The 115,343-nt window shown below is 29.8% G+C and carries 114 protein-coding genes, 2 tRNA genes, 1 pseudogene and 1 other annotated feature (2 of these 118 running past the window's edge); of the genes and pseudogenes, 20 read left to right on the top strand and 97 right to left on the bottom strand.

Features of this window, described 5'->3' with window-relative positions; translation table 11 throughout:
• The 18 genes from ACI48Q_RS10720 to ACI48Q_RS10635 form a co-directional block, all read right to left on the bottom strand.
• Positions 1 to 23, bottom strand: partial view of an ABC transporter permease gene (locus ACI48Q_RS10720; RefSeq protein WP_474919073.1) — the start only. Its footprint begins 946 nt before the window's first position; 23 of the gene's 969 nt are visible here — the first part of the coding sequence; its start codon is at positions 21 to 23; its stop codon lies off the left edge, out of view.
• A gap of 105 nt (positions 24 to 128) precedes the next feature.
• A complete protein-coding gene (locus ACI48Q_RS10715) occupies positions 129 to 1,802 on the bottom strand; it encodes an ABC transporter substrate-binding protein (RefSeq protein ID WP_474919072.1) in 1,674 nt (557 codons plus the stop codon).
• Positions 1,803 to 2,070: 268 nt separating this feature from the next.
• Positions 2,071 to 3,279 (bottom strand): S-methyl-5-thioribose kinase, encoded by a 1,209-nt coding sequence (gene mtnK / locus ACI48Q_RS10710; protein ID WP_474919071.1) that lies wholly within the window; start codon positions 3,277 to 3,279, stop codon positions 2,071 to 2,073.
• 87 nt (positions 3,280 to 3,366) lie between these two features.
• Positions 3,367 to 3,546, bottom strand: coding sequence for a hypothetical protein (locus ACI48Q_RS10705; RefSeq protein WP_474919070.1), 180 nt, complete (start codon positions 3,544 to 3,546; stop codon positions 3,367 to 3,369).
• Positions 3,547 to 3,673: 127 nt separating this feature from the next.
• Positions 3,674 to 4,828, bottom strand: a complete 1,155-nt coding sequence (locus ACI48Q_RS10700; protein ID WP_474919069.1) for an ABC transporter permease — start codon at positions 4,826 to 4,828, stop codon at positions 3,674 to 3,676.
• The gene (locus ACI48Q_RS10695; RefSeq protein ID WP_474919068.1) at positions 4,821 to 5,999 is read right to left on the bottom strand and encodes an ABC transporter permease; all 1,179 of its coding nucleotides are present in this window, start codon (positions 5,997 to 5,999) and stop codon (positions 4,821 to 4,823) included. The genes ACI48Q_RS10700 and ACI48Q_RS10695 overlap by 8 nt, the downstream gene beginning before the upstream one ends.
• Positions 6,000 to 6,011: 12 nt before the next feature.
• Positions 6,012 to 6,941 (bottom strand): ABC transporter ATP-binding protein, encoded by a 930-nt coding sequence (locus ACI48Q_RS10690; protein ID WP_474919067.1) that lies wholly within the window; start codon positions 6,939 to 6,941, stop codon positions 6,012 to 6,014.
• 34 nt (positions 6,942 to 6,975) lie between these two features.
• Positions 6,976 to 8,658, bottom strand: a complete 1,683-nt coding sequence (locus ACI48Q_RS10685) for a B12-binding domain-containing radical SAM protein (protein ID WP_474919066.1) — start codon at positions 8,656 to 8,658, stop codon at positions 6,976 to 6,978.
• 28 nt (positions 8,659 to 8,686) lie between these two features.
• Positions 8,687 to 9,931 (bottom strand): DUF6365 family protein, encoded by a 1,245-nt coding sequence (locus tag ACI48Q_RS10680; protein ID WP_474919065.1) that lies wholly within the window; start codon positions 9,929 to 9,931, stop codon positions 8,687 to 8,689.
• Complete coding sequence (locus ACI48Q_RS10675; protein ID WP_474919064.1) at positions 9,922 to 10,833, bottom strand: radical SAM protein; 912 nt, start codon at positions 10,831 to 10,833, stop codon at positions 9,922 to 9,924. The genes ACI48Q_RS10680 and ACI48Q_RS10675 overlap by 10 nt, the downstream gene beginning before the upstream one ends.
• A gap of 26 nt (positions 10,834 to 10,859) precedes the next feature.
• Complete coding sequence (locus tag ACI48Q_RS10670; protein WP_474919063.1) at positions 10,860 to 11,672, bottom strand: sugar phosphate nucleotidyltransferase; 813 nt, start codon at positions 11,670 to 11,672, stop codon at positions 10,860 to 10,862.
• 26 nt (positions 11,673 to 11,698) lie between these two features.
• The gene (locus ACI48Q_RS10665; protein ID WP_474919062.1) at positions 11,699 to 12,571 is read right to left on the bottom strand and encodes a hypothetical protein; all 873 of its coding nucleotides are present in this window, start codon (positions 12,569 to 12,571) and stop codon (positions 11,699 to 11,701) included.
• An 11-nt stretch (positions 12,572 to 12,582) separates the two neighbouring features.
• Positions 12,583 to 13,824 (bottom strand): DUF6365 family protein, encoded by a 1,242-nt coding sequence (locus ACI48Q_RS10660; protein WP_474919061.1) that lies wholly within the window; start codon positions 13,822 to 13,824, stop codon positions 12,583 to 12,585.
• Position 13,825: 1 nt separating this feature from the next.
• The gene (locus ACI48Q_RS10655; protein WP_474919060.1) at positions 13,826 to 14,467 is read right to left on the bottom strand and encodes a hypothetical protein; all 642 of its coding nucleotides are present in this window, start codon (positions 14,465 to 14,467) and stop codon (positions 13,826 to 13,828) included.
• A complete protein-coding gene (locus ACI48Q_RS10650; protein WP_474919059.1) occupies positions 14,467 to 14,787 on the bottom strand; it encodes an Os1348 family NHLP clan protein in 321 nt (106 codons plus the stop codon). Before ACI48Q_RS10650 ends, ACI48Q_RS10655 begins: the two co-directional genes overlap by 1 nt.
• Before the next feature lie 19 nt (positions 14,788 to 14,806).
• Entirely contained in the window at positions 14,807 to 15,454 is a 648-nt protein-coding gene (locus tag ACI48Q_RS10645; protein WP_474919058.1) for a hypothetical protein, read from the bottom strand.
• Positions 15,436 to 16,707, bottom strand: coding sequence for an amidohydrolase (locus ACI48Q_RS10640; protein ID WP_474919057.1), 1,272 nt, complete (start codon positions 16,705 to 16,707; stop codon positions 15,436 to 15,438). Before ACI48Q_RS10640 ends, ACI48Q_RS10645 begins: the two co-directional genes overlap by 19 nt.
• Positions 16,708 to 16,731: 24 nt before the next feature.
• Entirely contained in the window at positions 16,732 to 17,547 is an 816-nt protein-coding gene (locus tag ACI48Q_RS10635) for a purine-nucleoside phosphorylase (protein WP_474919056.1), read from the bottom strand.
• 504 nt (positions 17,548 to 18,051) lie between these two features.
• Here ACI48Q_RS10635 and ACI48Q_RS10630 point away from each other — a divergent pair.
• Complete coding sequence (locus tag ACI48Q_RS10630) at positions 18,052 to 19,125, top strand: GIY-YIG nuclease family protein (RefSeq protein WP_474919055.1); 1,074 nt, start codon at positions 18,052 to 18,054, stop codon at positions 19,123 to 19,125.
• Positions 19,126 to 19,206: 81 nt separating this feature from the next.
• On the opposite strand, the gene ACI48Q_RS10625 is transcribed toward ACI48Q_RS10630, so the two are convergent.
• From ACI48Q_RS10625 to ACI48Q_RS10615, 3 genes are all read right to left on the bottom strand, one after another.
• Positions 19,207 to 20,664 (bottom strand): glycosyltransferase, encoded by a 1,458-nt coding sequence (locus tag ACI48Q_RS10625; protein ID WP_474919054.1) that lies wholly within the window; start codon positions 20,662 to 20,664, stop codon positions 19,207 to 19,209.
• 110 nt (positions 20,665 to 20,774) lie between these two features.
• The gene (locus ACI48Q_RS10620) at positions 20,775 to 21,653 is read right to left on the bottom strand and encodes a DegV family protein (RefSeq protein ID WP_474919053.1); all 879 of its coding nucleotides are present in this window, start codon (positions 21,651 to 21,653) and stop codon (positions 20,775 to 20,777) included.
• 135 nt (positions 21,654 to 21,788) lie between these two features.
• Complete coding sequence (locus ACI48Q_RS10615; RefSeq protein ID WP_474919052.1) at positions 21,789 to 22,364, bottom strand: TetR-like C-terminal domain-containing protein; 576 nt, start codon at positions 22,362 to 22,364, stop codon at positions 21,789 to 21,791.
• 360 nt (positions 22,365 to 22,724) lie between these two features.
• On the opposite strand from ACI48Q_RS10615, the gene ACI48Q_RS10610 reads away from it, so the two are divergent.
• From ACI48Q_RS10610 to ACI48Q_RS10600, 3 genes are read left to right on the top strand one after another with little or no spacing between them, the layout of a single operon-like run.
• Positions 22,725 to 23,219, top strand: a complete 495-nt coding sequence (locus ACI48Q_RS10610; protein WP_474919051.1) for a DUF2975 domain-containing protein — start codon at positions 22,725 to 22,727, stop codon at positions 23,217 to 23,219.
• A gap of 26 nt (positions 23,220 to 23,245) precedes the next feature.
• On the top strand, positions 23,246 to 23,470 hold the full coding sequence (locus tag ACI48Q_RS10605; protein WP_474919050.1) for a helix-turn-helix domain-containing protein: 225 nt from the start codon (positions 23,246 to 23,248) through the stop codon (positions 23,468 to 23,470).
• Positions 23,460 to 24,893 (top strand): DUF4153 domain-containing protein, encoded by a 1,434-nt coding sequence (locus ACI48Q_RS10600; protein ID WP_474919049.1) that lies wholly within the window; start codon positions 23,460 to 23,462, stop codon positions 24,891 to 24,893. The genes ACI48Q_RS10605 and ACI48Q_RS10600 overlap by 11 nt, the downstream gene beginning before the upstream one ends.
• Positions 24,894 to 25,150: 257 nt before the next feature.
• Here ACI48Q_RS10600 and ACI48Q_RS10595 read toward each other — a convergent pair whose 3' ends face one another.
• The 20 genes and pseudogenes from ACI48Q_RS10595 to ACI48Q_RS10500 form a co-directional block, all read right to left on the bottom strand.
• Positions 25,151 to 25,768, bottom strand: a complete 618-nt coding sequence (locus ACI48Q_RS10595; protein WP_474919048.1) for a flavodoxin family protein — start codon at positions 25,766 to 25,768, stop codon at positions 25,151 to 25,153.
• A complete protein-coding gene (locus ACI48Q_RS10590; RefSeq protein WP_474919047.1) occupies positions 25,761 to 26,303 on the bottom strand; it encodes an NAD(P)H-dependent oxidoreductase in 543 nt (180 codons plus the stop codon). The genes ACI48Q_RS10595 and ACI48Q_RS10590 overlap by 8 nt, the downstream gene beginning before the upstream one ends.
• Positions 26,304 to 26,494: 191 nt before the next feature.
• Positions 26,495 to 27,022 carry a 2'-5' RNA ligase family protein gene (locus tag ACI48Q_RS10585; protein ID WP_474919517.1) on the bottom strand — a complete coding sequence of 176 codons (528 nt, stop codon included), beginning with the start codon at positions 27,020 to 27,022 and terminating at the stop codon, positions 26,495 to 26,497.
• 94 nt (positions 27,023 to 27,116) lie between these two features.
• Positions 27,117 to 28,391 (bottom strand): serine--tRNA ligase, encoded by a 1,275-nt coding sequence (serS, locus tag ACI48Q_RS10580; protein ID WP_474919046.1) that lies wholly within the window; start codon positions 28,389 to 28,391, stop codon positions 27,117 to 27,119.
• Between the two features lie 165 nt (positions 28,392 to 28,556).
• Positions 28,557 to 28,765, bottom strand: a binding site (T-box leader).
• Positions 28,766 to 28,931: 166 nt separating this feature from the next.
• Positions 28,932 to 29,129, bottom strand: coding sequence for a hypothetical protein (locus tag ACI48Q_RS10575; RefSeq protein ID WP_474919045.1), 198 nt, complete (start codon positions 29,127 to 29,129; stop codon positions 28,932 to 28,934).
• Between the two features lie 485 nt (positions 29,130 to 29,614).
• Positions 29,615 to 30,526 (bottom strand): GNAT family N-acetyltransferase, encoded by a 912-nt coding sequence (locus tag ACI48Q_RS10570; RefSeq protein ID WP_474919044.1) that lies wholly within the window; start codon positions 30,524 to 30,526, stop codon positions 29,615 to 29,617.
• Between the two features lie 988 nt (positions 30,527 to 31,514).
• Positions 31,515 to 32,561 (bottom strand): lysylphosphatidylglycerol synthase transmembrane domain-containing protein, encoded by a 1,047-nt coding sequence (locus ACI48Q_RS10565; RefSeq protein ID WP_474919043.1) that lies wholly within the window; start codon positions 32,559 to 32,561, stop codon positions 31,515 to 31,517.
• Positions 32,554 to 33,186, bottom strand: coding sequence for a polysaccharide deacetylase family protein (locus ACI48Q_RS10560; protein WP_474919042.1), 633 nt, complete (start codon positions 33,184 to 33,186; stop codon positions 32,554 to 32,556). The genes ACI48Q_RS10565 and ACI48Q_RS10560 overlap by 8 nt, the downstream gene beginning before the upstream one ends.
• The gene (locus ACI48Q_RS10555) at positions 33,164 to 34,387 is read right to left on the bottom strand and encodes an MGDG synthase family glycosyltransferase (protein ID WP_474919041.1); all 1,224 of its coding nucleotides are present in this window, start codon (positions 34,385 to 34,387) and stop codon (positions 33,164 to 33,166) included. Before ACI48Q_RS10555 ends, ACI48Q_RS10560 begins: the two co-directional genes overlap by 23 nt.
• A 313-nt stretch (positions 34,388 to 34,700) precedes the next feature.
• Entirely contained in the window at positions 34,701 to 34,886 is a 186-nt protein-coding gene (locus tag ACI48Q_RS10550; protein ID WP_474919516.1) for a dTDP-4-dehydrorhamnose 3,5-epimerase family protein, read from the bottom strand.
• A gap of 34 nt (positions 34,887 to 34,920) precedes the next feature.
• Positions 34,921 to 36,009, bottom strand: a complete 1,089-nt coding sequence (locus tag ACI48Q_RS10545; protein WP_474919040.1) for a hypothetical protein — start codon at positions 36,007 to 36,009, stop codon at positions 34,921 to 34,923.
• Positions 36,010 to 36,486: a pyridoxamine 5'-phosphate oxidase family protein gene (locus ACI48Q_RS10540; RefSeq protein WP_474919039.1), complete on the bottom strand. Its 477-nt coding sequence runs from the start codon at positions 36,484 to 36,486 to the stop codon at positions 36,010 to 36,012.
• Between the two features lie 96 nt (positions 36,487 to 36,582).
• Positions 36,583 to 37,563 carry a helix-turn-helix domain-containing protein gene (locus tag ACI48Q_RS10535; RefSeq protein ID WP_474919038.1) on the bottom strand — a complete coding sequence of 327 codons (981 nt, stop codon included), beginning with the start codon at positions 37,561 to 37,563 and terminating at the stop codon, positions 36,583 to 36,585.
• A 113-nt stretch (positions 37,564 to 37,676) separates the two neighbouring features.
• Positions 37,677 to 37,820, bottom strand: coding sequence for a hypothetical protein (locus ACI48Q_RS10530; RefSeq protein ID WP_474919037.1), 144 nt, complete (start codon positions 37,818 to 37,820; stop codon positions 37,677 to 37,679).
• A gap of 52 nt (positions 37,821 to 37,872) precedes the next feature.
• Positions 37,873 to 38,847 (bottom strand): annotated as a pseudogene (gene rfbB / locus ACI48Q_RS10525) (dTDP-glucose 4,6-dehydratase); the annotation flags it as partial.
• 102 nt (positions 38,848 to 38,949) lie between these two features.
• Complete coding sequence (locus ACI48Q_RS10520) at positions 38,950 to 40,146, bottom strand: MerR family transcriptional regulator (RefSeq protein ID WP_474919036.1); 1,197 nt, start codon at positions 40,144 to 40,146, stop codon at positions 38,950 to 38,952.
• Positions 40,147 to 40,362: 216 nt separating this feature from the next.
• On the bottom strand, positions 40,363 to 40,488 hold the full coding sequence (locus tag ACI48Q_RS10515; protein WP_474919539.1) for a hypothetical protein: 126 nt from the start codon (positions 40,486 to 40,488) through the stop codon (positions 40,363 to 40,365).
• A gap of 171 nt (positions 40,489 to 40,659) precedes the next feature.
• On the bottom strand, positions 40,660 to 41,085 hold the full coding sequence (locus ACI48Q_RS10510; protein ID WP_474919035.1) for a UDP-N-acetylglucosamine pyrophosphorylase: 426 nt from the start codon (positions 41,083 to 41,085) through the stop codon (positions 40,660 to 40,662).
• A 241-nt stretch (positions 41,086 to 41,326) separates the two neighbouring features.
• Complete coding sequence (locus tag ACI48Q_RS10505; protein WP_474919034.1) at positions 41,327 to 41,626, bottom strand: DUF3892 domain-containing protein; 300 nt, start codon at positions 41,624 to 41,626, stop codon at positions 41,327 to 41,329.
• A gap of 86 nt (positions 41,627 to 41,712) precedes the next feature.
• Positions 41,713 to 42,675, bottom strand: coding sequence for a tRNA dihydrouridine synthase (locus ACI48Q_RS10500; protein WP_474919033.1), 963 nt, complete (start codon positions 42,673 to 42,675; stop codon positions 41,713 to 41,715).
• Positions 42,676 to 42,841: 166 nt separating this feature from the next.
• Here ACI48Q_RS10500 and ACI48Q_RS10495 point away from each other — a divergent pair, with 166 nt between their 5' ends.
• Positions 42,842 to 43,795 (top strand): patatin-like phospholipase family protein, encoded by a 954-nt coding sequence (locus tag ACI48Q_RS10495; protein WP_474919032.1) that lies wholly within the window; start codon positions 42,842 to 42,844, stop codon positions 43,793 to 43,795.
• Between the two features lie 78 nt (positions 43,796 to 43,873).
• Here the strand turns inward: ACI48Q_RS10495 and ACI48Q_RS10490 are convergent, their stop codons facing one another.
• The 5 genes from ACI48Q_RS10490 to ACI48Q_RS10470 form a co-directional block, all read right to left on the bottom strand.
• Entirely contained in the window at positions 43,874 to 44,890 is a 1,017-nt protein-coding gene (locus tag ACI48Q_RS10490; RefSeq protein WP_474919031.1) for a methylcobamide:CoM methyltransferase MtbA, read from the bottom strand.
• Positions 44,891 to 44,949: 59 nt separating this feature from the next.
• On the bottom strand, positions 44,950 to 46,518 hold the full coding sequence (locus ACI48Q_RS10485; protein ID WP_474919030.1) for an ASKHA domain-containing protein: 1,569 nt from the start codon (positions 46,516 to 46,518) through the stop codon (positions 44,950 to 44,952).
• 4 nt (positions 46,519 to 46,522) lie between these two features.
• A complete protein-coding gene (locus ACI48Q_RS10480) occupies positions 46,523 to 47,185 on the bottom strand; it encodes a corrinoid protein (protein ID WP_474919029.1) in 663 nt (220 codons plus the stop codon).
• A gap of 16 nt (positions 47,186 to 47,201) precedes the next feature.
• Positions 47,202 to 48,077, bottom strand: a complete 876-nt coding sequence (locus tag ACI48Q_RS10475; protein WP_474919028.1) for a uroporphyrinogen decarboxylase family protein — start codon at positions 48,075 to 48,077, stop codon at positions 47,202 to 47,204.
• Between the two features lie 96 nt (positions 48,078 to 48,173).
• Complete coding sequence (locus ACI48Q_RS10470; RefSeq protein WP_474919027.1) at positions 48,174 to 49,241, bottom strand: uroporphyrinogen decarboxylase family protein; 1,068 nt, start codon at positions 49,239 to 49,241, stop codon at positions 48,174 to 48,176.
• A 356-nt stretch (positions 49,242 to 49,597) separates the two neighbouring features.
• Between ACI48Q_RS10470 and msrB the strand changes: the two genes are divergently transcribed.
• Positions 49,598 to 50,047, top strand: coding sequence for a peptide-methionine (R)-S-oxide reductase MsrB (gene msrB, locus ACI48Q_RS10465; RefSeq protein ID WP_474919026.1), 450 nt, complete (start codon positions 49,598 to 49,600; stop codon positions 50,045 to 50,047).
• Between the two features lie 104 nt (positions 50,048 to 50,151).
• Here msrB and ACI48Q_RS10460 read toward each other — a convergent pair whose 3' ends face one another.
• The 4 genes from ACI48Q_RS10460 to ACI48Q_RS10445 all read right to left on the bottom strand — a co-directional run bounded on the left by ACI48Q_RS10460 (position 50,152) and on the right by ACI48Q_RS10445 (position 55,737).
• Positions 50,152 to 53,715: an AAA family ATPase gene (locus ACI48Q_RS10460; RefSeq protein WP_474919025.1), complete on the bottom strand. Its 3,564-nt coding sequence runs from the start codon at positions 53,713 to 53,715 to the stop codon at positions 50,152 to 50,154.
• Positions 53,716 to 54,016: 301 nt separating this feature from the next.
• Positions 54,017 to 54,397: a DUF3783 domain-containing protein gene (locus tag ACI48Q_RS10455; protein ID WP_474919024.1), complete on the bottom strand. Its 381-nt coding sequence runs from the start codon at positions 54,395 to 54,397 to the stop codon at positions 54,017 to 54,019.
• Positions 54,398 to 54,419: 22 nt separating this feature from the next.
• A complete protein-coding gene (locus ACI48Q_RS10450) occupies positions 54,420 to 54,773 on the bottom strand; it encodes an arsenate reductase family protein (protein ID WP_474919023.1) in 354 nt (117 codons plus the stop codon).
• 160 nt (positions 54,774 to 54,933) lie between these two features.
• Positions 54,934 to 55,737: a hypothetical protein gene (locus ACI48Q_RS10445; protein WP_474919022.1), complete on the bottom strand. Its 804-nt coding sequence runs from the start codon at positions 55,735 to 55,737 to the stop codon at positions 54,934 to 54,936.
• Between the two features lie 191 nt (positions 55,738 to 55,928).
• Between ACI48Q_RS10445 and ACI48Q_RS10440 the strand changes: the two genes are divergently transcribed.
• A complete protein-coding gene (locus ACI48Q_RS10440) occupies positions 55,929 to 56,624 on the top strand; it encodes a zinc metallopeptidase (protein WP_474919021.1) in 696 nt (231 codons plus the stop codon).
• 73 nt (positions 56,625 to 56,697) lie between these two features.
• Here the strand turns inward: ACI48Q_RS10440 and ACI48Q_RS10435 are convergent, their stop codons facing one another.
• Positions 56,698 to 58,164, bottom strand: a complete 1,467-nt coding sequence (locus tag ACI48Q_RS10435; RefSeq protein ID WP_474919020.1) for a UDP-N-acetylmuramoyl-L-alanyl-D-glutamate--2,6-diaminopimelate ligase — start codon at positions 58,162 to 58,164, stop codon at positions 56,698 to 56,700.
• Between the two features lie 289 nt (positions 58,165 to 58,453).
• Here ACI48Q_RS10435 and ACI48Q_RS10430 point away from each other — a divergent pair, with 289 nt between their 5' ends.
• Positions 58,454 to 59,302, top strand: coding sequence for an AraC family transcriptional regulator (locus ACI48Q_RS10430; RefSeq protein WP_474919019.1), 849 nt, complete (start codon positions 58,454 to 58,456; stop codon positions 59,300 to 59,302).
• 343 nt (positions 59,303 to 59,645) lie between these two features.
• On the opposite strand, the gene ACI48Q_RS10425 is transcribed toward ACI48Q_RS10430, so the two are convergent.
• From ACI48Q_RS10425 to ACI48Q_RS10405, 5 genes are all read right to left on the bottom strand, one after another.
• The gene (locus ACI48Q_RS10425) at positions 59,646 to 60,557 is read right to left on the bottom strand and encodes a sensor histidine kinase (RefSeq protein ID WP_474919018.1); all 912 of its coding nucleotides are present in this window, start codon (positions 60,555 to 60,557) and stop codon (positions 59,646 to 59,648) included.
• Between the two features lie 17 nt (positions 60,558 to 60,574).
• On the bottom strand, positions 60,575 to 61,372 hold the full coding sequence (locus ACI48Q_RS10420) for a hypothetical protein (RefSeq protein ID WP_474919017.1): 798 nt from the start codon (positions 61,370 to 61,372) through the stop codon (positions 60,575 to 60,577).
• Positions 61,365 to 62,288: an ATP-binding cassette domain-containing protein gene (locus ACI48Q_RS10415; protein WP_474919016.1), complete on the bottom strand. Its 924-nt coding sequence runs from the start codon at positions 62,286 to 62,288 to the stop codon at positions 61,365 to 61,367. Before ACI48Q_RS10415 ends, ACI48Q_RS10420 begins: the two co-directional genes overlap by 8 nt.
• A 138-nt stretch (positions 62,289 to 62,426) precedes the next feature.
• Positions 62,427 to 63,131: a response regulator transcription factor gene (locus ACI48Q_RS10410; protein ID WP_474919015.1), complete on the bottom strand. Its 705-nt coding sequence runs from the start codon at positions 63,129 to 63,131 to the stop codon at positions 62,427 to 62,429.
• 18 nt (positions 63,132 to 63,149) lie between these two features.
• Positions 63,150 to 64,016, bottom strand: coding sequence for a hypothetical protein (locus tag ACI48Q_RS10405; protein WP_474919014.1), 867 nt, complete (start codon positions 64,014 to 64,016; stop codon positions 63,150 to 63,152).
• Positions 64,017 to 64,569: 553 nt separating this feature from the next.
• Here ACI48Q_RS10405 and arfA point away from each other — a divergent pair.
• Positions 64,570 to 64,743, top strand: coding sequence for an alternative ribosome rescue factor ArfA (gene arfA, locus ACI48Q_RS10400; protein WP_474919013.1), 174 nt, complete (start codon positions 64,570 to 64,572; stop codon positions 64,741 to 64,743).
• A 13-nt stretch (positions 64,744 to 64,756) separates the two neighbouring features.
• Here arfA and ACI48Q_RS10395 read toward each other — a convergent pair whose 3' ends face one another.
• The 3 genes from ACI48Q_RS10395 to ACI48Q_RS10385 all read right to left on the bottom strand — a co-directional run bounded on the left by ACI48Q_RS10395 (position 64,757) and on the right by ACI48Q_RS10385 (position 67,288).
• On the bottom strand, positions 64,757 to 65,452 hold the full coding sequence (locus ACI48Q_RS10395; RefSeq protein ID WP_474919012.1) for a peptidylprolyl isomerase: 696 nt from the start codon (positions 65,450 to 65,452) through the stop codon (positions 64,757 to 64,759).
• A 295-nt stretch (positions 65,453 to 65,747) separates the two neighbouring features.
• Positions 65,748 to 66,374 carry a GNAT family N-acetyltransferase gene (locus ACI48Q_RS10390; protein WP_474919011.1) on the bottom strand — a complete coding sequence of 209 codons (627 nt, stop codon included), beginning with the start codon at positions 66,372 to 66,374 and terminating at the stop codon, positions 65,748 to 65,750.
• 14 nt (positions 66,375 to 66,388) lie between these two features.
• A complete protein-coding gene (locus tag ACI48Q_RS10385; protein ID WP_474919010.1) occupies positions 66,389 to 67,288 on the bottom strand; it encodes a DUF2156 domain-containing protein in 900 nt (299 codons plus the stop codon).
• 140 nt (positions 67,289 to 67,428) lie between these two features.
• Between ACI48Q_RS10385 and ACI48Q_RS10380 the strand changes: the two genes are divergently transcribed.
• Positions 67,429 to 68,457, top strand: a complete 1,029-nt coding sequence (locus ACI48Q_RS10380) for a threonine aldolase family protein (protein ID WP_474919009.1) — start codon at positions 67,429 to 67,431, stop codon at positions 68,455 to 68,457.
• Between the two features lie 62 nt (positions 68,458 to 68,519).
• Here the strand turns inward: ACI48Q_RS10380 and ppaX are convergent, their stop codons facing one another.
• The 4 genes from ppaX to ACI48Q_RS10360 form a co-directional block, all read right to left on the bottom strand.
• Entirely contained in the window at positions 68,520 to 69,152 is a 633-nt protein-coding gene (gene ppaX / locus ACI48Q_RS10375) for a pyrophosphatase PpaX (RefSeq protein WP_474919008.1), read from the bottom strand.
• A gap of 7 nt (positions 69,153 to 69,159) precedes the next feature.
• A complete protein-coding gene (locus tag ACI48Q_RS10370) occupies positions 69,160 to 69,879 on the bottom strand; it encodes a hypothetical protein (RefSeq protein WP_474919007.1) in 720 nt (239 codons plus the stop codon).
• Between the two features lie 106 nt (positions 69,880 to 69,985).
• Positions 69,986 to 72,250: a VIT and vWA domain-containing protein gene (locus tag ACI48Q_RS10365; RefSeq protein WP_474919006.1), complete on the bottom strand. Its 2,265-nt coding sequence runs from the start codon at positions 72,248 to 72,250 to the stop codon at positions 69,986 to 69,988.
• Positions 72,251 to 72,393: 143 nt separating this feature from the next.
• Positions 72,394 to 73,386 carry a WG repeat-containing protein gene (locus ACI48Q_RS10360; protein ID WP_474919005.1) on the bottom strand — a complete coding sequence of 331 codons (993 nt, stop codon included), beginning with the start codon at positions 73,384 to 73,386 and terminating at the stop codon, positions 72,394 to 72,396.
• A gap of 181 nt (positions 73,387 to 73,567) precedes the next feature.
• Between ACI48Q_RS10360 and ACI48Q_RS10355 the strand changes: the two genes are divergently transcribed.
• On the top strand, positions 73,568 to 74,782 hold the full coding sequence (locus tag ACI48Q_RS10355) for a 6-phosphofructokinase (RefSeq protein ID WP_474919004.1): 1,215 nt from the start codon (positions 73,568 to 73,570) through the stop codon (positions 74,780 to 74,782).
• A gap of 96 nt (positions 74,783 to 74,878) precedes the next feature.
• Here ACI48Q_RS10355 and ade read toward each other — a convergent pair whose 3' ends face one another.
• Positions 74,879 to 76,576: an adenine deaminase gene (ade, locus tag ACI48Q_RS10350; RefSeq protein WP_474919003.1), complete on the bottom strand. Its 1,698-nt coding sequence runs from the start codon at positions 76,574 to 76,576 to the stop codon at positions 74,879 to 74,881.
• 199 nt (positions 76,577 to 76,775) lie between these two features.
• On the bottom strand, positions 76,776 to 77,459 hold the full coding sequence (locus ACI48Q_RS10345) for a ribonuclease H-like domain-containing protein (RefSeq protein WP_474919002.1): 684 nt from the start codon (positions 77,457 to 77,459) through the stop codon (positions 76,776 to 76,778).
• A 221-nt stretch (positions 77,460 to 77,680) separates the two neighbouring features.
• Here ACI48Q_RS10345 and ACI48Q_RS10340 point away from each other — a divergent pair, with 221 nt between their 5' ends.
• From ACI48Q_RS10340 to ACI48Q_RS10325, 4 genes are all read left to right on the top strand, one after another.
• The gene (locus tag ACI48Q_RS10340) at positions 77,681 to 77,908 is read left to right on the top strand and encodes a FeoA family protein (RefSeq protein ID WP_474919001.1); all 228 of its coding nucleotides are present in this window, start codon (positions 77,681 to 77,683) and stop codon (positions 77,906 to 77,908) included.
• Positions 77,908 to 79,683 carry a ferrous iron transport protein B gene (feoB, locus tag ACI48Q_RS10335; protein ID WP_474919000.1) on the top strand — a complete coding sequence of 592 codons (1,776 nt, stop codon included), beginning with the start codon at positions 77,908 to 77,910 and terminating at the stop codon, positions 79,681 to 79,683. Before ACI48Q_RS10340 ends, feoB begins: the two co-directional genes overlap by 1 nt.
• 19 nt (positions 79,684 to 79,702) lie before the next feature.
• Complete coding sequence (locus tag ACI48Q_RS10330) at positions 79,703 to 79,849, top strand: FeoB-associated Cys-rich membrane protein (protein WP_474918999.1); 147 nt, start codon at positions 79,703 to 79,705, stop codon at positions 79,847 to 79,849.
• A gap of 180 nt (positions 79,850 to 80,029) precedes the next feature.
• Entirely contained in the window at positions 80,030 to 81,532 is a 1,503-nt protein-coding gene (locus ACI48Q_RS10325; RefSeq protein WP_474918998.1) for a Na+/H+ antiporter NhaC family protein, read from the top strand.
• Positions 81,533 to 81,570: 38 nt separating this feature from the next.
• Here ACI48Q_RS10325 and ACI48Q_RS10320 read toward each other — a convergent pair whose 3' ends face one another.
• From ACI48Q_RS10320 to ACI48Q_RS10295, 6 genes are all read right to left on the bottom strand, one after another.
• Positions 81,571 to 82,440 (bottom strand): SDR family oxidoreductase, encoded by an 870-nt coding sequence (locus ACI48Q_RS10320; RefSeq protein WP_474918997.1) that lies wholly within the window; start codon positions 82,438 to 82,440, stop codon positions 81,571 to 81,573.
• 107 nt (positions 82,441 to 82,547) lie between these two features.
• Positions 82,548 to 82,805, bottom strand: coding sequence for a DUF1292 domain-containing protein (locus tag ACI48Q_RS10315; protein ID WP_474918996.1), 258 nt, complete (start codon positions 82,803 to 82,805; stop codon positions 82,548 to 82,550).
• A gap of 44 nt (positions 82,806 to 82,849) precedes the next feature.
• Entirely contained in the window at positions 82,850 to 84,211 is a 1,362-nt protein-coding gene (locus tag ACI48Q_RS10310; protein ID WP_474918995.1) for a CCA tRNA nucleotidyltransferase, read from the bottom strand.
• A 259-nt stretch (positions 84,212 to 84,470) separates the two neighbouring features.
• A complete protein-coding gene (locus ACI48Q_RS10305; protein ID WP_474918994.1) occupies positions 84,471 to 84,650 on the bottom strand; it encodes a hypothetical protein in 180 nt (59 codons plus the stop codon).
• Positions 84,651 to 84,670: 20 nt separating this feature from the next.
• Positions 84,671 to 84,898, bottom strand: coding sequence for a DUF1292 domain-containing protein (locus ACI48Q_RS10300; RefSeq protein ID WP_474918993.1), 228 nt, complete (start codon positions 84,896 to 84,898; stop codon positions 84,671 to 84,673).
• A gap of 131 nt (positions 84,899 to 85,029) precedes the next feature.
• Positions 85,030 to 86,382 (bottom strand): replication-associated recombination protein A, encoded by a 1,353-nt coding sequence (locus ACI48Q_RS10295; RefSeq protein WP_474918992.1) that lies wholly within the window; start codon positions 86,380 to 86,382, stop codon positions 85,030 to 85,032.
• A 181-nt stretch (positions 86,383 to 86,563) separates the two neighbouring features.
• Between ACI48Q_RS10295 and ACI48Q_RS10290 the strand changes: the two genes are divergently transcribed.
• Positions 86,564 to 86,809: a hypothetical protein gene (locus tag ACI48Q_RS10290; protein WP_474918991.1), complete on the top strand. Its 246-nt coding sequence runs from the start codon at positions 86,564 to 86,566 to the stop codon at positions 86,807 to 86,809.
• Positions 86,810 to 87,143: 334 nt separating this feature from the next.
• On the opposite strand, the gene ACI48Q_RS10285 is transcribed toward ACI48Q_RS10290, so the two are convergent.
• From ACI48Q_RS10285 to ACI48Q_RS10215, 15 genes are all read right to left on the bottom strand, one after another.
• The gene (locus ACI48Q_RS10285; RefSeq protein WP_474918990.1) at positions 87,144 to 87,479 is read right to left on the bottom strand and encodes a hypothetical protein; all 336 of its coding nucleotides are present in this window, start codon (positions 87,477 to 87,479) and stop codon (positions 87,144 to 87,146) included.
• A gap of 236 nt (positions 87,480 to 87,715) precedes the next feature.
• Complete coding sequence (locus tag ACI48Q_RS10280) at positions 87,716 to 87,895, bottom strand: hypothetical protein (RefSeq protein WP_474918989.1); 180 nt, start codon at positions 87,893 to 87,895, stop codon at positions 87,716 to 87,718.
• Between the two features lie 216 nt (positions 87,896 to 88,111).
• Positions 88,112 to 88,654 (bottom strand): DnaA N-terminal domain-containing protein, encoded by a 543-nt coding sequence (locus ACI48Q_RS10275; protein WP_474918988.1) that lies wholly within the window; start codon positions 88,652 to 88,654, stop codon positions 88,112 to 88,114.
• 104 nt (positions 88,655 to 88,758) lie between these two features.
• Entirely contained in the window at positions 88,759 to 90,237 is a 1,479-nt protein-coding gene (locus tag ACI48Q_RS10270) for a nicotinate phosphoribosyltransferase (RefSeq protein ID WP_474918987.1), read from the bottom strand.
• A gap of 82 nt (positions 90,238 to 90,319) precedes the next feature.
• Positions 90,320 to 90,442, bottom strand: coding sequence for a hypothetical protein (locus tag ACI48Q_RS10265; RefSeq protein ID WP_474918986.1), 123 nt, complete (start codon positions 90,440 to 90,442; stop codon positions 90,320 to 90,322).
• A gap of 1 nt (position 90,443) precedes the next feature.
• The gene (locus ACI48Q_RS10260; RefSeq protein ID WP_474918985.1) at positions 90,444 to 91,769 is read right to left on the bottom strand and encodes an MATE family efflux transporter; all 1,326 of its coding nucleotides are present in this window, start codon (positions 91,767 to 91,769) and stop codon (positions 90,444 to 90,446) included.
• A gap of 29 nt (positions 91,770 to 91,798) precedes the next feature.
• Complete coding sequence (locus ACI48Q_RS10255; protein ID WP_474918984.1) at positions 91,799 to 92,569, bottom strand: ABC transporter ATP-binding protein; 771 nt, start codon at positions 92,567 to 92,569, stop codon at positions 91,799 to 91,801.
• A gap of 1 nt (position 92,570) precedes the next feature.
• Positions 92,571 to 93,689, bottom strand: coding sequence for a FecCD family ABC transporter permease (locus tag ACI48Q_RS10250; protein ID WP_474918983.1), 1,119 nt, complete (start codon positions 93,687 to 93,689; stop codon positions 92,571 to 92,573).
• Between the two features lie 2 nt (positions 93,690 to 93,691).
• The gene (locus ACI48Q_RS10245) at positions 93,692 to 94,729 is read right to left on the bottom strand and encodes an ABC transporter substrate-binding protein (protein WP_474918982.1); all 1,038 of its coding nucleotides are present in this window, start codon (positions 94,727 to 94,729) and stop codon (positions 93,692 to 93,694) included.
• A 261-nt stretch (positions 94,730 to 94,990) separates the two neighbouring features.
• Entirely contained in the window at positions 94,991 to 96,031 is a 1,041-nt protein-coding gene (locus tag ACI48Q_RS10240) for a helix-turn-helix domain-containing protein (RefSeq protein ID WP_474918981.1), read from the bottom strand.
• A gap of 348 nt (positions 96,032 to 96,379) precedes the next feature.
• Positions 96,380 to 96,463: transfer RNA gene (locus tag ACI48Q_RS10235), tRNA-Leu, on the bottom strand.
• A 19-nt stretch (positions 96,464 to 96,482) separates the two neighbouring features.
• Positions 96,483 to 96,568: transfer RNA gene (locus ACI48Q_RS10230), tRNA-Leu, on the bottom strand.
• A 94-nt stretch (positions 96,569 to 96,662) separates the two neighbouring features.
• Positions 96,663 to 97,454 (bottom strand): XdhC family protein, encoded by a 792-nt coding sequence (locus tag ACI48Q_RS10225; RefSeq protein WP_474918980.1) that lies wholly within the window; start codon positions 97,452 to 97,454, stop codon positions 96,663 to 96,665.
• Positions 97,455 to 97,464: 10 nt separating this feature from the next.
• Positions 97,465 to 98,484: a molybdopterin-binding protein gene (locus tag ACI48Q_RS10220; RefSeq protein WP_474918979.1), complete on the bottom strand. Its 1,020-nt coding sequence runs from the start codon at positions 98,482 to 98,484 to the stop codon at positions 97,465 to 97,467.
• A 96-nt stretch (positions 98,485 to 98,580) separates the two neighbouring features.
• Positions 98,581 to 99,852 carry a uracil-xanthine permease family protein gene (locus ACI48Q_RS10215; RefSeq protein WP_474918978.1) on the bottom strand — a complete coding sequence of 424 codons (1,272 nt, stop codon included), beginning with the start codon at positions 99,850 to 99,852 and terminating at the stop codon, positions 98,581 to 98,583.
• A gap of 449 nt (positions 99,853 to 100,301) precedes the next feature.
• Here ACI48Q_RS10215 and ACI48Q_RS10210 point away from each other — a divergent pair, with 449 nt between their 5' ends.
• From ACI48Q_RS10210 to ACI48Q_RS10200, 3 genes are all read left to right on the top strand, one after another.
• The gene (locus ACI48Q_RS10210) at positions 100,302 to 101,489 is read left to right on the top strand and encodes an aminotransferase-like domain-containing protein (protein WP_474918977.1); all 1,188 of its coding nucleotides are present in this window, start codon (positions 100,302 to 100,304) and stop codon (positions 101,487 to 101,489) included.
• Between the two features lie 61 nt (positions 101,490 to 101,550).
• Positions 101,551 to 101,721: a hypothetical protein gene (locus tag ACI48Q_RS10205; protein ID WP_474918976.1), complete on the top strand. Its 171-nt coding sequence runs from the start codon at positions 101,551 to 101,553 to the stop codon at positions 101,719 to 101,721.
• 33 nt (positions 101,722 to 101,754) lie between these two features.
• Positions 101,755 to 102,951, top strand: coding sequence for a pyridoxal phosphate-dependent aminotransferase (locus ACI48Q_RS10200; RefSeq protein ID WP_474918975.1), 1,197 nt, complete (start codon positions 101,755 to 101,757; stop codon positions 102,949 to 102,951).
• Positions 102,952 to 102,978: 27 nt separating this feature from the next.
• On the opposite strand, the gene ACI48Q_RS10195 is transcribed toward ACI48Q_RS10200, so the two are convergent.
• The 9 genes from ACI48Q_RS10195 to ACI48Q_RS10155 form a co-directional block, all read right to left on the bottom strand.
• Positions 102,979 to 103,839, bottom strand: a complete 861-nt coding sequence (locus tag ACI48Q_RS10195; RefSeq protein ID WP_474918974.1) for a GNAT family N-acetyltransferase — start codon at positions 103,837 to 103,839, stop codon at positions 102,979 to 102,981.
• 132 nt (positions 103,840 to 103,971) lie between these two features.
• Positions 103,972 to 105,885, bottom strand: coding sequence for a bifunctional 4-hydroxy-3-methylbut-2-enyl diphosphate reductase/30S ribosomal protein S1 (locus ACI48Q_RS10190; protein ID WP_474918973.1), 1,914 nt, complete (start codon positions 105,883 to 105,885; stop codon positions 103,972 to 103,974).
• Positions 105,886 to 105,897: 12 nt separating this feature from the next.
• Positions 105,898 to 106,563 carry a (d)CMP kinase gene (cmk, locus tag ACI48Q_RS10185; RefSeq protein ID WP_474918972.1) on the bottom strand — a complete coding sequence of 222 codons (666 nt, stop codon included), beginning with the start codon at positions 106,561 to 106,563 and terminating at the stop codon, positions 105,898 to 105,900.
• A gap of 47 nt (positions 106,564 to 106,610) precedes the next feature.
• Positions 106,611 to 107,840: a BaiN/RdsA family NAD(P)/FAD-dependent oxidoreductase gene (locus ACI48Q_RS10180; protein ID WP_474918971.1), complete on the bottom strand. Its 1,230-nt coding sequence runs from the start codon at positions 107,838 to 107,840 to the stop codon at positions 106,611 to 106,613.
• A 191-nt stretch (positions 107,841 to 108,031) separates the two neighbouring features.
• The gene (gene gdhA / locus ACI48Q_RS10175) at positions 108,032 to 109,384 is read right to left on the bottom strand and encodes an NADP-specific glutamate dehydrogenase (protein WP_474918970.1); all 1,353 of its coding nucleotides are present in this window, start codon (positions 109,382 to 109,384) and stop codon (positions 108,032 to 108,034) included.
• Positions 109,385 to 109,633: 249 nt separating this feature from the next.
• Complete coding sequence (locus tag ACI48Q_RS10170; RefSeq protein ID WP_474918969.1) at positions 109,634 to 110,521, bottom strand: MurR/RpiR family transcriptional regulator; 888 nt, start codon at positions 110,519 to 110,521, stop codon at positions 109,634 to 109,636.
• A 314-nt stretch (positions 110,522 to 110,835) separates the two neighbouring features.
• Positions 110,836 to 111,378: a tRNA 5-(aminomethyl)-2-thiouridylate-methyltransferase MnmM gene (gene mnmM, locus ACI48Q_RS10165; protein WP_474918968.1), complete on the bottom strand. Its 543-nt coding sequence runs from the start codon at positions 111,376 to 111,378 to the stop codon at positions 110,836 to 110,838.
• Positions 111,371 to 112,096 carry a pseudouridine synthase gene (locus tag ACI48Q_RS10160; RefSeq protein WP_474918967.1) on the bottom strand — a complete coding sequence of 242 codons (726 nt, stop codon included), beginning with the start codon at positions 112,094 to 112,096 and terminating at the stop codon, positions 111,371 to 111,373. Before ACI48Q_RS10160 ends, mnmM begins: the two co-directional genes overlap by 8 nt.
• A gap of 248 nt (positions 112,097 to 112,344) precedes the next feature.
• Positions 112,345 to 112,491 carry a hypothetical protein gene (locus ACI48Q_RS10155; RefSeq protein WP_474918966.1) on the bottom strand — a complete coding sequence of 49 codons (147 nt, stop codon included), beginning with the start codon at positions 112,489 to 112,491 and terminating at the stop codon, positions 112,345 to 112,347.
• 229 nt (positions 112,492 to 112,720) lie between these two features.
• Here ACI48Q_RS10155 and ACI48Q_RS10150 point away from each other — a divergent pair, with 229 nt between their 5' ends.
• A complete protein-coding gene (locus ACI48Q_RS10150; RefSeq protein ID WP_474918965.1) occupies positions 112,721 to 113,827 on the top strand; it encodes an iron-containing alcohol dehydrogenase family protein in 1,107 nt (368 codons plus the stop codon).
• Positions 113,828 to 113,872: 45 nt separating this feature from the next.
• On the opposite strand, the gene ACI48Q_RS10145 is transcribed toward ACI48Q_RS10150, so the two are convergent.
• Positions 113,873 to 114,784, bottom strand: a complete 912-nt coding sequence (locus tag ACI48Q_RS10145) for a patatin-like phospholipase family protein (protein WP_474918964.1) — start codon at positions 114,782 to 114,784, stop codon at positions 113,873 to 113,875.
• Positions 114,785 to 115,087: 303 nt separating this feature from the next.
• On the bottom strand, positions 115,088 to 115,343 hold the end of the coding sequence (locus ACI48Q_RS10140) for a multicopper oxidase family protein (RefSeq protein ID WP_474918963.1). The gene runs 1,340 nt beyond the window's last position; the window shows 256 of its 1,596 coding nt (coding positions 1,341-1,596); its start codon lies off the right edge, out of view — the gene reads right to left on this strand; it ends in the stop codon at positions 115,088 to 115,090.

The following is a 115,343-nucleotide window of genomic DNA, read 5'->3' as shown; positions in this document are numbered from 1 at the left end:
CTTTTTAAAAAATATTTTTTCATCTTTAAATAACCTCTGAATTCTTAATTTACTCTAAACATAAAACAATTGCCTTCCTAATAGAAAAGTTTCTCTTAGCAAGGCAACTTAGTTTTTATTTTAAAATGCTATTTTGTATTTTCATCCTCTATATACCAATCCTTCACAAATTGATAATATGTTGGTTGCGCATTTTTAAAGTTTTTAATCTTAGGATTCATAACCATTAAACTATTCCAATGATAAACATATATAACTGGCAATTCATCATTTAACTCTAAAGCTATTTCATTAAGTATAGGTTTTCTCTCATCTTTTGTCATATGTTTTGAAGATTCCTTTATAAGTTCGTCAACTTTTTCATTTTTAAATCTTGCATAGTTATAACCATTTGGTGGAGTTAATGTTGAAAGATAATTTGCTGATAAGTCTCCATCATAAAAGTTAGCGGTTCCCATTAAAAATCCATCGAACTCTCCTTTTTTAACATCAGAAGTCATTGTTGCAAATTCCATAGGCTTAAGTTCTAATTCTATACCAATGTCTTTAAAGTTTTGTTGTAATATTAGTGCATACTTATTTTTAGATTCGTCTCCTGAGGTATACTTTAAAGTAAATTTAAATGGTTTACCCTCATAATACATTTTCTTTTCTTCTTTTTTATATTCCCATCCACTTTCTTTTAAAAGCTCTATAGCTTTCTCAGGATCATACTTATATTCATTTAATCCATTTGGATGAGCCCAGTTGTTTGATGGGAATGGATTGTTTGCAACTTCTCCATGACCATTTAAAACATCTTTTACAATAGATTCGCGATTTATAGCATAGGCAAATGCTTGTCTTACTTTTTTATCACTAAACTCAGATTTCTCTAAATTTAATCCAATATATTGATAGGCATTATTTGTTATCTCTTCTAAATTAAAGCCTTGTTTTTTGTAATTTTCTACCTCTTCTTCTCCAATACTTCCTACACCAGTGATGTCAATTTCATTATTTACTAATTGGGCATCAGCGGTTTCTTCACTAACTAATTTAAATATATATTTATCTATATTAGGTCTTCCATTCCAATAATCATCATTAGCAGCAAGCTCAACACTTTGGTCTGGTGTAAAGTTTTCTAGCTTGAATGGTCCTGTTCCTATTGGATTTCTTATTAAATTAGTATCTTTTTGTATAGTTTCTACGTCTCCCTTATTCCAAATATGGTTTGGCACTATTTTTATCATATAACCAAAATTAATTAAAGCTGAAGCATAGATTTCATTAGTTGTTATTTCTACAGTTTTATCATCTATTTTTTTAACACCTTCAAGTTCCTGAGCTTTACCTGACTTAAAGTCATCATAGCCTTTTATATTCTCAACATACATTGTATAAGGCCCGTTATACTTAGGATTACAAGCTAAATCAAAAGTAAATTTTACATCATCAGCTGTAAAAGGTGTTCCATCATGCCATTTTACTCCTTCTCTTATTTTAAAAGTTATAGTTTTTCTATCCTCTGATAGTTCATAGGATTCAGCAAGTGATGGTTCAATGTCTAGATCTTTATTTAAAGAAAGTAATCCCTCGTAAATCATAGTATTGATAGTACCATCATAGTTAAAAGTAAAAAACGCTGGCATAAATACACCTTCTGGTGCTATTGAAAGAGCTTGTTTAACAACTCCTCCTTTTTTAATCTCCTGTTTTTGATTTTCATTTACAGTATCTTGATTTTTACTACTACAACCAGTGATCATTATAGATCCTATGGTTAGTATAGCTAAAATTTTACATAAAGTTTTTTTCATAAAAAAAGTCCTCCTAGGATTATATGTAATTTCTTGTATTATTTTGGCGATGTTCCATGTTTTATTATAACATCTTATATAATTTTGTTAATACTCTATACTTAATTTGAAGTTTTGTTTTTCAAATAATACTCTTAGTAATTATAGTTTTTTCCAATAGCTGAAAATATCTATTATTAACACCAAAAGGCCACCAAAATTACAACGTATTTGGTGGCCTTTTTAGGTATAATCAATATCACTTGAAGTTAATCTTTATATTTATTACTTAAATAGATGAAATATTTACACAATAATAGTTGATAAAATCATTTATCGATTGAATCATAGTATTATCTTTAAAAGATTCATAACTTAATTTAAACAATTTTTTCTTTACCTTATACTTTAGTTCATTATTAGATATTTGTTCTAATTCGTATATCTTATTACCTGATATTAATCTTTGTAAAATTTCATTAGCAGAAAACTTTATGGTCTCTTGAAATACATCCTTCATATAATTCTCTAGAAAAGAAATTGGAGATAGTAATTCTTTACTTCCATTACCTTGATTTAAATTCATAAATTCTTTTTCAAAATATATCCAAATACTTCTTATACTTGAAGCTAAATAATTCTTATAGTCATTCTTTTCTATATTATTTGAGATTTCTACACTATTCCAATACCAATAACTAAATATATAATCTGCTATTAAACTACCTAAATCAACAGAGATTGGTCCATAGGTTGCAAATTCATGATCAATAACACGCCATTCATCTTTTCCAACTAAAATAGAACTTGTATGAAAATCTCCATGAATTAATGCATCATTTCTAGTTAAATAAATATGATGTAAATTATCTATTTCTCTTAAAAAATCTTTATCTTTCCACAAACTATGTATCTCTTTCTTTAATATTGGATCTATTATAGTGCTTAAAGACTTTTTATATGGCATAGAGAATAAAAGTTTTTCTTTCATTTGACTTAATTCTATATTAATAAATTGAGCCATAAGACATTTATACTCCTTAAACTCTAATCCAAAATAAGAAGTGAAAAATAAAGTTCTGGCTATATATTCTCCTATCTGTTTAGGTAAATCCTCAAACCTAGCCTTGTTAATTAAATCTTCCCTTAAAAGACACATAGATGTATAATTTTTCATTACGAAGGAAGTCATTTCATTATCGTAATAAAAAATCTCTGGTACAAAGTTTGAATTAAAGCCTTCTTGAATTTTTATAGCTTCATATTCTATTCGATTTCTTTCTATGGTTAATGGATACATTGCACCTGCTATCTTTAAATAAGGCAATGCTTGTTTTACAATGAATGACTGTTTATTTGATAAATATGTTACACGAAACACTTGATTAACATTTCCTTCTTCTATTTCATTAACTTCAAGATCATGATTCAAATATTTTGGTGTAACATTAGATCTAACATATTCCCCAACTGTATTTTGAGAAAGCTCTTTATACATAATAAATCACATCATCCCCTATCTAGGCTCATCCATAATAATTTCTACTCTTTTGTCTATCTTTCAGCACTTGGATATCCAGAGTTATTATTTTTGCTGCTCTTTATCTTGAATAAGTACAATGGACATACATACCATACTTATTGCCATTAGAGTCACAATGCTATTATTAGCCTCTTGTTTTAGAATTAATAACACAAGTGATCCCACTGATAATCCTAGGGCTACTGCTCTAAAAATTAAATTAACTAATTTTTGAAACTTCATTTTATACTCCTCCTCATATATCATAGTTTAAATATTTACCAAGTACCTTTCAGTTTTTACTACAAATATTCCAATTTCACCAACAAATCATATTATTTCATCATAAGTAATCTTTGATTTAGCTGATTCAATTTTTTTCCAAAAGTTTTCCCCCTATTGTTGATAGTAAAGCACCAATAATTACTGATAGTACTATACAAATGACCACTCTTTCTAAGTGTTCATTTGTAATTGCCGCCTCTATAGCTTTTAGACACCATTTTTGTGGTGTTATATATCCTATTTTATTAATAATTGGAGACAACCTACTTTCTGGAATAAAGCATCCTCCCAAGAGACAAGTTGGAGTAATAATTGTAGCAACTATAATTGTAGGGTTAATATAATTTTTAGCTATTGCTGCAAGTAAGATAGCCATACCTGATGTAACAAAAATTAGGGATAGTAGTGCTAGAAAAATAACTATTATTTGCGTAATATTATATAGCTTATAGACAAATATAATACCAATCATTGCTATACCAACCTGAATTATACCTATAATAATACTACTCAATAAATACCCTAGTGTAATTTCCCATCCCTTCGCACCAAAAACTTTTGTTCTCATTATTATTAGAGCCTTTTTATCATTTATAATATTTTCTAATACAATAAATATCATGAGCATGATAAACATCATTCCAAAACCTATAGCGGTAATAAAATCAAAGTCAATGCCATTTTTTATATCGTCATTAATCGTATTAGCTGCTTGATCACTGTATTTAATAGTTAGCCTTTGTGTTTGTAAACTATCGATTATATTTTGCAAACTATCATTACTATGGATATCAAGAGATGGGTATATTTCATATGCAATTATAATCGTTCTAATATAATCATCAACTATTGTTTTAAGTTTTTGTATCTTAAGATTCATTTCCCTATACTGTAGCTGAGCAGATATAGGTTTTTGATTTTTTATATATTTTGAAAAATTCTCGGGAATGATTAGTACTGTATCATTGGCATATTCTTTTTTGTTTGCTGTGAAATAATCAATATCCAATATCTTTACCTTAAATAAGGTATCTTTTTGAATTTCAGAAATAAGTGTTGTTGCACAGATATTTTTATCATAATTAATAATTGATAATTCTATTACTTCTGAATGTTTTACTGTCAATAAATTTCCGAGAATTAAAAGAGAGATCAGCGGTAAAAATATCATAATTATAAATTCTCGTTTATTTCGCATTTGCCGCATAATAGTATTTTTCATTACAACAAAACTATTCATAAATATGCCTCCTATTATAATGAATAACAATAATTGTAATAAGAACTATTGATAATCCTATTAATAATAAGAATTGTACTATTACATCATTTATATTACCACCTAATATAAAATTCGTGACAAAATCGTAGCTCCAATTATAGAAATTAATCTGATTTAGACTTTCTATTCCTATACTAGACACAAATCCACCACCTAAAAAAGTAACTAACCATACACTAGCAATCATAACTATACTTAATGTTTTAGACGTTTTAAATATGAATGAAGCAACTACACCCAAGCTACAGGAGATAATCATTACAATAAATAAAGATAGAAGCAACATAAAAGGATTGTGTCCCCAACTTACATCAAAGACTACATGGCTAAATCCTATAACAACTAAACATTGTAGCATACCAATTAACATGACCGCTTCGGCCTGTCCTAATAAAAACTCTAATTTATATACAGGTAATGATTCTATTCTTTTACCTAATTGGTTTTGTTTAAAATGAATAAGATTATTACCTATTCCAACACCTGTAGTTAAGAGAAAAAAAAGTAACATAGTTACAGCATAATATTCATAACTTGTTATATTAAAACCTTCTTCGTTGGTTTGTACTTCACTTAGAAAACTAGTATCATAAATATTTTGTAATTTTGTATTCAATTTATCTCTTTCATCAATAGACCATGCAGAGGTACCTTGAATTTTCTGTACTGCCGAATTAATATTAAAAGGCTCAATAATTTTATTCATTAAGGTGTTTACATAAAAGTTCTCTACATCATCTACCTTATTAGAAAGTACTTCTATCTCACTACTTACAACTGATTCTTCGATAGTTTGTGGAATAATAATAACTTGACTTATTTTCCCTTCCTCTAATATTTTTTCAGCTGCATGTCGGCTTTCGATATCTATATACTTTATATTTTCATCTGCAGTATCAAAAATTGAACTCTCTATTGATTTACCTATTGTACCTAGTGATTCATTAACTACTCCTATATTAATTTTATCAATAACTCCACTATGTTTTGAACTGGATTTCATAACACTTCCCATTAACGTAATCATCAGGATAGGCATTACAATAGTAAGGATAAATGAAATTTTTTTACGCACTTCTAGTTTAAACTGATTTTTTGCTATACAATGGACACTTCTTATATTTATCATAGTACCCTCCATTTAATCTCTTAGGTTCCTACCTGTTTTCATTAAGAAAATCTTTTCCAAATTTTCTTCTTCTATCTTCAGTTCTTTGATTGTTTCAAGTGGTATAATTTCCCATAGATTTTGAATAATATCCTCGCTTTTACCAGTAGTTATTTCCAAGAGATTATTTACATACTCTACTTTATTAACTTTGTCTATATTCTGTATTTGATTTATTATTTTTTCATCTATTTCAGTTAATCTTAAGATTATTTTATAATCTAAACTTTCTAGCTTACTAAGTTCTTGCTTAGTTCCTAATGAAATAATTTTTCCTTGATCCATAATACCTATTTTGGTACATATGGCTTCGATTTCCTCCATATAATGACTTGTATAAATAATAGTAGCACCCTGTTTATTTAATTCTTGAACAGATTCTAAAATATGAGTACGAGACTGAGGATCTACACCTACTGTTGGTTCGTCCATAATAATTAATTTAGGCTTATGCAAAATACCACATGCTATATTTAATCTTCTTTTCATGCCTCCCGAAAAATATTTAACTAATGTCTTATCTTCTATATTCAATTTAACAAACCTCAATGATTCGTCAATTCTATCTTGTAACAATTTTCCTTTAAGATCAGCTAATGTTCCAAAATACTTTACATTTTCATAAGCTGTTAAGTCTTCAAATACAGCAAGTTCTTGAGGAATATATCCAATATCTTTTTTCACTGCTTTTCCTACATGAGTCATTTCATTACCCCAAAGTTTAATAACACCTCTTGTTGGTTTAAGTAATCCACAGCACATATTGATAAAAGTACTCTTTCCTGCGCCATTAGGACCAATTAGCCCAAAGATTTCTCCTTCTTCAATTTGCAAATCTAACTGATTCACAACTGATTTTTCCCCATATTGTTTAGTTACACCTTCTACTTGAACCAAACTCATATAATTCTCTCCCTCTCACTAGCTTTGTTAAATATTATTTTTTGTTCAATAACATCATGAAAAACTTCGCTGCTTCATGAAATTCTTTATTTTGAAGTTTGTTTATAATCCCTATTTTTCGTTTATTATCATTCAAAATCTTCTTATATTCTCTTCCATCAATCTCATTGTATCCATACAATCTAGAATTTGATGGAATGTTTCTCTCATGTTCATTCATAAAATAAAGTTGATTTTCCTGTGTTATTTTTTCATAAGACACATTTGTTTTTAATAATTCAACCCCATATTTTCCTGGTAAACGTCCAATTAGACTATTTGGTACAACAAAATACTCATTTACCCAAAAATAATTGATATACTCTTTATTACGTCTAATGAAATTACATGTATCAATGAAATCCTCTTCGTATTCATGAGGTAATCCTATAATTACTTCGATATCTGCCCATATACCTACCTCTTTACACCATTTTAAAACTTGTTCAGCCTGATTAAGATCTATTTTTTTATCAATTAACTCTATAATCTTTTTACTACCTGATTCAAAGCCAAAAGTTAACTTAACACATCCTGCAGCTTTCATTAATTTTAATTTTTCAAGGGTCAAACCATTAAATCGACCACAGTCTGACCAGTATATTTTTATATCACGTTTAATAGCTTCATTACAAAAAGCTTCTATGAAATGAGTTGAATAATTAAATGCATTATTTAAAAAATAAAAATAAGGTGTATCATATTCCTCTTTTAACGCTATTATATCTTCAATGACTTCATGGGCGTTACCGCCTATAATTTTTCCTCTATCATAATCACTTTGCGTGCAAAAAGCACAGTTATATGGACAATTGTAATTAAAAATATAAGGTATTATTAATTTAGGATTTACTTTTTCAGCCTTCCTTTTATTTACTAAATTTATTAATTGTCCAGCACTATTTTCAATTGTGTCTGGCCATTTATAAAAATAAACAAGATTTTGATCATTAATATTTTGTTCATCTTTATCTTCTAGCATATATCTATAATAATAGTGAAAATCAGTAATAGGCCAATAAGGTTTTATAATCTTAGGTTGAATTTCATTATTAGCTACAATCTCACCATGTTTTAAATGAACTAGCCCACCAATATCCTTTAAATTATTACTTTCTTGCCCTTCATTAAGCCTTGTAATTATTTGATATATAGCTTCTTCTCCAGGACCTTTTATTATATAAGAAAAGTTATCAAGCACACACTCCCATAAATTTTTAAAAACATCTTTGAAAATATAAAGATATGAAATATTATTGCCACCTAAAAAAATAGGCTTCTTATATTTCTTCTTTAAATATTTTCCTAATAAAAAACCAAGATGTATTTGAAAAAAAGAAAAATCTGCTCCTAATGAAATACCATATGCATCAGCTTGTTCAATTCCAACCTCTAAAATCAGTGATTCCAATAAATTTTCCAACTCAAGATCTTCTTGTCCATTCATATAAGACATAAATCTACTGACATCATAAACAATTCCAAATTGGTTGCGTTTTTCTTTAAAATTCTCTGATAAAATCATGTTAACATCTGTTAAAGTCGTTTTAATATCTCTTTCATCTAAATAGCCCGCTATTACCCCTGCTCCCAAACTCAACGATAATCTAGACAGTTTCTCTGGATATCTAAAGCAACTTTCATCAGGTGCTATAAATATATGTATCTTTTTTATCATTTGAACCCCTCCATAACTATTTTAGGTATCACTTTAACATTAAAATTTCATTCATAATTTCATATGGTTGTTTTAGACCATTCAACATTTTTATATAAGCTAATCTATTTTCTGTTAGACTATATTTCATTGGACTATTTGTAATTAATTCATCAATAGTTTTCATAACAGCCTCTTTGCAAAAAATTTCTTCTGTTTTAATAATTCCCATATAAGGATTATTAATTAAAATAGAATTTAAAAAAGTATGCCAGCCTACAGGAAACATTTGATATGTGTAGTATTTATCAAGATTATTAATTTCATCATATAATTCTTGTGAAAGTAAGCCCTCTTCTTTAAGATGTAAAATTTTCTTTCGACTCAATGAATTCTTAAGCATCAACGTAGGTATTCCTGAAATCGCAAGTCTGCAGGCTGTAGTTGAAGTAATATTTCTAGTTATTAGCAGATCGCTAGCAGTGGCATATTGGTCAAATTTACTTGAATCAAGTGAAGGAATAAACAAACAATTATTATGCAGTAAATTGGCCTTTAAGACCATATCTTTTCCAACACAAATGATTAAATAATCTCTATTAGCTAAAGTTTGTAATATATCTATAAACCTTTTATTAACAAATGTAATAAAAGGTTCAATTCCTGGGTAAGCCTTATAAGTATCTTGCCATACAGCCGATGTGATTAAAATTATAGGTTTTGTTTGTGTAAGATTCAGCTTATTTCTTGCAGCTAGTTTTTTTATAGGTGTATAATCAATAAAATCTGTAGTTAAGGCATAATAGTATTTATCAACACTGTTATTTTCATTAATCACGTTTCCTATTGGACAAGGAACTAATTTAAAACTATATAATGATGTATCTAAATCACTTAAATATTTCGCTTTAAATCCATAGGTATCCATTACTCTTTTTTCATAACTATAATCAAAATTATCAAATGTTCCAATCTCTGTTTCAAACAATTTTAAGTCATCTAAAGTAAGTCCATAGTGTCTTTCACAAAAATGATAGTTTAAGAAGTCTGCTAATATCACACATTTAGGATGATGCTTCATGGCAAAATCTTCGAATAAAATACGATTAATTTTTCCACATTTAGGAATTAATACACTGTATGGGATCAATTGTTCTTTTAATATTTTTTCATGTGAAGGTGGAATAAAAAAATATGGTTTATACCCATGTGACTTGAGATTTTTAGCAAATTCAATTGCTATTAGTAGTTCCCCATAGGCCCAATAACTTGTTGTTATAAAAGCTATCCACATACGTTATCATCAAAAGAATCATCAAATTCTTTTGAACCATAATACATTAAATATTCTTTATAGATACCTCCACACTTTTCTGCATCAGGGCAGCTCCTGCATTTCTTAATATATTTGCAAGTCTGCTGTGTCATAAAATCTGCATAATCTTCTAAAACGGTTTTTCTAAATAATAACTTGAATTTTTTTTCATCCCAGTTAATCATATATTTAACATAATCATCTAGTACACAATAAGGGAATCCCTCTAAAGTAACTATTATATTTTTTGCTTTTAGGATATCAACTGCAGCTTTAACATTTTTTATTGATTCTGTATAAGTAGGAGTAACTTTGAAAAAATTTTCAAATGCTTTTCCCGCTGGATGAAGTGCTGAAATATTAACATGTTGCACACCTAATTCAGTTATAAATTCTACTATTTCACAAAGACTGTTCATATTTAGCTTTGAAACAACTGTATTTGTACGCACTTTTTTATTGAGAGCAAGTACATTTTTTATACCTGCTACTGCTTCATCGAAACTTCCATGAACTGTGGTAATAGCATCATGCTCTTCTGCATTTTTCCCATGAATTGACACAACAAATAAATCTACTCCACCATCTACCACTTTTTGAGCAAAATCTATGTTACTCAATAATCTAGCATTAGTTTGAAGTGAAATACTGGGATAATTATACTCTTTTATCCAACTTAATACGTCTAAAAATTCAGGTATAACTGTGGGTTCTCCTCCATGAATATTTACTGATTCATAGCCTTTATCTGCATTATCTTTTAAATACTTATATATTATTTTTTTATCAACTTTCTCCTTACTTTCAATATGTGAATTAACTACACAAAATTGACAAGAATTATTACATTGATCTGTTAGATGAATACTTAAACTTTTCATTAAAAAATACTCCCTTTCTCATTGACTTATTTAAATGAAAACTCATCTTCTATTTTCCTCTTTAATGCTACAAATTTATTTATATCTCCTAAATCATAACAATTTCCTGTATCAAAATAATAGCCATATGTTCGTAAACCTTGCTTAATAGCCTCATTAAAAATATCAGACAACAATAGTTCATTAGAATATTTCAAACTATGATGGTTAGCATATGTCACATATTGATGTAATAATTCCGTAAACTTATCATTCCATATACCTATATTCCAAGTATTATATAAGGTTGTTTGACTTGGTTTATCATATATATTAATTATTCTTCCATCCGATCCAATTTTAACAGGTGCCAACTTTTCCGGAAAATTAGTTGGATAAACTCCTAATGTTAAATCTGCATTTTTTTCTTCATGATATTCTAAAATCTTGCAAAAACTATCATTAGGAAATAGAATCGTATCGGACATACCCATTAATACTGTTTTATTTTTTAACCATGTATATGCCGTATCGATAGCAATAGGCATACCAGTTAACTTATCTACTTCTTGGCATAAATAGGCAATGTTTATGCCATACTCACTACCATTACCATAATATTTTATAAGTTCACTTTTATTTTCATTGATAACTATTATAAGGTTGTTTACACCAACTTGTTTAATTTGGTCAATACAATAATCTCCAAGTACTTTTGGAACTATTTTTTCTTCATCTCCCACATAAACCCTCTTATATCCAATATTAGTTAATTCCTTTAAACCTCTAAATGGATACATTCTAGTTCCTTTCCCACCTGCTGGTATCAGACCAATATATTCTTTATTTTTACTTACCATATGATTTACCTCTTTTATCTATTAGCTTATTTCTCATTATCTTGAATCACTATATTTATTTCACGTCTAATATTATGTTGTTTATTTCCTTGTTTAGCTAAATAATGTTCTATCATAGTTCCCATGACTACCATTCTGTTACTAGCATCAAAAAGGACGATTCCTTCGTAACTAGAAATTCCTTTCTTACTTACTTGCACTTTACTGTCCTTCATAGCAACCTGTGAATTATTGCAACAATAATTGTAAATAGAGCATATCCGATTTTTATAGAAGGTATATCCTAAAAAGGTTGCAAAAAACTTACCATTTTTAAAACTTGAATCTTCACTGTATAAACCTTGTCCTATCCCATGTTCTATTAGTGATATATCTGTTAACTCAACGGTTTTACCAATATTCTCTTCTTCTAATGAGATTTTAAAGAAGTAGTTAGAAAAAACATCAAATGAAATTATATCGTAAATCTGCATACCTATTAAATAACTACTTGGTAATTTAGGAAATTGAGCAAGACACTTACTAAAACTTTCTGCTTGAGCGGCAATCTTTCGCAATATAATTCTTCGTTCATCTCTGTCTAGTTCATTGATAGATTCCAAATCCATTAAGAAAAATGGGATTTTACACCCCACAGGAAAGTTCCACTCAATAGGTTTAGCCGACACATTTTTAACAAAAGTAACTTGATTTATAGTAAACATGGTTGATACCATAAGATTTGAAATGGCCTCTTTAATATATTTCGTATATACTGTGGTTAAACTCTCATTTTTTACAGTTTCTCCTTGGTCATTAAAATAGAAATTATTCATTTCAATAGCATAAGTTACATTATCCTGAAAATTACTCAATTTTGGTTGGAAATTTGTTTGCTTATACAAATCATTTATTTTCATTGTTGGCTCCTCTATGCGTTATATGCTATTTCACTCATAATCTCATTTGGTGATTTCATGGCTAAAATTTGCTTAACATAAGCCATTTGCTGCTCCTGTAATTGTTTAATCTTATCTTCATGGTATAAATACGTTTTTAGTGTTTCAATAACTGAATCTTTTTTAGCTATTTCAACCTCTTTATAAGTACCATTATAAGGATTATTTTCCATTACAGGATTTAAAAATCTATTCCATCCCCATATACTTACTTTAAATGGATAAATCACCTTAACATTTTGAGCCATTTCTTGATACCAATTAGGAAATACTTGCAATCTATCCACAAGTTTAGAAAAATCTACCTTTTTCTTATTCTGAAAAACCACACTTGGAATAAGTCCAAATATAGCCTTTGATAGCGTTACTGAAACAAGATTCATAGTGATAAATAAATCTGATGACAATAAATATTCATCAAATTGTTGTGGTAATAAAGTATCAAAATGAATATACTTTAAAGCTTTATTTTCTGTTGTCCATTTGTTAGGTCCTACATGAAGTATTACAATATCTTCATCTAATGATAAAAAGTAATTTTCAAATATTTTTGGAATCCATTTCATAAGGTTAGCTGAAGCTGGAATCTTATCACAATTAAGAAGCTCCCATTTTGAAGAAGCATAAAATACAAGCTTCTGAGAATCCTTTATACCCAATGCCTTTTTTGTTGCTAATTTATCCTCTAGTGAACGTACAAAAAACTTATTATATAACCCAAAATGCTTAATATAATTATATTCATTACCACGCCTTGTATTTAGAGGGCAATTTCTTATAATAAAATCACATTTTTCTAATAGTGATGGTAAAGTTTTAGAAATCCCTGCGTAGTAGTCTATTTTATAATCGGTATCAGTATATTGATATTCATCTGAGCCTATGATCTTAATTCTATATTGCTTCAAAAATTCCATACAGATACCAGACCAAGATTTTGAATACTCAGTAGTAAAAATATCAAACAGTGCTAAATAATCTGGAGAAAACTCCTTTATAAAAATATCTATAATATCCTTATTAACGCTGGGTCCATCTACTAAATTAAGAACTAAACATTTCATATCTCTTGCTTCTAAATACGCTTTATGATTAGTAGGAATGATAAAAACAACATCGTACATTTGGGGGTTCAATCTACTTCCAAACTCATAAGCAATCGTTAGCTCTCCAGCTGACATATGACTCATGACAAACATTGCAATTTTTATCATGTTAATCCCCTTCCATTGATTTAAATAATTGATTTCTAATATATATAATTTTTTTATAGATATCAATTTTATGTGATTTCTTAATATTTTCCTCAATTTGCATGCAAATAAGCATAAGAAAATCTGGTATTTGTTCTATATAACTTCTTGGTAATTCTTCTGCTTTAGTGGATACTTCTATAGCTTCTTCTGTACGCTTATGATCTATAAGATATTCTGTTAACATAAAATATGGAATTATATAATAGGGTTTATAATCTGCTTCTTTTTGCTCAGCAATGATATATTTTAGTTCCTCTTCAATTTTATCTGACATAGCCACATTAGTAGGGAGGATCATCCACACTCTGACTCTATATAGCCGAATAGCCCAATGGTCAGGTCTTACTTTCAATATATCTTCGAATAAACTTAATGCTAAATTAGTATTAATAGGTGTAGTATATTGTGTAGCTAAACTATTTTGCAATAGAGTAAACAAGGCATAAACAGCCACAATATCTATATTTTCGCTGTTATTTTCATACTGCATTTTCAGTTTTTCTTTGTACTTGCCGCCTTTTTGATTGAGTTTAGCCATCATTGAAGCAATACGAAACAATTCTTCATCTTTTTTCGTAATACACCACTTTTCTTCCCCCATTAAATATCATCCTCTCCAGCTTCTTCCTCATCCAATTCAGCATCATAGTCTGGTGTATAGATAGCAGAGTCAGCTGAGAAATATTCCTCTAAATTATCAACTGTTAACTTCTCTAAGTCTTCTGCTTCAAGACAGCTTAATAACATCTTTTGTACATCTGTTAGCTTATATGATTTCATAGCCTCTTTTGGGTCATCAATAAGTAATTGTTTAAAATCAGGTTCATTTATAGCACGAATAATCAGCTCCTTTATTGCTGTATTTTCGTTGTCTACTTCATTTCCTTCTATATTTTCAATAATATTCTTCTTATCGTCCATAATCAAAATCCTCCTATATCTATATATATTTAGCCCTTAATTCTTTTATTGTATTTAACATTTCCTTTTCTCTAGAAATCTCTAATTTCTTACATATTTCTTCAAAGCACATATCAAAATATTGTCTTAGTTCTTTGATTTTTTTAACTTCTAATTTATTAGCCTTCTTAATTATTTCAGCAGCCTCTTCTACTTGCCCATTGGAATAACAAAGTTCTGCTAATAATAAATAAGTAATTACAAAATATCCTTGATATTCACTTCTCTCATGAAGATTAATTAGATAATGTAGTTGTTGATACATTTTTTGCTGATTCTCTACTGTGCAGGGTATTATAAGGCCTGTCTTAACCCAATAAATAGAAATAATCCAGTAATTGGGTTTTCTTTCTAAAATATCTTCAAAAATAGTATAAGCTTTTAAAAGATAGTCTTGATTTTCCAATATGTCATTGCACTTTTTATTAAGTAAATAAAATAGACCTTCTGCTACGAACATTTCTTCTGATTTCTCATTTTTTTCAATACATAGTAATTTTTTAATACGTTGATGAGGATTAGGTGTATGTGTAATAAATACTATTGTATTAAATAACTCTATATCACTTTTACTAATAGGAATAATCATATTGTCTTTCTCTGATTTTTCTATAACTTTTGTATACATTCTTCAACTCCTTTGTATATTTTTTCTATATCTATGGTAGTAAACTTCCCATCTTTATAAAGAATCTCTCCATCAACCATTGTTAAAATCACATCTCCTCCTTGTGAGCAATAAATAAGGTTATCTAATATCTGATGATATGGTTTCATATGTGGTTGATTTAATTCAATTACTGCTAAATCCGCTTTATACCCTTCTTTTATAACGCCTGTATATTGTCGTCCTTGTTGCTTAGCTCCATTTCGAGTTGCCATATCCATTAGTTGATTATTTGATAGCAGGCAAGGGTTATGATTTACTCCTTTATGCACTAATGCTGCTAAATGTAACTCTTTTAATATATTGAGAGTGTTATTACTAGCAGCTCCGTCTGTGCCTAAAGAAATATTGATACCTTTTGATAACATTTGTTCAATAGGAGCTATACCACTGCCTAATTTCAAATTACTAGAAATATTATGTGCTATAGATACTTTCTTTTGAGTTAAAATATCTAAGTCTTCTTTTTCTAAATAGACACCATGTGCTGCAAGAACAGGAACTTCAAACACACCACACTTTTCAAAGAATGCTGTAGGTGTTAATCCATTTCGTCTTTTTTTACACTCTATATGTTCTCTTTCCGTCTCAGATAAATGTAAATGTATTCTCATATTATTCTCAAGAGCATATTCCGCTATCTCTCTAATTACCTTTTCTGTATTACTATATTCAGCGTGAATAGCTGCATCAATTATTACCTTTTGATCTTCATTACTATATGTCTGATGCAACTGCTCTAATGTTTTAAATTGATGTAATGAATTTAAGCTTTCTTCGTGGCGACTAAATATAACCTCACTATAATTAATTTTTATTCCTGCTTCTAATGCTGCCTTAATAACACTCTCCCCAAACATATACATATCGCTAAAAGAAGTTATCCCACAAGCTAACATTTCTGCAATACCTAATAAGGCTCCATGGTATACGCTTGTAAAATCAAGTTTAGCTTCTGCTGGAAAAATCACTTCATTAAGCCAACGATCAAGTGGCAATCCGTTTCCCATTCCTCTAAATAAAGTCATTGAGACATGGGTATGTGAATTAATAAGGCCAGGAATAAGTAATTTATTTAAGCCATCATACTCTTCATTCGCATAATTTCTTGGCATTTCTTCTGATATACTTTTAATTAATCCATTTTCAATTTTAACAAAGCCTTTTTTTATTTCATTATTTTCATCAACATAAAATATATTCTTAAATAACATTTTTCACCATCTCTCTCTTAATACTTAAGGTGCAAGTTCTAATAAAATTTCTTCTATAAATTTTATCCACAAACCTAAATAACAGTTACTAACTTCAGAGATTTCCTTTTCTGTAGGTTTACTATCTTTTATTCCTGATGCCATATTAGTAATACAAGACAAACCTAATATATTTAAATTACAGTAAGCTCCCATAATAACCTCTGGTACAGTTGACATACCTACTGCATCAGCTCCTAAAATCTGTAGCATACGAATTTCTGCTGATGTTTCAAATTGTGGACCTGGCATAAAAGCATAAACACCTTTTTTCAAAGGATAATTAATTTTTTCTGATACTTTTAATGCAATACTTTGTAAATTTTCAGTATAAACTTCTGTCATATTGCAAAAATAATTACTTTCTTTATTTTTAAGGTGTCGAAGAGGTGACTCAGAAAAAAACTTAATATGATCAGTAATCATCATTAACTCACCTACATGTAAGTTTTCATTAATACCACCTGCAGCATTAGTAATAATAAGTGTTTCAACTCCTATCTCTTTTAATACTTGAATGGGATATGCTATCTCCTCCATGCTAAATCTTTCATAATAATGGTATCTTCCTGAAAGAAGTATAACATCTACTCCAGCTATTTTACCTATATATAATTTTCCTTCGTGCATAGGATTTATTGTAGATTTGAAATAAGGAATATCTTTATAATCAAGGATTATTTCATCCTTGATTAGTTTAGTGAGTCCTCCAAAACCAGAGCCAAGAATAATAGCGATATTAGGAGTTATGACGGCTTTATTGATTATATAAATACCACTTTCTTTGATATGCGTATCCATTTTTTTCTCCTTCTATTTAGTATCTAAAAATCAAAAGTATTATAATATATTTTCATTTTGAAAAATTCATTTTAGATTTCATATTATATAATTATATATATTATATATAAGGTATAATATTACATTATTATGATTTATTTGGTATAGTAATGCTTACTTTTGTTGATTTATACTTAAAGTTGATTCTATTGCATATTGAGTTATACTTATCTATAAATTATTTAACAATAATTTATAGATAATTATCGTATTAAAAAGTGTTAGAAGAAAAAAAACTGTTAGTTAGATGGTAAATCACACGATTTTTTTGTTTTTAATCTGATTTATTGGAATTTAGCAATGTTTTTTCAAAAATAATTAGGTTTAGATTTGAATAGATGTGAAAAAATTAGCAGAGATTTTTAGATGCTCATAAAAGGAAAGATAATTTTATCTTTGCAGATTTTTTTAACATGATGGTATAATAATAAAGATTTATTATCTAGTGGAAAGAGGTATTATAATATGAGTTTAAAGGAAAAATTAAAGGACATTCCCTCATCCCCTGGAGTTTACCTTATGAAAGATTCTTCTGATGACATAATTTATGTGGGAAAGTCAAAGGAACTTAGAAAAAGAGTTCAATCTTACTTTCAGAATTCAAAGGCCCATTCTCCAAAAGTTAGAAAGCTTGTGCAAAATTTAAAGGATTTTCAATATATAGTTACTGATACGGAGTTTGAAGCTTTTATGCTAGAATGTGAATTAATAAAAGAAATAAAACCTAGATATAATAAATTGATGAAGAGTCCTCAATCTTATAAATATATAGAAATATCAATAGATGAAGACTATCCTAGGATTGAAATTGTCAATAGGAAGGAAGAAAATGAAAACAGGCTATATTTTGGTCCCTATACAAATAAAAGTACTGTGGAAAGAGCTATTTCTGGTATAAAAGAGCATTGTAAAATAAACTGTAGTAATACATCTAAAAAAGGTACTTCATGTTTAAACTACTCCTTAGACTTGTGTATTGGGACATGCATAGGAGAACCTAGCGTTGAAGAGTATCATAGCATAATTAATGAGATTATAGCCTTACTTAATGGTACTGACAAAGGTATCCTTGAAAAAATGGAGAAAAAAATGTTGGGATATTCCGAAGATTTTAATTTTGAGGCTGCAGCAAAGTATAGAGATTACATAAGTTCAGCAAATTATCTTATAAGTAAAGAAAAGATTATAGATTTCGCAGAAGAGAATAAGAATATTGTAATGATTGAGTATTTAAGTGAGTGTACATTTAAACTCTTTCTTATTAAAAGAAATAAAGTCATTTTTAGTTATATGTATAGGATAGATAATTTAAATATTGAAGATGTAAGAGCTTTGATAAAAATAAATATTTTAACCTATTTTAGCACTAAAACCTTTAATTTCTCTACAGAAATTACTAGAGATGAAATAGATGAAGCGCAAATAATATATAGTTACTTAAAGAGTAACAATTGTAGATATACTATAATTCCTGAGAGCTGGCTTAACTCTGAAAATCATGTCAATATGGATATGGAATTAAATAAATTATTGAATTAATATAAAATATTCTCTTATACATAAAAAAGCTATCTCACAATAATAGATAGCTTTTTCATTATAAGAAGCTTAATTCTAATATTAGTTATTGGCCTTGGAGCAAATAAGATATTGATAAATATAATATTGGATTTTAAAGCCTTCATTAGTTATTTTGCATAAATTATCCATTAAAGCTGTTTCTTCTTCATTTGTAGATATAGTATTTGCTAGCTGCTTAACTATAGTGTGTCCAATGGATGCAAACATCTGTACTATTTCATGATAAGTAAAGAATCTTAGATGAGTTTTATCTAAAAGTCCTTGATCTGTATATTGAAATCTTCCACGTATTAAATTATTAATAACACTTATGTGCATTACATTAGGAATACTTGCCAAAATGAATCCATCTTTTTTTAAATATTTTTTAAGCTTTTTTAAGGTATTCCAAGGATCAACAAGGTGTTCTAATACGTCTCCAAATATAATATAATCGAAGATTTCTTCTTCATAGGATAATGCTAAAGTTTCAACATTCCCTATAATAATATCATTAGTTATTGTTAGTGCTTTTGCTATTTTGCCTACCTTTTCAATATATTCAATGCCATATAGAGAAGAGTTTTTATATTTATTTTTTATAGCCATTAGAGTTCCACCCACTCCACATCCAACTTCTAACACCTTAATTGGATCCTTTTCGTCAGCTACCATCATATTAATTATGTCAGATCTTGCATTTCCATAGTAGTGTATATCAAATCCCCATTTTTCTTTTAGCTTACAGTGATTTATTATCATTGTGTGATTAAATTTATTTATATTCTTTTTAAAAGAAGTACCACCAAAATGATGAATAAAAATATCTTTACAACATAATAAAGTATATCCTTCATTGATTATCCTTAAGGATAAGTCATCATCTTCATAGTTTCCAGGGGTAAATCTTTCATCTAATAATCCAATTTTATCTAATAGCTGCTTTTTTATTAAATAACAGTACCCAATTAAGTTAAATTTATATTCATATAAGTCTTTATTTAGAGCGTTAAGTGATAATGAAAACTGAATCATCTCTAACAGATTTTTATATGAACAGGAAACTTCTTGATGATTACCATAACTATTAGTTATAGGTCCGACTGCACCTATATCCTCTTTACTATATAAAGCTTTATTAAGATCATTTAGCCAATTTGGAGTCACTATGGTATCGTTATTTAATAGTAAAACACTTTCCCCTGTTGCAATCTTAATGCCTTGATTACAGCCAGCAGGAAATCCCCTATTCTCTTCATTGTAGATTATCTTTAAATCTTCTTGAGAATTTAGCCATTCCACAGTTCCATCTGTGGAATTATTATCTACCACAATTATTTCATAGTAATCCTTTTGGGTAAATTTTCTAATACTCTCTATACATAGCTTTGTATAATCTAATTGATTAAAAGTTAAAATTATTATACTAGTATATTTCATATTCTCTGCATTAGGGGTATGGGGATATTCATTTAGTAAATTTAATGAATCATTGCCTATTTCTATATTTCCATTCATTTATTCTTACTCCTATAAACTTTTTAATATACTATTACAGTTTATAGGAAAATATTAAATAAAGTTCCTAAATAAGTTACAATTATAGAAATACATGTCTTAAAATATTATTAATTCAAATTTTTATTTCCCATGAAACTTAATCCTATCATACCAGCACCTGTATGGGTTCCTATGATAGGGCCTATTTGGCTTATAATAATTTCTTTAACAATAGCTCTTTCTCTAATAAGTTCCGCTAAACTTTCTGCATTTTCGAGGCTATCTCCATGTCCTATAATTACTGTCTGGTTATTTAAATCTATTCCATCCTCAATCATTCGTTCTATTAAAACTTCTAATGATTTTTTTTTCCCTCTTACTTTAGAAACAGTAATCAAGTGTCCCTTATGGTCAACGCTTAACACAGGTTTTATTTTTAAGGCTGTTCCTACAATAGCTTCCACTGATGAAATTCGTCCACCTCGCTTTAGATGATTTAAATCTTCAACGGTAAACCAATGACATACCTTGTCCCTATTTTGTTCAATCCACTGTTTTAACTCTTCTATGCTCATACCTTCCTGCTTTTTTTGAACAGCATTATATACTAAAAGCCCTTCACCTATTGAAGCAGAAATAGAATCAACGCTTATAATCTTTCTTTGAGGATATTCTTCTAAAATATCTCTAATAACAATTTGTGAATTATTATAAGTTCCACTTAATCCAGAGGAAAAAGCTATATATAATATATCTTTTCCTTGTTTAAGTATGTTTTCAAAAAAGTTTTTGTAAGTAATATAATTAATTTGAGTTGTAAGTGAAGTTTTTCCATCCCTTAATTTTTCATAGAACTTATGGAAACTCATTTCTCTTTCATCTGGATAATGTAGATAACTAATATTTTCGATTTCGAAAGACATAGGTACGACATGAATATCTAACTTCTCAATTAATTCTAATGGTAAATCTGCGGTTGAATCTGTAACGATAATATAGTCCTGCATATATAATAATCCTCCTAAAATTCTCTTAATATTCATATAATATTTTATTAATTTGATAATTAGATATAATTTTATCATTGTCTATATAGGCTGTATATGCACAAAATTCTTATTTTGTGTAAATATAATTTTCTGCTAAGCTAGTTTTGCAAATCTTTCTAATGCTTGTCTCATAGAGCCTTGTATTGTAATTAAAACTAATTCTGTTATATTTTCAGGTTTTTCCTTCATGCCATTTTGCAGCCATTGAATAACAATTCCTACTAAGGATACAGTATAGTAATGGGCAACAAAATCCTTATATTTATTTTCCACTGTTAAATCAGTTGTTAATTCGTCTATTATTTCTCTTGATACACGATAAGTTACAGAATACATAAATTTTTCTAAATGTGTTCTTCCTAATGAGCGAAAAGCACATAATGAAACTTTTTCATCCTTTTGTATATAATTAAATAAATGTAATAATCCCTCTTGCCAGGTAATATAATTATTATGAACTTCTAATTGATTTAATGCCTCTTCTTTGTAAACCCATTCTAATAACTTATAAATATCTTGAAAATGATAATAAAAAGTTCTACGATTTAAATTACATATATCCGCAAGCTCTTGAATAGTTATTTTTTCTAATGGTTTTATACTCATTTGTTGTTTTAATGCTTTGCCTAATAATGTTTTTGTATTATTAGTTGAAAGACTTTCAGTCAATAATATCTTTCCTTTCTTTTTTACTTTTTATATATTTTAATTTTTACCCAATACCATTATAAAAGTATCAATTTTGATAACTTATTATAGCATTTGCCTTTTACACCTGCAATAAATCACTTAAATTGATACAAATATTCTAGAACATCAGTTACAAATATTGCATTTCAATTTACAAAATAGCATTTTGCTTTACTATTGAGTTTAATTCATTATTTGATTTTCTATAGTCAATAATATTTTATTGTTTTTCAATAATATATTATTTACATACAATAATTATTGTGGTATTATTTATATATAGAACACACATATTTTGAATTAAATTATAAAAAGTGATTTAATTTAGGAGGTATTTACATGAATTATTATGGAAAAAAATCATTGAGTAGTGCTATTAAAATAGTATTAGATATTGTAAGTATACTAGGAGCAATACTTGCTGTAGTCATTATTTATCAAGGAGTTTCTAGTAAAGGTATAGATGTATCTACACCTACTAAAATCCTAATTGTAGCGCTACTTATTATAGGTATTGGTTCTCTATTTTCTATTATTTTTGATATTAGAAAAATACTTATTTCTTTAGTTAATACAGACCCTTTTACCATTGAGAATGTAAATAATTTAAAAAGAATGTCTTGGAAATGCTATGTAATTAGTGGAACCTATATTTTAAATATGATTTTTAATACTAGTCTTAGAAACTTTAAACTTATATATCTTGATTCCACAGGAATACATACGGATATGGAATTTATAATTTTTTTATTTGCAGGTTGTTTCCTATATATCTTATCTAAAGTATTTGATCAAGCTGTGAAATATAAAGAAGAAAATGATTTTACAATTTAACTTTAGAATTAAGGATGTGATAAACTATGGCAATTATAATTAATTTAGATGTTATGATGGCTAAGAGAAAAATTTCATTACAAGACCTTGCACAAAAAGTAGGAATAACTAATGCAAATCTATCTATACTTAAAAATAATAAGGCAAAGGCTATAAGGTTTTCAACTTTAAATGCCATATGTGAAGCTCTAAACTGTCAGCCTGCTGATATCATTGAATATGTAAAAGGAGATATGGAAGATGAAGAATAGTGAATTTTCAAATGATATAATGGAGAACTCTATTAATACTTCTAAGTTAATAATAACTTCTATATTATTGGGTCTATTGTTTTATATTTTTATGTTCAAATATCTTGGTGTGTCCATGGCTATATATTGTTTAATAATATTTGGAGTATTTATAACAATTAATAAGTCAAGGATCATTACTTCTTTTGAGGGATATTTCTTTTTAATAATTTCCCTAGCATTAAGTATTACCTATGGAATCTTTAATAATCCTGTTTTTAGAATGCTAAATATTATAATAATACCTATATGTATATTAACTTCATTTTTATTCTTTACCTATGGGAAAATCCCATTTACCTTAGATAATATTCTAATTAATATTTTTAAGCTTGAATTTATTAATTCTATTAGAATTAGTACTAAAATACCTATTTATATTATAGATATAGCTAAAAATTCAGGTAGTGAAAAGAAAAGAACTATTACTAAGGGTATTGTAAAAGGCCTTATAGTGGCAATCCCATTATTACTAATTACCTTATCATTACTTTTAGGTGCCGATGATGTATTTAGATATTATGTTGAAGACTTTATTTATGTCTTTGGAAATTTTGATGGCGGTGAGTTATTTAAATTGGTTTTTTCTATAGGTATATCCTTATATTTTTGGGGATTATTTAAAAGTTTAGCGGAGAATGAGAAGCCATTAGAAAAAGGTAACTCTAAAAGCTATAATATAGATGTTATATCTATATTGACTTTACTAATAATCATCAATATATTATATACAGTATTTACCTATATACAGGTGACTCATCTATATACTATGAATTCTTCTAGTTTACCCTCTAGTTTTAATTACTCTGAGTATGCAAGAAATGGATTTTTTCAACTAGTATTTGTAGCCTTTATGAATATAGTTATAATTACTGTTCTGAAATTTATTGTAAAAAGTGAGAATCTAACTATGAATAAAGTCCTTAATATACTATACACATTGACTACATTGTATACACTTAATATGGTTGTATCTGCAATGTATAAGATGAATTTATATATTGATTTCTATGGATATACAAGACTTAGAGTTCTAGTGCAATGTTTTACCTTATTCTTAGGGGTACTTTTAGTACTACTTTCTATATATATTTGGTACAATAAGAGTATGTTTAAATATGGTATTATTATAGGAGCTATACTATATGTGACTTTAAATTTTGTCAATATAGATAATTATATAGCTAAAAATAATATTACACTTGGTGCTAATGATACCTATTATTTAACATGTCTATCTTCAGATGCGTATACTTCAATGATGACTGGGCATAAAAATGGAACTATTGATGACACGACTTTTGCAGAATGGAAAATGTATAATACTAGAGAGATGAAACATTGGTACCAATATAATTACTATTCTTCACAGATAGTTAAATAATAGTTGGATTTGTTTTAATATAGTGTTGATAATGAACTAAATATTATTACTCACAGCTTTGCATAAGTTCACCCATCCGGGTACAGGCAACTAGAGACTCCTTTGCTCTGCAGGAATCTAAGTTTACACTTAAACCGTTTAAAGCAAATCTTAATATTTATAATTCTGTTAGAAAAGACTTCATATTATGATCAAAATCATAATATGAAGTCTTTTATTTTACGTCCAAGTATATCTACTAATTATATAAAGTGATACTATTGTTTTGAGAACATTATATTTGCTATAGCTATAAAAGGCTTATAGAACACCCTATTTATATCATTTTTAAAGAGCTTCTGAGCTGAGGAGGATATTTCTCTATCATTAATTATATCCTCTATGGCTATATTTAAAGCTTTAATCATCCTTACTCCTTCTCTTCCAGCTCCCTCAAGTGGCTTTGATTCTATTCTGATGGCACCACCATAGGAGAGGCTTCCAAGCCACTGCATATTAATTTGGGTACAAAAACATTTTCCACTTTGGATTAAGGGCGTTATTCTTCTACTTTCTGGAAAATTACATTGACCAATTACGAAAAAACTCTTTCCTATTAATAGTTCTCTACAATCTAATTCCATGGTTTCTAAAAAATCTATCACTGGATAAGGAAAGCCATCAACATATAAAGGGCACACTAATCCAATTGTATTACTTTTACTTATAACTTCTCTTAAAGCTTTAATATCTTTATTATTGAAATATTGTTGAATGTTTAGTATATCACAAGGCACACCATGATTAGAGCATAGGGTTTTAAAAGAATTACAAATATTTAAGGAGTTTCCTTTTATTCTTGTACTACCATTTAGTAATAATATATTTTTATCCATTTACTATGTCCTCCTTAAATAATTCTTGAATTTCATTTAAGTGGCTTGAAGGGTTTTCACTATAAATAAACAGTGTTTTATAGGATTTTGCATCAAAATTAATGTAATTAGCTTTTACTAAAGTTTTAAAAGCTTCTTCTTCCATTTGAGAGTGTTTATTACCTATACCTATAACAAGAAATATTTTATTATTATAAGGCATTTTGTGGATCATATACCCTTCTTTTATTTGGAGAAATGCAGAACCTATTGGTAACAATCTATCCACTGCTTTTTTTAGGTTTTTAGAATATGCTCCATATTTTATAGGTGTAAGAAATATTATAACCTCACTATCTTTATAGGAATTAACTACTTCTATACCTTGATCTTTTAGCATACATTCACCCTTTGCACATAAGGCACAACATCTACAATAGCCAATATCCATATCTCTAAGCTTTAATTGAGTTAATTCATGATGTTTTAAATTATCTATTACTATATCTTCTATATCATTTGTATCATCCATACCATTAAAAACACATATTTTCATATTTACCCCCAATATTACAATAGACATTACTAGAAACATTAACAAAGTTTAATAATTAAACAGCGTTTAATTTAATTATACTCTTTATGATTGTATTGTCAATTGTATTAATAGTCTTGATAGTAGAAGGTATAAATGCTTTTAATAGTCTATTTTTATAGAGATGAAGCATACTTATATTGGAAATAAATCTATACAAACAAATATTCTTTATGAAGCACCCAAGTGTTATTTACCCATTTATAAATACTCACATTATCAAAGTCACATTGAAAATCACAAGGATATTTATTTACATAATCCCAAAGTTCATGAAAAATGTTATTTATTCTTTTAGAGCTCACAGTAACATGAAATATCTTATCTTTTCCATCCTTTTTGTCAAAACTCATATAAGGTATAGAAGCTAAATTATCAATTAAGCCATCATGAAGGGCCTTTCCACCAGTGCTCATTTGTACAGCCATGTATATAACTCTATTATCAAAGTGATTGTAGCCTTTAATACTCATAGGTTCTTTTTTATGGTTAGCACAATACCTTTCAATGGTCTCTTCTAGTAAGCATATATCTTCGTCATATTCAAAGGGTGCTTTTATAGTAAAATGAGCTGGCAATTTTGAGGATTTAGCTCCAAACTCGCTATAAACTTCTTTTCTCAACCTATTATTAAATTCTCCAGCATTTCCTTTTACTACTGAAACAATTACATATCTCATAATTAGCTTAGTGAAAAAGCATGTGATATACTCTCTCACTAATTCACCTCCAAGTAATATTCTACTATTTTAATGAATGTATATATTTAAATTATTATCTTAATACATCTTCTCCAACCCATTTTCTTAATACTTTTGGAATTACGATGCTGCCATCCTCTTGCTGCATCTGTTCAACTATGGCAGGAAGTAATCTGCTAGTTGCTAAGCCAGAAGCATTTAGAGTGTGAACAAATTCAGTTTTTTTACTATTTTCTCTCTTAAATCTAATCATTCCACGCCTAGCTTGATAATCTTTACCATTTGAAGCAGAACTTATTTCTTTATATTCATTAATACTTGGAAGCCAAACTTCAATATCAAGGGTCTTAGACATAGAACCACTACAATCCTTAGCTGCTAGTTTTGACACTCTATAGTGAAGTCCTAATCCCTGTACCAATTTTTCAGCTTTTTGAATCAATTCTTCTAAAGCTGCAGCTGAATCTTCAGGCCTTGTGTATTGAAACATTTCAACTTTATTAAACTGGTGACCTCTTATCATTCCTCTTTCAGAAGCTCTATGACTTCCAGCTTCAACCCTATAACAAGGGGTGTATGAGAAATATTTTTTAGGAAGTTCTTCGTCCTTTAAAATCTCACCTCTGTGTAAATTAATTAGTGCAGTTTCTGAGGTTGGAAGCATGAACTGCCCTCCTTCTGTACCATCTTCATTAACTCTATAAACCTCATCTGCAAACTTGGGAAATTGACCAGATGTCACTCCACACTCATTAGTTAGAATGTGTGGTGGTAGAATAAACTCATAACCATCCTTAATATGCTCTTCTATAAAGTAATTTAATAGAGCCCATTCCAGTATGGCTCCAGTTCCTTTATAAAGCCAAAAGCCATTTCCACCTAATTTTACTCCTCTTTCATAGTCAATTAAATCATGTTTTTTAACTAATTCCATATGGTCTTTGAAATCAAAGTCTAAGGTAGGCTTACGTCCCCACTCTCTAATAACCTTATTATTTTCTTTTCCTCCAGCCAATACATCTTCATCAGGCAGGTTTGGTAATTCTATTAAGAAGCTGTTGATTTTTGCTTCGTAGCTATCTAATTCATTTTCTAATTCATTAATTTTATTAGAGAGCTCCTTCATTTCTGTATAGTAGGTTTCAACTTCTTTTCCTTGCTTTCTCAGTACTGAAATTTCTTTTGATACTGAATTTTTCTTATTTTTCATAGCCTCTACTTGAACAATTAAATCTCTTCTAGTACGATCCCACTGAAGTAATTCACTAAAGTCTATACTATCCATCCTTTTAAGTAAAGCAGCCTTTACTCTATCAGGATTTTCTCTAATTAAATTTAAATCTAACATAATAAAACCTCCGTTTTTACTTTAATATAATAAATATGTCCTAGAAATAATAAAATTTTCATACACTATAAGTTGTTTTTAAAACATAACTTATAATTAATTATTTAAATATATTTCTGAAAATGCATTTTCAAGTAAATAAAAAAACTCCCGTCTCTGTAAAAATACAGAGACGGGAGTTGGATTCCCGCGTTGCCACTCTAATTGCTATAATAGTATATAATTATAGCCTCTCAATTGTGTTATACAGGACACAAACCCTTAACTCATCGCTAAATGCTCAGGAAGTGGACGGACTACTTAGTATACTAGTTCACACCAACCACTAGCTCTCTTAATACTTACATAATCTTTTTTTCCATCATTGCTTTAATATATATATTGCTATTTATACTAGCAGAGGTTTTAAAATGTGTCAATAGCTTACAAAAAATTATATGCAAACTAAACTTTCTAATATGCTTATTATCTAAGTCAATATCTTAACATTACTCAAGTCTGCTTCCATTCCTTTCAATGCAGCATAAGTCAGTTTATCCATCATATCAAATCTGAGTATATCAAATCTGTTTCTATAAATGTACACTTATCAAACTGCGTATTTCTTAAGTCAAGCATTCTTAGTTTTGTTTTATTAAGTGTAGAACCATAAAAAACTCCCCCTATCAAATCTGACTTATCAAAACATGTATTTTCTAATATAGCATTTCTAAAACTACAATTCTTTTTCATATCCATAACGGTCACTCTCGAGTAACGGCTTTAAAATCATCGTATCTGTATGTCCACGTAAGAGATCAGAGGACATTTTTTTTCATTCATTTTCTTCACCTCATAAATACATTGCAACTCACATTACTATGACTGTAAAGGTACTCTTTCAGTCAGACTACAATAATCATTGTTATATATATTTTGTTTATAATGAAATATATATTTTATTTTTCACCTAATCTATAACTTCTAAAGTAAATGCTTTTCAAAATAAAAAAAAGTCCCTGAAAACCCCGTAAAATGGATATTTCCAAGGACTTTATATATTACTTTTTAACCAGCTTTAATACCGTCTCCACGTGTGTCGGTATTAGTTACCTGTTATTTTATCAGGGAGTTCTATTAGTAGCTAGGCGGAGAATTTTTGATGCTTACATCCAATTCACACTTAGAACCAATTTCTAATTCAATTTATATCATATTTATTAGTGAGAAGTATTGAATATAGGCTACTTATTAGGTTTTATATTTTTATTCTTTTTCCATACATATATATTCCCAACTAGTTTAAATCCAACCGATTCGTAAAGTTTATTAGGAGCCGGATATCTTTCTGGCATAGCAGTATATACAGTAGCTTTATCTGCACCTAAATCTTTAGCAATACTTAATTCATGAAATAGCAATGCTTTACTAATGTCTCTTCTTCTATATTCATGATAACAAGATACAGCTTCGATAGTTGCTAATTTGTTCTTTTCATCATATCTTCCACTACATAACGCTACTACATTCTTATCAGGACCAATAACTACTAGGTCTAACTCTTTTCTATAAGTTGATGTTTTATAAAAATTTTCAAAAATATTGTTATTGAATAAAATTCCATAACATAACTTATAAGCCTTATATACTTCATCATGCTCTTTAAGATTAGAAACTGATTCTATATAAAATCCCTCAGGTAAATCCATATTTATTAATGTGTTCTTTAAGTCGAACTCTCTTCTTACCCAATATTCCTCTGTCTTACAATACCCTCTGTTTAATAAAACATTTTCGTAGTCTCTATCATTTTCATAGACGTTGAATTCAACATTGTTATCTTCATCGGAATAAAACTCTTCTGCAACTTTAACAGTTTCATTAAAGAGAAATCTATAATCCATTGATATACATGAACTTCCCTCTTCGAGTATTCCAACTAATTCATCACCATCAAACCAAAGAAAGAATTTATCTAACACTTCATCAATACTCTTAACAGGTTCTTCTAATCCACATGCTAGTGCACACTGAAATTCAAATAGAGTTAAATTATCATAAAACCTTGTCCCATAAGACTCATAACTTTTTTCTAAGAAAGTACATATTATTTTATAATCATTTATATCCTTATATCTTCTATATGTTATTGCCATTTTTTTAACCTCAACTTTCTAAATTTAATTTTAATATCAATCAGTAAACATAATTCATTTAATTTTTTTCACTAATATCAGAAGTTTTCACATCATATATTTCCATAAATCACCTTATAACATTTCTTTGTGCTATAATTCTATTTATTATATTCTATATTTTTAGATTCCATCATATAATTTACCAATAAATCCATTATAATGTATTAAATTACATTTTAAAACTATATTGTAAAAATATATATTAATCTAAGTTTATTGTAAATTTTCAATAATTGTAAAAATATATGTAAATTACTCTTTTCAGGTTAGAGACTAACTAGTATATGCATCTAAAACCTATTATCGATAAATTAATTTATATAATCTTTCAATATCCATGAAATATATCTTAGACTATATATTCCATGGAGGATCAAATTGTCGCACTTCCTATGACATTGCATATTAAGCATCAGATTTTTACAATTTATAGTTGCAATTACTCTATTATCACTTGTTTTATAATCTAAAAAAACTTACTGTTTTTATTTCTTCACAGTGATCTAATTTTTGCTTTTCTTCAGTTTTTACTACTTCTTCCTTAATCTCTTTTTTACATTCATCCTCATTATTTTGCAAAGGATACACCACTGTATAAAGGTTTGAAGTCTGTCCTCCTTTTTCTCTAAATCGGCTGTCTTTCTTTACTATTCAATATGGGATGGATCAAACTGCATACCTGTCCGTTATAGAAGATGGGGTTCATTTTAAAAGTTGTAAAACACTTGAAGAAGCTATTGAAAAAGTTGATAACTACATAGAATAGTACAATTATCATAGATATCAATTGGTATTGAAAAAGATGATTCCTATTCAATATAGAAATCATCTTTTAAGTGCTACTTAAACCCTTTTTTATTGTGTCCTTGACAAGGGGTCCATTTTAGTTTGCTATTTTCTTTACTTGTTCTTCTATTAATTAACACATATCTTTAATTGGAAAAAATTACACATTTGAAGCGCTTGTCATCTCAACTTTTGAATTTAGCTGCAAAAACATAATTCCTATACCACTAATGAGTATCATAAGATAGAAACTGATTCCTCGACTGAGTAGCATAGCAGAGCTTAGTATATGAACTGGAAACAGAGTCCTAAAGAATACTAAGAATCCTCCCTCTCCTATTCCCACTGCACCCGGTAAAGGTAATGCTGCACCTGCAATGTATAAGGCAGATTGAATTAGAATGAAGTGAATTAAAGATGCAGAAGACATTCCAAAGGCTTTATAAACCCAAAATGGGATGCTATGTAACGCTGAAATCTGTATTGTGGTAATAAGGATAGTCTTAATTATAAATATTTTATCATTTTTAATATAATCTGCCCCTTTTTTATACTTTTCTATCTCTATCAGGGCATTTTCTTTGAAAATTACAGATTTTTTAGGATTAAAATGTTCTAAAATTTTAACAACTAAATTTACAGCTTTAAAAATAATTTTTTTCGAAAAAATAGCTGTCAATATTAGCACTAATAAAATTACATTCAATCCAATCCCTAAATATAGTAACACACTAAACTTCCCAAGGGTTTCTTTAAAAAAATTAAATTTTATTATTAAACTCATAATTGCCATTGATACAGTAATAAATTGATAGGATGCAAGACATATTAGCAAAGCAAGCATAGAATTGGAAATATTTATCTTTTTTTTATGCATATAATACACCTGCATTGGCTGGCCACCTGTAGCAGACGGTGTTATAGAACTGAAAAAAATTCCTACCAATGAATACTGTATACATTGAAGTAAAGTTGACCTTTCTTTAAATACTCCTAAACTACGCCTGATATTTATGGCTTCACAGAGAACCACAACAAGCATAAAAACTATACCTATAGCGATATATACTAAGTTTACTTGTGACACTGTTTTTATAATATCTTTAAAATCAGCATTGAAAAAAAACAGCTTGAATGTTATAGCAACAATGATTATAAACAATCCACCATTTTTCATTAAATTCCATAGTTTTCTACCCTTACTCATAAAGCTCCTCCACCGTTCCAAAGGTAAACCCTTGTGATTTCCAAATTGGGAGAACTATTTCTAATGCTTCAACAGTTCTTTTGGGCGCATCATTTTTACCTCGTCCATCATGAAGACAGATAATATCCCCTTTTTCTGTTTCACGAAGCAATCTATCTGCTATAACCCTTGCCTCTATGTTTGCCTTCCAATCTCCCACAATTACGTTCCAAAGAACAATATCTAAATTTTCTTTCTTTATTTCTTTTATAGCTGCTAAACTAAAATGCCCCCAAGGAGGTCTGAAAAATTTTGGCTTAATCCCAAGTTCTTTCAATATCTCCATGCTTTTCGAAAAATCTTTTCTTGTATTCCTCGGTGTTTGAAGAATTTCATTCTTGTGTTCTAGTGAATGTAACCCTATAGCATGGCCATCTTTTTTAAGTTTTTCAATAATTTTCGGGTTATTTTTAGCAAATTCTGCTACCACAAAGAAGGTCGCTGGAATTTGGTAAGTTTTTAGAACTCGAAGAACCTCTGTTGTATATTTACTATCCACGCCATCATCAAATGTTAAATATATATTTTCTACTCCCATTCCTTTTCTTTGCTTTTTCAGTTGTCTATTCCACCTTCTGTAAAGCAATGTGGGAATAGCTCCATATATCATTAAAACTAACAGAATAGTGGTTAGCATTATTATAATCCACATCTTTTCGCCCATTCCTCTCGTAAATTTTCTTTAGTTTGAATTCCGAAACTTCCCTTCTCAAAAGCTGCATGTTATATTTCATTTCTCCAAGCACCCTCGCATTACTTATTAAAGCTATTATATCCTCTGATATATCAAAATCATTTCCCCAAGCAATTTTCCCTATGTGCATTTTTTCAATAAAATTCGCATTTCCAACCTCTTGACATAAAAATGGTTTAATAATATATAAAGGAGTGGTACTATAAATCGCTTCAAAAGTTGAAATTCCTCCTGGCTTAGTGATTAATAAATCTGCACTTTTCATATATCTGTATACCTGATTTGTATACCCAATTGCCTCTATTTTAGGGTAGTCTTTTTTTAGTTTTTTTAATAATTTTTTATTTTTACCAGTTATAATTGTAATATGAACATTGCTTGTCTCATATAATCGTTCTAATATATTATCAAGGTCTGGTATTAATCCCAATCCCCCTCCCATTATAAGGATTTTCTTTTTATCCTGGTGGGATTTAACTTGCAGTTCATTATTATCATCAATGGACTTAAATGATAACACCCGTCTATTATCGTGGGATTTAAACTGTAGATCCTGTTTAAATGTCTGCCTTACAGGTATGCCGCTTACAACAATTTTTTTACCATCAACCCCTTTGGCTACAAGGCTTTCCTTTGTACTTCTCGTGGCTACAAAATACATATCAGTCATGTTAGTAATCCATCCATCATGAGCAGTAATGTCAGTGATATATGTATATAGAGGAATATTAACTTTATATTCCTTCTTGTAAGTTGAAATAAATCTAGAACTTGCAGACCATGTAGATATTATTAAATCTGGATCATATTTCTCAATTAAAGAATTTATTTTATTTAAATTTCGTCTCTTTAAGCAAGAATCTCCATGTTTTGTAGCAAAACTATTTATAAAATTATACACACCTGAAAATCTACATATAAAAAGATTAAAGAATCCATAAATTAGTTTAAAAATAATAGGAAATAATGCTTTAACACTATCCTGAATTTCAATGGTATCATTAGAATCCGATACAAGTAGTTCTTCCTTAATAGCTTCTGCAGTACAGTAGTGTCCCATTCCAAAACGACTTGTTAATATTAATATTTTCAAATAATTACTCCCTTTCTTTATTTTCCCTCACTGTGTGGCCATAAGAATTGAAAATGAACATTCCTTTAACCTACTTCTGTCTTAATGATACTCTTCAATTATTAATTTTAACTTCATAAAATCTTAAGATTTTATGAAGATTTTATACAAGATTTAAGAAAGATTCTACATTTTGGTTTTCATCTTTACTTTCAAATACCATTTTCTTTATAATATGATTTTCTAAATAATCTCATTAAACTTCATGATTTCTCCTGAAATCTGGCATAAAAATACCCCTAAAGTAGTTGAAACATACTCTGGGGTAGTTATACTATATCATTTTAGTTTTTAATGATAGTCCTTCACTAAAAGCAGGATACTTTCTATCTCTTTCAGATGTTATAATTTTCATTCCTTCTGAAATGGGCCAGTCAATATCTATTGTTTTATCGTTCCAAGGAATACCACCTTCATCTTCTGGATGATAATAGTCAGTAAGCTTATAAACAAATTCAATAGTATTTTCCCACTATGTTTTACTAACGCTTATACTATACAAATGACAATTCCGTGTCAAGCCAAGTTTCGATATCATTTCTTATATCAATAATTGAGTCCTCCAGTGAAAAACGAAAACCTTGGCAACCTCCATTACAATGATCGCTTATCCCTCTTTTTATTCCACAGCCATATCCCTTTTCAATCATTTCTTGTATAAATGAAGGGAATTTTTCAATGGTATCAGCGTATTTATGGGTGTTCTTCGCTTTGATGTTTATTTGATAACCATTGTTAAGTGATACATTAATTCCCCATATCTCTTTACTTTTATAAGAATACTTAATCTTTATCCATAAATCTTTTATTTCCATATTACATTTAAGCCCTTTATCCAAATAACGCTTATGTAGCTGCAATATAAAATCTTGTACATTGGCAGATAAAGGTTTCATAGTATCTTTTAATATAGAAATAATCTCATCTGTTTTATTGTTTTCCAATACTCTGTAATCACATCGCAATAAAATATCGGAGAAGCGGCAATAACTGATTGTATTAGATTTATTGACCTTGGATTCCTTGGCGTTTCCACCAAATTCTATCTCTGCTATTGCCATTACCTTGAGACCAGTCAACATATCAGGATTCTCAGGATAGGAAATTTTTATTCTTTCAGCTTTTAATAAATCTGGTTTTTTATCATTCAAGTTTATACCTTCAATCACTATGCCGCAATCAGTCAAGAATCGCAGGGCCTCAACGTATTTTGAAACGGGGGTTTTCGTGTTGAATATATTGCTTCCCACGGTAAGAGATTGGGCACTTTCTGTTAGTGCCCCATGAAAACCTATATTCAATAATAAGCATTTCACATTGTGCAGGAATGGAAAATATACGGAAATAGTAACGCGGTCATCAAATTCGTGAGCATTCTTTTTATGATTATCATAGGAATCGCCTTCAACAATCAAAACATCGCAAAGCTTATACAAAAAGTTTCTGAAGACAAGAACTCCTTCTCGAATGTTTTCCTCCTTTGAAATATCTTCAAACATAGGATTAATTGTATATGTTTCAGGTATTTCTGACGTAATAACATTCTTTAAGTGTTTTGCCATATCCTTCAGTGTCTTTTGCATTTATTTCACTTCTTTCTTCGCAAAGTCAACTTTATACTGCCATTCACCGTATTTTTGGTCATTATCAGTTATAGTTCCTTCCGTAAGGGTTATACGCAGAACGATTGAGTCAGGGTTGTCTTCGTCGCCATGTGCATCGAACCATGTGAAGATTTTTTTCATCTTGGCTCTTATTTCCGCGTTCCTCTCGTCCTTTACCCAACCGAGATTTTCAGCCCTTCCTTGAGCAACAAACAAGTCTAGCCCACAAATGGAAACCTCGTTATTTTTCCCAATTTCCAGCGTTTTATTTTTATTAGTGTCTGTAGAAACATAAAACACACCGTCTTCATAATAAGCATCAACCATACGGACAGAAGGACGGGGACTTCCCATGGCATTCGGGTACAATGCAATAGTTGCAAGAGCAATAAGGTTGTCCTTTCCGTTTCCGCAGTATTCTTCCATAAGCTTCATAGCGTTTTCATACTTGTTCATAATAATTCCTCCATTTATTTTTTATTTTCCTATTGGTTCTGTCATACTTTGCATTTCGCAATTACCTAAATAATACATGGGAACTTCCTTATATTTTTATATTCCTTCTTTTAGCTTGATGGGAAAATATCTTTGCATTTGTTTATAGCCAAGTCCCTTTTCTATGTCTTTATAGGCAATATCTCTTCCATCTTCATATAAATAAGGCATATTGAACATAACATTGCGGCCTTTGTCAAGCTCAAAATTTGTGCTTTCAATCCATCGGCGAACTTTATCTTCCACTTTGTGTATGCTCTCGTTATCTTCGTCAATACTGACTGTCATAGCGTATAAGCCTCCCGGAAAATCGAACAATTTAAAAGGGCTTACATCCGCATTGGTAACACCATCTTTAACGGCACATATCCATTCAGCTTTGTCATTTTTAGACAGCAAAAAATCAAAACAATCGAAAATCACACTCTTATACAAATGACAATACTGCCACAACTGGTACATATATCCTCCTTCTTTGAACATTTCCCCCCACGGGTGGTTGCCGCACGTTACCGCCTTGAATTCCGGTATCCTGACAACCATTATATCAGGAATTTTTTTATCTAAATTTTCCGTTATTTCAATCAAGCGGTTTATATTGGAGGGCTTGCCGATATAGTCAACGCTTATCAACTGTGTTTCAATCTCTTTAGCCTTGTTATACAGCAGTTTTATGTCGGAGTTGTCTGCAAAGTTCACTTGTTCGATTTCGCGTATAAAATCCAGCACGATTTCTTTCAACTCATGCAAAAGCGCAACCTCGTCGTCTATGCTCTGTACTTTTTTCCCCAGCACTTCTAAAACTACATCGGAACCGGAAGTGTTGAAAACACGTTGAATGTCTTTTATGCTGATATTCAGCTTGCGTAAAATGAGTATTTGTTCAAGCCGCCTAATAGCGTTTTCGTCGTACATTCTATATGTGTAGTCATCACTTCGGGTGCTGGACAGCAATCCCATGTCCTCATAATAACGCAGTGTACGGGCTGTAATGTCATATTTGCTTGACACATCTTTGATTTTGATTAGGTTGTTCATTTGTTTCGACCTCTTTTCTAAATTATCAGGGATAACCTTAGTATAACGGATTCCCCAAAGGAAGAGTCAAGAGGCTAATGCCATTTTTCTGTAGAAAATACAAATTTTCTCTATTATTGAGAAACGGCATAACACCGTATATAACATTTTCTATCTGCTACAAGCAAAGAATATCCTCTTTCATCTAGAAATATTTTAGACTCTATGGTATAAAGTCCTTCTATGGTCAAACATTTTTTAAACTTGAATTGACCCATTTTTTGACTTCCTTATATTACTCTAAATCACAGTTTACAAGTTTCACTTGGTATACCAGTCTATAGTTTTAACTATTCCAACTTCAAAGGTAGTCTCCGGAGACCATCCAAGGTCCTTTCCAATTTTACTAGGATCTATAGCATATCTTCTATCGTGTCCTTTCCTATCTTCTACATAAGTTATTAGAGAATCACTTATACTTTTATCATAATTTTTATTTAAATAATCTATTATAATTCTAACAATGTCCAGATTAGTTTTTTCATTGTGGCCTCCTACATTGTAAATTTCCCCTACTTTACCTTCATTTATTACCATATCAATAGCTCTACAATGGTCTTCGGCATATAGCCAATCTCTTACATTTAAGCCATCTCCATATATAGGAAGAGAATTTAGAGTAAGGCAATTATTTATTAAAAGAGGTATTAATTTTTCAGGAAATTGATATGGTCCATAATTATTAGAACAGCGCGTTATATTTACAGGCATTTTATAAGTATCGAAGTAAGCTTTAACCAATAAATCAGCAGAAGCTTTACTTGCTGAATAAGGGCTATGGGGATCTAAGGGAGTTGTTTCTAAAAAGAAACCTTCTTCACCAAGGGAACCATATACTTCATCAGTGCCGATTTGGAGGAATTTTTTACCTGATTTCCATCCATTGGAATTATGCCAAGCTTCTTTTGCACAATTAAGAAGATTAAGAGTGCCTAAAACATTGGTTTTAACAAATATTTCTGGATCACTAATACTTCTATCTACATGAGATTCAGCAGCAAAATTCACTAGATAGTCTATTTCATAAACTTCAAACAAGTGACTTACTAGTTCACTATTACCGATATCTCCTAATACAAAGGTATATCTTTCATCCTTTTCTATATCCTTTAGGTTTTCTAAATTACCTGCATAGGTTAGCTTATCTAGGTTTATAATCTTGATATTTTTATATTTATTTAACATATATAGTATGAAATTTGAGCCAATAAAGCCGGCTCCACCTGTAACTAAATAAGTTTTCATAATATAGTTATCCCCTTCCAAATTTAATTTAATATGTGAGTATGAATATATATAAAAGTACGGTACCAATACTCTTAATTTGTATAAGGAATTTAAGTTTTATTATTCATTAGCTTTTTTACATATAAACATTCCAGCTTCTTTTTCAATAGTCAAATTGCCTGTTTTTTCAAACTTACCTCTAATGTATGTTTCAAAATCTTCATATCTATCCTTTAGTATTTCATGTTCATTACCATGACAGGATAATATATAATCAAGTAGAGGCTTATAATCATCTACAATTAAGGAATCCTTATGAATGTGTAAAGTTATATCCTTGAACCAAGGTTCCAGTTGAGCTGTTCCATTTTCTAGTCCAAAGATCTCATAGAGATTCACTTCTGAAAGGGATATTCTACTATCATAGCCTTTAGTAATATCCTCTATTTTTTTCATATGTTTTTTCCCATAGGTACTACAATAGAAGTATCCGCCTGGTTTTAACACTCTTTTAATTTCAGATAGTGTCTTTTCTCTATCATTTATATAAAAAAGCATATGATTAGCTATTATGATATGAAAGCTTTCATTTGGATAAGGTATATCAGAAGAATTAATAGTTTCAAACTTAAAAGTTTTATTTAAAGATTTTAATCTTTCTTTCGCGTCATTAAGCATGCCATTAGATATATCTGATAGAATTATTTCACTAGGGCATGGAAGATTATCACCATTGCATTTCCAAAGCTCACCATTGCCACAGCCTAATTCAAGTATACGAGGATTTGGAGGAATAGTGTAATTTCCAAACATCCAGTTAAACCACCCTTGTTTATTTACACTATATTTATCATGTAAGCTGATTCTTATATCAACATTGGTTGAATCTTTATATTGATCTACTAAATCCTTTTCCATATTTAATAAGTGAATGATGTTTATTATTTTCTCCCAAAGGAATTCATCATCCCTTTCAAAGATCTTCTCAGCTTCTTCTATGGATTTTTCTATTCTTTCCATATGATTGATTTTATCCCTAACAATTTGTTTTTGTTGCTGTAAGGAATGCTTTAAATAATCAGTGGTGTTATTACTTGTTATAAACATAGTTATATCTTCTAAGGAGAAACCTAAGTACTTTAGAGTTAATATTTTTTGGAGCTTTGCAAAATCTAAATCGGTATATAATCTATATCCAGCCTCAGTGAGTTTTGAAGGCTTCAATAAACCCTTGTTGTCATAAAACCTTATAGTTCTAATGGTAACTCCAGCTTTTTTTGCAAACTCCCCAGCAGTATAAAATTTTTCCTCTCTCATTTTCATCACCCAACTTCATTATATCGGGTTACTTTAGGTAAGGGTCAATAGGATAATGCAAATATTTTCAAATAATATAAAACCCCCAAAAGCCATACACAAAGAAAATGTGAAATTTCTATGTAATACCTTTTAGGGGCTAACTATTATTTATTTTTCATATTGCTCTTCATCTAAAATTTTGTTTAATTTATTTTCAGTGATCCAGAGCTTCTTTTACTTTCGATTATAAGCAACTAAGCTATTCCTATTATTCTTATGTAAATCAATTAATTTGATATATTCTTTATCAGCAATTTTTAATGCATCTTTAATTACTAAAAGTTCGTCCTTGGTAAACATTTTATCCACCCCATTTATTTAATATCTTGGCTTTGTTTTAATGATTGTTGATTATAGAACTACATATTAAAACAAAGCTAATATCTTAAATTATATCCATATTTATAAAATAATTTATTATTTAGATTTGTGCTTTCAACTAGTTTAATGAAATACTAAGCTAAGTTAGCTTTACTTTTTTATAAGTTTAAGAGCTGTACTAACAGGAGTTTTTATACTAAAGATAATATTGTCATCAATTATTAATTTACATTCATTTTCATTTACTTTAATTTCATCAGGTGCTGTACTTTTAGGACCCAACTCTCTATATTTTGCTGCATCTACATTAACATTGAATTTCTTGCTTTTAGCACCTGTAAGTTTAATTATTGTTCCTTGGTTATTATTATCAATGACTTTAAACTCTATAGTATTATTGCGCATAGGATTACCGTTTAAAGCTACAAGGGCTGGACTCATTTCGATAGTAGCTTTTCCAATGAGTGTCATCCAACCACCACTTAGATTCAGACGTATTACTACATCTAAGCCGTAGGCTTTCTCAAGAGCAGTTAATGCTTGGCCTAACTCATATATTGTTAATTCATAATTCATTATGTTTTACCTCTTTTCTTATTAACAATTTATAATCTATTACATAGAATTTGATATGTATGTAACTACAGATATAAATTGTTAATTAAATAGTATCTTTGCTAAATGTACAAAATATTATACTACTATTATAGCAAAATTTAAATCTTAGCAAATTAAATAGCAATAATTAATATAAATCATTAGTTAAATTTTCATTAATTAAAAGAGATATCTCAAAAGAGATACCTCATATGATTTATTATTCTTTTACTGTGGGAAGGTCACTCAAATTGTTGCTCTCATTATCATCTGGTAGAGTTCGTAAATATTCCTCATGGTTTCTTGTAGCAATAGCAACACTTGCAATACAACCTTGTTTAGCTAAGGAAATCCCTTCTTCTTTAGAGACTTGTTCTCCATTCGATAGTTCATAGCCTACTACTTTCCCGTTCTCTTTAACTAATTTAGTAATAGTGTTTGCATCTAACTTAGGAGTTGATACTTCTTTGTTAATGTTTTTTGGTAATCCACCTATGGTTCCATCATTCATATTACTCATACTATAACCTCCTAATGTTTATTTACATTAGTTTGTCTAGTTTTAGTAATAATATTCAATGAATAATTTTAAAAAGATAGTCATATTTAATGATTAGTGAATAATCCAGCCCCTTCAATGATTTCCTGATCCCTAAACAAACTTGAGACGACTTCATTGTAATCACTTAGTTTTTGTGCTTTTTTTATTTTCTTGGCATGTTTTTTATTATCTGAAAATATGTAAATCATATAGCCCCATAGTTCTTTCATTCTAAACAGTGTAATTCTATCATCATTAAATAATTCTATGTATTTATTTAAGACCTCATCATGAAAATCTTTTAATACTTCTTTATTTAGATTAGTAGTATTTTTTATCTCATTGATTAACCCTGGATTAGCAAGTATACCTCTGCCTAGCATTACTGTATTTACTTTTGGGAAAGCTTCTATTAATTTATTATGGCCAATAGCAGTGAAAATATCGCCATTATAACATACTGGACTTTTACTTAAAGATAATGCATCTTTAAACACCTCTAAATTAGGTTTATTTCCATAAAAATCTTTTTGTGTTCTAGGATGAATAATTAATTCTTCTAAAGGATATTTATTGTAAATTTTTATTAGCTCATAAAATTCTTCTGGACTCTCTTTTCCTATTCTAGTTTTTATAGAGATCTTCATATCATCCATTTTAAATATTTCATCTAAAAACATATGAAGCTCTTCTCTTTTTGCTAGAAATCCTGAGCCTCTATTTTTTGAAACAACAGTTCCAGAAGGACAGCCTAAATTTAAATTAACCTCATTATAACCTAATTGTTGCAATTTCCTAGAAGTAGCAATAAAACCTTCTGAATCGTTAGTAAGTATTTGCGGCACTAGGTTCATCACTTCATTATTTTCAGGCAAAATATCTCTTAATTCTTTAGTTTTAAGACTTCTACTTTCATTTGGAACAATAAAAGGTGTAAAGTATTTGTCAATGTTATAAAAAAACTTTTCATAAGAATTTCTATATATGTATCCCGTAATTCCTTCCATTGGTGCTAAATAGTATTTCATTTAATAACTCCTTTATAAACATTCTAAAAAATATTATATCAGCCTTCTTTTTCCTTATCTACTTAATATTAAAATAAGATAAAAAAGATAAATAAGATGTTATAATATTAAGGTATATAATCTATGTTAAGTGGTGAAATCTATAAGTGGGAGGATGTATTTAAAGATGGAATCTATTAGAGAATTATTTAATTTAAAAATAGGATTAGTATTAGCTGGTGGCGGTGCTAAAGGTGCCTATGAGGCAGGTGTTCTTAAAGGGCTTTGGGAACTGGACATAATACGAAGAATTTCTGTTGTTTCAGGTACGTCTATTGGCACCATTAATGCACTTATGATTTCCATGGATGATGGTAAAATTATGGATGAGAGTTGGTCCAGTTTAAATTATTCAAGATTCATTAGTAATGAGATTAATGTTAAAAATTTAAAAATTTCTGAATTTATTAAGAAAGCTAAAAGTAGAGATATATCAGCTATTAACCTAATAAAGGATAATGATATTGGTCTATTTTCTCAAAGTGGAATTCGAGAGTTTATTGAACAGTATGTTGATTTAAAGGTTATAAAGGAATCAAAGAAAATATTTTATGCCTGTGCATATAACATAGATTTGAAAAGGCCAGAATATTTTATGTTAAATCAATTTAAGGAAGATGAGATAATAGATATTGCCCTTGCTTCATGTTCAATACCATTTATGTTTAAACCAATTAGAATAAATGAATATAGATATTCAGATGGTGGAATAAACAACCCTAAGTATTCATGTCAAAATGCTGATAATGTGCCTATAACACCTTTAAAAGAGCATAATTGTGATGTTATTATTGTGGTGCATTTATCTTATAAGCAACCTATAGATAAATCTAAGTTTGAGAATACACCTATTATAGAAATATACCCATCTATACATCTTGAACCAATAAATGGAATTGGAACAGTAAATCTAATGACAAGTACAGTAAATCAACACATAGATCTTGGTTATAGGGATACATTAGCTGTGTTAGCACCAATGATAATAGATATGTTAAAGGGTAAACCTATAGACAAATTAGTTAAAAAACATGAAGAATATAACAAGGAACTATTAATAAAAAATAGGTCTATTTTCTAAAATTATTAAAACTCCTATGCTAGTTGAAAAGATGAAAAAGCTTGGACATATCGCCAAGCTTTCTATGTTAACCGTCCCCTATTCCTTGCAGGCGCTAACCATAGCCTGTACATTCACCAGTGGTGTTCTAGTTCCAATTCCACATGCAGGAGATAAGATATTGACTCCAGATTCAATACAATATCTAGAAGCTTTCTTTATTTCTTCTGGAGTATTTTTTTCTAATGACAATGTACTTACATTGCCCATTATTGCTTTGTTGTTAACCGTCCCCTTTACTTCTTTTACACTTGTGATTGAATCGAAACTTATAGCGTCGCTTTCTAGTTCGTTCAATTCATCGTAAATACTTTTTAATCTTCCACAAATATGGACAATAAGTCCTGTTTTACAAAGAGGTCTAAGTTCTTTTACTATTTTATTTATGTATCTTACCCCGTATTCATGGAAAAGTTTTGGTCCTAAAATCTCCCCTGTAGCACTTGGATCGGAAATAGCAATAACATCAGCGCCAGCGGCTATCTGAGCTTTTCCAAAGATTATCAAATTCTCCGTTACAAATTCCATAAATTCATGGCACAGTTCTCTTTTTTTAATTATCTCTTTATAAAAAATTGTAGGCTCCACAAGGGAGGAGGCAAGAGAAACAGGACCTGTCAGGTTGCCTACTATTGGCACTGCATTATTTTTGTTTTTTAATATGCTTATAGCCTCTAAAGTAACATTTATTCGCTTATTGTCCTCTACCTCTATTCTCTTCAGTTTTACCCATTCTGCAACAGAACTTATAGGATATCTATCTATTCTTGGTTCATTTACCTTGCTTCCCATAATAACTGCTGCCCCCATAGCCTCAGCCTCTACTGTCATACAAAAAGGTACCCCGTAATTCTCAAAGCCTCCAAACTCATACATTCCTGCTGAAAGCTTTGCCATAAGCACCGCATCTGAATGAGCATCTGGCCACTGACAACCAGTCTTGTTCATTATATCTTCGACTATCATATTCATCATGCCGCCGGGACATATACAAGGAATTCTATCCACTTCTTGCTTTCTAAGGGACTTATACAGCCGTTCCTTAGGTGTTAACACGGAATCACCTGCTTTCTTATTTAAAATCTATACGAAAAATATCTGTACCAATTTATATATCAAAAATTCAATTCACTTATAAAATGCTCCTGAAAATCATCTTTAGTTGACAGTTCGATAACCTTAAGTTTTTCTTTTATCTCTATCATTTTATTCAAAATTCCGTCATTAATAGCTGCCAATGCAGCACCTTCCACAGATGAATTTCCTACAAATGAAATTAGTCCATTAAAACCTTTCGGAATAAGACTTATAATTTTTATACTTTCAGCATCAATATGATAACCAAAGGCTCCAGCTATAACTACTTCGTCTATGTCTTCAATTTTAATATTAAGCTCCTTTAGAATCATAATTATTCCAGCAGAAATAGCACCTTTAGCTAACTGTATCTGCCTGATATCCTTTTGGGAAACATATATTTCTTCTGTAATATAAAACTTTTTATCAATAAGTCTTTCTTTAAACTTTTCATGCATTTTGGGATTAAATCTTCCGCTTTTCTCTACAATTCCAAAGCTTACTAAAGCTGCTGCAACATCCATTAACCCACTTCCACATATTCCTTTAGCCTTTTCTCCGCCAATAGTGGAATAAGTGATATTGTATTTCTCATCAATATGAAACTTGTCTATAGCTCCATTAATTGCTCTTAAGCCACAAGAAATATTCATTCCTTCTAAAGCCGGACCAGCTGCAGTAGAAGCTGCAACAAGTACACCATTACAATTTGCAACTATCTCACCATTAGTGCCGATATCTATAAATATAGAGTTGTTCTTTTTGTTAATAAAATCTGTAGCAACTATACCTGAAATAATATCTGCTCCCACATATGCTGACGCTGAAGGCAGTAATATTACCATACCTTTTTCATTTATTTCTAAGCCTAAGTCTTTTCCTAAATGCTCCCGTTTATCTAAAAATACGGCCTTATATGGCGACTTTGCTATGGATTCAGGATTTTCTTCAGCAAGTAAATGAAGCATAGTAGTATTGGCAGCAACAGTTACTATGTATATTTCTTCTCTATTGATGAGACCTTTAAGTAATTGTTCGATAATATGGTTCAGCTTTTTACGTATAGAGTTAGCTAATATATGAGCACCATCCTCATTTTCCATACAGAAGGTTATTCTTGAAATAACATCTCCTCCGTACTCTGTTTGAGGATTCAATGCTGAAGCTATATTTAAAACCTCTCCACTTCTTAAATCCATTAAATATGCAGATAATCCAGTAGTTCCTATGTCAAAAGCAACTCCACATAATCTCTCTCTATCTTTATTCTTATTCCTTATCTCGCTATTAGCCTCTGCATTAATAGAATAACCTCTATTAATGGTTTTTAAGGTTTTAAAACTTTCAAAAAATTCTATATCTACATCGCCTTGTACCTCTGCAGTACAAGCAAGCCTTACATTTTCCTCATTAATAAAAGCAGCCTCCTCCTTCGAAATAGGTGAAAGCTTCCCAAATGCTTTAACTTTACACTTGCCGCACAAGCCAACGCAATTACAAGGAGTTTCTAGTGACAGTCCACATTTTCTAATTGCCTCAATAAGCTTTGTCCCAGCTTCCACCTGTACTTTCTTACCTATTTGGGGAAAATTAATAACTACCTTCATAATATTATTTCCCTTCACTTAAGTTCTTGGCAATTTCAACTGCTACCTTAGCCGCCTTAGTAGCATCGCTAGTATAAGCATCTGCTCCAATTTTGTCAGCAAACTTTTGTGATATTGGTCCTCCGCCTATCATAACCTTTACCTTATCTCTTAAGTTCTCTTCTTCTAATATTTTTATTACATCCTCCATTACATTCATTGTTGTAGACATCAAAGTTGATAAAACTATTATGCTTGCCCTTACTTCTTTTGCTTTCTTAACAAAGTCCATTGGAGGAACATCCCTGCCTAAGTCATACATTTGGAATCCTGCTGTTTCCATCATTATCTTAACTAAGTTTTTACCTATATCGTGTGTATCACCTTCAACAACTCCAATAACAGCCTTAAACTTAGTTTCACTATTCGTTTTAAGATATGGTTTTAATATGTCAATTCCCTTATACATTGCCTCCGAACACATTAAAAGCTCAGGTATATAATACTCTCCCTCATCATAAAGCTTCCCAGCCTTCTCCATACCTTTTGCAAGTCCTTCATTTATAGCAGTTAATACATCTACACCCTTTTCTATGCATTCCTTAGCTAATTCTTCTGTTCTCTCTTCTTCCATTTCTACTACTGCTTCTGCTAAAGCATTAATCAGTACATATTTATTGTTGTCCATCATTAATAGCCTCCCATTAATTAACTTCAATAATCCAAATCTTATTTTTTTTCATTCTTTTATTAAGTCTTTTTATGCAGTTGTGACCTACAATCTTTATACTGCTGTTTTCTGTTACAGCTTTTTTTAAAGCTTCACTATACGTCATCTCTCCATCTATTTCAACAAGTGTTGACTTTGTAAAGCCTGAATTATGCAATGAAGCTGAGGTTACTCCACAAACATGGATAATCTCATCATTTAAATCCTTAGATACCCTTTTTAATACATTATAGTTATATCTTCCACTTAACTCGCTGTACATTTTCGGCCCTAATATATCTAAAGCTCCACTAGCATCCCCATAGGATATAATCTTAGCCCCTCGTTTTATTCCTTCCTTTATATAACTAACAACTATATCTTCTATAACACTTAAAAACTGTTCTATCCTATATTTTTCCTTCCTTGCAGCTTTAAAAATCAATTTTGGATCTATCAGTGTTTGAGCTATAGAGTAAGGTCCCTGTACACTTAAAGTAACCTGTTCTCCTTCTCCAGATAAAATCTCAACAGCCTCTAAAACCTCTTTGATTCTATTTCTTCCATAATCGATACCTCTAATATTATCCAATTCATTAATAGAATTAAATGCATATTGGGATACCCTTGGTCCAATTTTATGATCTCCTAAATTTATTTTTCCACCTAAAGACTCTGACTCAACAGTCATACAAAAAGGCAGCTTACAATATTGGTCCATTTTATACCTCTTTATTAACTTTGAAAACTCAGCCATATCTTTTGCATTTAGATGTACTTCTGGAAACAAAAACTTATATTTTTCAGCTACTTCTAAAGGTATTTCCTCAATGTCACTATTAGTACATTTAAAGTTAAATAGTTCTTCCATTGCAGCCTCCTTAGCAATCTCATAATTGCAAATTTAATAGCATCATTTAAATCATGTGATAATAACTCACAAATCTTATTTCTTATTTATGCTTCTTTATTTATCTAATAATGCTAAATCTATTGGATATTTTCCATAAGTTCTACCAGCTTCCATAAACATTTCAATCTTTTCTATTGGCGTATTCATTGGAATTTGGCAGCCTGTACTTAACATGTAACCTTTTTTAGAATCATGTCCCTTTCTAATACATTCTTTAACTGACTTAAAGATATCTTCTTTACTTCCTGAATGTACAACATCTACTGGCGGAACATTTCCAGTAATAACCACTCTATTACCAAGTATTTCTTTAGCTTCTTCTAGATCTTCTTCATTATCAATACTGAAATTAGAAATACCTGTATTTACAACATCTTCCCAAATGCCCTTACTTTTGCCGCAAATATGTATACTCGGAGCACTTCCTGTTTTTTCTTTTATTTTGTTAATATTTTTTTGAAGGGCAGGTAGTGAAAATTCCCTAAACTGTTTTGGACTTATAACACTATTGGATGAAACTGGATCTGCAATTCCAATAGAAACGCCTAATTTAGCCACTTCTTCTATATACCTATTGTTAGATTCTGCTACTATTTCCATTAGAGTATGAATTTTTTCAGGATATTTAATCATCCATTTTAATAGATTTTCTGTTCCTACTACTGAAGCAGCAACACTAAAAGGTCCTGACATAGCAGCACCAACATCTACCTCATCCATAAGTGCATTTCTAGTAAGTCTTATTGCTTCAATTAAAGTTGGTAAGTTGCCATCCTTTAATGGATCTACAACTTTAAGGGACTCTATTTCATCTACAGATTTAATAGCTGGCTCTATTAAATATGAAATACCATAATCAGGATAACCTACTTTAGATCCCATAGCTTCAGCAACTCCTCTAAGACTAGTAGATATACTTGCCCCATCATGACGAAGCCTTTTAAATAAAGCTACTTCTAAATTAGCCATAAGCTCTGCTGAATGATAATATTCCTTAGCTGTCACCCCAATAAAAGGTACCATAGTAACTCCCATATCAGGAATACAGATTAATCTATCAATTTCCTCTCCTCTAGAAAAAGCCTGTACTCTTTCTTTTGGTGTCATTTCTTCTTTAATCAATTGTAATCCGCTCCTTCTTTACTTTTGCGTACTGCTTCGCAGCTCGCATAACATAAAAAAATTATAGCATTGTAATAATCCAATTTCCATAACTATATAAAACTACAATTGATAATATGAATCTTATAAATTTTTACAATAAAATAATGGGATTTTAAAATATTTTATAAGCTGATAATTGTGCATAGAACTATGAATATTTAATGTATAAATTATATATTACCAATTGCAGATATAAAATCATGATTCCTACAAAAATTAACCTGATAACTCTAACGCATATATACTTTAATTTAACTTATAATAATCTTATAATTAAACTATATAAGAACTGATTATAAGTTGAGGTGTTATATATGAGTAAGATGTATGAAAAAAAATCAAAGGAAATGTTGAAAGAGGAGCTTTCATCTATGGAGTATTATGTTACTCAAGAAAGTGGAACAGAACCTCCTTTTAAAAATCCATATTGGGATTTTCGTGAGGCTGGAATTTATGTTGATATAACTACTGGAGAGCCATTGTTTACTTCTATAGATAAGTTTAAATGTGATTGTGGATGGCCAGCTTTTTCAAAGCCTATTAATAGACAGGTTATAGTGGAAAAGGTTGATAAAACTCATGGAATGATTAGAACAGAGATCCGAAGTAAAAATGGTGATGCTCACTTAGGCCATGTATTTTGTGATGGCCCTTTAGAATTAGGTGGCCTTAGGTATTGCATTAACTCTGCTGCTCTTAAATTTATATCAATAGCTGAATTTGAAGAGAAAGGCTATGGAGAATATTTAACTTTGTTTAATTAAGTGTTTCATCTAGATTAGCGAATAAAGAAATAGGCTATAGAGTTGAGCATTTATAGCACACAACTCTATAGCCTTATTAATTTTCAGAATATGTTTTAATTAATTTATGAATTTATTAGCTTATTTTTCAATAGTTTAAATTCATTCTCTGTAATGGCTCTTAAGTCTAATAGATTTTTTAATTTAAGTAGCTCATCTGCAACATCAAAGTTATATGGAGCATTGTTATTGTTACTACTATTACTTTCAAAGGATGTTTCATGTGTTTTATCTTTTTCAACCACATAAGAATTCTTCTTTAAAAACTCTTCTTTGCTTAGCATTATATCTCTAGGAGTTATAATATTTATTTCCTTTGGAGAAAGCTTTTCATCATATACTCTTACACTTTGAACTCTTATTAATTTATCTAAGTAGTTTTTTATCATCAAGCTATTTTTTAAACTTAAATTCTTATTTTCAAATAGTTCATTTATTGCTTTGTTTAATAAGTGCTCCTCATCTTTATTGATAAGGAAACCCTTGTTCTTTAATAAATGTAGTGCTATTTGGAATAATTCTTCCTCAGTATAGTCTTCGAAATCAAGCCATTGAGGGAATCTATAATTAAGAGAAGGATTAGCTAACACTAATTCCTTTATACTATCTTTTTCTCCAGATAAAACTATGATTATTTTATTCTTATTTTTATCTATGAATCTTATTAATGCGGCAACTATCTCTCTATGATTTTTTTCCATAAGAATTAAGTGAGCTTTATCAATGAATAAGACTTTGCCTAAAAATTTATTAAATATATCCTCTAGTTTTATTCCATTATTAATCATTGAAATAATTTCAGTATTATCTACTTCTACTATACTTTTAGCTTTGACGATTCCCATACAGTAATACATTTCAGATAATATATCCAATACAATCTTTTTACCAGTTCCGATTTCTCCAGTAAAAATTATATTCATGTACTTATTTATATCAGTACGTATTCCAAGCTTCTCTCTCTTTTCTTTAGCTTTTATTAACTTGTATTGATTCCTTAAAAATTCCTTTGATTTTTCACTACTTATTAAAGATTTTAAGCTATTTTCTAAATCAAAGTTATTATCATATTCAGAAACATTTATTTTTTCTATATCCTTAGTAGTTATTAAATTCATTTCATAAACACTAATATCTTCTTCAGCTATTCGTATACTCTGGTTTCTAATTAGTGTTTCTACATAATTTCTTACCATCCTACCGTTACCGGATTGCGAATCTGAGCTTTCATAAATATCTATAAAGCTCTTTTTTATGGCTATATGGGCATTTCTAGATAATTTAAAGCCCTTTGACTCTATTAATTTTAGGGCCATTTCGCAAAGCTCATTAGGATTGTAGTCTTCAAAATTAGTCCAAAGAGGGAACCTAGATCTCAAACCAATATTAACATCAAAGAAGTCTTCCATTTCCTTATCATATCCGGCAAGGATAACTATTACTTCCTTTGAATAATCTTCAATCAGCTTAAGAAGAGTCTCTATAGCTTCTATACCTATAGAATCATTTGCAAGGGTATAAGCTTCATCTATAAATAAAATTCCACCTATAGCTTCTTTAAACTTCTCCTCTGTTTTCTTTGAAGTTTCGCCAGGGACTTCTGAAACAAAACTAGACCTATCCGTTTCAACTAATTGTCCAATCTTTAAAAGTCCCATACTATTTAGCATTTCAGCTACTAATCTTGCTATGCTTGTTTTACCAGTACCTGGATTCCCTGCGAAAACCATATTTAAGTTCTGATCTATTTTAGTATTAACTCCTGCTGATTTTCTTTTTTCTTGAGCAGCAATTAATTTATATTGACTTCTTAAAAGTTTTTTAACTTCTTCAAGGCCTATTATCTCACTTAGCTTTTCTTCTAAATCAAATTTAGAATTGACTTTGAAATTGAAGTTATCTCTCTCTAATAAATCAATTTGCTTATCACCATCAGTTAAATACTTTTTAGAAGCATCCATTATGGCGTTTTCAACTATATTTCTTACAAATCTAGCATTACCTAAATCATTTTTACCAGCAATTTGATTTCTTGTGAATAAGTCAATTAAACCCTCTTTTACATTGCTAGCTATTCTGTATCCTTTAGATTTAGCAATATTAATAGCAATTTCATACATCTCCACTGGATTATAATCTTCAAAGTGTATAAAGTTAGGAAATCTAGATTTGAGTCCTGGATTGAAACTTAGGAATCTTTTCATGTCATTTTCATAACCTGCTAATATAACCACTAAATTATCCCTATTATCTTCTATTCCTTTTAACAATGCATCTACTATTTCCTTACCAACTTTATCATCTTCACTTTCGCACAATGAGTAGGCTTCATCTATAAATAATAATCCTCCTAGTGCAGACTCTATAATATCATTAGTTCTCTTAGCAGTATCATTTGTATTTTCGGAAACAAAATCAGCCTTACTAACCTCTCTAAATATTCCCTTAGATAAAACACCTAGAGCATTCAAATATTCAAAGGTAACTCTAGCTGCATTAGTTTTACCTGTACCTGCATTACCAGCGAAAATCATATTAAGAGATACATTTGATGTCTGTAAACCAAGTCTTTGTCTTATTTTTTGAACCTTGAAATTATTTTGTACATTTGTCATAAAGTCCTTTAATTCCGTCATACCAATTATAGAATCTAACTTATACTTTGCTTCTTCAAGAGTTGGAGTTGAATAGTTACTTAAATTAAATATTCCATTATCTGTTTTACAATAAATTTCATCATTTTCTACATATAATAAAATTTTATCTTCAGCTTCAATGCTTTCTTCTCTTAGTAAATTTTTTACTGGTTTATAGATTTTATATGAAACATACTCTGCAATTCCAAAGCTGCTATCATGTTTATAACTTTCTTGTAAAAATTTACATAATCCAAAGTCTTCATGTATCTCATTATTTTCTTTTATATCTATCAATACATTTATGTTTAAATTAGCCTCTATATTTTTAATAGTGTCTAAGAGCTCTTTCCTTACAACTATATTTCTTTCACGCTTATTTAATCTTCTTGTATGTAAGGTAATATCAACCTTATCTAAAAAAGGTTCATCAAAAAACTCTGATATATCAAAAGCCTTTTTATTAGAAGTAAATATAAAAAATTTATTATGACAAATAAACTGGCTTATTTTATTAGTGTCATTATTATTAGCTTCTACTAAGAATTTATTTTTAATTATATACTTCTCATCTAAAGCTATACAAGTATTTGGATATATATTAGATAGTACTTTTAATATACTTTCACTTGCTTTATCAACATTCTTAAATAATAGGCATTGTGAAGGGGTATTAAGTTTTTCATATAAGTCTGTCAAAAATGCATTATAACCTAGATTAAAATTATAGGAGGCTAAATTTATTTCATCAACCTGACTATTATCTATTAAATCAACCTTCTTTAGATTTTCAAAAAGTAATCTGATACTAGTTTTTTTAGCTGTATCCTTTTCCCCTACTAAAAATAATATTCCTTTTTTATCTTGTGAAATTTTTTCTTGGAAATAATTACATAGTTTATTCAAGAAATCTGCTTGTCCTATTAACTCCTTATTTAACCTTTTTTCTATATATGAAAATTTATCTATTATATCATTAAATTTATTATCCATAGTAAATCACCTCTTTAAATTTTCTCCTTAGTTATCTAATTTTTAGATAATTATTATTTAATTATACTTTATATATTATATTTTGTATATTCTAGATTAGATTTATATTTCATTTAATAGCTTTTGTTATTTGTATAAAATTATTCTTATTTAGTCATCTGAAGAAAAATAACTAGTCAGTCTACTTGTATATTTCCCTAGTTATTTTTTTGAAGATGCCTTATCTTAAAGAAAGTAAAAGAGAAGCACCAGTTATATTTCTTGTGCTTCTCCACAACCTAAAGTTATCTAATTCTGATTTTTAAATATGTTTTGCTTCCTTACCTTCTTTATCAGCTTTTCGCTCTTCTACAAAGTTTTGAAGAACACGAGTTAAAGTCCACTCCTTAGAAGTTTCAGTGACAACACCCTTCAGAGTAGGAGGTATTCGCATCTTTTTCATATTATCTATAAAGGTACTTACTTTAATAGGAGGAATGTCATTAAAAATAATAGCTCTATCTTTAATTTCAATGACACAATCTTCAAGTAAATTTCCTTCTAAGACATCTTTTATTAAGCTATCTCCATTTCTCCATGTAACTACAATTTGATCCTTTAACCCCATCATGGTGCCATAGGTTTTTATTAGCTTTAACTCTTTATCTTTAAAATTGCATAAAATCATGCATGGTCTTTCCATACTATGTCCTCCTTTACTTTGTCTATAGTATACCTTTATATTCATCTTCTTTAAAACCCACAAGAACCTTATCATCCTTAATTAAAATAGGTCTTTTTACTAACATTCCATTAGTAGATAAAAGTTCTGCAGCTTTCTCTTTACTTATATCTTTAACCACATCCTTAAGGTTCATCTCTTTATAAAGTTTACCAGAAGTATTAAAGAATTTTTTTGTCTCTAATCCACTCATATCCATCCATTTTAAAAGCTCTTCTTTTGTAGGATTTGCATCAACAATGTGCCTATCTTGAAATTCAACACCATTATCTTTTAAAAACTTATTTGCCCTTTTACATGTTGTACATTTTGGATATTCTATAAAAATAGTGCCCATAAAACACACTCCTTATTAATTAATAATCATTATTATCTATAATAGCACATAATTAACTATTATCCAAGACTATTTATGGAACATATAAGAAAAATTCAATAGTTTAGTTCATCTTAATATCTCTATATTTTCCATAATTATTATTTTCAATTAGATGTATTTACACTAATACATCCATTTTTATCTTATTTAAACGATGTTCTTGTAATTTTTCATACCTGTTACTTCTAGTAAAGGTTCCCCATTCTTTGCCAAGAGCCATGGACAACATGGTATCACCACCAGTTTTAGCCACTGAAGCATCCCCAGTATCTACATCAGAAATAAATGTAGCTTGAGTTACTGATTGGTGTAAGTCTCTCACTTCAGCTTTTGACTTACAAGCTCTAAGTTTTCTTTCGAACTCATCACGTTTTTCTTTTATTTTTAAAGCTTTTTTATATAGTTCTGGACTCTTAACTCTCAAATACTCAATATCCATAGGTGATAGCTTTTCACCTTGATTAAGTCTACCGATTATACCAGAAAATCTATAATCTGGCTGCTTTTTTTCATTGTCCTTTGGTTTTACTCTATCTACTAAAAGTTGAACTGGATTTTGATTTGTTTTTCTTAAGAGTTCAAGTTCTTCTGATGATAGCTTCTTATTCGAGTTCATCTTACTAAGTATTATGGACATTTTACAATCTGATTCAAATTTTTCATTAGATTTATCAACAATATTTTGAATCAGCTCTTCATTAGTTATTATATTACTATTGTATCCATCTGCTAAGTATCTTAAATCATCCTCTGATAATGTCTCTCCTTGATTAAGTTTTTCAATTATTTTGGTTGTTTTATCTAAGGATGAGGTTGCTTGTGTACTTTTTTCATTTATATTAGCTTTCTGATGATTATCTTTAGTTCGGTGTATATTTTGATCTCTTGTATAAGTAGTTGTATTTTTTATATTTGATATCATAAAATCCACCTCTCAATATACTATAGTTATTTATCGGCTTACTTATAAAGAATCTTTAATTTGGAATAAATTTATAAAATGTTAATTTAATGTTTATTGACCTTGCGGTCTGTTTTATGGTATTCTATAAAAACAAACTACACGGTCAATTTTCTAGTTTTCTTACATTAATAAGAATAGGAGGGGTTTATATGCCTTATTTTAGACCATATTTAGATCCAACAATGATTATACTTTTACCCGCATTGATAATCTCATTTTGGGCACAGTATAAAATTCAAAGTAGTTATGCAACTTATTCAAGGGTGTATAGTAGAAATGGATATACTGGTGCACAAGTAGCAAGAATGATTTTAGATAGTTATGGACTTTTTGATATACCAGTAGTGATTACTTCAGGTAAACTTAGTGACCATTATGACCCAATTAAAAGAGTGGTGAAACTATCTAATGATGTATATAATGGCACATCATTAGCGTCTATAGGGGTAGCTGCCCATGAAATTGGTCATGCAATACAACATAAGGAAGGATATGCTCCTCTAAAAATAAGAGGGTCTCTTGTACCCATAGTAAATATAGGGACTAAAGCGTCTTGGATATTATTTTTTATAGGAATTATTATGTCTAATGCCTTATTTATAAATTTAGGAATAATTTTCTTTTCAACAGCTGTACTTTTTCAATTAGTAACACTACCAGTGGAGTTTAATGCTTCTAATAGAGCAATAGCTATACTCGGTGCAAGAAATATATTATATGAAGATGAACTAAAAGGTGCTAAGAAGGTTTTAGGTGCTGCAGCTCTTACCTATATAGCGGCGGCGATAACAGCTATTGCTCAGCTTTTAAGATTAATAGCAATAAAAAACAGAAACGATGGATAGAGTTATATAATCAAATAGAAGTAATGAAGGTATAAAAATCAATGGTTAGTGTAAAGGGTTCTAAGGTATCACTTTACACTAACTTAAATTTCATAAAAAGCTCTTTTACCACTTTTCTGTCATCAAAGTATATTTCTTCTGTTCCTATAATTTGATAAGTTTCATGGCCCTTTCCTGCTATGACTAATAAATCCTCATCACCTAGCAGTTTTATTGCCTTTTCAATAGCATCTCTCCTATCAACAAACTTTTCATAAGGAGTTTTTGTAGCTTTTATTCCTTCTTCAATATGAGAAAGAATTATATTTGGATCCTCAGTTCTAGGATTATCAGAGGTGATTATACAATAATCTGAAAGAGCGCTAGCTATTTTACCCATGATTTTCCTTTTTCCAATGTCTCTATTTCCCCCACAGCCAAAAACAAGAATTATTTTTCCATTAGTTATTTCTTTTGCCACAGTTAGTAATTTTTCTAAGGAGTCTGGAGTATGTGCAAAATCTACTAGTACATTTTTATTTAAGTGGTTTTGAACCATCTCTAATCTACCTGGAACTGGCTTAACATCAACTATTAATTTTATTATATTATCAATATCTATGCCTAATCCATATAATGTTGCTATGGTTGCTAAGATGTTATAAATTGTGAATTTACCAGGAATATTAATTGTTATTTCTCTACATATTTCTTTAAAGTTTACTTTAAAAGTTACTGAAGTGGAAGTCAGTCTTAATTCTGTAGCTTTAATATCCGCATCTTTTTCTATACCATAGGTTAATATTTTACATGTAGCTGTATTTATTATCTCATCAGCAATTTCATCATCTTTATTTACAATTCCTAATTTACATTTATGAAATAGCTTCATTTTTTCATTTTTATATACTTCCATGGTTCCATGCTCTTCAAGATGATCTTGTGATAAATTTGTAAATACACCGATATTAAAATCACAATAATCTACCCTATTTTTAGATAATGCAGAAGATGTGACCTCCATTATTATATCTTCTCCACCATTAGCTATAATCTCTCTGAATGCAGCTTGGAGTTCTAAGGATTCTGGAGTTGTTGGTGTTGTTTTATCTATAGCTATTTCTTTATTTTCAAATTTATAGCCTAAAGTACCTATTGTACCTACGCGTTTTCCATATGATTCTAGCACATCTTTAATATAATTTATCACTGAAGTCTTACCATTAGTTCCTGTTACACCAATTAATTCTACTTCTTTAGATGGTTCTTTATAAAATAGATTAGCTATACTTGCTAGAGCTTTTTTAGAGTTTTCAACTTTTACTAATGTAATGTTGATATCTTCATAATTAATTTCATCTTGAAAAACTATGGCTATTGCTCCATTTCTAATAGCCTCATGTAGAAAATCATGCCCATTCATTTTAGTTCCCCTTACACATACAAATAAAGAGTTAGCCTTAACTTTTCTAGAATCATAGCTAACACTACTAATATCTATATCTAAGTTACCTTTCAATAGACTATAGTCGGTATTTTTAAGTAAATTATGCAACTTCATCAATATTACATCCTCAAATTTATATATTATAATTTCATTATATACAAATTTTTAGCAATAAATATTGTATTTGTTGCTTGATATATTGTAAAAAATGCTCTATGATTTAATTTATATGCTTTGTTTTTAACAGTTGTTGATTTTAGAACTACATATCATTGCGAAGATCACTCTGTGTAAGTTCACCCATCCGGGTACAGGCAACTAAAGTTTGATGATAACATCAAACTAAGTTTACACTTAAACCATTTGCAGGAAGATTATATTTTAAGAAAGGTTTCTATTTAAAATGCATGATAAAGAATCTAGTAATAAAAAAGGCTATTTAAATAAAGATTTTCAACTGTTTCATTTAAAAGATAAGACAAATCAAGAGTTTGAGTTTCACTACCATGATTTTAATAAAATTATTATATTTTTATCAGGGCAAGTTACTTATATTATTGAGGGTAAGGCTTATTTTCTAAAGCCATGGGATATTTTACTTGTAAATAGTAAAGATGTTCACAAGCCTATTATTGACTCTACACAAACCTATGAAAGAATAATTATTTGGGTTAATTCAGATTTCTTAGAAGCTCATAATTATGATAATTGTAATCTTCTAAACTGTTTTACTTTAGCAAATGAAAGAAGTTTTAATCTTATTAGGCTTGAAGATGAGTTGCAGAATGAATTAAAGTCTATACTAGTTTCATTGAGATCATCTTTAAATTCATTAGAATTTGGGAGCAAACTTTTGAGTAACTCTTTATTTATTCAGCTAATTGTGTATCTAAATAGAATTTATCTTGGGAATATGTATGTCAATGATGAAAATGCACTTAAATATGATAAACAGATAGAAGATATTTTAAGATATATAAATAACAATTTGTCTGAACCTCTTTCAATCGAATTTTTATCAGAAAGATTTTATATTAGTAAATATTATCTTATGCATAAATTTAAAAAAGAAACAGGATATACCCTCCATAATTATATACTTCAAAAAAGACTTTTAATGGTGAAAGATCTTATAAAAGCAGGAGAACCAATTGTTAAAGCTTCAATTCAATGTGGGTTTAATGATTATTCTAGCTTTCTAAGAGCTTTTAAGAAGTTTTTCAATAAATATCCAAGAGATTTTCTGAACTAATAACATAAGCTGTATGTTTTAAGATAAGGCTTTGTTTTAAATGATTGTTGATTTTAGAACTATATATTATTGCGAAGCAAACCATTTGCAGGAAGATTAGATTTACTTAGGCCATATGAAAGTGAAAAGCGTTAAGAAATACAACCTGTTCGAGAGAATCGAGTTGTTGTATTTTAGCTTTTTACTTGAATAGGACCTTAGTAAATCAATCTTTCGAAACGGTTTGTGAGTAATAATATATAGTTCATTGTCAACACTATATTAAAATAAATCGTAAGATAAAAAAAGAACTAGGACATATTATTAAAATATAATAGTATGTCCTAGTAATTGAGTGTAACACTTAGTAACACTTTACATTCCACTTACAATAGATATGTAATAAATTATCCTTAAGCTCTCCATATATCTCTCCACCCATCTTTTCCATAAGACTTTTTGAAATAGATAATCCTAATCCTGTATTTTCATTGCTTGGATTTCTAGATTTATCACTTATGTAAAATTTATTAAACATTAAATCTACATCCTTATCAGTGAGATTAGTGGCTGAGTTAATTATTGCTATTACTGCTTTATTATCTTCTACACTAAGTTTTATAGTTACCTTTTCTTTACCATGCTTTAATATATTAACTATAAGATTTTCTAATATCCTCTTTATAGCAGATTTATCACCAATTATTATAATATCTTCCTTAGATAAATCTATGGTTGGAATTATAGCTTTATCCATGAAACTATCATAAAATGCTGCAAGTTCATCACATAGAATATTATTTAAATGTATATATTCAAATTTCAATTCATAATCTGGAGATTCAACAACAGATAAAATAAAAAAATCATTTAATAGTTTCTGAAGGTCTCGAGCTTTATCTTCTGCTATATGAAGGTATTCAAATTTTTTCTCTTCGGACAAAGAATTATTTTTTAGCATTTGAAGAAATCCTAAAACTGATGTAAGGGGGGTTCTTAAATCATGAGCTATATTAGCAATGGTTTTCTTAAGTTCATTGTCGGATTGCTTCTGTTTTACTTGTAACTTATTTAGTAGATCTATGTGCACATTGATGCTCTTTCCCAAGGCCTCAATTTCATCATTAAACAAATTCACATGAACTTTTTTACGTGTTTTTAAACTATTATAATCATTTAATTGGTTTGTAATATTTCTGAGCTCTTTTTTTATAAGAACTAAATGGGTAAGTAAAACTAGGGTAGTAATAAAAAATATTACCGCCAAATAACCCATTCTACTCACCCCTCTCATTATTTAATATCTTGATTAGTAACTGTTATACATCCAAGTATGGTGGTTGAGAAAATTATTATTATAGAATTTATTAAAAAAGAAGTTAAAGGCGTATTAAAGGAAGGAGAACTACATAGGTCCATTAGCATAAGTATAGGAACTTTATTTATAATCTTACTGCTACCAATACATATTAAGGTCATCGATAAAACTGATAAATTTAAAATACCTAGCCCTATAACAATACCTTTATTTTTACTAATTGTAGCAAGAAAAACATAAATGCTTGTCATAGCAAATAGTATTATAAGCCATACTGGAATAATTTTAACTATAAGAAGCAATTCTTTCTCTAATATTTTAATTCCTGGATGAAATATTATACTCCACAAAATAAATGGAATTACTAAAGTAAGTATAGCCATAAATAAGATTGCTATAAATATGGAGATTAAATTGGATATATAAATTCTACATCTATCATGTCCATAGGATATTGAGTTCTTCAATATTCCACAATCATACTTTGCTATAACTACATTTCCTACTAGAAATAACGTAAGTAAATATATTATAAATGTAAAGCCAAGGGAAGAAGTAAATAAATCAAGGTACCAATTAGTTAATGATGGACTTTTAATGTGAAAACCATAATCTTTATTATCTATAGCTATGCTAATCAGAGATAAATTTCCACCTAAAATCGAAAATCCAATTATTGAGATAATCATAAATACTAACAATATAATTATAGATTTTCTAAAAGTCTTACTTTTTTTTAATCTAAATAGATCAGATCTTATTAAATTAATCATCATTTTTACCTCCCATTGAGTTCATAAAATAATTTTCCAGCTCATTACCCTTAACTGATATTTGTTCAATTATAATATTTTCCTTAACAAGAGCTTGAGAAACTATGCCTGGGTCGTCTATATATTCATAAATATTTATATAGTTAGTAGGTGAAACCTTATAATTTCTAGTTTTAAGTATATTCTCCATAACCCAAACTCCTCTATCTGTATCATTAACCTTTATTTCTAAAAATTTATTACATTTTTCATCAAGTTCTACTTGGGTTATTTCTTCAACTAATCTCCCATCATTAATAATTCCGTAACAGTTGGCTAGTTGGTGTACTTCACTTAACACATGGCTGGATATTAGTATTGTTACATTATTTTCTCTATTTAGCATTTCTAAAAGATTTCTTACTTCTAATGCGCCTATAGGGTCTAAGCCATTAGTGGGCTCATCTAATATGAGAAAATCTGGATCTCCAAGCAGAGCCATAGCTAATCCTAATCGTTGCTTCATGCCTAGAGAAAAGTCTTTAACCTTCTTTTCTCCCATATCACCTAATCCCAGCAAGTCCAACTTTTCTTTAATACATTCACGACCTGGAATTCCTTTTTGAATCCTTAAGAATTCCATATTATCGTAGGCAGTCATATCTGGATAAAATGCTGGAGTTTCAATTAGTGTACCCATTCTTTTCCTAGCATTAAATATTTCGTGAGATGTATCAATTCCATAGAGTTCAACATTGCCTCCTGTAATATTAGTCAATCCCGTGATTAGTCTCATTAAGGTGGTTTTTCCAGCACCATTTTTACCTATAAGACCATAAATATCCCCTTCTCTAATATGCATGGACACCTTATCAACGGCACAATGGGTCTTATATATTTTGCTTAACCTATTAGTTCTTAAAACATAATTGCACATTTGTTACTCTCCTTTCCATATGGTTTAATATAAGTATAAAAGCTAACTTCTAATTAACCATAAAGAAATTCCTAAGAAAGTCTTAAGTCTTAAAATTTAACATCAATATATTCATTTAACATTCATTCTAAAGGATTCTCAAATAGAGCCTTGACTTAATTTATACCCTATTCCCCACACCGTTTGTATATAATCCTGCTTCACGCCGCATTTAGCTAATTTATTTCTTAGATTACTTATATGAACTGTGATGGTATTATCATCACACATATATTCATTACCCCAAACACTTTCGAATAAATTAGCCTTTGAAAATACTTTTTTGGGATTTCTTATTAAAAGTTCAAGGATGTCAAATTCTCTGGTGGTTAGCAATACTTCTTGGTTATTTACAAATACCTGCCTATTTTCTATATTGAGAGAAATTTCTTCAAAAGTTATGATTTTGTTCATATTATCCTTTGAGGCGAAGTCAACGTATCTTCTTAAATTACTTTGAATTCTGGCTAAAACTTCATCTATATCAAAAGGTTTGGTTATAAAGTCATCGGCTCCAGATCTAAGCATTTCTACTTTAATTCCCTTTTCCTCTTTAGCTGAAATAATTATTATAGGCATTTTTTTATCTTTCCTTATTTGAACCAAAAGTTCCTCTCCGGATTTCCCAGGTAGCATTAAATCCAATAAAACCATATGCCATTGGTGCTGTTCTAAATATATCAGTGCTTCTGTTCCTGAATATGCTGATTTTACGCTATATCCTTCATTAGATAACATTTCGTAAAGCAATTTATTTATATCATTATCATCTTCTACTACTAATATTTTAATATCTTTATTCATATCAAATCTCCATAGTTATTATTTATTAGATTTCATAACAAGTTCATTTAATTTTATGTAAAGTTCTTCTTTCTCTTTTAACAATATAGATATTCTCTCTTCATATTGAGTTTTTAAATTCCATATTTCTTCCCTAAAATAGGTTTCTTTAGCTAAAGATTCTTTAGCTATTTTAAAATCAAGCTCTTCTTGTTTTTTTCTAAGTTCCTCATTATAGTTTTCCTCTAAGGAAGCTATAGTAGCTTTAAAGTCTTTTTCTTTTTTCGAACTTTCATCCTGATCCAAAATTAATTGATTTTTAAGACTTTCATATGTATTTCTTATATTGGAAATTTCTTCTTTAAAGTTGATAATTTTTTCTTCCAATATCTTATTTTCCTCTTGGAAATCTTCAAAATTAGATAATTGACCTTGTAGCATTTCATTTTTGTCCTTAAGAAGTTTATTTAATTCTCCAACCTCTTTAGCTATATCCTTTTCTTTTTTTACTTCCTCTTTTAGTTTTGTGATTTCTTTATTACATTCTTCTAGTTGCTTTTTAAATTCCTTTAGCTTCTCTTCAACCTCTTGTTTTTCAGAAGATAATTTATTAAATAATTCTTCTTTACTAGTAAGATCTTTTTTATATGTATTATCCACTTCTAAGGACTTAATTTTATTTTTCTCTAATAAGTTAATATAAATATCTAATACACGTTTGGTTATGCTTTGCAACTCATCTATATCATTTTGAGCATGATTAAAACTGTCTTTAGCACCATTTAATTCATAGTGTTTAACCATAACTTCCATTAAATCTTTATTATTAATTCCATGATCTTGAGCCATTTTAAAGAATTTTTCTTTTAATTCCTCATTTATTCTAACGCTAAAAATTGAATCCATTCATATTCTCCTTTTTTAAACTTATAAAACTTAATTATTCACTTTCATATTATAACATTTTTGGCTTTAAAAATCTGTATACATACTGTAAATATAGTATACTATATGTATACATTGAATATACTTAGGTATACAAAGTAAACTTAAAGTATACAATAAGTTTTTGGAAATGAAATGTGAAATTTGGATAATATAATAACACCATTCAATATAATAAAAGTTATATTGAATGGTACTTTTTAAAAGTAGTATATATGAAATTTAGATTTTGAAATTTGAAAAAATAAATAAAGGAGGAAATATACCTTTGAAAATTTTTCAAAGATTTAAAACTCTAGAAAATGAGGAAGAGTGTATATAGCAATTTACAATAAAGTTATAGGAATAAAAGATGAATGAATGGATTTACAGATATTTTAATATATATATAATGGTTAAAAAGAGGAAGGGTTAAAAATAAATGATTAATTTCCATAAGTTATTTATAGATTTTTAATTTAAAGCTGATATAATTATAATATAAGGTAAATTATTTTATATGGAAGGTGATTGTATGGAAAAAATGGTATTAAAAGGCGGTTATGTTAGAACTAAGATTGAAGATATTCATGACTACCATCAAAAAGTGAATAGAGGTGCTGGAGTTGTAAAAGCTAAGAAAGGTAAAGGGTCTTATAATAGGAAGAAAAAACACCAGAAATCAATGGATTACGGTTATTATCATTGATTCTGGTGTTTTTTTATTTCACTTTTTCTGGATCATTATATTTAACTCCAAAGGTTTCCACAGAAACACTTTTCATTTTAACATCAGTGGTTGGTTTATCATTTGCACCAGTCTCAACGCTAGCGATTTTATCCACAACCTCTATCCCTTCAGTAACTTTACCAAAGGCAGCATATGTATTATCTAAATGAGGTGCATCTTGATGCATTATGAAAAATTGAGAGCCCGCAGAATCATTATCTTGAGATCTTGCCATTGAGATAACCCCTCTTACATGAGCTATATCATTGATTTCAAAACCATTAGAAGTAAATTCACCTGCTATAGAATAATCTGGGCCTCCCATACCTGTACCTTGAGGATCTCCACCTTGAATCATAAAGCCAGGTATAATTCTATGGAAAGTTAAGCCATTATAGAAACCACTATTAGCAAGAGAAATAAAATTTCTCACTGTGTTTGGTGCTTTTTCTGGATAAAGCTCTAGCTTTATTATAGAACCATCTTCCATTTCTATAGTAGCAATGGGATTTTTATCCTCTGGTTTTTTCTCAGTTTCTTTACTTGCGGTTGGTGTGTTTGAATTATTTTCTTGTGATGAATTGTTGTTATTTTTGTCAGTTGAATCCTTATCTTTAGAGCCGCAACCTACTAAAAACATAGCTCCTACTAAGATAATGGATAATACTGAAATTATTTTTTTCTTCATTAATTGTCTCTCCTTTTAGCTTATGATTTTTACTATGTATACTCTATAAAGTTTATCATTTATTAGTATAGATTAAAATATAAAATATATGAAATTTTTGTTATATTTACATATATAAGTTGTAATTAAGTTTCTACATTATACAAATAGGCTTAAATATAAAATTAGATTAATTAGAACTTCATAAAATAAAAGCCTATTTGTATAGTGTAGTTTCATTATTGAAATATATATATTGTAAAATCATAGGAATTAAGAATTTAATTTAGAGAGATGGATTTTTTAAATATTACATTCAGGATTTATTAAACCACTCACTGCTTAAAATCCCATATTGTAATAAGTCAAATCTGATGCCATCTCGTAATACATATTCTCTTAGGCATCCCTCTTTTACAAAACCAACCCTCTCATATAGTTTAATGGCACTATGATTATATTCAATAACTGTCAATTGTATTTTATGAAGATTTAATTCTCTAAATCCATAATCAAGGGCTAAGCACATAGCCTCTCTCCCAAGACCAAGATTTAAATAAGAACTATCACCTATACCAATAAATATACTTGAAGTGCCACTACTCCACCTTATGTTTTCAAAGCCAATCAAACCGATGATATCTTCATTTTCCTTAGAAAATATTCCTAAAATTATTTCATTATGATGTTGTTCTTCGATGCCTATATAGTTTTTAATATCTTCATAGTTGAAAGGAATCGCCGTTACATTATCAAAATATCTTAAGAAATTCATATCATTAAACCATTTTTTTATGGTAGAAAGATGTTCTTCATCAATGGCACATATTTTAATTCTATCTGTATTAAATAATTTTTTTATGGGTTTAGTTTTTGATATAGAAGTTTCTTCAAATGAGGTGATCTTTAGTTTATCATCTATAGTTTTTGTATAGTTTTCCATAAGTTGTAGCCCCCTTATAAAATATTGTAAACAGTATATTTTTTCTCTAAGCGTACAGGTCCATAGGACATTTTTGCTATCCTCAAACCCGAAAGTCCCATATCATCCTCTCTATTTATAAATGGAATATTGTTGTATAAAATCTCCGTGGATTTTTGATTTATAAAGGCAAATACTCCTGAATAGTTCTTATCTCCTTTTTCAAAATGAATAATTGCCATATCTTCATTTACGATTTCCCCTATACTAAAACCTGCTATTACATCATCTACATATACAGCTAATCCCTTAAGATTTAGTAATTCTATATTATCTAAAATATAGTATATTGCTAAAAGCTCAAACTCTGTCAATTTATCATATTCACCATAGCTTTTATACCAAGTGTAAGCTACATCTTTACAATGTTTCTTCACCTCTTCATCACCTATTTCAGTTAATCTATAATTATAGCTTTTTTCAAACTTATTATAATGATTTCTTTTTTTATGAAGTATCTTTCCCTTCATAGTTATTAAATCTTCACTTCTATAAATATAATCAAAGTTATCTCTATCTTCTTCATATATTAACTTATCTCCATAGATTTCTAATAAATCTAAAATGAAAGATTCTTCTACCTCTTTAAAAAGGTAATCCATATTATTTTCTTTGAACTCCTTTTTTAACAGTTCTACTATATTTTTAAGGTTGAATTTATCATAACCAAGTAGCTGCATGAAGTGACTTTTATTATGGTAGTCTTTTTTCTTGATAATAAGAGCATTATCTTTGATAGTATATTGAATATCAGATGCATCTTTCCATATCATTAAAGTGGAGAAAGAAAATTCACAGGTTTTAAAGTTATAAGGAGTAATATAAGGTAATATATTGTCTTTATCTAAAATAGTTATTTTTCTAAATTCTAGCATAAAATCCTCCGGTTAATCTACAAATATATTGCGTAACTAATACCAAATAATATTATTATATCACAAATTATTTATGTATATTAGTATTATAGATTTTAATATTTTCCTATAGTATAATTATATTTTAAGGGGGGATATACATGAAATTTATCGATTTAAGAAGTGATACAGTTACAGAATTAACTGAGGATATGAGAAAAGCTATGTATAGCGCTAGTGTTGGGGATGATGTATACGGAGATGATGAAACAACTATAGAATTAGAGAAATACGCAGCAGAGTTAGTTGGGAAAGACGCAGCTCTTTTTGTACCAAGTGGTACTTTTGGTAATCAACTAGCGTTGTTAACTTATTGTGAAAAAGGTGATGAAGTTATCTTAGGTGAAGATTGCCATATAGTTTGTCACGAGGTTGGAGCAGCAGCAGTAATTGCAGGGGTTCAACTTAGAACTCTTAGAAGTAATAAAGGAGAACTTTCGCCTTCAGATATCGAACGTACAATAAGAAAAGAAGAAGATATACACTATCCGAATACTGCATTGATATGTTTGGAAAATGCTCACTCTACTGGAAGAACTATATCCTTAGAGAATATGGCTGAAATTAGAGAAGTAGCTAATAAATATGGATTACCTATACATTTAGATGGAGCAAGATTATTTAATGCTGCTACATACTTAGAGGTAGATGTTAAGGAAATTACTAAAAATGTAGATTCCGTAATGTTCTGTTTATCAAAAGGTTTATGCGCACCTGTAGGGTCAATCCTTGCTGGAGATAGAGAATTTATTGATAGAGCAAGAAAATATAGAAAACTTATGGGTGGTGGACTAAGACAATGTGGAGTTATAACCGCAGCTGGATTAGTAGCTCTTAAAGATATGAGAGAGAATTTAAAATTAGATCATAGTAAGGCTCAATATCTAGCTAATAAATTAGCTACGATTCCCGAAGTGACTATTGTTGAAGATTGCCTTCACATAAATATGGTTTTCTTTAAATTAGATGAAAAAGTAGACTCTCAAGGACTTGTAGATTATCTATTAGAAAATAACATAAAAATCTCTGGTGAGGAAGATGGTCTTATGAGATTTGTAACTCACTATTGGGTTAGTGAAGAGAATATAGACTTGGTGGTAAAAACCATGAAAAAATTTATTTCAAAATAGTACTAAAAAGGGCTGCAATAATATGCAGCCCTTTTTAACATTATTTTGAAAAAATACTCTTACTAATCTAGATAATCAATTAATTCTTCTATACTATCTATTAGATAATCTGCACCATAGGCCATTGTTTCCTCGATAGGTAATAAGGAATAGCTTACTAAACAGGTTTTAGCATCAGCATTTTTACCACATAGAATATCATTATGACTATCTCCTACCATTATAACTTCCTCTGGTTTAACCTGTAGTAATTCACAGGCCTTCATAACAGGCTCTCCATTTGGTTTATGTTTTTCTGTATCTTCTGGACTAACTATAACATCAAAATATTTAGTTAGATTAAATAGCTCTAATCCTCTTAATGCTGTATTTCTTCTTTTAGAAGTTACAACTGCCAGCTTAATTCCTTTTTCACGTAAAGATATTAAGCCTTCTTCAATTCCATCAAAGGATTTAGTATATTCATCATGAATTGAAAGTGAGTATTTCACATATTCATTAACAATTTCCTCTACGTTGTCAGGAAAATACTTGCCTAGTACATCTGATAATGGAGAACCAAAAGTTTTAATTATTTCTTCCTTTGGAACCTCAATGTTTAATCCGTTTTTAAATACATGTTGAAAGGAAGTTATTATTAACTCATTAGTATCAATTAAGGTGCCATCTAAATCAAAAAATATTGCTTTTATCATATTACATCTACTCCTTTTCTTTAAGCATACTTAAAGGCACATACCACTTAGAATGCAAAACACCATTCTTATCTCTATATATACCATTTCTATCTTTAACCATCACAGTGGCTCTCTTATTGATATTGGTAACTATACCAGTTTTCAATGAGCCTTTATGAGAAAAATAAACGACTTGTCCATAATTTATATATATAGGTTCTTTATCATAAATATTCTGCTTTAATAATTCATGATAGCTACTTTTATGACCAAATATATTATTAGCAATAAACTTAAATCTATTCTTTTTACAGCTTGAAGAACCATAATTATAGAACTCAATTACGTGGCAAAGCTCATGTTCTAGTATAAGCATAAGTGCATCTATGAAATCATAGGCATCTATACCACATACTCTTTTCACATCATCAGTTCTATTAAAATTCATTAAAAGTACATTACTTACTTTAATTTCATAGAATTTTCTATTATTTCTTATAGAGTATATGGTTTTGCCTCCACTTTTAGTCATTTTATTAGAGGCTGAAAACTTAATAGTATCCTTAAGGGCATATGAAATTTGATTTTCAAAAAATCTATGGTCATAATATTTAAATAATACTTCAACATGCCTTACATCTATGTGTTTTATATCCTCAATGACAAACTCTTTAAGAAACATAGTTCTAATATCTTTTCTTAATGATTTTATATAAACTTCATCATATTTTTTGAAAACAATCATATTATCCCCTATACAAATTTAATAATAATTATCTAATTTATAATAACATTATTAGCTGTATAATACAAATAGTGCTCCTAGGTCATTGATACCTAGGAGCACCATATTAATCTTTAAGAATATTATTAATAATATTACTTAACACATCATTGTATTTAGAACTTTCCATTAAATCTTTTCCTTTATTATCTATATCTTCAACATCTACATTAAGTTCTTTTAATTTATCTTCAATAGAAGAAATTATTGAAGATATAAATTGTTTTCTATCACTCTTAATTACCCCTCTACGCAAACAAGTCTTAAGGGCCAATAAAGAAAGAATTAATCCTTCATTTTCTCCTAAGAAGTTCTCATGATTAGCTACTACATAATTTACTGCTTTTAAAAGTAAATTTTTATATAAGGATATATCTTCCTTTTGAGAAGTAAATGCTAAAATTACTTTTAAGGTCAATAGGAATTTTGTATAATCATCTTCATCAGTAGATTTTGCAAAAGCTCCATCCGCAAGTTGTTGAGTAGCTAAAATTCTCAAAAGTTCCTTTTTCTCTACGTTATTTATATCCAAATTATTAAATAGTGATTCGTCTAAGTATTGATTATAGTAGAAACTTGGAGAAATAATCTTATTCTCCCCTTTATTTAAATCAATTTTTACTGGTAAGAATTTTTTCATAACTATACCAAGTACTGGTTCATAAATTTCTTCTAATAATATGAAGGAAGTATCTTCACTAATAATACCTACTTCTGTAGATATTTCAATGATTTTTTTCTTCATTGCCTCATATATTTCTCCTCTTTGATAGGTTAATCTATTTTCTAGAGATTCAATTCTCTTTTTATACCATACTTTTTCTATTAGATTTGCGTTCACTTCTAAATCTAATTTAGTTAGCCCTATTCTTCTTTGTATTCTTCTACTGCCAACTTTACCTCTTAAAGTAATTACCCCTTCAGTGTTGCCCTTAATTTTTGCAAATATTGAGAAAGGTTCTCCATCATACATATATTCAATAGTTCTAGGATATGTCCTTTCTACATCTATGTTTCCCCAATCTATGTCTATATCTGTTATTTGTAGTCCTCTAATTCTATTGAATTGTCTTAATACTACATCTTCAATTCTAACACTTCTATTAATAAATTCTGCTTTTCCATAGGTAATTCTTGCTAATCTATTAATGAAGTAGGTATTTACTGAGGCATCCATACCGAATGGGAAAATTCTACTTTCTTTACATACCTCATCTACATAATCTAAAATTTCATTTTCATCATCTGCTAAATCATCTGTAAATAGCAATATAGTATTTTCTTCACCAGATTTTTCGTTTTCAAAGGCATACTTAATACCATCAAATATTACAGCATCACATTCACATTTTAATTCATCTATCCATTTTGAGGCCAATTTTAAGTTTTCGTCATTAAAGGGTACTTTTCTTTCATTTGTAAAGTAATGAAGAGTGTCACCCAAAGCAACTATGTTAAAGCTATCCCCCACATTTAAATTTCTTAAACAAAGTTGAAGGGCAGTTTTAGCTTCTTTTATCTTATCTCCATCCATAGATTCTGAAATATCTATTAAGAAGATATATTTACCTGGTTTTTTCTCTGTATCTTCATCAATGTCTGGAAAGAATTTAAGATATACAACCCCTGAATTTTCCTTATAGTTTTCATACATTATACCTGAGGTTTCACAAGTTTCATTCTCCTCAAGATATATAATCATATCTTTATTAAGTTGTTGATTATCATCTTCAAGGGTCAATTTATAAAGGTTATTTTCCCCTTCCTCTACATGAATCTTATGAGTGTCACAAGAAAAATTTGTACTTTCAAAAGTTTCCACCAGTAAATTTAAGTTTAATTTATAGCTTAATTCTTCTTTTTTAAGATCTTGATTTGAAAAATTATTTATAGGAGGGATTATTTTAGGTATTATTAATTTTAGTTTACCATTATGATAAGATAATTCTTCTATATATGAAATCTTTATTGTTACTGTTTCACCAGGTAAAATTGTGCCAATAGATATTCTAAAGTTATCCTTATTTAATTCCTCTAATAAAAGATTACTTCTTTCTTTCTCTACATTTTTATATATTTTTTCTATTTCTAATTTATCTTCTACTAGACCTTTTATTACTCTTCCACCAATGTTTGCTTCAAATCCTGACAATACCGCAGTATCTGGTATTGGGAAGTTATAGACAGCTTTAAGATCATCTTCACCTCTATTCAAGTAAACGTGGCTTATGGTAAATTCAACAAATTCACCACAGATGTTACCATCTATATCTACCTTTTTAAAAGTAATTAAATTTTCTGAACTTTGTCCTTGAACCTTTTCGTATTCCATATTATCTCCCCTTTTACTTACACATAAATTTTTGTGTAGATATATTTATTGTATCAGAAATGAAATAAAAAATGTAACTTAAAATTAAAAATTTTAAAATTATTAAGAAATAAGGCTAAGGGGAATCCTTAGCCTATGAACCTTTAGCAGAGATAATTACCAGAGGTGTTAATATATTTTTCACATCCATTATGAATTACCTTACATATTCCCCCGTCAAAATTATAAACCTCATCAAAAATAGGATCTATAACTATCTTATTATTTATATCTACAAATCCCCATTTATCCTCTATTGCCACTGCAAAATATCCCTCACTGTAATCTAAAACATTATCATATTCAGTAGGAATTATTATGTTACCATCACTATCAATAAAACCATATTTATCTTCTACTGCTACTACTCCATAATTATTATTAAAACTATCAGCCCAAGTATATATAGGAGGGATTTTAAAATCACCCTGTTTGTCTATATAACCCCAACCTTCATCTGTACATACACAGGCTAACCCCTTGGAAAATTCACAAGCAAATTCAAAGTCACCATTCAATGCTCTTTCAAATTTTTCATTAATAAAAAAGTAGCTCTCTCCTATTGAAACTGAAGCAAGATCTTCACTAAAATTATTTGCATAATCATAGATAAATCCACTTATACATTGTCCATTGGTATCTATAAAACCTAATTTATCACCCTTTTTTACTAAGGCTAATCCAACTTCTTCAAATTCATTGGCATCTTCAAAAGTATATGGAATTATGACTTTCCCACTGCAGTTAACATATCCCCATTTTCCAAATAATTTTACAGCAGCAAGTCCTTCAGTAAATCCCTTTCCCTCATCATATTTTATAGCAATGACTTCTTCACCAAGTTTATTTATATAACCATACTTATGATTTAATTCTACAAGGGCCATCCCCTCATTAAAATAATTTATATCATCATATTTAGGTTGAATTAAATATTCACCTTTGGAATTAATAAAGCCACATAATCCATCTACCTCTACAAAGGCCATTTCGTCTTCAAATTCATCTGCATAATCGAACTTAAAAGGTATTATTATATTTCCCTCCATATCAACATAACCATATTTATTTTCTTCTTCTGCTGGGTATAACTTCATTATATATCCTCCTACTTTAAATACATTAAATTATATATAATAATTATATACTATAATTATTATATTTTTAATCATAACTATACTATAATAAAGTTAAAATTATTTCCACACATTTAATTGTTACATATATGAATTTATATTATAATTAAAAAAGTATAAATTTTGAAAAGGGGTGCTTAATATGAAAAACTGTATAGTGGCTCAATCAGGAGGACCAACTTCAGTTATTAATGCCAGTGCTATGGGAGTGTTCAAAGCTAATAAAGAATTTAAATATTATGACGTAGTATATGCAGGGGTAAATGGTATAGAAGGAGTATTAAACGAAAATTTTATTAATCTTTCTGAGATGGATGCTGAAGTTATAGATAGATTAATATACACTCCATCATCTGGATTAGGATCTTGTAGATATAAATTAAAATCTTATGAGGATAATAAAGAAGAATATATAAAGCTTTTTCATATATTTGAAAAATATGAGATAAAGGCCTTCTTCTACATAGGTGGAAATGATTCTATGGATACAGTTCACAAGCTTAGCAATTATGCTAAAGAACATAATATAGATGTTAAATTTATAGGAGTTCCAAAGACCATAGACAATGACCTACCAGTTATGGATCACACTCCAGGTTTTGGTAGTGCTGCTAAATTCATAGCAACTACAGCACTAGAAAACAAATTAGATGCTAGTGTGTATGTTGCTAAAAATGTATTTATAATAGAAGCTATGGGTAGAGATACAGGATGGCTTGCTGCTAGTTCCTGCGTCGCAACATTAAATGGAGAATCAGTCGTAGATTTAATATACCTTCCAGAAGTAGCTTTTAGTTCAGAAAAATTTATAGCAGATATTGAAGCTAAACTTAAAGAGAAAAGCTCTGTAATTGTGGTAGTATCTGAAGGAATAAGAACGGCAGATGGGACTTTCTTAGGAAAACTTGGAGGAACAGGACTAGATAAATTTGGTCATGCTCAGCTAGGCGGAGTATGTAGCTATTTAAAAAACCTTATAACTGAAAGCGGAGTGTGTAAGAAAGTAAGAGCTATAGAACTTTCTACCATGCAGCGTTGTGCAATGCATTTTGCATCTCAGACTGATATAGAAGAAGCCTTTAGTTGTGGATATGAAGCTTTAAAATACTCTTTAAATGGTGAGAATGGATATATGATAGGTATTAAAAGAATATGTAACACTCCTTATAAATCAGAAACCTTTGCAGTTCATACCTCAGAGGTGGCGAATGCTATCAAATACTTCCCTAAAGATTGGATTAATGCAGAGGGTAATAATGTAACTAGAGAAGCGTATGAGTATACTTTACCATTAATCATAGGAGAACCCAAAATTCAGTATGAAAATGGTCTTCCTAAGTATGCTTGCATAAAATAAATGATAAAAAAACTTTATCTTTAAACATAAGATTTTAAGAATTAAGGGACTACCTATGATTGTAGTCCCTTAATTCTTAATAAAATTCCAAAACCTTTAATTAAAAGTTAACGGAATAAAATCAAATTTATCATAATGGAATAATCCCTTAGTAGTTAATTTCAATTCAGGAATTACAGGTAGTGCCATAAATGACAGGGTTATAAAAGCATCAAATCCTAGGTTTAATCCATAACTTTTTATTATGTTATTTAGGTTTTTAAGCTTGTCATATACAAATTCAGCGCTACTATTAGTCATAATGCCTCCTATTTCTAAGGATAGTGAATCAATAACTTCACCTTTACTTACAACAACAATTCCTCCACCAATTTCTATGAGGGTATTTACAGCTACTGTCATATCTTTATCATTATCTCCAACTACTATTATATTATGTGAGTCGTGGGAAATAGTTTGTGCTATGGCACAGTTCTTTAATCCCAAGCCTTTTATAAAACCTACAGCACTATGTCCACTATCTTTATGTCTTTCAATTACTCCTATCTTCAGTATATCCTTATCCTTTGCAGTAATATAGAAATTCTCTTCCGTATTAAAATTTTCAACCAAAGCTTTTGTTTGAAGAGAATGAGGTTCTACTCCAATTATATTAATATATTTATCCGTAGATTTTATACTAAATAAGCTCTCATCAATTGGAGTAACATTAACAGATTTCTTCATATTATTAGTAGTGATTTCTTGAGAAATATTTTCAAATAATTTACCACTTTTAATAACACTGTGAATATCTACGGATACTAGATCATTAAGTATTACTAAATCAGCTTTATATCCAGGTGCAATAGCTCCTTTATCTTTAAGTCCATAACAGTTGTAGCCATTATAGCTTGCCATAGTATATGCTTTAATCGGATCAACACCTTCCTGTATACTTAATTTAATAGAATTATTAATAGAACCTTCTTCTATTAAATCTTCTAAATGCCTATCATCACTACAGAAGAGAAATCTCTGATAATTATTTTCATCAATAGCAGGAAGTAACGCTTTTAAATTCTTAGCGGCAGATCCTTCTCGAATAATTACATACATTCCCCTCTTAATTTTTTCAGTAGCATCTTCTAAGGTAGAACACTCATGATCAGTTTTTACACCGGCTGTAATATATGCATTCAATTCTTTTCCGCTTACATTTGGAGCATGACCATCAATATATTTTTTTCTAAAGCACATCAATTTTTTCATCATACCATCTTCTGTATTTAATACTGAGGATACATCCATAACCTCCCCTAATCCAAGGACTTTAGGGTCATCTAGGAATTTTTCTAAATCTTCACTATTTAAAGTATGTCCATTATCTTCAAAACTTATGGAAGGGACACAAGAAGGCATCATATAATATACATCTAAATCAGTATTATATGAATTATCAATCATAAACTTAATTCCATTACTACCATGTATATTTGCTATTTCATGGGGGTCCGCGATAACCGAAGTGACACCATTCCTAAGAGCTAAATTGCCGTAAATTTGAGGAATTACCATGGATGACTCAATGTGAACATGAGCATCAATAAAACCAGGGCTAATAATCTTATCACTGCAATCTATTTCTAAAAAGCCTTCATAATCACCTATTCCTACAATAATATCATTACATATACCGATATCTCCAATTTCTAAGCTTTGAGTAAATACATTTATAAATGTAGCATTTTTTAGTACTAGATCACATTTATAAGTTTTTAATGAAGCCATTATACTTTTTTTAAAACCACACATACATCCAACCCCTTAAAACTAAATATAAATATTATAATTCTTTTCATTAAATTTACAAAACATATATATATTTGCCAAATAATCTTATACTAATTATATTAATTAATCAATAAAAAAATCAACTTGTAAAAGATATTTATTAACCTTTATAAGTTGATTTTCTATAAATTTATTTGTTTTATTAAATTAATTTAGTATTTTACTCAATTTTTTCTTCATCTATAGGTTTAGACTCATTGTGAATATGACTATTCCAATTTATATAAATATGAAACAAACTAACTACATCTTGCATATTATATAAGAGAATTTTTTCTTTTTTCTCATCAGGCATTCTATTAAAATATTCACTATCCTTCATTACTTTACCAAAGGTCTTAGCTAAAGTAGAGCCACTTATTAATTCACTTTCCCTTACAATTCCAAATTCACTCTCTAATACCTTTAATCCAATAGATTTTTTCATTACTTCTTCATATTTCTTTTGTAAATCTATCTTCACAAAATTTTTGTCAAAATCAAAAGGAAGCTTATATTTTTTTAATAAGTAATCTATTACTATAAAATCATTATTACCTGAAAATGTGACAATACATTTTTTATTTAAACCAAACTTCATATATTCAAAATATTTTTTTGAGTGAGTTAGCATTTCTTTCAACTCATACTTATTTTCAAGCATAAATTGAGTTATCTTCAAACAATTTTCGGCTTCATTATAGTATCCAGCGCCAAAAACTCCAATACATATAGGCTTTTTATAAACATAGTGTTCTAAATCAAAGAAAATGGCATCCTTAAAAAATTCCTTATTTCCTTCTATATCTAAGCTATTACTAAAATCTATTTCTTGTAATTGAATACTAGAATTTTTAACTATCACCTTACCACTCTTTTCCGTATATCAAGTTATTAAACATTTAAGATATTTTATAAAATTTTAATATAATCATAAACACATAAATTAATTATATCACATTTATATTCTACATTACTATAGAAACCTTTTAAATACTTCCAATAATAACTTATTGACAATATTTATCAATTAGAGTATAATTAAATTAAATAAATGAGAATAATTGTCAACAAGGAGTGAGTTTCATGAGTATTTACGATTTAAAACCTGGGACAAAAGGTTTTATTAAATATTTGGATTGTAATGAGAAACTTAGCAAAAGATTGTTAGCTTTAGGTTTTGTTGAAGGTACTGAGGTATTAGTTAAAAATACTGCACCCTTAGGTGATCCAATTATAATAAGTTTAAGAGGGACAAACCTAGCCATAAGAAAAAAAGATGCTAAAAACATTCATATAATGGAGGCAGTATAATGAAGACAATCGCTTTAGTTGGTAATCCCAATGTAGGAAAGACAACTTTGTTTAATGCACTTACGGGTTCTAATCAATATGTTGGAAACTGGGCTGGGGTTACTGTAGAGAAAAAGGAAGGCTTTATTAATAAAGAAACAAAGCTTGTAGACCTTCCTGGAATCTATGCAATGGATACTTTTTCTAATGAAGAGAAAGTATCAAAGGAATTTTTAAAAAATGATGATGTTGATTTAATTGTAAATATAGTAGATGGATCTAATTTAGAGAGAAATCTATATTTAACCTCTCAGCTAACAGCATTTAATAAACCCATTATATTAGTAGTCAATATGGTAGACGTGGCAGAAGCTTCAGGTGTATATATTGATTATGATACTCTATCAAAAAAATTAGGAGTGTCAATATTGCCTATTTCTGCTTCCAAAGGAATAGGAATTAAAGACTTTCAAGAATTTTTAATTAAAGAAGATTTTAAAGATTTAGATTTAAGAATAAATAGTATTCATAAATTTGTGAATATGGATGAGAAACAAGCTTATAGTTATATTGAATCTATTTTAAAAGAATCAGTAGTTGGAAAAAAATCAGCTACTAATAATTCTACAGAAAAGATAGACAAGTTAGTACTAAATAAGGTTTTAGCTTACCCGATATTTTTAGGAATTATGTTTTTTATATTTAAGGTTACTTTTGAGTGGGTAGGAGCTCCCCTGCAAGAATTACTAACTGTTTTTTTAGAAGGTTCAATAATACCTTTAGTGGAGAGTGTGCTATCTAGTACCTCACCTTGGTTTCAATCCTTAATAATAGATGGTATCATTGGTGGAGTTGGTTCAGTTATAGTGTTTTTACCAATAATTTTGACACTATTTATATGTATTAGTTTTTTAGAAGACAGTGGTTATATGGCTAGAGCGGCTTTTATAATGGATAAGCTTATGAGAAAGCTTGGTCTTTCTGGAAAGGCCTTCATTCCACTATTAATGGGTTTTGGATGTTCAGTGCCAGGCATAATGTCAGCAAGGACACTTGAAAGTGAAAAAGATAGGAAGCTCACAGCATTAATAGTTCCTTTCATGTCCTGTAATGCAAGATTACCTGTATATGCTCTATTTGCTAGTGCTCTATTCGTAAGTAATCAATCTTCAGTGATATTTTTTCTTTATTCCTTAGGTATATTAGTTGCCTTTATCATGGCTCTAATCTTTAAAAATACACTATTTAAAAAAGATGAAGAACCATTTATCATCGAATTGCCTGAGTACAAGCTTCCTGAATGGAAAAATTTGCTTCTTCATACATGGGAAAAAGGTAAAGGTTTCTTGAAAAAAGCTGGGACTATAATATTTGCAGTTTCAGTAGTTGTATGGTTTTTGTCTAACTTTAACACTTCAGGTATGACGGATATAAATAGTAGCTTCTTAGCTAGTATTGGTGATTTTATCTCCCCAATATTTAAGCCTTTAGGCTTTGGAACTTGGCAGAACTCTGTAGCATTACTTACAGGACTTATGGCAAAAGAAGTAGTTATAGGGACCTTAGGAGTACTATATAGTGGAGATTTGGTAATGCAAATTGCTGAAAATTTCACTGTTGCCAGTGGAATTTCTTTCCTAGTATTTACATTGTTATATACACCTTGTGTTTCAGTTATAGCTGTTATGAAGAAAGAATTTGGAAGGACCTTTGCTATTTTTTCAGTGGTATATCAATTTCTTGTAGCTTGGATTGTGTCCTTTAGTTTTTATAGCATATTAACCATTTTATTTTAGTATATAGGAAGGTGATAATATGGTAGAAATTTTAACAACTATTTTTATAGTTTTAATAGCAAGTTTTATACTATACAATAATTTTAAGAAAAAATCAAAGGGCGATTGTGGATGTGGTAATTGTTCATCGAAATGCTCAAAGTACGAAAAAAAGGATAATCTTTGAAAATTATTAAAAAAGTTTAAATATAAATACAACATCATTAAGAAATTAATTGATGTTGTATTTTTTTTATTGAAAATATTCAAAAAATGTTGAATTTTTTGAAGAATCGTTTTATAATGAACCTATTAAATCGTATACATTACATATATTATACGGTTAAAAAAAGGGGGTCTCATTTTTATGGGTTTTTGGATTGGATTGTTTAAATTTTCACCAGTATTTGTACTAGCCGGATTAATGATTTCTGGTATGGACTGTTTACTGGCAGCACCGATTGCAACTATATATGCATTTGTTGTTGGTGCGATAACTGACAAATTGAAGTTTGATGAACTTCTTGATTGTGCAGTTAAAAATGTTGCGCAATTAAATTTAGTTTTCTTTATTCTAATGTTTGCTTATGCTATGGCAGAAGCATTTATGTCTACAGGTGTTGGAGCGTCTATAGTTAATATAGCACTTACTCTTGGATTAACAGCAAGAACTGTTGCAGTTGTTGGCTTCTTAGTTACAGCAGTACTTTCAGTGGCTACAGGAACTTCTTGGGGAACATTTGCTGCATGTGCTCCAATTTTCCTATGGCTTAATCATATAGTTGGTGGAAGTATATTATTAACTAGTGCGTCTATAGCTGGAGGAGCTTGTTTTGGAGATAATATAGGTCTAATATCAGATACAACAGTTGTAAGCTCTGGTATACAAAAGGTTGAAGTTATTGATAGAGTAAGAAGCCAAGGAGTTTGGTCAATTATGTGTCTATTAATAACTGCCGTAATTATATTTGGAATTAGTCTTGGTATGAAACTACCAACTGAGGTTGCTAATGCAAGTGTAGCTATTGATGCTATACCAGCAGAAGCTATGGAAGCTCTAGCTATAGAGAAACCATCTGCAGTTGACTTATTAAATCAAGTCAAGGAAGGAGTTCCATATTACATGGCTATACCACTTGTATTAGTTATAGCTGTTGCAGTTAAAGGTATACCTACTTTAGCATGTCTAGCCGTTGGTATTGTTTCATGCTTTGTATTGGGACGTTTTGCTGGAACTGTAACTGGTATAAAACCATTCTTAGAAGATATAGTTTTTGTAGGCTTTGAAGGTGCTGGTTCTTGGGTTATAGTAATGATGATGTGGGTAGGAGCCTTTGGTGGAATAATGTCAAAGATAAAAGCCTTTGACCCATTATCTAAGTTAGTACTGAGAATTTCTAGAAATGTAAGACAATTAATGTTCTGGAATGGTATTTTATGTTTAGTTGGTAATGCTGCTCTTTCTGATGAAATGGCTCAAATAGTAACTGTTGGACCAATAACAAAAGAATTAGTTGATAAGAATGTTGAAGGTAGCCCAGAAGATATGTACAAACTATATTTAAGAAATGCTACTTTTGGAGATGCTCTTGGAGTATTTGGTTCTCAATTAATTCCATGGCACGTATATATAGGATATTATGTAGGAATTTTAACAGTGGTTTATCCACTACATAAATTTGGTCCTATAGATATAATAAAATATAATGTAATGGCCTTTGTAGCTGTTATTTCTATCTTATTATTAACAGTAACTGGTTGGGATAGATTTATACCTAAGTTTGGATTACCAAGAGAACCAAAAGTTAGATTAAAAAAAGGCAATACATCATCTATAGGAGATGAAGGTAAAGCTAGTACTACAGCATAAAATAAATGAAATACCTAGGAGATTTCTCCTAGGTATTTTTAGCTACTAACCATAATACCACCATTTACATGTATAACCTGACCACAAATATAAGTACTGTCTTCGCTGGCTAATAATACATATACTGGAGCTACTTCAACAGGTTGACCTGGTCTTTTTATAGGAGCTGTACTGCCAAATTGAGCTACTTCAGTTTCAGTAAAGCTTGCAGGAATTAGTGGAGTCCATATAGGCCCTGGAGCTACTGCATTTACTCTTATTCCTTTATCTATTAGATTTAGGTGAAGGGATCTAGTAAAGCTCACTAGTGCTCCTTTAGTCATTGAGTAGTCAATTAAAGTCTTATGACCTTCATAGGCTGTTACCGATACTGTATTAATTATAGTGCTTCCTTTTTTCATATATTTGAGAGCTTTTTGAGTCATGTAAACTGCACCAAATACATTGGTAGAAAAAGTTCTATTTAATTGTTGTGAATTGATTTTGTCTAAAGAATCTTGAGGATGTTGTTCTGCTGAGTTATTTACAAGAATATCTATAGTTTTAAATTTATTAATGGTCTCATTAATAGCAACCCCACAGAAATTTTCGTCACCTATATCCCCTTCTATTAAAATACATTCACCACCGTATTTCTCTATCTCAGATTTAGTTACTTTAGCATCTTCTTCTTCATTCAAATATACTATAGAAATTTTAGCCCCTTCCTTAGCGTAAGATATAGCTACTGCTCTTCCAATACCACTATCTCCACCAGTAATAAGGGCTACTTTACCTTTGAGTTTGTTTGTTCCAACATAAGTAGTATCATCATATACAGGAAGTGGATTCATACTTCCTTCTATTCCAGGTTGCTTATTTTGATGCTGCGGTGGCATAGATTTCTTAAAATTATTGGTATCTATCATTATGTATACCCCTCCTTTAAAATTATAATATATGTTGTGCAATTGCTTATAATTTTAAACATAGGTAAATAAAAAATAACCCTGCCAAGGCAAGATTATTTAAAATGCTATTTGCTCATCTCTTCATCAAAAAGCTTATCGTACTCTGCAACCACTGCATCAAACTCATTCTCATCTTCTACCATCTCATAAGTAGCAGATTCCCCTTCTCCAACAATTTTATATACATAAGCCTCTTCTTCATTTTCTAATGGCGCAAGAAGTAAGTATTGAGTGTCCTTAATTTCAATTTCTTCAATAACTTCTAGTTCTACCTTTTCCATTGTTTCTGCATCTGTTAATGTTATAATTTTCTTATCTTCCATGTGAATATCTCCTTTTTTATAGTAAAATTTAGCACTAGTTCTAATTATATAGTATGCCCTTTACTTTTACAATAATCGTATAAAAGTTCTATCAATGTTTCTTTAGTATTTAGTTTTGGATTTTCAATAACTAAGGATAAAAGATAATTAAGAACCTCTCCAATGAATTTTCCCTGAGGAATGCCCAGTTTTAACAAATCACTACCCTTAATAGGTAAATCCTTTATACAAAGAGGATCTCCTCTTTGTATAATATCTCCGCAGATTTTTTTTAGTAAAAGTATTTCACTTAAATTGATATATTCAGAAGCAGAGGCCTTTCTATCAGCAATAACCAACTGAAATAAAGCATCTAGATTATCTATTCCAACATTTGCTATGAACTTCCTTATAGCGACTTGTTTTTTATACTTAGGGAGGTTATGATATCTAACTAGAACTTTTACCCTGTTTATAGTATTATTATCATACTTTAATCTTTTTAGTATGATTTCACTAAGAAGTTCTCCTTCTATTTCATGGCCATAAAAATGTCCAAAGCCTTTATTATCTATAGAGAAACAATTTGTTTTAGCTATATCATGGAGTAATGCGGCCAGTCTTAAAATCATATTATTAGGTACTTCATCTAATACCTTTAGAGTATGATTAAATAAATCTAAGTTGTGATATTTACTTCTTTGATCAAAGTCAATTTGAGGAAGAAGTTCTGGAATTATATATTGTAACAAGTCTACTTGGGAGAGTTGTCTAATACCGTAGGAAGGCATATTATTCAATAGAATTTTATTAAATTCCTCTCTTATTCTTTCCTTACTTATGTTTTTAATAAGTATGCTATTTTTCTTAATACTTGCTTTAACGTTATCATCCATAGTAAAATTTAGTACAGATGAAAATCTCACAGCTCTAATCATTCTAAGTCCATCTTCTTGAAATCTTAAATCTGCATCCCCTACGGTATTTATAGATTTATTATTTATATCTTCAATTCCATTATGATAATCAATTAGCCCTGTATCATGGTTATATGCCATGGCATTAATCGTAAAATCCCGTCTACATAAATCCTCCTTTAATAATGAAGTAAAAACAACTTGTTTAGGTCTTCTATTGTCTTCATATTCCCCATCTATTCTATAAGTTGTAACTTCATAAGAATCTTTATCAATTAAAATGGTAACAGTTCCATGGCTTATACCGGTATCTATAATTTTATAAAATGGAGAAAATATATGTTTTATATTTTCGGGTTTAGCACTGGTGGTTATATCCCAATCACTGGGAGTTTTTCCTAGCAATGAATCCCTAACACAACCTCCAACTGCAAAAGCTTCATAGCCATTTTCATATAATATGTTTATAATGTTACAAACATTTTTAGGTAAATCTATTTTAAAATTCATTTCCATCTATTTATAGTGAACACTATTCACCTAAACCCTCCTAATTTATGTTATTTTATTTAAGATGCCTTAATATATAAATTATACATTAAAACCTCTCTCTTATTATATGAAAATACTAAGATTTGAAAATAATCTTTAAAATAGACCGTATAGCATTACTTTTAACGCTCCTATATGAAAACAGCTTTTAAAAATGCTATCTCCAAGAGGCTTTAAAGTAATATTATACAGCCTTAATTTAAAGTATTACTAAGTTTTAAATTCGCCATTTAGTACTGGGATCTATTAATTTATCTTTTATATCTATTCCAAACAAACCCTTGGCTAAAGTTCCACTGTCTATAGGGTGGGCATCTACGACTTGATTATTTAGCTCCTGTATACCATCTTGAAGATTTATTCCCTTGCCTTTGGATCTATTCTTTTTATTTTTCATAAATAGTCCTCCTAAAGCTTTTAGGAATTATATTTTTCCAATACTTTATCGAATTCTTTACCCACACCTATGGATTTATATTCAACTTCACCATTACTTCTGTTGATTACCTTATATGCACAGGCTTCATTAGAATTTTTAGGTCCTGCTATGATATATTCTGAATTATCCACTTTAACTACATCTATTAGCTCTAATTGTACAGGATTTCCTTCTTCGTTATATACTGTAATAAATTTATTATCCATTTTAAAACCTCCAAATTTTATTATATTTATAAGATGTGCTAAAATATCGAATTTTATTTATTAACTTATAAACTTTATTATTTATTTTCTATTTATAAATAAGACGTAAGAAAAGGACAAAGATTTTAAAATCATCTTTGTCCTTTTAAATAATCCATTCTCTCTTTAACTTTCTTCTCGTATCCTAAATTGGCTGGAGTATAATAGATTTTATCTGTTAGTTCATCGGGTAAATATTGCTGGTATACATAGTGATTTTTATAATCATGTGGATATTTATAATCACTTCCAGGATTTAAAATCTGTGCACCACTATAGCTTTTATCTCTTAAATGTACAGGTACTTCCCCTATTATATCTTTTTCCACGTCATAAATAGCACTATTGATAGCATTATAACAAGCATTACTTTTAGGTGCAGTGCTTATATAAATAACTGCTTGAGCTAATGGAATTCGTGCCTCTGGCATGCCTATATGCTTTACAGCATTTAATGCAGCATTAGCTAAAAGTACAGCATAAGGGTCTGCATTTCCTACATCTTCGGATGCGGCTATAAATACTCTCCTAGCTATGAATTCAGGGTCCTCTCCTGCATATAACATCCTTGATAAATAATGAATGGCGGCATTGGCGTCACTGCCTCTCATACTTTTAATGAAGGCAGATATAACATCATAGTGACTGTCACCGGATTTATCATAGCTAACATTTTTTTTTTGCATGCACTCTTCAATGACTTCTAGGGTTATGTATATAATTCCATCCTCATTTCTATTAGTAGTCAACACAGCTAGCTCTAAGGCATTTAAAGCCCTTCTTCCATCACCATTAGAGTTAACACATATAAAACCTATAGCTTCTTCATTTATATTAATCCTTATATTTCCATAGCCCTTTTCCTTATCAGTTAGAGCTCTATTTATAAGTTTTCTTATATGCTGGTCCTCAAGTAAATTAAGTTTAAATATCATTGAACGAGATAAAAGAGCCTTATTTACTTCAAAGAAAGGATTTTCAGTGGTAGCACCTATTAATATTACGGTTCCCTTCTCTACGTGAGGAAGTAGTGCATCTTGTTGGGTTTTATTAAATCTATGTATTTCATCAATAAATAAGATAGTTTTTTGGTTTCTCATTCTTTGATTTTCTAGAGCCTTTTCCACCATTTCTTTAATATCTTTGATTCCTGATGTAACTGCATTTAGTTCATAATAGCTACATTTAGTTGTGGTGGCAATTATTTTTGCTAAGCTAGTTTTTCCGACCCCAGGAGGACCATAGAAAATTAAAGATGTTAATCTGTCCCCTTGTATAGCTCTATATAATAATTTATCTTTAGATAAAATATGTTCTTGACCTATAAACTCTTCTAATGAACACGGTTTCAATCTTTGAGCTAAGGGTGCATTACTTATTGTTGTATCACTAGATTTATCATCATAAAGGTCAAAGAGCGAAATGTTATTAAAGTTATCCCCCATGAATCACGCCTCCTAAAGAATTATAGAATTAGTATATCATATTAAAGTCTAATATAAAAATAGACTATGTATCTAAGTAGCTTTTTACCTACTAGAATTATAGTCCACTTTTATAAAGATATATAATAAAAAACATATATTCTGAATAAATTTATATTGTATCAATTTATTGGAGTTTATTATGCAGGAAATACTTAAATTACTTCAAGTTTTCTTGACTATTACTGATGTAGGAATTGCGGTTATGTTCCTAGCTCAATATAATGCCAGCTTTAAAAGACACAAGAAAAGAAAGCTAGAAGAAAAGCAAAAGAATACTGAAATGGTGGAACTTAATAGAATAAAAAAATTAAAAGAATCCTATTACGAAACACAAATAAAGGTGAACAATGCTATTTTGGAAAGGGAAAGAGAGAAGTCTAAGTAAGATTACATATTACATTTTAAACGTCTTAAAGAACTCTCTAACCTTATAATTATACTTGCAACTCCTATTAACACCATAGGAGTTATAATAATGCCGCTTAACGATACCAGTGTAGTATTCATATTTAATCTCCTTCCCTATAATACTATTTTAATTCTATTTTGCTTAATATAAACATTATAACATATATTGAGAATAATTATTACTATTTATTGAAAAAAATTATTATAATCGATTCATTTATATATAAAAAATGGCTCACATTGAAGAAATTTTCAATTCCTCAAAGTGAACCTGTTTTTAGCTTTATAATCTCATTTAAAAGTATTTTAGTTTAGGATATATATTCATCATGATTTTTTTCAAAGGTTTTAATTTGTTCTACTAAGTTTTCTTTGCTAAGATCATCTAGTTTTTCAATAAGATTATCTGTAGCTACTTTAACTTCTAAATCCTCTTTATCATATCGATGTAGAGACGCTAATCTAAGTAATCTTAAGATGTTTTTTCTGTTAGGTCGATTTTTATACTCATTAAGATACATATTTACATTACAATCTTTCTTAAACAAGTGAAAAACGCCACTACCTATTGCATAATAATAATCATTTATTAGGTATACAAATGGTTTCTTGCCATTTAATTCTAGAACAAGTTCTTCATTATCCATAACATAACGGCTCCTTTCTAAAATACCAAATTATATATTATATATCATATATTCTATAAAGAAAAATTTATACCTTTAAAACTATATAAATAATATGTAAACTTTATCTACTTTCATTATAACAAAAAGGAGTGTAGATATTATTAACACTCCATCGATATTTAAAATCTTCCATTGCATTTATATTATATTTAAAATTTGTTAATTATTATAAAAGTCTATATCCATAATATATTTTATTCACATTTTACTTTCCCTAAGAAAAATGTTGACCCGTCTCTATTTCGGAACCTAAAAATTGCTTGTTCTATCTTAATAGAATTTGTTTCCTCTTTTGCAATAAATTCAACTTTCATATTGTTAATATTAACTACTGGGTACCAACTACTATCATGAAGATTTATAACTTCTAACACATTCTAACACCTCTCAATTAATTATTTTAATTATATTAATATATATGTTAATTCTTTAATCTTTACATCATATTCTTTTCAATTTTTTATATACTTTATATGGACATAAAAGATTGAAAATATGTTCATTATCAACACTATATTAAAACAAAGCCCAAAATTTAAAAGAAGGGTTGATTGTTTCTTCCCTTCTTGTCTATGAATAAGCTATAAGAATTACCAGTTAATTGTTAATATAGATGTATCTTCATTTACAAATTCACACTCAATGGTAAATCCATTTTCCTGTAATTTTTCAGATATTCTTTTGATTATATTGCTGTCAACTTTATACTCGATTACTAAATTAACACTATATTTACCCTCTGAAGATGAAAAGTCAATTGCACTATATATATCATCTAATGTATCTTCAATTAATTGCTGAATATTTACTATTTCTGAATTCTTCCTATCTGCTAATTCTCTATAAAAACTAGCCATTTTGTATCCATTAGATTTTATAGCTGTAATATTTTTGTCAACCTTAATAACAATGTTATTACTTAAACCTTCTACATAATAAGTGTTTTTAAACAATTCTAAGTATCGAGATATTATAATATCTTTCGTAAATTCGGTGGGTACTGTTATCACTATATTTTCATCATTATCTATATAAGCATTTTCTATAAATCCACACCACGTTTTAAAATTAGATTCAGTTAGTTCTTTTTGTAAGAACTGTAGCACTCTCTCATTAACTTCTTGAATATTCATTCCCATACCTCCTATGCTTCCTGTAGAAGATAAGTTTAACACTTAATAAAATAAAAAAATAGAGAAAAATCTATTCTATGTATTTAAAATATATAGTTATACCACTACAGCTCATGATTTAATGTTTCATTAGAGTATTTATTAATTAGATCATGTTTTAGCATCCATAAATTTTGTGATAAATCAACATAATATTGATGAGGATTTTCAAACCTTAATACTTCATCCCATAATGTATTTACTTGCTCTTTACAATACTGTTTTATTTCTTCAATATTAGGAGACTTGTAGATACAATTACCCTTATCAAATATTTTTACTTGAAGTTCTTTGATATGATAATCCTTTAATACTGTCTTTTTCCATGTGTGTATAGGGTCAAATAATACATAGGGTTTACTTTCATCTATTACTTCATCACTTAAAGTCAATACATCTGCCATTGCTTTATTTGTTTTATTATCATAAAATCTATAAACTTTCTTATATCCGGGATTAGTTACTTTCTCAAAATTTTCACTTATTTTTATTCTTGGTTTTATATTATTATCTTCATCTATAGCAACAAGTTTATATACTCCTCCAAAGACTGGTGTTGATTTAGATGTTATGAGATTCTCTCCAACCCCAAAAGTGTCTATCTGAGCTCCTTGCTGTAATAAATCCCTTATTATATATTCATCGAGTGAACTTGAGGCAGTTATTTTGCAATCTTCCATTCCTGCTTCATTAAGCATTTTTCTTGCGATTTTTGATAGATATGCTATATCTCCACTATCTAATCTTATTCCTTTTAATCTCTTCCCCATTGGCTCTAAAATTTCTTTTGTCACTTTTATAGCGTTAGGGACTCCGCTTTTTAGAGTGTTGTAGGTGTCTACTAATAACACACAGGATGATGGGTAGGTCTCTGCATAAGTTTTAAATGATTCATATTCTGTATCAAAGCTTTGAATCCAACTATGAGCCATAGTTCCTACTGCTGGGATGCCAAACAATTCTTCAACTATAGTACAGGCAGTTCCCGCACATCCTGAGATATAAGATGCTCTTGCTCCTAATATAGCTCCATCATATCCATGAGCTCTTCTTGAACCAAATTCTAAGATTCCTCTGCCTTGGGCCGACCTAACTATTCTATTTGCTTTTGTAGAAATTAAACTTTGATGATTTATTGTTAATAATAACATTGTCTCTATTAATTGAGCTTGGGGAAGTGATCCTCTTACTGTTATAATTGGCTCATTAGGAAACACAACTGTTCCTTCAGGTATGGCCCATATATCACATTCAAACTTAAAATTTCTTAAGTAATTAAGAAACTCTTTTGAGAAGATTTCCTTAATTTCAAGATATTTTATATCATCTTCTGTAAATTTAAGATTATTTATATAATCTATAAATTGCTCTAATCCTGATACTATTACAAAGCCTCCATTATCAGGAATACGTCTAAAAAACATATCAAAATATCCTATAGTATTTTTCATACCAGTCTTTAAATAGCCATTTCCCATAGTTAGTTGATAAAAGTCTGTTAACATACTTAAATTTCTTTTTATATCAAATTGCTTATTATTCATAATATTAACAACTCCCTTTATTTTTTACTTATATATTCTTCGCTATTATTTAAATATCTATTCTTATAGAAATCCTTCTATTTTAAGTACCATCACTTATAAGAATAGATGGATTTTTAACAATTATAAGATTGCCATAGAAATGAAAACAGCGGAGTTTACAGAAAATCGTAAACTCCGCTGGAAAAACTATTGTATCAATCATACTATTGCTTCTCCATAACTCTTTTATACATGAAAAATCCTAAGATATCCGATAGAAACCACCCAACAACTATGGCCCAACAGACCCCAAAAAAACCAATTGATGTTCTGGCAAACCCATAAGCTAACATTACTCTTGTTCCTTGGGAAACAACAGTCAGCAAAATGGATATCTTGACAGCACCGACTCCTCGAAAGAATCCATAGAACATAACAATAAAACCGAGCAACACATAAAACACACTAACAATCCGCAGATAACCGACACCTACAGCAATAACGTCCAAAGATTCTTTTTTTACAAAAATAGAAATTAAGTTTGGTGCAAAGATAACCACCACAATGCTAATTGCCACTGAAATAGCAATAATTATTTTTGAAACTGCACGAAATCCCTGTCGAATCCGTTTTGTGTTACTGGCTCCTTTGTTTTGTGCCACATAGGTGGAAAAAGCATTACTTAAATCCTGCAAAGGTCTGTTTGCAAACTCATCAATTTTAGAACATGCAGCAAATGCAGCCATAACCGTTGCCCCAAATGTATTGACGAGACCTTGTATCAGCATCATACCGAAGCTGGATGACGATTGCTGTACTGCTGTCAAAACCGAATAGCCAGCTACTTCTTTAAATATAGATCTACTAAATACAATATCCCTACTTTTAAATTCAAGGAACTTCATGCGTTTTGCTGTATAGAGAGCACAACATAGGGCTGCAAGTCCTTGTGCAATAAATGTAGATGAACCCACACCAGCAACACCCATATCAAACACCATAACAAAAACTAAATTTAGAATAGTGTCTAGTATACAGGAGCCTATTAGAAAATAAAGAGGTGACTTTGAATCTCCAATTGAACGAAGCAAAAATGCACACGCATTATAAATGACCACAAATGTAAGTCCTGCAAATATATATTTTAGATAATCCGATGCATAAGCTGCAATTTCTGTTGGCATCTGATAAAGATCAATGATCTGTGGCATAAATACAGAAGTCAGAACAGTGAGTGCCACGCTTACAATCAAGATAAAAACAAAGGAAGTAGAAATCGTTTTTTTTAGTTCATCATATTTTTTCGCGCCATAAAGCTGTGAAAACAGTGCTGACACGCCCATAGCGAGACCTGTCAAAATAGACGTTATAAACGCCATCACTGCACCTGCTGAACCAACAGCCGCAAATGCATCTTTTCCTACAAATTGTCCAACCACAACTGCATCAACAATGTTATATAATTGCTGAAATAAATTACCAATAAACATAGGGATAAAGAATCGGATAATGATCCGCATTGGTTTCCCTTTTGTCATATCAAGTTCCATTTAAAGACCTCCTTTCTGATACAGTACATTTATTTATCCGTCGGTATATACGCGATTGCTAAGTCTCCCGTTATTGGATTGGTGTAAATCCCGCAATCTACTTCATATGTCCCCTTTATCAATTCTTTTGTTAAGATTTCCTCTGGTTCACCAAAAGCTACAATCTCACCGTTTTTTACCATATATATAATATCGCAGTAAGCCGCTGCCATTGACAGATCGTGCAAAGCCGCCAGTACACCGATATTTAACGACTTGACAATTGACAAAATCTGAAGCTGATATTTAATGTCTAAATGATTTGTTGGTTCGTCAAGAATTAAGAAGCTTGGTTCCTGGGCAATGGCTCTAGCCAGTATCACTCGTTGTTTTTCACCACCAGACAATGTTAAGTAACTTCTGTCCGAATATGTATCTAAATCAACTTTCTTAAGGGCATCCTCTACAATTTCGTAATCTCTAGCATTGTCAGATTCCATTAAGTGTTTATGGGGTGTTCTACCCATCATTACCATTTCATTAACTGTAAAATCAAAATTTAACTCATTAAATTGCCCTACTACACCCATATCTCTGGAAACAGTACGAGCTGTGGATTTTAAAACATCTTTATTTCCTAGAAACACAGTTCCTTTTTGAGGTTTAACAACTTTATAAATGCTCTTTAGCAACGTTGACTTTCCGCATCCATTTGGGCCAATAATTCCAACAAATTTATTGGATTCGACATGAATGCTAATATCTTTTACAATATCTGTACCTGATAGAACTACAGATATATGATCTGCTTTTAAATCCAATTTACTTCCCTCCAAACCCATAACTTTTTTTAACTAGCATATACATAAATACAGGAGCACCAAGGATAGATGTAACAATTCCAATTGGTAATTCACCGTTTGGAATAATGATACGAGCAAAAACATCTGTCCAAATCATAAATAGCGCACCAAAAATAATAGAAGCAGGAATAAGCCTTTTGTGATCTGAGCCCACAACACTTCGTACAATATGAGGAACAATGAGCCCAACAAATCCGATGATTCCGCAAGTTGCCACAAGGACACCGGTTACAACAGCTGAAATTGCCATATATAGTCGTCTATAAAAAGTAAGATTAACTCCTAATGTAGTTGCTGTTTCATCCCCCATAAGCATGGTGTTCATCACTCTGGACTGAAATAAAAAGAATATAACAGCCAATGTCACAACAAATACAAGTAGCGGAAGCATATCCCATTGCGCTGAAGCAAGACTACCCATTGTCCAAAAAGTTACGGAACGAATACCTTCAGCGTTTTTGGCAAAATAAATAATAAAGTTAGAAAAGGCATTGCACAAAGCATTAATCACTGTTCCAACTAAAATCAACTTCACAGAGGATGTCTTTCCTCCAATGCTGGCTAGTCCCAAAACAAGAAATGCTGCTCCCAATGCTCCAATAAATGCCCATGATGCAACTCCTAGTTTTCCAAGAATACCAGTGGTTCCAAAACCAATCATAATTGAGAAAGTGGCTCCTAGAGAAGCACCGGAAGAAATGCCCAGTATGTATGGATCTGCTAGTGGATTCTGAACGGATGCTTGCATGACAGTTCCACACAGTGCCAATCCTATTCCTGTAATCATCGCCAGTAAAATTCTAGGAAAACGTATTTGCCAAATAATATCCACAAACATCCCACTTAAGACCTCGTTACCGTTACCAATTTGAAGTCCAGTTAATTTATATAGCAATATCTGAAGCGACTGGATAAAAGGAATAGATACTTGTCCAATTGATACGGAAATTACGATAGATATAACAACAGTAACAAGTAACGCAATAATGATTCCTAAAAATATTAATCGCTTTCTCAAATTTCTTTCATAATTGTGAGAGATGCCATTTGCGGCACCTCGGTTTTGTGTTGATATCATGCTTATTCTCCTTTAAACAATTCGGGATGAATGAATTCTGCAACATCTTTATACAAGTCGGAACATTCAAGACTTCCACGAATAGCATTGGTATAGTCTGCAGTCATTACATTTCCAGTTTTTATTGCTGTAACATTTTGCAAATTTTCATTCAATAACAGTTTATTTTTTGAGACTTCACTGTCGGATTTTTGAAATTCAGTGACAATAATTTTATCCGGATTGGCTGCAATAATAGACTCTGCAGACATTTCTATATAAGTATCCTCTGATAATTTCATATATTCTCCACCTGCTCCCTCAATCATTTCATCAATCACACAAAGGGAGGGAGAATAATACTCATAGGTTTCCCGTCCACTGCTGGCTACCAGCAAAACCTTTGGCTTATCTTTTGCTTTTTCAATGATCTTTTGAATTTCACTGATTCTCGATTTCTGCTCTTCCACATATGCGTTGGTCTTGTCTTCAATATCTAATGCAGTACCTAGATTCGTAATATCTGTAAAGAATTCTTCAAGGCTACGACCAATTGTAAAGTTTATTGCCGGAAGCACCGAAATTCCCCGTTCATTCCAAAAAGAAATATCACCTAACCGATCTTCCTGAAATGCAGAAGACATAGAAATGATAATATCCGGATTTAATGCCAGAACAGCTTCTTTGGATGGCCATAAATCGGTAAGAATGGGAAGCTGAGAAATTTCCTTCTCATATTTAGAATAGGATTTATCAAGATAGCCCACGCCAACAATCTTGTCTTCTTCTTTAAAAGTTATCATCAGTTCAGCTAATGCTTGTCCAATGACTACAACTCGTTTAGGTTCTTTTTCAATTGTTTGAGTTATTTCTTTACCTGCATCTGTATAGACACTAAGCGTTACAGGGTAATGAATTTCACTTTCATAGGGCTGTTCTTGTGTCTTTATAGAATTATTTGTATTGTTATCACTTCTCGTATACGCATATTGTGAACAACCGGAAAAAATGACTAAACAGATGCTTGCCCCCAACAGAACTGATATTGTTTTTCTTATCATTTTCTTTCCTCCTAAATTTTATTTATGATGCTTAACCTAATTCATTTATATAGTATTTATTAAGTTAGTTATAGCTAACCCTAATGCAAAAATATTTATGTTTCTCATAAACACCTATGATTATATAGTGAAGCATCTTGAAACTATGCTGATAGACATGCGAATTTATGTTGAAAGAACGACTTTTGAATTTTTATCGAAAAATAAAAAACCACAGGCAAACGCCTGTGGCATAAATAATTTGAGATTTATAAATGGATCTTAATTGCTCTTTTGAAGCAAAGAGGATGTCCTATATTGTAAGGGAGTAACACCATATTGCCTTTTAAATGCGTAGCAAAAATTGCTGGGATTTGCATACCCTAGATCATAGGCAATTTCATTCACCGATTTATATGTATCTAATAACATAGAAGCAGCGCGTTGTAAGCATAATTTTCGATGATAACTGAAAATTGTATCTCCGTAAATAAATTTAAAACCCTTTGCAAGTTTTTTTGGATTAATTGCAAGCTTTTTTGATAAAGTATTAATAGTAGGTAATTCATATACATTATTCATAAGTATTTGTGGAATTTCTTTAATATGCTGTGTCTCATATTCACTTAATGCAATTATTTCTGGGGTGTCAATACCTAAAAGTTCATTTGAAACAATTTTTGAGAAAACCTCCATAACCTTGCTTTCGAAGAACAATACTCTTGATTTTTCTGGAAGACGGCAATTGTAAATCTGATGAAAAACATTGGCTATTTCAGGAGAAGTATTCACACCAAGATAATATTCAGAACGAATCTTATTCTCTAAATTTTCTATAGTATCCTCCCAAATTTCAATGCCTGAACTTCCAAAGTAGGAAGAAATAGCATTTTTTTCGGCTGTAATTGAGACACCCTGATACTTTTGATGTGCACAACGTCGCACCGTTCCATATGTATCACTAGACAGGGACACAGAAAGATCGTTAGTCCCAAAACATGTACTTCCTGTTTTTTCTTCCTGTATATAAATACATCCATCTACACAATACTCTATTTCAAAGTACTCTTGTGTTAAATCGAATACAGTTACTAAATCTTTAGAAAAAATAATATCAAAAATCAACAACATTACGTTTCCTATCAGATTGTAAACCTGTATGGAACCTTTTCCATACTCTGGTTTTATGTCATAAATAATGCCTTTACTATTTTTACTATTTGGTAAAAATCGAACTGTACCAATCTTCTCATGCATTTTTGCATACTGCATTAGCATATCTGTATAACCATTTTTAGAATTTATATAAAATTTATGTTCCATTTACAGGCTCCTTTCTTATAATTAAAAACCTATTCGGTTGCCGAATATTTTTAAGTTAGAGTATGCTAACTATATTTTATCATATCATATTCTTAGTATCACTTCCACTCTATATTGTTAGATTTGTAATACTATTAAAATCTAACTACAACAATTTAAAATTACTTAAATAAGCACCAATTTAGTACTTTACATCAGTGAAAAACCATATTTTTCAACATCAGACTTTCTAAGTAGTTGGTCATTTTATACATCTCACCGTAAAAAATAAACCACACATCTAGTAGCTTTTATAACTACTAGACGTATGGTCTAAAATTTCACTCTTAATATAAACTTCTTAAATATTGGTGCAGGTGAAGGGAGTCGAACCCCCACGCCGAAGGCGCTAGATCCTAAGTCTAGTGCGTCTGCCAATTCCGCCACACCTGCATAATATAAGTTAGTTATTTGGTGCGAAAGATGAGACTTGAACTCACACGGGGATACCCCACACGCCCCTCAAGCGTGCGCGTCTGCCGATTCCGCCACTCTCGCATATGATAACTAACAAATAAATTATATCACTAACTCCTATTAAATTCAATAATTATTTAGTTAAGTAAATAATCATTGAATTTGATTATCCATATTATTTTCCTAAATGAGCTAGAGTTCCTTTATTAGTTACTAGAGATATCTCACTAAGAATACTTAGAGCTATATCTTCAGGTGTTTCTCCACCTAAATCTAAGCCTATAGGTGTATACAAATTAGGTATATCTAAAGAATATCCATCTGCCTTTAGATTTGCTTTAAGCTTCCCTACCTTATTTTTACTTCCAATCATTCCTATATAATTTGCCTTTGAATTAATTACAGCTCTTAAAGCAATCTCATCATAAACATGACCTCTTGTAATTATAACCACATTGGATTTTTCATCTATAGGATAATTAGTTAGTTTTTCATTGATATCCCCTAAAATTAATTCATCAGCATCTTTAAATCTTTCCTTATTACAATAATCTTCTCTATCTTCAAATATAACTACATGATATCCTAGTATATGTGCTATGGAATGTAGTGGTAAGGCTACATGTCCTCCACCAACAATAAGTAGTTTTTTCACAGGAGCAAAAATCTTTATATATCCTTCAACTTCTCCACCACAGGCCATTTTTAATCCCTTCTCACTTTCAGTTAAACTAAAGGAAAATCTTCTATTGCTATTTTCTTTAATACACTCTTTACACAGGTCAATTAAATTTTTTTCTAATGCTCCTCCACCTATAGTACCAAGAACTTCTCCGCTCTGTACAACAGCCATCATAGTTCCTTCTCCTCTAGGAGAAGAACCACAAGCTTTGGTTATAATACTCAAGGCCACGATTTCTCCCTTTGCTACTTCTTTGTTTATTTTATCTAACATTAAATTTTCCATAATCTCACCTCTATTTTCCAAATGGGCATATAGGATAACGACATGTTTTACATTTTAAGCATAGCCCACCATGGCTTAATTTAACTATATCTTTTTTTGAAATTTTATGGTTACACATTATTCTAGGTAGTAAAATATCAAATACTGTGGTCTTAGAAAACATGCCACAGGCAGGTAATCCAACAATAGTTGCATCATCTTTATAAGCTAGCATAAACATAGCACCTGGAATTACTGGGGAGCCATAGGTTATGACTTCATTGACACATGCTGCAATTGCCTTTGGAGTAACATCGTCAGCATCTACGGACATACCTCCACTGGTTATAATAAAATCACATCCTTTATTTATTAATGATTCAATTCCTTCAGTAATAAGTGTTAAATCATCAGGTGCAAAGATAGTCTCATATACCTTGCAGTTATAGGCTTCTATTTTCTCTTTAATAATTGGGGCAAATTTATCCTTAATTCTACCTTCATAGACCTCTGTTCCTGTAACCACCATTCCAACTTTTTTATCTTGAAACTCTTTAACACTTATAACACTATGGAATGTTTCCATAATATCTTCAACTTCTATAATATATTTTTCCTCTAAAACTAAGGGAATTACCTTACAGGCAGCTAAGATGTCTCCTTTCTTCACCACAGAATTATTATGAATAGTACTCACTATTATGTTATTAATATTATTTATTTTTTCTAAAGCGTCTATATTAATTTTAACAATTCCATCACAGTTAGAAATTATGTTTACCTTTCCTTCTCCTACAGCAACGGGGATGGAATTTTCCCCATAGATAGCTTGTCCTATTCTTTCTGCACATTGCTCTTCGTGAAGAATTCCTTCTTTTAATTCTAATATATAAATGTGATTTTTCCCCATGGATTTAAGTTCAGAGATATCTTCTTCCTTTATAATATGACCTTTCTTAAATCTAGCTCCTTTAAATTCTCCTGGAACGATTTTAGTTAAATCATGAGCTATTACCATGCCAAGAGCATCTTCTACTCTAACCATTTTCATATTAATCACTCCAAATGCATTTTTTACCATTATAGCATTTTATGTAAAAAAAAACCACTAATTTAAACTTAGTAAATTAGTGGTTTTATAATAATATTATTTACTTTCTTTTATTGTTTTAAAATTAATTACAGCATTAAGTATTACGCCTGTTAAAGCTGCTAAGCTTACTCCTGTTATTGTGACAGTACTACCTACAGGTATTCCAATAGCTATGCCTGTGTACCTTTGTAAAGTAGTAGTTCCTAATCCTATTAATATTATAGAACCTATGACTAAAATATTTTTTCCATTTAATTGAACTTTATCATTTTTTAAAGTTTTAAGACCTATTAATGCAATCATGGAGAACAGCATTATGCTTATTCCGCCCATTACTGGGTTTGGTATAGATAATAATAGTCCACCTAGCTTTGCAACAAAGCCCAAGATTATTGCAAGTACTGCAGTTATTCTTATAATCGCTGGATCATAGTTTTTAGTTAAGGCTAATACCCCTGTATTCTCACCATAGGTAGTGTTAGCTGGTCCACCAATGAATGCTGAAAACATTGTTGCAAGGCCATCTCCTAATAGGGTTCTGTTTAAACCTGGATCTTCTATGAAGTTTTTACCAACCACTTGTCCATTTGTAGTAATATCACCAATGTGTTCCATTAGAACTGCAAGAACCACAGGTGCAATTATAAGTATTGCTGACATATCGAATTTGGGTAATGTAAAGTTTGGGATTGCAAGCACTGCTGCATTCTTTATAGTAGCTGTATCTACTAGTCCTATTTTAAGAGATAGTAAATATCCAATGGTAACTGCTATTAATATAGCTAATTGCTTTATAAATCCCTTACATAGAAATGTTATACTAAGTGCTAAGGCTAGAGTAATTCCAGCTATAATAAAGTTACTACTGGCCATATCTAAAGCTGTTGGAAGTAAATTCAATCCGATAACAATTATCATAGGTCCTACAACCTGTGCAGGAAGAAACTTCTTTATATTATTAACGCCTATCTTTTTCACCGCCAACGAAAGTATTACATAAATAAGTCCTGCTATAATTAAACCGCCTTGAGCATACCTTAAATCTCCACCATGAAGCTCTGCTGCAGTAACGATAACTGAAATAAATGCAAAGGAAGAACCTAGAAATGCGGGAACTTTTCCCTTAGTACATAGATGAAATATTAGTGTTCCACATCCTGCTGCTACAAGTGCCACTGAAGGATCAAGACCTGTTAATACTGGAACTAACACTGTAGCTCCAAACATAGCTATTAAATGTTGAAATGCTAATACCAATTTTTTAATACTTGAACTAACATTAGAGATAGATGAATTCCTTGATTCTGTAATTAAATTTTCTGCCATAATAAGACCTCCTGAATATTTTTAATATTAGGAGAAATTTCTTTCTCCCTTTCAGTATCTCAGTACTGATTAAAAGGTTAATAATTTAATATATAATATACTAGTATTGTAACTAAGCACTTTTCACAAATTCTTAGTTATAAATAAAAAAACTTCTCGCAAGCTCGCAAGAAGTTTATATAAATATAAAATATATTTACATATTTATTATACTCTTGCTAGCCTCTCTGGACTAAATTAAAGAATTTTATTTACTGCTATTCATTATAACTCATATATGCGATTTTCACAACCCGTTTTAAAAGTTTTTAATAACTCTATTTGAAACTTTCTCATTATTCTAAAGTCACTTGAAATAATTTCTATGTATACGTTATAATGAGACTAAGATGTATTAAATACAGAATATTTTTTATATTCAATTTTCATTTTTAGATGGGGGTGTATGTATGAACATACGTTACGCTGATAGGATTGGTAACCTAAAAGCTTCAGAGATTAGAGAATTGTTGAAATTAACTGAAAAACCTGAAATTATATCCTTTGCAGGAGGACTTCCCGCTCCAGAGCTATTTCCTGTTGATAATATGGAAATTATAATGTCTAAAGTATTGAAGGAAAAAGGACAAAGTGCACTTCAATATGCAGCAACAGATGGATATACTCCTCTTAGAGAAGTAATTGTGAATCAGAGAATGAAGCCTTCCGGTGTAGATTGTGATATTTCAAATATTATGCTTACTAACGGCTCTCAGCAAGGTTTAGAATTTTCTGCAAAGCTTTTCATAAATGAAGGTGATACTATAGTTTGTGAAAGCCCAACCTATTTAGGGGCTATTAACGCTTTTAAAGCTTATAATCCTAATTTTATAGAAATTGATATGGATGAAAATGGAATGAAAGTTGACAAGCTTGAAGAATTACTAAAAAATAATAGTTCCATTAAGATGATATATACTATTCCTGATTTTCAAAATCCTAGCGGAATAACTATGAACTTAGAAAGAAGAAAACGTTTAGCAGAATTAGCTAATAAATATGAAATTCCATTGATTGAAGACAGTCCATATGGTGAACTGAGATTCGAAGGAGAGAGATTGCCAGCAATTAAATCCTTTGATACCAATGGATATGTTATTAATTTAGGTACCTTCTCTAAAACCTTCTGTCCAGGTCTTAGATTAGGTTGGATAACAGCTAATAAGGAAATAATACAAAAATATATTTTAATTAAGCAAGGCGCAGATCTTCAGTGTAATACTCTAGTTCAAATGGCTACTGCAGAGTATATGCAAAAATATGATTTAAATCAACATATTTTAAAAATAGTTGAAGTTTATAAAAATCGTAGAAATCTAATGCTAAACAGTATAAAAGAATATTTCCCTGAAGGTATAAAATATACATATCCTGTTGGTGGATTATTTACTTGGGTAGAATTAAAAGAGGATTTAGATGCAGCAATTATAATGGAGGATTCTCTTAAAGAAAATGTGGCTTATGTACCTGGTGGCTCTTTCTTCCCTAATGGTGGAAAGAAAAATTATTTCAGACTTAATTATTCAAATATGTCTGAAGAAAAGATAGTTGAAGGTATTAAAAGACTTGGAAAAGTACTTAATAAGTATTATAATTAATAGATAAATTAATCATAAATCGTCTCATTTTAGGGAATAATATCTAAAAGGAGTGATTTATATGTATGATTCAAAGAATAAAAATGAAGAATGTTCTAGTAATTTAAAGGGTGATTGTATAAAAGATAGAGGATATTTTAAAACAGAGAATTATGGTTATGTATCAGCTAAAAATTCATATATACCTATAGAGAGTTTAATAGCTGATTTAAATAATAATTATTTAAATTAATTAAATTAATTAAATTAATGGGGGTTTTGTTAAATGAAATTTTCAAGCAGAATATCAGCAATGAAGTATTCTCCAATACGTAAACTTGCTCCTTACGCGGATGAAGCTTCAAAAAAAGGAATTAAAATTTATCACTTAAACATAGGGCAACCGGATATAGAAACGCCAAAAGAGTTTATGGATGCTATTATAAATTTTGATGAAAAGGTTCTTAAATATGCACCTTCTCAAGGATTAAATGTAACTATCGATAGCTTTATTAAATACTACAAACAATGGAATATAGACTTTCATAGTGATGAATTACTTATTACTAATGGTGGTTCTGAAGCCATTCCTCTAGTACTTACAGCTATCTGTGATGTTAATGATGAAATCATAATCCCTGAGCCATTCTATACAAATTATGAAGGATTTGCACAGAATGCAAGTGTTAAAGTTGTACCTTTTATAACTAAAGCTGAAGAAGGATTTCATTTACCTAATAAAAATGTAATCGTAGAAAAAATTACTGATAAAACTAGAGCTATAATGATTTCCAATCCAGGAAATCCTACAGGAGTGGTATATACAGAAGAAGAAATAAGATTATTAGCTGATATATGTAAGGAATATGACTTGTTTTTAATTGCTGATGAAGTATATAGAGAGTTTGTTTATGATGGATTAAAATACACTTCTGCCCTTTATATGGAAGATATAAAAGATAGAGTTATTTTAGTTGATAGCATATCAAAAAGATATAGTGCTTGCGGAGCAAGGATAGGATTAATTGGTTCTAAAAATAAAGAGCTTATATCTCAAATAATGAAGATTTGTCAAACAAGATTATGTGTACCAACTATAGAGCAAATTGCAGCAGCTAACTTAATAAATACACCTAAAGAGTATTTCGATAGAGTTAAGGCAGAATATGAAGCTAGAAGAAACATCCTATATAGTAAATTATCAAGTATTCCAGGAGTAGTTTGTGAAAAGCCTACAGGAGCCTTTTATATAGTTGCTAAACTTCCAATTAAAAACGCAGAGAATTTTGCTAAATGGATGTTAACTGACTTTAACTATAATAATAAGACAGTTATGGTTACTCCAGCAGATGGTTTCTATGCAACTAGTGGCCTTGGTATTGATGAGATTAGATTATCTTATTGCCTCAATACAGATGCATTGACAGATGCAATGGATATAATTGAAAAAGGTCTTAATGAATATATTAAAATAGAAAAATAATATAAAAGCTTAAGGTTGTAAATGACCTTAAGCTTTTATACTTTTCTTTTTAAATTCATGATAGGTATTTATTACTTCAAAACCCTTAGACTTATATAAGTTAAAGGCTATAATATTAGTATCCTGACATTTCAAATATACTTCATTATATCCTAAACTATAAATTACATTCATTAGATGATTTAATAGTACATCTCCTAACTTTTTATTTCTATGTCGAGGAAGTATACCTAGATTGACAATGTACATTTTGTTATCTTGTTTAATTATCTGACCATAACCCACAGGCTCATTATAATAGTTTATAAATATGCTCCCCATAGGAATATAATACTTTTGATATTGCTCAAATATAATATCCTCTTCTCTAATTTCCGTTCTATCTATTGAACTAAAGGCCAAGTTTTGTATCGTACATCTTTTTTTCTCATCCTTTCCAGCTCTAAACTGTTCAAAAGAAATTCCTCTTATAGGTACTTCACATTCTCCATCAATAAACTTTTTCATTTCAAAGATAACTTTATCTGGTATAACTCCTATTTCTTTTAATTGATTGATATCAAAATAATTTTCATTATGGCACATTATAAACTTAGCATTACCATCAAAAAAACTAAAAAGTAATTCGTAATATTCTTTATCTCTATATGATGGGAGAAGATTAATACAATGAATTCTATATGAATTTTTACCTATTTTATTGAACCATATAAATCCAATATATTTACTATTTTCTTTTAAAAATCGGACTTCTTTTCTAAATAAAAGCTTCTTAATGATGTTCTTATTCCTATAAAGCTCTTTTAATTCCTTCTTATGTTCCGTAGGTACATTCAAATAATCCATAAGACTTAAGTTAATATCATTTAGACTCTCCAATTTATACATAAGCAAACACACCTTTTTAAAAAACTACATATATTATTATTATAGTAAAAAATAGTAAATATACCTATAAAAAAATAAATCATCTAACAAATTTATTGGATGATTTATTTTTTATAGGTATATTAAAAATAATTAAACAGCTTTAATACTAAGACCTACTCTTTTTGATTCCTCATTTACATCAAGAATAACAGCCTTCACTTCTTGGCCAATCTTAAGTGCTTCTTCTACTTTTTCAACCCTTGCATCACTAATTTGAGAAATATGAACTAATCCATCAATGCCTTCTTCTAGTTGTATAAATGCACCAAATTCAGCAATTCTCACTACTTTACCAAGAACTATGTTACCAACTGGATATTTCTCTTGGATATTATTCCATGGATTATCAGAAAGCTGTTTAACGCTAAGTGCTAGCTTATTATTTTCTTTATCTAAATCTATAATTAAAACTTCTATTTTATCCCCTATTTTATATAGTTTAGATGGGTTGTTTACTTTATTCCATGACATCTCAGAACTATGAAGTAATCCATCAACTCCATCGATTTCTACAAAAGCACCAAAAGAAGAGATTCTTCTTACAATACCCTTTACAACTTGATCTTTCTCTAATTTTTCCCAGGTTTTTGCTCTAGTAAGTTCCATATCTTTAGATAATAACTCTCTTCTAGAACCTATGATTTTAAAACCATTTCTTTGTTTTGAAAATTCTATAATTTGAACTTTAAAGGTTTCTCCCACATATTTTGATAGATCTTCTATTTTTGTTAATTCTACCTGAGATGCTGGGATAAATACTCTTTCTCTCTTAAATGTAGAAACTAGTCCTCCCTTAACAACTTCTTTAACTACAACTTCAACTATTTCTTTATTTTCAAAAGCCTGTTTTAATAATTCTTGATTTTTTTCTCTATCTAATTCTGTGTTAGATAGTACAACTAAACCATCATCATTTTTTCTATTGATAACTTTAGCTTTTATCATATCTCCAATTTTTATCATATCTTTAAGAGAACTATTTTTATCCATTAAAAACTCACTAGCTGGTAGTATAGCTTCAGTTTTAGATCCTATTGTCAAATAAGCTTCATTATCATTAATTTTAAAAACTTCCCCTTCTAAGATTTTACCTACAGATATATTATTAGCATCTTTGGAATATTGATTATATAATTCCATTTCTTCGTTATTAAGATTTTTGTCAATTTTCATTTTATTAATTGCCTCCTTAATTACACTATCTGGAGTTGAAGCACCAGCAGTAACACCTATTTTTATTGTATCATCACCTTTTATTAAATTCAAAAGGGTATTATCAAACTTTTCTACATGATGTGTATTAGAACAGTTACTCTTGCAAATTTCATAAAGTTTAGTAGTATTAGAACTATTAAATCCACCCAATACTACCATAACATCAACTTCTTTTGAAATCTCTTCAGCTGCTTTTTGCCTAACCTCTGTGGCACTACAAATTGTATTAAAAGCAACAATTTCTTTACTAAGGGTAATAATTTTATTCAATACCTTCTGCCAATTTTCCTGTTTTTCTGTGGTCTGAGAAACTACACAAACTTTTCTAGAAATATCCTTTATATTATTACCATCCTTTGAAATAAGCGCAGTATTATCACACCACCCATTTATTCCAATGACCTCTGGATGATTCTCATCTCCAACAATAATTATATTATATCCTTTATTGTAGTGCTCCTCAACCTTTTGTTGAATATTACTCACATAAGGACAGGTAGCATTCTCTATAATAAGGTTAAGTTTTTTTAATTTATCAATTAAGAAACTAGAAACCCCGTGGGACCTAATAACTATTACATCTCCAGGATTTAGTTTTTCAATATCATCTACGCCTATAGAAAATATTTCGTTTTTTTCTAATTCTTCTACCACATCATTGTTATGAATTAGTGGTCCTAAGGTGTATATGGGCTTATTATATTTTTTTTTAAGCTCCATAGTCTTATCTACAGCCCTTTTAACACCAAAGCAAAACCCAGCTTTATCTGCTAATATAACTTCTTTCATCGTGATCACCTCTTAATTTACATTGTCAATAACATTCTGCACATGCCTTGATATCTCTTCCACAACATCTTCTATAGTAAGATTCGAAGAATCTATTTCAATAGCGTCTTCTGCCTTTACAAGAGGATCCAGTGGCCTACTGCTATCTATATAATCTCTTCTTTTAATTTCAGATAAAATATTTTCATAATCCACCTTTAAATTTTTCTCTACAAGTTCTTCATATCTTCGCTTAGCACGTTCCTCAGCCTTTGCAGTTAAAAATATCTTTAAGTTTGCATCTTTCAGTACCACAGTTCCAATATCTCTACCATCCATAATCACATTATATTTTTTTGCAATCTCCTGTTGCATATGCACTAATTTTTTTCTCACTTGAGGAATAGAAGCATAATTAGATACGTTGTTGCTGATATCTGGATGAGTTAATTTACTAGTAACATCTTCACCATTAACTATAAGGTTTTCACCTTGAAAATGCATTTCTAAAGTTGATAATAGAGAACATAATCTATCTATCTCCTCAGAATTTATATTTTTATTCATAGCAAACAATGTTACTGCTCTATACATGGAACCTGTATTTATGTACATTAAATTAAACTTTTTCCCTACAAGCTTTGCTATAGTACTCTTGCCAGCCCCCGCTGGTCCATCAATAGCTATAGATATTTGCATGTTTATCCGTCCTTTCTAAGATCCATAACAATAGTATATTCTCTTAACTAATTGTCATTAATTTTGCTTCCTGCTATAAATCCTGTGGATAATGCTATTTGAACATTATACCCCCCAGTATAGGCATCAACATCTATGACCTCTCCAGCAAAGCTCAAGTTATGAACTATTTTTGATTTCATAGTAGATGGGTCAATCTCTTTAGTATCTATACCACCTGAAGTAACTATTGCTTCAGCCACAGGTCTTAGAGATTTTACAGTCATAGCTAAATTTTGTGTAAGCTTTACTAGAGTTTTTCTCTGTTCTTTGGTTATGGAATTAACCTTTTGATTCTCATCAATACCACTTAACTTAATTATTATATCAATAAGTTTTTTAGGATATAAATCATTTAGAGAATTCTTAAAGTCTTTATTGGCATATAATATAAAATCATTCTGAACACGTTTATCTAACTCTTTTTCATTTAATGCAGGTTTTAGATTTATATGTATAGTATAGTTATCCTTGCTTTTAATTAAACTACTAGCACTAAGAACTAATGGACCTGATATACCAAAGTGGGTAAATAACATTTCACCAAGGTCTTTAAAGAGAACCTTATTCTTTTTATCTCTTAAAGTCAATTCTACGTTCTTAAGTGATAGACCTTGAAGCTCTTTAACCCAACCTTCGCTAATCTCTAGTGGTACTAGGGAAGGTTTTATGTCTATTATTGTATGTCCTAACTTCTTTGCAAGGGTAAGTCCATGTCCTGTAGACCCAGTTTGAGGATAAGATGCTCCCCCTGTACAAAGAATTACATAATCACCTTTAATCATTTTTCCACTATTTAATATAACTCCAGTAATCTTATTATCTTCATTCTTAAAGTCTTTAACTCCATCTCCTAAAAGAATTTCTATATTTTTTCTTTTTAATTCACTTTCCAGTGCCTTTATTATATCTGAAGACTTATCGGACATAGGGAAAACTCTATCCCCTCTCTCAACCTTTAAAGGAACTCCTCTTTCATTAAAAAAGTTCATAGTATCTTCATTGGTAAAAGTATATAATGCGCTATATAAAAAATGTGGATTTGTAGGTATATAGTCAAAAAATTCGCCTATATTTTTCCCATTTGTAACATTACATCTTCCTTTTCCTGTAATAAATAATTTTTTCCCTAATTTTTCATTACTATCTATTAAAATAACCTTATTACCTTTATCACTACTAGCTATGGCTGACATCATTCCCGCTGGTCCACCACCAACTACTATAACTGTTGCCAAAAAATCACCACCTGAATAATATTTAAAATTCTTCTATAGTATAATTTAATACAAAACTACATTTTATTCAATTGATTTTGTAAAATAAAGATATTTGAAATAGCAAAAAGGGTCAAAATGTGAAATATATCCAAGTAAAAAAGGAGAGAATTTTATAATTCCCTCCTTGTATTTATAGTAAATTATAAGGATTAATAGTTTCCTTGAGCGTGCATAGCTTCAGCAACTTTTACGAAACCAGCTATATTAGCACCAGCTACTAAGTTGTAACCAAATCCATAATCTTCAGAAGCTTTTTTACAATTGTTGTAGATATTAACCATTATTCCATGAAGTTTAGCATCTACTTCTTCTGCGCTCCAAGCTATTCTCATACTGTTTTGTGCCATTTCAAGAGCTGAAGTAGCAACTCCACCAGCATTTGCAGCTTTAGCAGGTCCTACTATAAGACCATTAGCTTGGAAGTATTGAACTGCTTCATTAGTACATGGCATATTTGCAGCTTCACATACATATTTAACTCCATTTGCAACTATTTGTTTAGCATCTTCAATTCTAATGTCATTTTGAACTGCAGCTGGGATTACTATGTCCACTTTAACGTTCCATGGTTTTTCTCCAGCATGGAATTCGCAACCATATTTATCTGAATAATCTTGTACTCTTGCACCTTTGTTTGCTTTTAGCATTTCAACAAGGTAATTTATTTTTTCACCAGTAACTCCAGCTGGATCGTAGATGTATCCATCTGGTCCTGATAATGTAACAACCTTACCACCTAAGTCTGAAACTTTTCTGCAGATTCCCCAAGCAACGTTACCGAAGCCTGAAACTGCAACTGTTTTTCCATTTAAATTTGTGCCTTCATGTTTTAACATTTCTTCGCAATAGTAAGTAACTCCAAATCCTGTAGCTTCTGGTCTTACTAAACTTCCACCATAAGATAAGCCTTTTCCAGTTAATACTCCGTTTTCAAAAGCTCCTCTTATTCTTCTATAATGTCCATATAAATATCCTATTTCTCTTGCGCCTACTCCAATGTCTCCAGCTGGAACGTCTACATCTGGTCCGATGTGTCTGTACAGCTCAGTCATGTAGCTTTCGCAGAATCTCATGATTTCAGCATCTGATTTTCCTCTTGCGTCGAAATCTGCTCCACCTTTTCCTCCACCTATTGGAAGACCAGTTAATGAGTTTTTAAGAATTTGTTCAAATCCTAAGAATTTAACTATTCCGATGTATACTGAAGGGTGGAATCTTAATCCGCCTTTGAATGGTCCTATACATCCATTAAATTGTACTCTGAAACCTCTGTTAACTTGAACTTTACCATTGTCATCAACCCATGGCACTTTAAACATGATTTGTCTTTCTGGTTCACAGAATCTTTCTAATAAATTAGCCTCTACATATTCAGGATGTTTTTCTAATACTGGTCCTAATGAATATAAAACCTCTTCAACCGCTTGGATGAATTCTGGTTCGCCAGCATTTCTTTTCTTTACATTTTCCAATACTTGTTCAATATAAACTTTAGTATCCATAAGTAATACCCCCTAAAAATTGAAGTTGACTTTAATTTATGTACTATAACTCCACCTTTTAAAAATGAAGCTATAATAATATCATGTTAGTTATATATATTCTACACAAATGAGGTTTATCCTTCTATTTTGTGACAATCGCGAAAGAAATTTTTCGTTTTAGAAAAACGATTACATTAACATCTCCATATTCATAATAAGACATTTATGTGTTTAAATCAACACAATTTTTAAAATTTTCCACTATCTTTAGAATTTTCCATCATCTTTAGAATTTTTATAAGAATAAACCTGATATTGTTGCCAAACAGTTTCTAAATCATTAAAGGTTTTAGAAATTTTATTTTTCTCTTTTAATCCTACTGAAATGATTAGTGAGTTAATCACACTTAAAGGCGCAACTAATGAATCCACAAATGAAGCCATATTGCTTTCTGCAATAAGCGTGTGATCTGCTCTAGTAGCAAGTGGAGATAATACACTATCAGTTATTGCTATTACATCTGCATTTCGAGATTTAGCAAAAGTAAGCACTTCCACAGTTCTCATGGCATATCTGGGAAATCCTATTCCAATTAAACAATCCTCCTCTGAAAGAGTTAGCATTTGTTCAAATATGTCACTCATACCATAGGATACAATCTTAACATTATCTAAAATTAAATTTAAATAAAATCCTAAGAAATCAGCAAGAGCTGCTGAACTTCTAAGTCCTACTATATATATCTTTTTAGCTTTTAATATACTATTCACCGCATTTTCAAAAGCATCATAATTAATTTTTTCTAGGGTTGTTCTTATATTGTCAATATCTGATTTCAATACTCCTTTAAGTACATTATTATGGCTCATGAAATCATTAGATAATTCAATCCTTTGAGCTGTAGTTAATTTATTTTTTATCAATTCTTGTAGTGCCTTTTGCAATTCTGGATATCCATCATATCCTAATTGGTTTGCAAATCTTACTACAGTAGATTCACTAACCCCTACGCTGTTTCCTAGTTTTGCAGCAGTCATAAAAGCAGCCTTATCATAATGCTTTAAAATATATTCAGCAATAAGCTTTTGTCCCTTGCTCAATCTCGGAAATTTCATTTGAATCATCCTCATAAGATCAAGATTGTTATTTTCCATTTTAACACTCCTTTGTAAATATATGTAGAAGTAAATATTTCACTTTATATTATTATGAAATTTTCACTTCATTTTAACATATAATGAAGCAGTATTCAATACAGATTTCATTTTATAGAGTTTTAAGATATTTCATAGAATCCTTTGTTCCGCCTTGGTATTTCTCCAACCTATGTAAAATTACACATAATTCAAAATTTATTAACAATCTCAGTAATGAAATTGCTAATAAAATCACATTCATTTTAAAATACTTATGTTAAAACAACTAAAGAGGATAGTTATTAACAACCACCCTCTCTATAGATATGCATTTATTTTTTTTCTATGACTAGCAAATAAGGAGATTTTTCGCTCCTGTTGATAAACTTATGTGACATCACTCCATATTTACTTTTAGGAAGTGATGAAGTGAATTTTAAAAGCTCTTCTCCCTCTATAGCTCCTGCTTCATGGCCAATATATACAGCAATTATTACAAAACCTCCACTATTTAATAAATGGAGAGCAGCTTCAATACTTTTTATAGTTGAGCTGTAGTTAGTAGTAATCGATTTATCTCCACCTGGAAGAAAACCGAGATTATATATTGCTACATCAATATTTTCCCTAACATACTCTTTTAAATTCTCATGAGAATCTTGAATTAACTCCACATTACTTTTATTCTTTGCTCTATAGTTTTCAATGGCTATTGATTGAATGTCAAAGGCATACACTTTTTTAAAGTGATCACTTAAAAAGTCACAATCAAAACCATTACCTAAAGTCCCATCTACCGCTATTATTTTATTGTCCACATATTTTTCTATTATGCCATGAGAAACTACACTAATATCTCCAACATATTTAAACATCTTTAGTTCCTCCGCTCCTTAAGTACTGAATCTCATTATTGGTTAAATTTCTCCACTGGCCTTCTTTTAAATTTCCTAGGTTTATTTTACCTACAGAAATTCTTTTTAAAGCAATAACAGGATGCCCCACAGCATCACACATTCTTCTCACTTGTCTATTTTTACCTTCATGAATTATTATTTCTAAATCACAATTATTTTTACCTTGCTTTAATATTTTACACTTTCCCGGAGCTGTTACATAATCACCAATATCAATACCGCTGGTAAACTTATTAAGTGATGATATAGATGGAAATCCCTTTACTGTTGCTATATAAGTTTTATCAATAGCTACTCTAGGATGAATTATACCATTATAGGCATCTCCATCATTGGTCAATAAGATAAGCCCTGAAGTATCATAATCCAATCGTCCTATAGGGTATATTCTCTCTTCTATTCCAATCAAGTCAATTATAGTTTCTCTTCCTTTTTCATCCTTTACAGAGGAGATGTATCCTTTGGGTTTGTTTAATGCTATATATATTTTATTTTCTACAGGAGAAATCAAATTTCCATTTACATATACTTTGTTTACATTTGGCAAAACCTTTGCACCCAGTTCTGTAATTGTAGTATCATCTACCCTCACAACTCCGCTAAGTATAATCTCTTCACATTTCCTTCTTGATGCTACTCCACATCTAGCCATATACTTTTGTAATCTTTCTTCCAAAATACCACTCCTATAGTTATTTACTTACCATTTTTTCTATTTCATAAATTGAATTATAAATATAAACTTATAAAAAATCAACTTTAAATAGCAGTTAAAAGGTTTAACATAAATATTTTAAAATCTATAATAACAATACTTAATAAAAAAACAGCTCAAATTCAGAGCTGTTTTTTATTTGGCGTTGTTTTAAATCATTGTTGATTTTAGAACTACATATTATCAACGCTATATTAAAACGAAGCCATTTATTTAAGTTGATTTTGTTTAGAGTTTTGAGTATTCATATATCCAGTTTTTGAATTTCTACTGTCAGCACTATTGTCTATCATAGATGTGATTTCTGCCTTTTCTTTCCCATATCCCTTTGGTTTTTTATCTTTATTTTTAGCCATAGATACCACCTCCTATATTATTATTTTTTCTAAAATCCTCCAACTTATTCACATAACATAGAGTGTTTATAAATATTTAACTCTTTTATTTTTGTGAAGATGACTTATATAATGTTGATAAATAACTGCATATTATTAAATAATCTATTTAACTCTATATTTGTAGAAATTAAAGGAAAATGCTATAGTAGATGATAGAATATAGCAATTTAATGCAAGGGGGATTATTATGGGTAATTCAATATTTTTTATGCCTACAAAAATAATTTGTGAAAAAAATGCTCTGAAAAATCATGGAGCTATTATGAAAGAATTAGGTAGTACTGCTTTGATTGTAACTGGAAAAACCTCTTCAAAAAATAATGGTTCACTAGATGATGTTTTGAATACATTAAAAATAAATAATATTTCATATGTAATATTCGATGAAGTTGAAGAGAATCCATCTACCGAAACCGTTAAAAAGTTAGCCCTTCTTGGTAAATCTAATAAGGTAGATTTTGTAATTGGTATAGGAGGAGGCTCTCCAATTGATGCCGCTAAAGCTGGTGCTGTATTAATTAAAAATCCTGATTGTTCTATAGATAACTTGTTAACTCAAGGAGAATTAACAGCAATCCCTTTAATTGCAGTGCCAACAACAGCAGGTACTGGAACAGAAACTACTCCATACTCTATTGTTACTGATCATAGTGTAAAAAATAAGAGAGCCATACCTCAAAAGGTATTTCCATTAGTTTCCTTTGTGGATGCTACTTATTTAATGCATACGCCACATCATGTAACCATAAATACTGCCATTGATGCACTATCTCATTTAATTGAAGGATATCTGTCTACTAATTCGAATATATTTAGTAATTGTTTAGCTGAAAGTGGGCTGAAACTATTTAGTCATTGTATGAGTGCCCTTTTACAGCAGGATTTTTCTTTCCAAATACGTGAAAAACTAATGGTTTCCTCCACTATTGCCGGAATGGTAATTGCACAGTCAGGAACCTCTCTTCCTCATGGTATGGGATATCCATTGACCTATTATAAAAATGTACCTCATGGCATGGCTAATGGAGTATTACTAGGTGAATATATGAAATTTTATGAACTAAATGATAGAGCTAAAATAGATGTAATTTTATCTATTTTAGATATGAAATCTCTAGAGGAGTTTAAAGGCTTTATAGATAAGCTTATTAATAAAGATATAGTTAAAATTTCTCAGGATGAAATTTTAGAGTATTCTAAAGCCATGGCTAATAATGAAGCAAAGTTAAAAAATCATCCTTGGAAAGTTAAATTAGATGATATTATAAGGATATATACTAACAGTTTAAACTAGCTAGTTATATGAAATAAGAGGCTCTATAGCTGTATAAAGCCTCTTTTACTCAACAATCTTCATATCATTAAACATTAGTTTTTTTACCCATGCATGTAATTTTACAAAACTATTATTTTCTAATATTTCCATTTCCTTTTTTAACTCTCCAATGCTAATAATTGGCTCTAATAGCTCCATAGTATCCTTAAATCCTTCTTTTATTCTATTCTCTTTACAAATTTGATCTAAGTTTAAGGTACCTGTAATGGTGTTTTCATGTAATCCTCTAGGAATTATTTCTATTATTTTACAATTAGGATATTGTGATTTATCTATATTACTTTCTTTAGAAAGTAATACCACGATTATAATATCGCATCCTTCTTCATATACTGGCCGTATAGGAGTATTATCTGATATTCCACCATCTATGTATTTATTGCCTAATACCTCGGTGCAATCATAAATTCTAGGAAGAGATGCTGAGGCCACCACTATATCTTTACCTATCCTGTCATCATAATCATTAATCCTAAAATATTTAGGATTAAAATCAGGTAATTCTGTGCATGCTGCATAACATATCTTACCTCTCCTCTTAACTACATCCACTTTTAAATATCTATTTATTATGTCTATTGCACCATTCTTAGATGCAATTCCACACTCCAATCTCTTACACATATATTTTTTAGTGAAATTTATATATCGCCACCCTAAAGCCAACTCTACACCTTTTGTTATCAACATTCTTTTACTTATTGGTACAAGCTGCTCCATAGTAACTTCTTCCCATAAATCTTCTGCAGCTTTCATATCGTCTTGTGCAAATAGTATAGCATTAAAGGCACCTATGGAAGTTCCAGCAAACACATCTATATATTTATCTATTTTCAATTCTTTTAGTGCTTTCCAAACTCCTAATTCGTAAGCTCCTTTTCCACCACCACCTGATAGAACTAAACCTAGCTTCATAATTACACATCCTTATATACAAAGTAATTTATAAGTATTTACTATTCATTATTTCCATATTTTTATTTTCTATTAATCATCTGAAGACAAATGTAGAGTCAAATATGTAAAGGATATCTGATATGATACAAGGAATGGATTCTGTTAGTGGAGATTTTCAATAATATTCATAAACTCTTCTGAATGCAAATGATATCGTTTTCATATATCCAGCTATAAATAATTTAAGGAGCATTCTATAATTTAGATTGCTCCTTAATATATTTTATTTCATATTCTTAAAGCTTTGCTATAGAAGTACCTTTAATGAGGTGAAGTATTATCCTCTACCACTTTAAGAGGTCTCATCATATCATGATCCTCGTGCTCTAATATATGGCAGTGCCATACATAGTCTCCTGCATGATCCTTAAAATGCATAATAATTCTTGTAACCATTCCAGCTTCTGCTCTAACTGTATCCTTCCAGCCTTTTTCAAATTCCTTAGGTTCCACCGCAGGACCTATATATTGAAGAATTCCTTTTTCTTGAAAAAGTTGAATGTTAAATGGAATTCTA

Source organism: Clostridium sp. LXY-7 (assembly GCF_056172015.1).
This window is presented reverse-complemented; position numbering and strand designations above follow the sequence as displayed.

Bases quoted from the DNA above. Each gene is read 5' to 3' on its own strand.
- ACI48Q_RS10270 (WP_474918987.1), bottom strand. From the start codon at position 90,237: ATGAATAATAAGCAATTTGATATAAAAAGAAATTTAAGTATGTTAACA.
- ACI48Q_RS10690 (WP_474919067.1), bottom strand. From the start codon at position 6,941: ATGAGTTTGGTTCAAGTAGAAGGTGTAACTAAACAATATGGGGAAAAA.
- ACI48Q_RS10390 (WP_474919011.1), bottom strand. From the start codon at position 66,374: ATGGAAAACTATACAAAAACTATAGATGATAAACTAAAGATCACCTCA.
- ACI48Q_RS10500 (WP_474919033.1), bottom strand. From the start codon at position 42,675: ATGAAATACTATTTAGCACCAATGGAAGGAATTACGGGATACATATAT.
- ACI48Q_RS10625 (WP_474919054.1), bottom strand. From the start codon at position 20,664: ATGAATGGAAATATAGAAATAGGCAATGATTCATTAAATTTACTAAAT.
- feoB (WP_474919000.1), top strand. From the start codon at position 77,908: ATGAAGACAATCGCTTTAGTTGGTAATCCCAATGTAGGAAAGACAACT.
- mtnK (WP_474919071.1), bottom strand. From the start codon at position 3,279: ATGTATAAAGAGCTTTCTCAAAATACAGTTGGGGAATATGTTAGATCT.
- ACI48Q_RS10510 (WP_474919035.1), bottom strand. From the start codon at position 41,085: ATGAATTATGAATTAACAATATATGAGTTAGGCCAAGCATTAACTGCT.
- ACI48Q_RS10675 (WP_474919064.1), bottom strand. From the start codon at position 10,833: ATGAAAAGTTTAAGTATTCATCTAACAGATCAATGTAATAATTCTTGT.
- ACI48Q_RS10365 (WP_474919006.1), bottom strand. From the start codon at position 72,250: ATGGAATACGAAAAGGTTCAAGGACAAAGTTCAGAAAATTTAATTACT.
- ACI48Q_RS10395 (WP_474919012.1), bottom strand. From the start codon at position 65,452: ATGAAGAAAAAAATAATTTCAGTATTATCCATTATCTTAGTAGGAGCT.
- ACI48Q_RS10425 (WP_474919018.1), bottom strand. From the start codon at position 60,557: ATGGGTTATTTGGCGGTAATATTTTTTATTACTACCCTAGTTTTACTT.
- ACI48Q_RS10570 (WP_474919044.1), bottom strand. From the start codon at position 30,526: ATGGCAATAACATATAGAAGATATAAGGATATAAATGATTATAAAATA.
- ACI48Q_RS10410 (WP_474919015.1), bottom strand. From the start codon at position 63,131: ATGAATAAAGATATTAAAATATTAGTAGTAGAAGATGATAATGATATA.
- ACI48Q_RS10460 (WP_474919025.1), bottom strand. From the start codon at position 53,715: ATGGATAATAAATTTAATGATATAATAGATAAATTTTCATATATAGAA.
- ACI48Q_RS10240 (WP_474918981.1), bottom strand. From the start codon at position 96,031: ATGGAACATAAATTTTATATAAATTCTAAAAATGGTTATACAGATATG.
- ACI48Q_RS10325 (WP_474918998.1), top strand. From the start codon at position 80,030: ATGGGTTTTTGGATTGGATTGTTTAAATTTTCACCAGTATTTGTACTA.
- ACI48Q_RS10610 (WP_474919051.1), top strand. From the start codon at position 22,725: ATGAATTATTATGGAAAAAAATCATTGAGTAGTGCTATTAAAATAGTA.
- ACI48Q_RS10715 (WP_474919072.1), bottom strand. From the start codon at position 1,802: ATGAAAAAAACTTTATGTAAAATTTTAGCTATACTAACCATAGGATCT.
- ACI48Q_RS10705 (WP_474919070.1), bottom strand. From the start codon at position 3,546: ATGAAGTTTCAAAAATTAGTTAATTTAATTTTTAGAGCAGTAGCCCTA.
- ACI48Q_RS10515 (WP_474919539.1), bottom strand. From the start codon at position 40,488: ATGTTTACCAAGGACGAACTTTTAGTAATTAAAGATGCATTAAAAATT.
- ACI48Q_RS10380 (WP_474919009.1), top strand. From the start codon at position 67,429: ATGAAATTTATCGATTTAAGAAGTGATACAGTTACAGAATTAACTGAG.
- ACI48Q_RS10640 (WP_474919057.1), bottom strand. From the start codon at position 16,707: ATGTTATTTAAGAATATATTTTATGTTGATGAAAATAATGAAATAAAA.
- ACI48Q_RS10450 (WP_474919023.1), bottom strand. From the start codon at position 54,773: ATGGGCACTATTTTTATAGAATATCCAAAATGTACAACATGTAAAAGG.
- ACI48Q_RS10215 (WP_474918978.1), bottom strand. From the start codon at position 99,852: ATGGCAGAAAATTTAATTACAGAATCAAGGAATTCATCTATCTCTAAT.
- ACI48Q_RS10680 (WP_474919065.1), bottom strand. From the start codon at position 9,931: ATGTGGATAGCTTTTATAACAACAAGTTATTGGGCCTATGGGGAACTA.
- ACI48Q_RS10205 (WP_474918976.1), top strand. From the start codon at position 101,551: ATGTATGATTCAAAGAATAAAAATGAAGAATGTTCTAGTAATTTAAAG.
- ACI48Q_RS10660 (WP_474919061.1), bottom strand. From the start codon at position 13,824: ATGATAAAAATTGCAATGTTTGTCATGAGTCATATGTCAGCTGGAGAG.
- ACI48Q_RS10355 (WP_474919004.1), top strand. From the start codon at position 73,568: ATGAAAAACTGTATAGTGGCTCAATCAGGAGGACCAACTTCAGTTATT.
- ACI48Q_RS10420 (WP_474919017.1), bottom strand. From the start codon at position 61,372: ATGATTAATTTAATAAGATCTGATCTATTTAGATTAAAAAAAAGTAAG.
- ACI48Q_RS10655 (WP_474919060.1), bottom strand. From the start codon at position 14,467: ATGGGGGAAGAAAAGTGGTGTATTACGAAAAAAGATGAAGAATTGTTT.
- ACI48Q_RS10155 (WP_474918966.1), bottom strand. From the start codon at position 112,491: ATGGCTAAAAATAAAGATAAAAAACCAAAGGGATATGGGAAAGAAAAG.
- ACI48Q_RS10695 (WP_474919068.1), bottom strand. From the start codon at position 5,999: ATGATAAATATAAGAAGTGTCCATTGTATAGCAAAAAATCAGTTTAAA.
- ACI48Q_RS10320 (WP_474918997.1), bottom strand. From the start codon at position 82,440: ATGATAGATACCAATAATTTTAAGAAATCTATGCCACCGCAGCATCAA.
- ACI48Q_RS10620 (WP_474919053.1), bottom strand. From the start codon at position 21,653: ATGCAGGACTATATTATCGTTACAGATTCAACCGCAGATTTACCATTA.
- ACI48Q_RS10220 (WP_474918979.1), bottom strand. From the start codon at position 98,484: ATGAAAATGGTTAGAGTAGAAGATGCTCTTGGCATGGTAATAGCTCAT.
- ACI48Q_RS10565 (WP_474919043.1), bottom strand. From the start codon at position 32,561: ATGAGTAAGGGTAGAAAACTATGGAATTTAATGAAAAATGGTGGATTG.
- ACI48Q_RS10150 (WP_474918965.1), top strand. From the start codon at position 112,721: ATGGGTAATTCAATATTTTTTATGCCTACAAAAATAATTTGTGAAAAA.
- ACI48Q_RS10310 (WP_474918995.1), bottom strand. From the start codon at position 84,211: ATGAATTTTAAAATAGATTTACCTAAAAATGTTTGTAACATTATAAAC.
- ACI48Q_RS10700 (WP_474919069.1), bottom strand. From the start codon at position 4,828: ATGAATAGTTTTGTTGTAATGAAAAATACTATTATGCGGCAAATGCGA.
- ACI48Q_RS10595 (WP_474919048.1), bottom strand. From the start codon at position 25,768: ATGGATAAAAATATATTATTACTAAATGGTAGTACAAGAATAAAAGGA.
- ACI48Q_RS10485 (WP_474919030.1), bottom strand. From the start codon at position 46,518: ATGAAGGTAGTTATTAATTTTCCCCAAATAGGTAAGAAAGTACAGGTG.
- ACI48Q_RS10295 (WP_474918992.1), bottom strand. From the start codon at position 86,382: ATGGGGGATAACTTTAATAACATTTCGCTCTTTGACCTTTATGATGAT.
- gdhA (WP_474918970.1), bottom strand. From the start codon at position 109,384: ATGGATACTAAAGTTTATATTGAACAAGTATTGGAAAATGTAAAGAAA.
- ACI48Q_RS10440 (WP_474919021.1), top strand. From the start codon at position 55,929: ATGCCTTATTTTAGACCATATTTAGATCCAACAATGATTATACTTTTA.
- ACI48Q_RS10435 (WP_474919020.1), bottom strand. From the start codon at position 58,164: ATGAAGTTGCATAATTTACTTAAAAATACCGACTATAGTCTATTGAAA.
- msrB (WP_474919026.1), top strand. From the start codon at position 49,598: ATGAGTAAGATGTATGAAAAAAAATCAAAGGAAATGTTGAAAGAGGAG.
- ACI48Q_RS10360 (WP_474919005.1), bottom strand. From the start codon at position 73,386: ATGAAGTTATACCCAGCAGAAGAAGAAAATAAATATGGTTATGTTGAT.
- ACI48Q_RS10475 (WP_474919028.1), bottom strand. From the start codon at position 48,077: ATGGAAGAACTATTTAACTTTAAATGTACTAATAGTGACATTGAGGAA.
- ACI48Q_RS10210 (WP_474918977.1), top strand. From the start codon at position 100,302: ATGAACATACGTTACGCTGATAGGATTGGTAACCTAAAAGCTTCAGAG.
- serS (WP_474919046.1), bottom strand. From the start codon at position 28,391: ATGTTAGATTTAAATTTAATTAGAGAAAATCCTGATAGAGTAAAGGCT.
- ACI48Q_RS10545 (WP_474919040.1), bottom strand. From the start codon at position 36,009: ATGCAAAAGACACTGAAGGATATGGCAAAACACTTAAAGAATGTTATT.
- ACI48Q_RS10665 (WP_474919062.1), bottom strand. From the start codon at position 12,571: ATGAAAATAAATGATTTGTATAAGCAAACAAATTTCCAACCAAAATTG.
- ACI48Q_RS10330 (WP_474918999.1), top strand. From the start codon at position 79,703: ATGGTAGAAATTTTAACAACTATTTTTATAGTTTTAATAGCAAGTTTT.
- ACI48Q_RS10300 (WP_474918993.1), bottom strand. From the start codon at position 84,898: ATGGATAATAAATTTATTACAGTATATAACGAAGAAGGAAATCCTGTA.
- ACI48Q_RS10585 (WP_474919517.1), bottom strand. From the start codon at position 27,022: ATGAGATATGTAATTGTTTCAGTAGTAAAAGGAAATGCTGGAGAATTT.
- ACI48Q_RS10265 (WP_474918986.1), bottom strand. From the start codon at position 90,442: ATGATTGATACAATAGTTTTTCCAGCGGAGTTTACGATTTTCTGTAAA.
- ACI48Q_RS10535 (WP_474919038.1), bottom strand. From the start codon at position 37,563: ATGAACAACCTAATCAAAATCAAAGATGTGTCAAGCAAATATGACATT.
- ACI48Q_RS10260 (WP_474918985.1), bottom strand. From the start codon at position 91,769: ATGGAACTTGATATGACAAAAGGGAAACCAATGCGGATCATTATCCGA.
- mnmM (WP_474918968.1), bottom strand. From the start codon at position 111,378: ATGTTTAAATATGTTGGAGATATTAGTGTAGTTTCTCATGGCATAATA.
- ACI48Q_RS10305 (WP_474918994.1), bottom strand. From the start codon at position 84,650: ATGAAAAATAAAAAGAATAGATCCAAAGGCAAGGGAATAAATCTTCAA.
- ACI48Q_RS10670 (WP_474919063.1), bottom strand. From the start codon at position 11,672: ATGGTAAGTAAAAATAAAGAATATATTGGTCTGATACCAGCAGGTGGG.
- ACI48Q_RS10650 (WP_474919059.1), bottom strand. From the start codon at position 14,787: ATGGACGATAAGAAGAATATTATTGAAAATATAGAAGGAAATGAAGTA.
- ACI48Q_RS10495 (WP_474919032.1), top strand. From the start codon at position 42,842: ATGGAATCTATTAGAGAATTATTTAATTTAAAAATAGGATTAGTATTA.
- ACI48Q_RS10540 (WP_474919039.1), bottom strand. From the start codon at position 36,486: ATGAACAAGTATGAAAACGCTATGAAGCTTATGGAAGAATACTGCGGA.
- ACI48Q_RS10190 (WP_474918973.1), bottom strand. From the start codon at position 105,885: ATGAAAGAAGTTATATTAGCAGATAAAGCTGGGTTTTGCTTTGGTGTT.
- arfA (WP_474919013.1), top strand. From the start codon at position 64,570: ATGGAAAAAATGGTATTAAAAGGCGGTTATGTTAGAACTAAGATTGAA.
- ACI48Q_RS10605 (WP_474919050.1), top strand. From the start codon at position 23,246: ATGGCAATTATAATTAATTTAGATGTTATGATGGCTAAGAGAAAAATT.
- ACI48Q_RS10600 (WP_474919049.1), top strand. From the start codon at position 23,460: ATGAAGAATAGTGAATTTTCAAATGATATAATGGAGAACTCTATTAAT.
- ACI48Q_RS10195 (WP_474918974.1), bottom strand. From the start codon at position 103,839: ATGTATAAATTGGAGAGTCTAAATGATATTAACTTAAGTCTTATGGAT.
- ACI48Q_RS10145 (WP_474918964.1), bottom strand. From the start codon at position 114,784: ATGAAGCTAGGTTTAGTTCTATCAGGTGGTGGTGGAAAAGGAGCTTAC.
- ade (WP_474919003.1), bottom strand. From the start codon at position 76,576: ATGTGTGGTTTTAAAAAAAGTATAATGGCTTCATTAAAAACTTATAAA.
- ACI48Q_RS10505 (WP_474919034.1), bottom strand. From the start codon at position 41,626: ATGAGTAATATGAATGATGGAACCATAGGTGGATTACCAAAAAACATT.
- ACI48Q_RS10250 (WP_474918983.1), bottom strand. From the start codon at position 93,689: ATGATATCAACACAAAACCGAGGTGCCGCAAATGGCATCTCTCACAAT.
- ACI48Q_RS10170 (WP_474918969.1), bottom strand. From the start codon at position 110,521: ATGGAAAATAACAATCTTGATCTTATGAGGATGATTCAAATGAAATTT.
- ACI48Q_RS10225 (WP_474918980.1), bottom strand. From the start codon at position 97,454: ATGGAAAATTTAATGTTAGATAAAATAAACAAAGAAGTAGCAAAGGGA.
- ACI48Q_RS10245 (WP_474918982.1), bottom strand. From the start codon at position 94,729: ATGATAAGAAAAACAATATCAGTTCTGTTGGGGGCAAGCATCTGTTTA.
- ACI48Q_RS10520 (WP_474919036.1), bottom strand. From the start codon at position 40,146: ATGAGAGAGGAAAAATTTTATACTGCTGGGGAGTTTGCAAAAAAAGCT.
- ppaX (WP_474919008.1), bottom strand. From the start codon at position 69,152: ATGATAAAAGCAATATTTTTTGATTTAGATGGCACCTTAATTGATACT.
- ACI48Q_RS10530 (WP_474919037.1), bottom strand. From the start codon at position 37,820: ATGGGTCAATTCAAGTTTAAAAAATGTTTGACCATAGAAGGACTTTAT.
- ACI48Q_RS10405 (WP_474919014.1), bottom strand. From the start codon at position 64,016: ATGGATTCAATTTTTAGCGTTAGAATAAATGAGGAATTAAAAGAAAAA.
- ACI48Q_RS10315 (WP_474918996.1), bottom strand. From the start codon at position 82,805: ATGGAAGATAAGAAAATTATAACATTAACAGATGCAGAAACAATGGAA.
- ACI48Q_RS10630 (WP_474919055.1), top strand. From the start codon at position 18,052: ATGAGTTTAAAGGAAAAATTAAAGGACATTCCCTCATCCCCTGGAGTT.
- ACI48Q_RS10445 (WP_474919022.1), bottom strand. From the start codon at position 55,737: ATGATATCAAATATAAAAAATACAACTACTTATACAAGAGATCAAAAT.
- ACI48Q_RS10645 (WP_474919058.1), bottom strand. From the start codon at position 15,454: ATGTATACAAAAGTTATAGAAAAATCAGAGAAAGACAATATGATTATT.
- ACI48Q_RS10275 (WP_474918988.1), bottom strand. From the start codon at position 88,654: ATGAATATTCAAGAAGTTAATGAGAGAGTGCTACAGTTCTTACAAAAA.
- cmk (WP_474918972.1), bottom strand. From the start codon at position 106,563: ATGCAAATATCTATAGCTATTGATGGACCAGCGGGGGCTGGCAAGAGT.
- ACI48Q_RS10290 (WP_474918991.1), top strand. From the start codon at position 86,564: ATGCAGGAAATACTTAAATTACTTCAAGTTTTCTTGACTATTACTGAT.
- ACI48Q_RS10430 (WP_474919019.1), top strand. From the start codon at position 58,454: ATGCATGATAAAGAATCTAGTAATAAAAAAGGCTATTTAAATAAAGAT.
- ACI48Q_RS10590 (WP_474919047.1), bottom strand. From the start codon at position 26,303: ATGAAAATATGTGTTTTTAATGGTATGGATGATACAAATGATATAGAA.
- ACI48Q_RS10575 (WP_474919045.1), bottom strand. From the start codon at position 29,129: ATGGATATGAAAAAGAATTGTAGTTTTAGAAATGCTATATTAGAAAAT.
- ACI48Q_RS10685 (WP_474919066.1), bottom strand. From the start codon at position 8,658: ATGATAAAAAAGATACATATATTTATAGCACCTGATGAAAGTTGCTTT.
- ACI48Q_RS10340 (WP_474919001.1), top strand. From the start codon at position 77,681: ATGAGTATTTACGATTTAAAACCTGGGACAAAAGGTTTTATTAAATAT.
- ACI48Q_RS10200 (WP_474918975.1), top strand. From the start codon at position 101,755: ATGAAATTTTCAAGCAGAATATCAGCAATGAAGTATTCTCCAATACGT.
- ACI48Q_RS10480 (WP_474919029.1), bottom strand. From the start codon at position 47,185: ATGGACAACAATAAATATGTACTGATTAATGCTTTAGCAGAAGCAGTA.
- ACI48Q_RS10370 (WP_474919007.1), bottom strand. From the start codon at position 69,879: ATGATTGTTTTCAAAAAATATGATGAAGTTTATATAAAATCATTAAGA.
- ACI48Q_RS10385 (WP_474919010.1), bottom strand. From the start codon at position 67,288: ATGCTAGAATTTAGAAAAATAACTATTTTAGATAAAGACAATATATTA.
- ACI48Q_RS10415 (WP_474919016.1), bottom strand. From the start codon at position 62,288: ATGTGCAATTATGTTTTAAGAACTAATAGGTTAAGCAAAATATATAAG.
- ACI48Q_RS10285 (WP_474918990.1), bottom strand. From the start codon at position 87,479: ATGGATAATGAAGAACTTGTTCTAGAATTAAATGGCAAGAAACCATTT.
- ACI48Q_RS10455 (WP_474919024.1), bottom strand. From the start codon at position 54,397: ATGGAAAGACCATGCATGATTTTATGCAATTTTAAAGATAAAGAGTTA.
- ACI48Q_RS10635 (WP_474919056.1), bottom strand. From the start codon at position 17,547: ATGGATACGCATATCAAAGAAAGTGGTATTTATATAATCAATAAAGCC.